Source organism: Nocardia sp. NPDC051052, from assembly GCF_044456045.1.
Taxonomy (GTDB): domain Bacteria; phylum Actinomycetota; class Actinomycetes; order Mycobacteriales; family Mycobacteriaceae; genus Nocardia.
In genome coordinates, this window is the sequence record NZ_JBITFL010000010.1 from 57,672 (window position 1) to 173,014 (window position 115,343).

Consider the following 115,343-nt stretch of genomic DNA (forward strand, 5'->3'; position numbering starts at 1 on the left):
AACGAATTGGGGGAAACCCCGGTCGGTTTCAGCATCAACGCCGACTACGGTGCGACCGCGAGCGCCGCCAAGGTGCGGGCCGCGATGAATGCCGCTGCGCCGGGGGCGATTTCCCTCGCGCACATGCACCGCCCGCAGTCCGGCACCGGCGCGGGCATGATCGCCGCCCTGCCGACCATCCGCGAGATGGGCTTTACGTTCGTGCACCTCTGAGCCGCACGCGTTGCCGCGGGAAATCAGCAGGCGTGCGGGTCAGTCCTCCCCGAGCGACGCGGCCCAGTCGACCGCGACGGATTCGCCGTGATCCACGGTGAAGAAGGCGACCTCCAGATGCTGGCCGAGATCGACAAGGCCGATCGCGGACAAGGGCACCGGTTGCACGAGGCGGACCAGCCACGGCGTCGGCTCGTCCCAGGCGCGCAGCTCGAGGTCGAGGCGGAGCACCGGATCGTCGCGGCCGGAATAGTCCGCGGCGACCGGGGTCGCGGCGAGCACCGTCGCGTCGGCGCGGCGGCCGTCGGCGAGGATCTTCGAGATGCTGGCCCGGCCGGTCTCCGCGAAATCGGGCACGTAGAGCACCAACCGATCTCGATCGCCTGGGTCGACTCGGCAGCACACCACGTCGCCGGGTTGCATCCACTCCAGGTTCGCGGCGGACACGCGCTGGCGCACTCTGGTCTCGTAGGGCGGAATTCCGTCGACCAGGACCCGGGCCCAGAAGACATGGCCGGGCGCTCCGTGCACGCCGGGCTCGCCGGTCGTCGCTTTGGTACTCGGCCGCACGCCGAGGATCGTCGCCGAACCCAGCGCGCCACGCATCAGCAACTCTCGCCTTGCTCCATCGGAAATCGCGCCGATGCGCAGCCCGAAGCTCCGTGGCCGTCGACCGAGCAGTCGCCACCCCGAGTTCGCCGACGCCATGTTCATGGGCGCATAGGTTAGCTGGAGTGTGGTCGGCGACACAGCAATACCACCGCAACCGGAGCAGACCGTGACAAATCCGGCGCCGGGCGGGCGCGCGGGCGGTGGTGGCGGGGAGCACAGCTGTCGACCCACACGAACCGGGCAGGTCCGACACGCTTTACCCTTGTTCGCATGACCACTGCGTTCCCGACGATTCCCGCCGACCTCAAGCCCGCCGACGGACGATTCGGCTGTGGCCCCTCCAAGGTACGACCGGAGCAGTTGCAGTCCCTGGTGACCGTCGGCGCCTCGGTGTTCGGCACGAGTCACCGGCAGAAGCCGGTGAAAGATGTGGTCGCGCGGGTGCGCTCGGGCCTACGCGAACTGTTCGGCCTGCCCGACGGTTACGAGGTCGTGCTCGGCAACGGTGGCACCACCGCGTTTTGGGACGCGGCCGCGTTCGGCCTGATCCGGGAGCGTTCGCTGCACCTCACCAACGGTGAGTTCAGCTCGAAGTTCGCGAGCGTGGCCAAGGGCAACCCGTTCATCGGCGACCCGATCGTCATCTCGGCCGAGCCGGGCAGCGCGCCGGAGCCGGTGTCGGATCCCTCGGTCGACCTGATCGGCTGGGCACACAACGAAACCTCCACCGGCGTCTCGATTCCGGTGCAGCGCCCGGCGGGTTCGGAGAACGCGCTGATCGCCATCGACGCCACCTCGGGCGCGGGCGGTCTGCCGGTGAACATCACCGACGCCGATGTCTACTACTTCGCGCCGCAGAAGTGCTTCGCCGCCGACGGCGGTCTGTGGGTCGCGCTGATGAGCCCCGCCGCGCTGGCCAGGGTCGACGAGATCAAGGCATCGGGCCGGTGGACCCCGGAGTTCCTGTCGCTGCCGATCGCGATCGACAACAGCACCAAGGACCAGACCTACAACACCCCGGCGCTCGCCACCCTGTTGCTGTTCGCCGACCAAATCGAGTGGCTCAACGGCAACGGCGGCCTGGACTGGGCGGTCAAGCGGACGCTGGATTCGTCCTCGCGCCTGTACAACTGGGCCGAGTCGAGCGAATTCGCCACGCCGTATGTCACCGACCCGGCGCACCGCTCGCAGGTGGTCGGCACCATCGACTTCGCTGACTCGGTCGACGCCGCCGCGGTGGCGAAGGTGCTGCGCGCCAACGGAATCGTCGACACCGAGCCCTACCGCAAGCTGGGCCGCAACCAGCTGCGCGTCGGCATGTTCCCGGCCATCGACCCCGAAGACGTGACCCAGCTGACCCGTAGCATCGATTGGGTCGTGCAGAATCTCGGCTGAACACACTTGGATAGAGCGACACGCCACAAAGACACGCCGCGCCGGAAAGTGCGGTAAGTCGAACAGAGCAGATTAGCGGGGTGCGCGAGTCTCTTCGGAGATTTCCGCCCCGCGTGTCTCGCCCCACGAATCCCAGAAGTGCACTACTGTTTCGGAAAGTGGGCGGTGTCGCGGGTCGACGCGGTAAGGAGGTAACGGTGCGTGAACTTCGAGTGATCGGGGTGACGCCCGACTCCACGCACATCGTGTGTATCGACACCGAGTCCGGAGCGAAGTACCGGCTACCCGCCGACGACAAGCTACGAGCCGCAGCGCGCGGCGACCTTGCCCGATTCGGCCAGATCGAGATCGAAATGGAAGCAACTATGCGTCCTCGCGATATTCAGGCTCGTATCCGTGCCGGCGCCTCCGTCGAACAGGTCACCGAAGAATCCGGCATGCCGGCCAGCCGCGTCGAGCGGTTCGCCTACCCCGTGTTGCTGGAGCGTGCCCGCGCAGCCGAACTCGCGCAGAAGGCGCACCCCGTCCGCCCCGACGGCCCCGCCGTGGAAATCCTCATCGACGTCGTTACCGCGGCATTCACCGAGCGCGGCCACAACATCGAAGGCGCCGAATGGGACGCCTGGAAGGACGAAAAGGGCTTCTGGGTCGCCCAATTGCAGTGGCAGAACGGGCGTTCCGAGATCGCCGCGCACTGGCGCTACCAGCCGGACGCGCACGGCGGATCGGTCTCCCCGCTCGACGACCCCGCCTCCGACCTGATCGATCCCGACTTCGGCCGCGCACTGCGCGGTCTCGCGACGATCCTGCCCGCCGAGCCGGAGATCGCGGCACCCGCGCCGCAGCCGGAACCCGTGGTCGAGCCGCGTCCCGCACCCGCAGCGCCGCCCGCGCGCCCCGCGGCACGCCAGCAGAGCCAGCCCACCCTGGACGAGTACTACGAACAGCGTGCCGTCGCCGCCGGTGGTGCGAACACGCCTGCCATCACGGCGGGCGCGACCGCAACCCCCACTGCCACCACCACCCCGGCGCCCGCCGCGGCAAACCCGGCACCCGCACCGAGCGCGCCCGCGCCGACACCGCCGAGCGCCCCGGCGGAGCCCACCCCCGCCGCGCCTGCCGCGTCGACGAAGCCCGCCGTCGAGGAACCCGCCAAGCCCGCCGCCAACGGCAAGGCGCCCGCTAAGTCCGCCCGCACCAAGCGCGGCAAGGCACCCATGCCGTCCTGGGAAGATGTCCTCCTCGGAGTGCGCAGCTCAGGGCACTAACCCGCCTCTCCGCGTATTCAGGCCAGACTTAGGCGCGTTGCGAGTGACGTTGGCGACTGGCGGTGAGGCGGCAGGTAGTTGGCCGGTACCCGATGAGTTACCCATGTGCTCATGAAATCAGTTGGCACGTTGGGGATCCGGTGTCCAGCGAGCGACGTCCGCATACTTTCCTCTGCCGTGAGCAGGTCGGCTACAGCCGGTCCGTAGATGCTGCTGTCGAGACCAATTCCACGGCTCGCTGGCGTGTTCAGAGGCCGAAGGTCCGCCGAGGGAGGCCTAGGGCGAGTAGATTTTTGGGGTGGGTCGACTGCGCACGACGACGTCCGGCGGTTCACTGACGCGGTGAATCGCTTGATATCACCGTGCGTTGCTCGAAGTTCGCGGAGCTGATTCGTGCAACTATCGGGAGGTGCCGGAAATGCTATCGAAAGCTTCGTCGCTCTGGTACGTCGACGCACCAGATCCGTTGACGGTCCTGCGCGCCAACCATGATCCGGATCCCGATGCCGCACTAGCGCTGGCGAAGCAGCTGTACAGCGACCGGGACGTGCTGCCGATCATGGTCGGCACCCTGGCGGGCTGTGCGGGACCGGACCTCGACGAGGTCTATATCGGTTGCTACCCGGGCGTGACGGTGGTGTGCTCGGCGCAGGCCGCGCGCATTCATCCGACCGAGCTCCCGGAGTTGCTGATCCGTCCGCTGGCTTCCGAGCACACCTATCTGGTGTCCTTCGATACCGCGCATGGCTGGGGCGCGTTCGCGCATTGGGAGCGCGGCGAATTCCGCAGGGCGTTCAGCTCGAGCCGGGTGAACATCCTGGAGGACGAGGGCCTGCCGCTGGTGTGGGAGCGGCCGTACTGGGCGGGCGAGCATCCGGTGCGCTGGCACGCGGGCGAACTGCCGGACCCGCAGACGCTGCCCTTCGACCCACCCGATTTCGCCGACGCCGCCAACAACGAATGGCTCGGCTTCCACTATCGCGCCCACGCCGCCGAGGGCGCGCTGGTGCCCGGCGACGTCGCGGTGTGCGGATTCACGCTGTATCCGAGAGGCCAAGCGCCCGACCCGGCTACCCGCGTCGCGCCGCGGCGGGAGCCGGAACCCGCGCGACCCAAACGCGGCCTGTTCGGCTGGCTGCGCGGCCACGATCGCGTCTCGTGACGGGCCTCAGCCCGCGAACCCGTTGATCAACAGCGCCACCCAGCCGAGCAACACACCTGCCGTGCCACCGCCGACCACCCACCTGGTCACCGGCGTCCACCGCCACCGCCAGAGGGTCGGCGCGGCACCACCGGCCGCGATCAGGTTGACCGCCACCGCGAGCAGCGGATGCACCTCGGCGAGCGCGCGACCGAACGAGAACACCGCGATCGCGGCGAGCAGCGCCACCATGATCGCGACGGTGATGCCGGTTCCCCACGGGGTCGGGCCTTGATGCGGGTAACTCACGTGCGCACCCGCTCGTAAAACGCCATCGCGGCCGCGGTCGCCACATTGAGCGAGTCGGTGCCGGGTGACATCGGAATTCGCGCCCGCACATCGGTGGCTCGCATCGCGTCCTCGCTCAACCCCGGACCTTCGGCGCCGAGCAACAATGCCACCCGGTCACCCGTCATCGCCGTGGCCAGATTCACCGCGGTCGGGTTCGGGGTCAAGGCGATGATCTGGAAACCCTTGCGCCGCAGTATATCCAGACCATGCGGCCATTCGGGGACGGAAGCGAACGGCACCCGGAGCACGTGGCCCATGGAAACCCGCACCGCGCGCCGGTACAGCGGGTCGGCGCACCGATCGCCGAACAGGATGGCCTCGGCGCCGAGCCCGGCCGCGTTGCGGAACATCGAACCGAGGTTCTCGTGATCGTTGACGCCCTCCAGCACGGCCACCGTGCGCGCCTTTTCGAGCACCTCGTCCAGGGTGAGCGACGCGGGGCGCCGAGCCACCGCGAGCACGCCTCGGTTGAGGTGAAACCCGACCACCTGCGCCATCACCTCGGCGGAGGTGCGGTAATACGGCACGTCGACACCGGTCAGCTCGTCCGACAGTTCCTGGCGCCGCTTCTCCACGCCGAGCAACGCGGCCGGCGCGAATCGAGAGTCCAGCATTCGCTGCACGACGACCACGCCCTCGGCGATCACCAGTCCCTTACGTCCCGGCAGATCAGGTCGGCGGTCGGCGGAGTTGAGGTCGCGGAAGTCATCGACCCGCGGGTCGGCGGGGTCGTCGATATCGATCACTTCGGCCACGGCTATATCCTGCCTGGACACGCCGCGCGGCGCCGCCACCGGTTCGGTCGAATCCGGCGGTAATTCGAATGCGGCACCGTACGGCGCGTGGGATTGTCGTGCCATGACGCTGCCAAACGGGATCACCATTCGGTCGGCTACCCCGGACGACGACGCCGCCATCACCCTGCTCGGCGATACCGCATTCGGCATGCGATCGCCGTACGAGACGCAGGCACCGGAGGCCAGAATCTTCGCCATCGAGGATGCCGTGGTCGCGGTCGACGACGGCCGGGTGGTCGGGGCGACCAAGGCGACGCGGATGACGCTCACGGTGCCGGGTGAACGCACGGTCGAGGCGTGTGGGATCGCGGGAGTCTGTGTCGCGCCGACCCATCGGCGGCGCGGCATCCTGCGGGCGATGTACACCGAGCAGCATCGGCGCACCGAGGCGGACGGGTTGGCGCTGACCATCTTCACGGTGAGCCAGGGCACCATTTACGGGCGCTTCGGCTACGGGCCGACGGTGCGGGAGAACGCGGTGAGCATCGATCGGCGGTTCGCCGAATTCCGGCCGTCGGCGCCGGATCGGGGTGGGGTCGAACTCGCCACGCCGGCCGAGGTCACCGAGCAGGTGCGGACCGTCTACGACCGATGGCGCCGGATCGTGCCCGGTGCCCAGGCAAGTCCGGAGGCCCGCTGGACGATGCTGTTCGCCGACCCGGTGGCGGTCCGCGGTGGTGGCACCGATCTCTTCGCGCTGCTGCATCCGGACGGTTACGCGCTGTACCGCTACCGCCGTTCCGAGGATGTCAACGCCGCCGAGGTGGTCGAGATGCGGGCGGTGACCCCCGACGCGCATGCCGCGCTGTGGCGGGCACTGCTCGGGCTGGAGCTCGTGCAGCGCGTCGACGCGGTGCTCAGCGACAACGACCCGCTGCCCTACCTGCTCACCGATCTGCGCTTGGTCAAGACCACCGCGCGCTATGACGCACTGTGGTTGCGGCTCATGGACATTCCCGCCGCGCTGACCGCCCGCACCTATCAACGCGACCTGGATGTCGTACTCGCGGTGAGTGATCCGTTCCGCGACGCCGGTGGCACCTTCGCCCTCACCATCCGTGACGGCATCGCCGAATGCACGCCGACCACCGGTCCGGCCGAGATCGAGCTCGGCATCGATGTGCTCGCGAGCATGTACCTTGGCGCCTACCCCGCGCGCGTTTTCGCGGAGGCAAACCGCCTGCAGGCCAAGGATTCCGCCAAGGCACGCGCCCTCGATGCGGCCTTCGCCACCGAGCGCGACGCCGCTCTCGGCTGGTTCTTCTGACCGCGCGGTACCGGCGCGGTTGCTGAGGCGACCGCGCCGGCGCGCTGTGCGCCCGGTCGCGGTGGATCGGGTGCACGGTGACGGATAGATCGACGGCCGGGTATGTCCCGGAGAATGCTGGTTGAACTCGGTTTCCGGAGCCGGCCACTTCGCTGAAAATCCCTTAAGTTCAGCTACATCCGACCGAACAGTATGGGGTAGCTGATGATGAACGCCGCCAGGGCCGTACGAGTGGTCGCCGCAGCCGACGCCGCCAGGGAGATCGGGCGGCAAGGACAGCATCTCGTCCCGTGCATCACTCGGGAAACAACAGGGAGCCAAGGCATTTCGGCCGGAATGGTCAATATGCCGCCCTATACGCACGGACCCGGGGACTTCGTGTATATCCCCGAGGGCGTCGTGCAGGCCGCGGTAAACCTCAGCGAGACAGACGATCTCGTCGCGGTGGAGATGCGCACCGATCCGATGTTCAACGACGACGTAGTGCTTGTTCCGGACCACGACCGCGCTGTCGCGGCGGCGGTCGCCCGGCTGCGCCGCGACCTCGCGGTGGCGGGCGCGGGTCGGTGACCGCCGTGGTCAGTCGCGGTGCCGCGGTGCGCAGCGGTCCGATCGACGATATCTTCACGACCCTGGCCGAGCGTCCGAGGTGATCTCGTTCGCCGTCGGCGCGCCGGATCCCGCCCTGCTGCCCGGCGAGCTGGTGGCCGCGCTGGCCGCCGATGTCGTTGCCGAGCACGGGATGTCGGTCCTGCAGTACGGGGCAACGCGCGGATTTCCGCCACTGCTGGACCAGGCGCAGATTCTCCTGCGGGAACGGGCGATCACCGGCGCGGCGGGCCGCACGCATATCGCGACCGGCGGCTCCGGTGCCCTGCACAGCGCCTGCATGGCATTACTCGAGCCAGGCTCGGTGGTGCTGGCGGAAACACCGACCTATGGGCCCGCGGTCAAGGTGTTCCGCAGTCATGGGGCCGTCGTCTACGGAGTCGAGTCGGATGCGGACGGCATCCTGCCCGAGGCGCTGGCTGCCACGCTGGCCCGTCAGCGGGTGGCAATGGTCTATCTGCTGCCGACCTTCCAGAACCCGACCGGGCGAACCATGCCGACCGCGCGCCGCGAACAGATCGCCGAAGTCGTGCTGCGCCATGGTGTGACGGTGGTGGAGGACGACGTCTATGCCGACCTCCGATATCAGGGCGACCCGCTGCCCGCCTTCTGGTCCTTCGCGCCGCACAGCACCGTCTACATCACGTCGTTGTCGAAAACCGTTGCGCCAGCACTGCGTACCGGTATCGCGGTGCTGCCGGAGTACCTGCTGGAGCAGGTGCTCGCGATGAAACAGGGCATCGATATGCAGACCTCGACCTTCAACCAGGCGATTGCCGCGGGCTTCCTGCGTAGCGCGGCAGGCGCCGCCCATGTGGCGCGAGTAGTCGAGAATTACGGCGCGAAGCTGGCCGCGCTCACCGCGGCGTTGCGCAGGCATATGCCGTCCGGATTCTCGTGGACCGAACCGGAAGGCGGCATGTTCGTCTGGGTCGAGGGACCGGCCGCGGTCCGCTGGCGACCGACCTCACCGGTCAAAGATTCGATGCCCGTACGTATTCGGTGCCACGGGTAGCAGCGGGTTCGGCCTAGCTTTGGTCGCCTCGCACTCGGCTCGGGGGAAACCCTGATGCCCGACGCTCGGTTCGGCTGGCATCCTGTTCACATGGCGCCGATTCGTTTGATCCTCAACGTCCTGTGGCTCGTGTTCGTCGGGGTGTGGATGGCGCTCGGCTACCTGCTGGCCGGGATCATCTGCTGCATCCTGATCATCACCATTCCGTGGGGCATCGCGTCGTTCCGGATCGCGGCCTACGCGCTGTGGCCGTTCGGCCGGACCACGGTGGAGAAGCCGGGCGCGGGCGCGGGATCGCTGGTCGGCAACATCATCTGGGTGATCGTCGCCGGTTGGTGGCTCGCCCTCGGCCACCTGCTGACCAGCATTCCGTTGTTCATCTCGATCATCGGAATCCCGTTCGGCTGGGCCAATCTGAAGCTCATCCCGCTGTCGCTGTTCCCGCTCGGGCGCGAGATCGTGGACAGTGATCAGCCGTTCGGGGCGCGCTAGGGGGACGGCAGGAGGCGAAGCCGACGGGGTGGGTCAATACAGCTCATTCGGATTCGTTGACGATCTGCTTCATGATGCCGACGGCGCGGGTGAGCACCACGATTTGATCCTCGGTGAGGTTGGAGAGCTGGTCGGTCATCCAGGCCTCGCGGGCGTGCGTCTCGTCGGCGATGAGCGCGCTGCCCGCCTCGGACAGCGAGACGATGATCTGGCGGCCGTCGGTGGGGTGCGGCTTGCGCTCGACCATCCCCAGATCGGTGAGCGAAGCGATCACTCGGGTCATCGACGGCGGTTGCACGCGTTCTCTCGCGGCCAGTGCCCCTGGAGTCATCGCACCGTCGCGCGCCAAGGTCGCGAGGGCGGAGAGCTGGGTCAGCGAAATCTGGGAGTCGGCGCGGCGGCCGCGCAGATGACGCGTCAGTCGAACCACAGCCAGTGAGAGTTCACCGGCGAGGGCTCGAACATCGGATGGCGTTGTCACAGAGCTGAACGATACGGGACGGGTGCGCGTCGGACGCGCGTTCTCGCAGCTACGCTGGTGCCGTGACTGAGAAAGTGCCGCAGATCCCGCCACGGCTGACCGATCCGCGTCCGGTGCTCGCGGTCGGCAGCGCGCTGTGGTTGCTGGCCACCCTGGTGGTGTTGGCCACCGGTGACCGGTGGGCGTCGGTGCTGCCGGTCTGCCTGATGGGGCTGGTGGTCGGCGTGCTCGCGCTCGGGATCTTCCTGATCCAGCGGCGCGGGGCGCGCCGGGGCGACAAGGGCGCGCAGACGGGGCTGTAGACCACGCACGGGCGTCAGCCGACCTCGAAGTCGTTGGTAGTACCGGTGAACGGGTGCAGCGCGCCGTCGGGGCTCAGGCTGTCGGCGTAGTGCTGGAAGCGGTACCGCCCCGGCGCGGCGTCGGCGGGGATGTCCCAGGTGAACCGCGCCACGGATTCGGCCGTGCCGCGCTTGCTCCAGAAGTACTTCACCGCCCATTCGCCCTCGTTGGCCACCCGCGTCCACTCTCCTGACGCGTGCTGCCGCTGCACTTCCAGGAAGGTGCTGTTGCGGCGGGTGTTGTGTTTCGGGTGGGCGGAAACGAATTCGGCGGCCACCTGGCTGCCGAGGGCGTAGGCCGGGGCAGGTTGAGTCAGGACGTCACCGAAGTTGCGACCGGGCGGGGTGGTGTCCGGGCCCGCGCCGGGCTGAAAGTTCGGCTGCAGCTTGGACACGTCGCGCGGGGCCGGGCCGCGTGGGACGACCTGGCGGGCCGCGAATGCCGTTGCCAGCCGGGTGAATTCCTGCTGATAGGCGCAGAGTGTGTAGCGGCCGAACATGGTCGACGCGCCCTCGTACTGCTGCGAATCGTATTCCTCAGGGGTGGTGACGTATTCGTGGTAGGCGTTTGCGTAGCCCTGCATGAGTACCTGTTCCAGCGGCACGCCGAGTGCGTCGGCGACCGCGCGGCGCACCCGCAGGCCCGAGGTGATGGTGAATTCGCCACCGGCGGCGGCCAAGTAGAGCTCGCCGAGCCGAACGATCTGAATCGGCAACACATTCGGAATCCAGGCCACCGGCGGCATCAGGCCGAGCGGTGCGGCAATGGCCTTGGGCGCCTGGGCATCCGCGAGCCAGGCCGGGGTGGGGGCATTGGCACCGCCGAGCGCGTCCAGGAAGGGATTGCGCACCCCTTCCGGGATCGGCGCGCCGGGGAAGCCCGGTCCGTCCTCGATGCTGCCCGCGATGAGCGAGACGCCCGCCGCCGCGGTCGCGGTATGCCTGGGCTGTCCGTCCGGGGTGAAGCGGCCGTCGACGGCGATATCGGCCAGGTCGATGTAACAGAGCATCGAGTCGATCGGTCCGCTCATCGACCGCGCCTGGGCCAGCGCGGCTTTCGACGCCTGGTACTGGCGTTCGCCGATGATGCGGGTGTTGTCGAACTCGTGCTCGGTGGGGCCGGACCCCGGGCGCAGGTTCAGGTTCGGGGACATGTCACCCGCGTTGGTCTGCGCGAAGGCGGCGACGAAATCCGGTGCGCCGTCGAGGTAGCGGACGCCGTGCTCGATGTGCTCGTAGGAGAACGACGCGTAACCCTTGTTGTCCGCGCTGATCAGTCGGTTCTCGTTGGTCATCGAGGTGCAGTGGGTGGAGAACCAGGTGATGGCGCCGATTTGCCGACCGCCCTTGACGAGGGCGAGGGCTGTCACCGCCGGGTCGATGGCCTCGGGAAAGTGTTGTTTGTCGGCAACGGGATTGAGCTCCCAGGCCACCCGCGACCGGTTGACGCTCGCGTCGTGCAGTTCGCCGTGCCCGATCGCCAGCGAGCCGGGGCCGAGATCGGCGTCGGCGGCCGCGATGGCCTCCACGATGCCGTTGACCTCCGCGTCGTACACCTGCTGCTGAAAACCCAAGATGGACAGGTTGTATGCGTAATCGTTACTGGAGCCGCCACAGGTCGCGTGCGAGTGCGTCGAGGTGAGCACCAGATTCTGCTCGGTGTACCGATCGCCGAACCGGCGGGCCAGCTCCGCGAGCACGCCACGGTGCACGGATTGGAAGATCATGCCGTTCTCGGCGACCACGAAAACGACGCGCTGCCCGGCGTTGCCGATGATGAACGCCCGCGCCCTCGGGCGCAGGTGAATACCGGCCGTCTGCTGCTCGAGCTGGGAATAACCCATCATTCCGCATTCCGCGGCGGGGCCGGTGATGTCGGAAATACCGACACCGATCTCATAGCCGCCGGAACCCGGGGCGGCCTCGGCCCGCGCGCCGAGCGTGCCGGACATGACGGGTACCGCCGCCGCGGCGGCAAGCGTCGCCGAACCGACAACGGTTCGGGCAAGAACGGTTCTGCGCGACAGCGGCATACGCGTCTCCTTCGATCCTGATGGCAGGAAACCATACAACTGGTCACTCGTCCAGTCGAGATTTTTCTACCGGCGAATTGACTGCACGCCCGCCGGGCGCTTAACTCCCTGGGGTGTCCTCCCGATTGAGCGTCGAAGAAAGACGGGCCCACCTTATCGAGGCCGCTATCGGTCTTGCCGAAAAAAAGGGCGTTGCGGGCGTGACCACGCGCGATGTCGCCCAAGCGGCGGGCGTCTCCCTTGGTGTGGTGCATTACTGTTTCGAAAACAAGGACGCGCTGATGACCGAGCTGGTCAAGGCGTTGTCGATGGAATTACGTGATTCTGTCGACGCCAATGAAACGGTATGGCAAGACGTCGGAAGTGGAAAAGAAGCACTTCAAAAATTGATCCGGGCAGGACTGGAACTGATGTGGCTCAACATAGAGGCCACTCCGGAACGTCAACTGCTCACTTACGAAACCACCACTTACGCACTGCGCGAGGGTGAGCAAACTCCGGCGAAACTCGCGATCGCCCGCGAGCAGTACAACTTCAACGACTCCACCGTCGCCGACATCCTGGAACACGCGCGCGACGCGACCGCGAACCAGTGGTCGGTTCCGCTGCGGTCGTTGAGCCGATTCACGCTGAATGTGATCGACGGGGTGGTGCTGCGGTGGCTGGTGGACAACGACAGTGAGAGTGTGCGGTCGCAGTTGGATCTGCTCAGCCAGATGATCGCCGAGTACGCCGCTTAGCGGTTTGCCGCTGCGGTACAGGCGGATTCGCCGGTCGGCTAGTGCGGCGTCCGGACGTGCACGGTGTCACCGTCGCGCCACCAGGGAACCGAGGCGGTGGTTTCGATCGCGCCGTGCAGGCGGACCGTCAGGTCGTCGTGCAGTACCAGGTCGCCCACCTGCCGAGGCAGCGAGAACAGTTGCCGCAGTACGACTCCCAGCGGCTCGGCGGACCAGGTGGTACGGCGGCCGGGGGTCAGGATTTCGGCGGTGACCGACTCGGAGACCAGGGGAAGGTCGAGCAGGGTCGCCAAGGCGGAGGCGGTATCGATGTCGCCGGCTACCAAGCGATTCGGGGGCAGGGCCAGACCGAACCAGGGCTGATCGAGAACGAGGGCCTGGGCCGGATCGATCACGTCGCCGGACAGCGCGCGCACCCGGTCGGGCAGGTCGAGGTCGGTGAGCTCCAGGAGTTCGGCGGCCACAGCGGCGGCCAAGGTTGCGTGCGTACGCGAAACCACCTCGGGGGTAGGCGATTTCGACGGATCGGCAAGGGCGTTGAGCAGGGCTGCGGCCAACTCGGGGGTGATCACGGCGGAGTCGGCCAGGATGGCGCGCATCGCGGTGGCGTCGTCGGCGAGGCCGGGCACCGCGAATGTCGGCAGTAGCTCAGCGAATTCGGTGTCCGATGGGTGGCGCATCAGGCCGAGGGGGGTGCCGTCGATGCGCGCGTTGGTGCGCAACCACCACGCGGTGTAACCGTTGCGATCGGTGAGCAGGCGGCGGGTGCGCGGCGCGGAAGCCAACTGCCACAGCGCCTCCGGCCACGCGGCGTCGTCCACCAGATCGAGGTCACGGATCGCGGCGAACTCCGGCGGGTCGTCCGACAGCGTCGACCACCAGCGGTCCTCGTCGTCCAGATCGTGATCCGGGCCGGTCGGATCGGCCTCGGTGACCACGGTGAAGTCCCAGCCCACGCCGATGGCCCGCAGCGCTTGCGCGCCATAGCCTGCCACCACGGCGGGATCGATCGCACTGAACGGTGAATCCTCGACCAGCAGCTCGCGCAGTGGCGCGTCGGGCAGCAGCAGCTCGTCGGCCGGGCGCAATTCGCCGGCTACGTCGGGCAATTCGATCAGGCTGAGCCAGGACGGGAGCGCGGTCGGATCGGCGAGCACGGCCAAGCGGAGGACTGCGTCGATGGTGTCCGCGTCGTCCGGGTGATCTTCGAGCTCAGCACGTAAATCGGGTTCGCTCAACAGATCTTCGGCGGTCGCTGAACGGGCGCCGAGCCGGGCCAGCAACGGATGCGCCGCCGCCGGATGGACCAACCTCGCCCAATGCACCGGAATCGCGACCTCGAGCTGATCATCGAGCACCGTCGTCCGCGGACCGGTGACCAACCGCCCGTCCGCCAGCGGAACCGCAAGCGCCCCAAGCTCTTCGGCGGCCAACGGATCCACCACGAACGGCTCCAGCGCCGCATACAGCGAATACCACCAGTGCGGCGTGCGCTCCAGCCCGGTGGACAACTCCGCCAGTCGCGCCAACCCGAGCCGATGCACATCGAGCACACCCAAAGCCTCGGCCTGCCCGGTCGCGGACAACTCCGGAATCACCAACGGCCCGACCACATCATCGAGCAGCCGCGCCAATTCCTCGGTCAGCCCGGTGAGCGCGCTCGCCCGCGTCGGCACGGCGACGTCGACCGGGGGCGAGCCGGGTTGCGGCGCGGGGTCGTACAGGCCCGCAGCTGCGTCGCCAGCCGCTTGATCGCGCGCATCGGCCGTCACTGGATGCGTGGCGACGATCGGCAGCCAGGCGTGCGTCTGGAGCTCCCGGATGAGGGCTTCGCGGAGCAGGCCGTCGGCCTCGCTGCGGGCGAACGCGGGCGTGGGGACCAGGACGAGGCGGTCGCGGGGTGGCAGGGCGCGGGCGAAATCCGCGTAGCCGGTGGCCAATTCGGCGAGGCGGGCGCCGGGGAGCAGGCGACGGCGGTCCGGCTGCATGGCGACGTCGGCGATCAGCAGCGCCGGGAGAGACAGTTCCTCGTCGGAGCGGGTCGGTGCGCGCAGTACATCCGGGGCGGCGGCGGTGGGCCTGCCGTTGCGGATCGGGAGCAGCCAGCGGGCGCGCGGTGCGCGGTACTGCCACCAGGTCCGGTGCGCGTTGTCGGGACCGTCGACGCGGATCTCTCGCAGGTCGTTGCCGAGATCGGTGGTGGTGCTGGTGAATTCCGCGGTCTCGATGGTGATACGCCGCAGTGCGGGCAGCTCCAGCAGCAGATCGATGGCTTCCGCGTGCATACCGGCGAGCAGTGCGGCGGCATCCACGTCCGGCCGCAGGCGCAGCACCACCTCGGTGTCGAAGCCGTCCACCGGCGCGGTATCGGACGGCCAGACCATCCGCAGCACCGGCGGCACGAAACCGTCCGCCGGGTCCTCGGTGGGACTGCTGGGGATCTGGATGTTGTGCTGCCGCAGCGCATCCCAGGTCAGGTCGCGGGAGAACACGAGCGAGCCGGTGGCGGAACGCAGTTCGACCTCGTCGCTGACCGACAGCACCGCGGTGAAGCCGACACCGAACCGGCCGACGTCGGTGCCATCCGACTTTCCGGATGCGCGCAGCGCGGTGAGCGCGTGCACGCCGGAGAGCTCCAGCGGCGCACCGGTATTGGCGACATGCAACGCGTCGCCGACGAGCCGGACCACCAACCGGCCCGCGACGCCGGCCTTGGCGGCGGCATCCGCCGCGTTCTGGGCCAGCTCGGTCAGCAGCCGATCACGGTAACCGGCGCGCACCAGATCCGCCTCGGTCGCCGCGTCCTCGCGCAACCGAGTCGGCGAATCACGCCACGCGGCAAGAACTCCCGCCCGCAACGCCGAGGTGCCGAACGGATCGGCCGTCTCGGTCAGCTCTGCGGAGATGACTCGACCGCCCCGGCCTCGCCGTCAACGACCTGCTCGGCACCGGAGGACGCCTGCACGGCATCCGCACCGGCTTCGGCAGTGCCGTCAGCAGTCACACCAGCTTCCGCGCCACTGTCCGCTACGTCGGCCGTCGCCTCATCGGTGTCGACCTGGCCCGCATCCGCCGAAGGCATTTCGGTACCCACTGGGGCAGAAGCACTCTCGTCGCCTGCGTGCGCATCAGCACTCGGGGCAACAACAGAGTCATCACTATCGGCGAGTACGGCTTCTTCCACACTCGGCTCGGCCACAACCTCGACGCTGGGCTCGGGACCCGTAACGGCGGCACCGTCCGAAGCAGTTCCGGTGCCCGCGATGGCAGCGCCGCCTTCGTCGCCGACCTGCACCGCCGCGCTCGGTGCGGCATCAGGGAGAACAACGTCGGATGCTTCCACAGTCGGTGCGGCGCTTGCGGCCGCTACAACTGCCGCGTCCGCCGATTCGGCTTCAGCAACAGCGGTTTCGGCATTCGACACGGTCTCGGCAGCCGACGCATCGGCAGCCGTTGCCGCTGCCACCTCAGCCGACGCGACCTCGACCGGTGCGACCGGCGCTTCGGCCGGGATCATTTCCACGGCCGCGTCGTCGAATGCCTCGTAGAGCGGCGAACCACCGCCGGTGGGGGCCACCGTGTCGGAGTGGGCACCGCAGCCGTAGGCGGCGTGCACGACGTGTCCGTCGGCACCCATGGCGTTGCCGCAGACACCGAAGGCGGCGCGCAGGGAACCGGCGAGCGGGAGGTAGAAGCCGCACAGGCCACAGGTGGACGGTGCCGCCTTGGCCATGTCGGCCTCGGGGCCGAACTCGGCGTGCCAGCGTTCGGCGGCTTCCTCGCGCCCTTCCAGACTCAGCACCTGGGTGCGGCCGAGGCCGATCTCCAGTGCTACCTCGTCGACGGCCGGGTCGCCGTTGGCGACGTAACCGGGCACCAGGCGCGGGTCGTTCAGCCGCGGGGCGAGCAGATCGCCCGGCGCCAGATCGCCGGGCCTGATCCGCTGGTCCCATGGCACGAAGTCGGGCGCGACCAGGGCATCCGGCCCAGGCAGCAACGCCGACTCGCTCACCGTCGCATAGTCGGCCTCCGGTGGGGCCGCCACGACGACCGCCCACTGCCAGCCGCGATAGCCGGGCAGGGTGGCCTCGAAGCGGTGGGTTGCCGCGCTGTCGTCCTCGGTAGCCACGCCGAGATGCGCCCCGACTCCGGCTGGTTCCAACTCCAGGAGCGCACGGCGGGCCAGATCGACGGCATCGGCCAGAATCGGCCTGACACCGGACTCAGAAACAGAAACTGCGCTCACGGCCTACATTTTGCCGTATGAAACGCAATCGGCGGACGTTGGCCATCGGTGTGCTGGTCGGTCTGGTCATCTTCAGCGGGTGTGGGGCCGCGCAAGACACGTCGCCCGCGATGAATGTCGAGGTCGTGGCCACCCGTTCGCACGATCCACACGCGTTCACCCAGGGCCTGGAAATCGATGGCAATGTGCTCTACGAAGGCACCGGGCTGTCGGGCGCGTCGAGTGTGCGGGCCACGAACCGCGACACGGGCGAAGAACTAGCCAGGGTCGATCTCCCCGCGCCGTACTTCGGCGAGGGGCTGACCCTGGCCGGGGACATCCTGTGGCAGCTGACCTGGCAGGACCACACCGCCTTCGCCAGGGACCCGCACACGCTTGCCGAAGTCCGCCGCGTGTCCTACGACGGCGAGGGCTGGGGGCTCTGCACCCGCAACGGGCAGCTGGTGATGAGCAACGGCTCCGACACCCTCACCTTCCGCGATCCGGTCACCTTCGCGCCGACCGGCTCGATCCGGCTCACCAGCCGCCCGACTTCGCGGCTCAACGAACTCGATTGTGCCGAGGACGGTTCGGTGTACGCCAACGACTGGCCGAGCGACCGCATCCTGCACATCGACCCCGACACCGGCGAGGTGCTGGCGGTGATCAACGCGGCAGGCCTGCTGCCGAGGACGCTCATCCCGACGGGTGAGGACACGCTCAACGGGATCGCCCAGATGCCCGGCACCGACCGGTTCCTGCTGGCCGGTAAGAACTGGCCGACCACCTTCGAGGTCCGCTTCGTGCCCGCCTGATCGCCGTGACTTTCCGCACACCGATTCGCATGCGATTCGCTGTGCGGGGAAGTCCAGGGACATGCACCGCCGTCCACGACGCGATGAACGTCACCATCCGCCGACACCTTCGAGAGCGAGTGAACGCCCAGCACCGAAGTACGACAGAATTGATGATGTGACTACTCCCCGCGAACCTTCCGGTCCCGACCGTGATCGGTGGGACGGCGAGGAGTATCCGCCGATCGGACGGCACCCCGGTTTCGACCGATATCCGCCGCCCAACACGCCGTCCGGGCGCAGGCCGCTACCGCCGTTGGACCCCGACCGGCTCGACCAAGCAGCCCGGCGCGCAGGCCCACCCGACCCGTCCGAGGCGGAAACCCGTCGGCACCCCACGCCCGATCCGGCGGATGCCAAGACCCGTCGGCACGGCGCCCCACGCTGGGGAGCCCGCCCCGACGAGCACGCGCCCGATCCGGCGGACCCCACTGCGCCGCGCCGCGTCTTCCCGCATCGTCCGGAACCGCCGCGTCACCCGGAACCGCCGCGCCCGGAACCGAAGGCCGCGATCCCGCCGCCCACCGCGCCGCTCCCCGAGCAACCGGACGCCGCCGCCGGCGAAGCCCCCGTTCCGCCTGACACCCAACGTGTTCCACGCAAACTTACGGTTACCCGGGTCGCCGCCATGCGCGGCCGCCAGCTGACCGAAAAAGGCATCGCCACCTTCCAGCGCGCGGCGAAGGCCGACGGTGCGGACAAATCCGGCCTCACCGCACTGACCTACGCGACGATGGCGAACTTCGCCCTCGACGCCGCGGTCGCCGTCTCGCTGGCCAACACCCTGTTCTTCGCCAGCGCCACCGCGGAGAGCAAGACGAAAGTCGCGCTGTACCTGCTGATCACCATCGCGCCGTTCGCGGTGATCGCGCCGCTGATCGGTCCGATGCTCGACCGGCTGCAGCACGGGCGCCGGGTGGCGCTCGCCACCTCGTTCGCGTTGCGCGCCGTGGTCGCGGTGGTGCTGATCCTCGAATTCGACAGCTGGGCACTGTATCCGCTCGCGCTGTGCATGCTGATCGGCAGTAAATCGTTCTCGGTACTCAAGAGCGCGGTGACGCCACGCGTGCTGCCGCCCGATATCGACCTGGTGCGCACCAACTCTCGGCTCACCGTGTTCGGGTTGGTCGGCGGCACCATGGGCGCGGGTGCGATCGCCGCACTGGCCGCCGCCATCGCGGGCTCCAGCGGCGCGCTGATCTTCGCGGCGGTGATCGCCTGTGCCGGAACCTATCTCAGCCTGCGGATCCCGTCCTGGGTCGAGGTCACCGAGGGTGAGGTGCCCGCCACGCTGAGCTATCACGCGCCCACCGAGGTGCTCTCGCCGGACAAAGAGTCCGCGACGCCGCCGCGCAAACGCAGGCAGCCACTCGGCCGCTCGGTGGTGACCTCGCTGTGGGGCAACAGCGCCATCCGGGTACTGACCGGGTTCCTCACCTTCTATGTCGCGTTCGTGGCCAAGGCCACCGAGCACCGCCCGGCCCAGCAGGCCGCCATGCTCGGGGTGATCGGCGCGGCCGCCGCGCTCGGCAACTTCACCGGCAATGCCACCGGAGCCCGGCTCAAGCTCGGCAAGCCGACGCTGATCGTGCTCGGCTGCACCGCGGCCTGCACGCTGGTCGCGCTGTTCGCGACGTTCGCCAACAATCTGCTCGGTGCCGCGCTGGCCGCCCTGGTCGCGTCGTGCACCAGCGCGCTGGCGAAGGTGTCGCTGGACGCCTCGATCCAGGACGATCTGCCGCCCGAGTCGATCGCGTCCGGTTTCGGCCGCTCGGAGACCGTGCTGCAGCTCAGCTGGGTCGTCGGCGGCGCGGCGGGTGTGCTGATGCCGACCGACTATTGGAAGGGTTTCGCGCTGGTCACCGCGATACTCGTGGTCGGGCTCGTGCAGACCTTCGTCAGTTACCGCGGCCATTCGCTGCTGCCCGGCCTCGGCGGAAATCGTCCGCAACACGCGGAACAGGAAGTTCCCACGACCCGGCCGATGCCACAGACTTCGAACGCATACCGTCGACCGGGGACGAGCGGCGGCGAAACGACCCGTATCCAACCAGGAATAGGAGATCCCAGCCAGTGAGCGAGCGAACCATCGACACACCAGCTGTGCTCACGGCGGAGCCGAGCGTCCGCGAGGTGGCGGTGTGACCAAGCTCAGCCCTCGTGCGATCGGCGCAGTGCTCGTTGCGGCGCTACTAGTGGTCACCGTCGCCTTCGTCGGCGTCCTGGTGGTGCTGGTGCGCGACGCGGAGAAACACGACCCGGTGATCACCGCCTACGCGCACGGCAAGACGGTGAATGTCACGCCGTACGTCTACTGCTCCGTGCGGATGGAGGACTGCCGCTACGGGCAGACCGTCGCCCTCGACGTGCCCAAGGACTACCCGCTGCAGCTGTCGCTGCCGAAGCAGATCGCGGACGCGCCATGGCTGGCGCAGCTGGTCTACGCGCTGCCCAACGGCGACCGCATCGACCGAGTGATCAGCCACGCCGACTTCGCGGCGGGCGCGCTGGCCGTCTCCATCGACTCACACCCGGAACCGGACCTGCGCCTAGTCGGAGTCGAGCTACAACTGCCGATCCTGGCCAGAGACAAGGACACGGGCAAGGAGTTCTACCTCCCGCACGCAGCCTGGTCGATCAGCACCGCCGCTTAGGACGTACGACCGACGCTGAGGGTGTACGACCAACTCGCGACGTCACTCGACAAGCCAAGCACGCACAGCGCGAGTTTTGCGAGCGCCGTTCGCGGCCCGTAATCGCGTCCGAGCTGTCGAAGCGCATGTGCCGCAGGCACGAGTCTCGACAGCTCGGACGCGAGACACCCGGGGGCCGCGAACACGCCGCGCCCGCGCGGCCAAAAATTCAGTGGTCGAGTTCGCGCGCGACCGCGCGGACGACCTCTGAAATGCGTTGCGCTGTCTTGCGATCCGGGTAGCGGCCCTTGCGCAGGTCCGGCTGTACCGTCGCCTCGAGCAGGGTGATCATGTCTTCGACCATCCCGTGCAGTTCGTCCGGCGTGTGCTTGCGGGCGATGGGCTCCTTGCGGACGCGTTCGCGTTCTTGACGCTCCTGGCCCTGCCGAACCGACGGCGGGGCCTCGAGCAGCTTCAGGCTCAGCGCCTGCGGTCCACGGCGGCCGGCGGCCATGCCGAATTCGACGCGTTGCCCCGGCTTGAGTCCTTCGACACCATCGGGCAATGCGGACGAACGGACGTAGACGTCCTCACCCTCGTCCTGGGAAAGGAAGCCGAAGCCCTTTTCGACGTCGTACCACTTCACCCTGCCGGTCGGCACTGCGCTCACCCGTTCATCATCGAAAAACTCGAACCGCACCGGCCCGAGCACATCTGGACACGGAACCCGCTGCGGCACAACGCCGCGCACAGATCCTCGTCTGTTTGCGAAAAGAACGCGCCCAGCAGTGATGCGGGACGCGCTTGCCTTTCGAGTCTACCCCGGTGCCTATAACGCAAGCACATCAGTTTTACGGTCGTCCGGTGACGAACCCTTCCGTTCCACCGCCGCCGCACGACGCCGATCCCTCGTCGACCGGGGGCGGGCAGCGCAAGCCGGGTGACTGGTTGCTACAGGTCGCGCTCGCACTGTTCGCGCTGGGATTGCTGGCGATCGTCGCGATCTTTCTGATCCCGGTGCTGTCCGATGGATCACCGGGGCTGTGGCTCTATTTCGCCGCGATGCTCGCACCGCTGGGGTTCCTGGTGGCGGTGTTCTTCGCCTTGCGTTCAGGTCGGCGTTCCCGCTGATCGACCTGGTGGTCACTTGGTGATCCGACCTGGCGATTGTCGCCGATCTGGCCTGAAGGTCACCGGTGCGCTGCGAACGGGTTACCCGAGTCTGTCGTTACCAAATCCCGGTTGTGATCCTCGTCACATAACGGAGAGGTCACGGACCGGTGACGGCCGGGCACCGGCCGGAACGCACCTCTCCTAGCTGCAACGAAGGGCCCGCCCGCGGCCCGAGACCGCACCGAGACCCGCTCGTACACGCCGGTTACCAAATGGTGATTTTTCCCGCCGATCGTCGTACCGTTCTTAGCGAGCCGGGACAACCGGCACACACCGGCCCGCCGCACCGAACCTCGCCCCGCGGGACCCGGAAACCCGACGGAAACGTAGGGGCGAGGGCGGGCATGACGACCTCTCAGTCCAGCCCGACCGATGACCTCGCAGGTGCGTCGAGAGGAAGACGAACCCGATATGAGTGGACGCCATCGCAAGCCAAGCTCCACCGGTCGCACGGTAGCCAAGGTTGCCGTGACCGGTGCGATCATGGGGACCGCGGGTGTAGCCCTCGCTGGCACCGCCAGCGCGGCACCCGACTCCGACTGGGATCGCCTCGCGCAGTGTGAGGCCGGCGGTAACTGGGGCATCGATACCGGCAACAGTTTCCAAGGTGGACTGCAGTTCTCCCCGAGCACCTGGAAGGCCCATGGCGGCGGCGAGTACGCGGCCAGCGCCAACCAGGCCACCCGTGAGCAGCAGATCGCCGTGGCCGAGAAGGTCCTGGCCTCCCAAGGTTGGGGCGCCTGGCCGAGCTGCTCCTCCAAACTGGGTCTGAGCAGCGCGCCCACCCAGCGCACCGCGCCTGCCACCAACGACTCCCCGCGCTGGAACCCCGCGCCCGCGCCGCAGGCCGCTCAGGCCGCGCCGGACAGCACCCAGCAGGTCTTCACAGCCGTCGACCGCGCACTCGAGGTCGTTCAGGGCCAGGGCGTCCAGGTGCCCAAGGAAGCCTTCGATTTCTTCAACGCCGCCAAGGCGAGCAACACCAAGCTCGATCCCGCCATCGTGAACTTCTACGAGGCGAACAAGGGTCTGCTGCCTTCCTGATTACTCACGACTAAGGCCCCGCATCCTCGGATGCGGGGCCTTAGTCGTATCTGCGGACTTTCCGTCCGGAAATCAGCGGTTGATCACCGTGTTCGGGTGCATGTAAGGCAGCTGATCCGCCGGGACCGGAAACTCGGTGTCCTCACCGTACGGCGAGAGCCCACCGGAACGGGTCGACGAGAGCTCGGTGACCGCGTGGTCACCATCGGCGACCTTCGGCCAGCCGTTGTCGACATAAGGTTTCTTCGATTTGTTCACCACGATCCCATTCTGGCATGCGCAGCCCATTGAGCAACTTTGCCGCTGCTGTTCCGACCGCCCTATCTCCGAACGGCGGCAGAAGGCCTGCGTCTACTACGCTGAAGGATCGGATTGAGACGCAACGACTGATCTCGGGAGCACATGGGTAACGCTCCCCCGCCTCTCCGAGACTTAAGGCCAGACCTAGGTAACGCACCGGCAGCGTTGGCGGCCGGTGGCAGGACGGTTAGCAAGTTAGCTAGTACCCCACGAGTTACCCATGTGCCTCAGAAACCAGTTGTCACGCCGTTCTCCGATGCGCTCACGGCTCCGCACCAGCGTGCGTTCCACCGAGACCGTACGCTGGATCGGATGACCGCGACCTCCCTTGCCGGATGGCTCGGTGCACGTAGTGATGCCCAACTGGTCACGCTGCTCGAACTCCGGCCTGATCTGGCTGTGCCGCTGCCCGCGTCGATGGCCGTGCTGGCCGCGCGGGCCGAGCAGCGCGCCTCGGTGCTGCGCGCCACCGATGACCTGGACACTCTCGATTTCGCGATCCTGGAAACCCTTGCGGTGCACGGGGTGACGCGGACCGAAAGCAACGGCGCTCCGCTGACCCGCGCCGAGTTGCACGTGCAGTTGAGAGAACGCGTGTCGGCCGCCGCTATCGACGCCGCGATCGATCGATTGACCGCGCGCGCACTGGTGTGGACCAGCGACGATGGGCTGCACCTGATCACGGCCGCGGTCGAGGCGCTGCCGTGGCCGATCGGGAGCACCACCGAGATCCCCGATTCGCTCACCGAACCCGAGGTCCGCGACGCGCTGCCCGAACTCACCTCGGCCGCCCGCGCACTGCTCGACAAGCTGGCCACCACCGGCCCGCGCGGACGCACCAGGGACGCCGCGCCGGGCACCCCGGCCGACCGCCCGGTCCAGCAGCTACTCGCCCGCAGGCTGTTGAACCGGATCGACGACGAGACGGTGGAACTGCCCGTCACCGTCGGCCAGGTGCTGCGCAACGAGCCGGTGACGCATCCGCACGCGCTGACGCCGCCTGCCCCGAAGCCGAAGAAACAGACTTCCGCCGACGTGAACGCCGTCGCCGCGGGCGAAGTGGGCGAACTGCTCCGGCACTGTGCCGCGATCCTGGACATCCTGGGTCAGGCGCCCGCACCCGCTTTGCGCGCGGGCGGTCTCGGCGTGCGGGAGTTGCGCCGCATCGCCAAACAGACCGGCATCGACGAGCCGAGGGCGGGTTTGCTGGTCGAGCTGCTGGCCGCCGCGCGACTGATCGAGAAGGGTTTGCCGGACCCGCCGCCGGAGGTCGATTCGACCGACGATTTCTGGGCGCCGACCCCCGCGATCGACGCTTGGCTGGAGGCGCCGCTAGCCCGGCGCTGGACCGTCCTCGCGCTCGCCTGGCTCGAATTGGACCGGATGCCATGGATGATCGGCCTGCGCGACGCCAATGACAAACCCCTCGCGGCCCTCTCGCTGGAGCTGCGCACCCCGCACGCGCCACGCGACCGGCACGCCATCCTCGGGCTGCTCGCCGAATATCCGTCCGGCAACGCCCTCACCCCCGCCGATATCGGCCGCGTGCTGGCCTGGCGGCAACCGCGCTGGCGCAGGCACTTCCGGCTGGAGGCGGTGGAACAGACCCTCAGCGAGGCCGAAGCGCTCGGCTTCGTCGGCCGCGGCGCGCTCGGCTCGCCGGTCCGTGCGCTGCTGCACGGCACGCCGACCAGCGCCGCCGATGCCGAGGCGGCCATGGAGTCGGCGCTGCCCGCGCCGGTCGATCACGTACTGGTCCAGGCGGACCTGACGGTCATCGCCCCCGGCCCGCTCACCGCGGATCTGCAGCAGCGCATCGAACTGGTCGCCGACGTCGAATCCGCCGGTGCGGCAACGGTTTACCGCATCGGCGAGACGTCGGTGCGGCGCGCGCTCGATGCCGGGCTCACCGCCGCCGAATTGCACGCCCTGTTCACGAAGCATTCGCGGACCCCGATTCCGCAGGCGCTGACCTACCTGATCGATGATGTCGCCCGCAGGCACGGGCAGCTGCGCGCCGGGATGGCGCGATCGTTCCTGCGCAGCGACGACCCGGCGCTGCTCGCTCAGGTGCTGGCCGCGCCGGTCGCGGGGACACTCGCGCTGCGCGCCATCGCGCCGACGGTGGCGATCGCCCAGGCGCCGCTCGGCGAGGTGCTCGAGCAACTCCGCGCGGCCGGTTTCGCGCCGGCCGGCGAGGATTCGGCGGGCATCATCGTTGATCTGCGGCAGCGCGGCGCGCGAATCTCGGCCCGGCCCAATGCCAGGCCGCCGTGGCGACCGACGCCGCCGAGCACCGAACAGCTGGAGCTGCTGGTCACCGAGCTGCGCGCGGCCGAACGCGCCACCAGCGCACGCTCCGGGCAGTCGGTGCGGATGGACGGCACCCGCACCAATACCGCGGCGACGCTGGCCCTGCTGCAACTGGCGGCGCGGGTGCGGCGCTCGGTCAACATCGGCTACGTCGACGCGTCCGGTGTCGCGACGCAGCGCGTGGTGGAACCGCTCAAGGTCGGCAACGGCCAGCTCGACGCGCTCGACCCGGTGACGGGCGCGATCCGGCACTTCACGCTGCACCGGATCGCGTCGGTCGCCCTGCTGGAATGATCAGGCCTTGGGCTTGGCGAGGCAGAAGGTGGTCTTCGGCGCCTCGGAGATGAGGCGGAAGCTGTCCGCTTCGGCCCCGCACAGCAGCTCGTCGGCCTCGCCGTCGATCCGCTTCACCACCTTGAAGGTGGCCTCGGTGGACCCGCAGTCCACGTTCTTGACGGCGGTGCTGCTGGTTTCGTTGTAGCAGCTGCCCTGCTTGAAATTGGGCGCCAGGCACAGGTACGCGCTGCTGCCGTCGGCCAGGTTCGCCTGGTACCCGGTGTAATCGGTCGCGCAGTCCACCTTCTTGTCGGAGGTCTGCGCGATCTTGTAGACGGCCTTGTCCGACGAGCAGTCGGCCGTCTCCGTCTTGGCTTCGGCCGAGGCACCCTTGATGATGCAGTCACCGACCTTGGCCGAGCCGGACTTGCTGTCCTCCTTGGCCGACGAACACCCGACGACCGTGACGATTACCGCCGCCACCGCGACGAGGGCAAGCACCACGCGTGCCAGCAGCCTCGCTCCTGGAAACTTCACCTGAAAACCTCTCTCACCGAACACATTCACGCCGCTCGCGAACGCGGTGAGAATACCCGGACGCCGAGTGCGGCCGCATCAGCGCTACGGGTGATATCGAATTGCGTGGGCAGCGCGGACTACCAGGTGCTCCACATGCCGAGGAGGGCGAATCCGAGGATGCTCGGAAGCAGACGGCCGAGCAATTGGAATCCAAAAGAGTTCACCAGCAATGCCTTTCGCGTATTACCCATAAAGTGGACATTCGTCCAGCACGTGGGTTCTTTCGCTCCGGCAGACCGAGTCGTTACGCTTGGCCAGTATGACGCTGGACGACGTGGCCCGCGACCTGTACGGACTCGCTCCGAGCGAGTTCGTCGCCGCCCGCACGGCCGAGGTCGAAAAGGCCAAGGACGCGGGCGACAAGGCACTGGCGACCGCGATCGGCAAACTCCGCAAACCGACGGTCACCGCGTGGACGGTGAACCTGCTGGCCCGCGAGGCGTCCGACGACGTGGCGGCGCTGCTGCAACTGGGTGCGGCACTGCGCTCAGCGCAGCGGAAACTGTCCGGCAGCGAGCTGCGCAGCCTCACGGGGCAGCGCCAGCAGGCGGTCATCGCACTGGCCAAGAAGGCGGGCGTGCTGGCGGCCGAGCATGAGCATCCGGTGAGCGAGGGTGTGCTGCGCGAAGTCGGGCAGACGTTGAACGCGGCGCTGGCCGATCCGGGCGTTGCCGAGCAGGTGCACTCGGGGACCTTGACCACCGCGGCGACCTATGACGGCTTCGGCCCCGCAGGCCCCGGCTTGGTCGCGGTCGAAGACCAGGCACCCGAACCCGCCGCCGACCCTGCGGAGGACAACCCGCGTCAGGAACTGGATGACGCGTTGGCGGCTCGCGAATCCGCTCGTGCGGCAAGGGATTCCGCCCGCGAGGAGGCCGAGCGCGCAGCAGATCAGCTGGGCGACATCGACTCTCGGATCGCCGAGTTGAAAGAAGCACTCGCCCAGGCCGAACAAGAGCGCCAGTTCACCCGCACGTCCGAACGCACGGCTCAAGATCAATTACGTTCCGCCCAAAAGCAACTCGACCGAGCCGAACGATGGGTCGACCGCGCACGCGAGCGCGTCGACGGCGAATAACCACCCGCCGCGTCCGGACCTGCGCGTCGATGTCGGGGTCAGCTGCGCAGGGTGCCGGGGTAGAGGTACTCGTCGGGTGGGGGCGTGGTTTGGTTGAGCCAGGCGTCGAAGAAGGCGGTCAGGTTTGCTGGTGACTTCGACTGGATGAACGTGCGGAATTCCGGCATGGATGCGTTTGCGTATGCGTGGCTCGCGTTGAAGTCTCGGACCGCTGCGAAGAATGCGGGGTCGCCGAGTTGTCTGCGTAGCGCGTGCAGGAAGAGGGGGCCGCGGTAGTAGACGGAGGTGAATTCTGTTCCGGCGCCGGGGTTTGCCAGCGGGATCTGCCAGAACTCGCTGTTGCCCTGGTACTTCTGGATGGTCTGCCGGTATTCCGCGTCTACGTCCAAGCCTTCCTTCTGCTCCGGCCAGAGGTAGTCGGCGGTGTAGCTGGCGAAGCATTCGTTCAGGCAGACGTCGGACCACTGGCGCACCGATACCGAATCGCCCCACCACTGGTGGGTGATCTCGTGCACCGCGGTGGGCAGGTCCGTCCACGGCGCGTAGATCGGGCGGGTCTGGGTTTCCAGCGAGAACATGATGTCGGCGTCCACGTAGATGCCGCCGGAGGACTCGAACGGGTAAGGGCCGTACAGGCTTTCGATGAAGTCGAGGATCTCCGGCAGGCGCTGCTCGGTTTCCCGGTTCCGTTCCGCCTGCGGGGCGAAGGCACTGATCAGCGGGGTGCCGTTGGCGCGCCGCTGGTCCAGGAAGCTGAACTTGTCGATCGCGATGGTGGTCAGATAGCCGACCACCGGCTGACTCGCCGCCCAGCTGACGGTCCGCCGCTCGCCTTGCACCTCGTCCTGGGTGCGCAGGCCGTTGGAGACGACCTCCCATTCCGCGGGGACGGTCGCGTGCAGCGCGAAGGTGGCCTTGTCCAGCGGGGTGTCGTTGAGCGGGTACCAGCTGGTCGCGGAGTGCGGCTCGCCCGCGGCGAAGGCGCCGCCGCTCGGCGCGTACGTCCAGCCGTTGCCTTCGGTGTTCTCGGCGATGCCCGCGTAATCCACGGTCACCGTGAACGGAAGTCCGGGCAGCAGCGGCACCGTCGGCGTGACGGTGAGCTCGTGCTCGCCGTTGCGGTCGAACGCGGCGGGCAGGTTGTTCACCGACACCGTGCGCACTTGCGGCCCGGCGAAATCCAGGTTGAACGCGCGCAACGCCTGGGTGGCGACGGCGTCGATCCGGGTCGTCCCGGTGAGCTGGTGGCTCGGCGGGTCGTAGTCGATGGTGACGTCGTAGTGGCGGGCGTCGTAGCCGCCGTTGCCGTCCTGCGGGTAGTACGGGTCGCCGAGCCCGGACGATCCGGTGAACGGATCGGGCGGCGGGTCGGCCGCGGCGGGCCCCGATGCGGTGACGAGCGCGCCGACCACCGCGGCACACATCCAGCCGGACAACCTCATTCGACAACCGCCCCTCTGACTGTCGGTACAGCCGTACCAACCTCGATGGATGCTAGTCGGTTCAGTCGGCGCTTCCGGACAGCGCCACCGACGCGCCGAGCCCGACGATCATCATCCCGCCTGCCCCGCCGACCGCCTCGAGCCTGCGCGGCGAGCGGGCGAACCAGGTGCGCGCCGAGGACGCGAGCAGCGCCCACGCACTGTCCGAGACCATCGCGACGGCCAGGAAGATCGAGCCGAGGATCAGGAATTGCAGCGGCAGCGAGCCGGCGGCGGGATCGGCGAAATGCGGCAGGATCGCCGCGAAGAAGATGATCGCCTTCGGGTTGGTCAGCCCGACGACGACGCTCTGCCGCAGCACCTTGGCATCCGGCGCAGGCTCGACCCTGGCACCGAGCGCGTCGAGCAGCGATTTGCGTTCGCGAAATGCCTGCACCCCGATGTACATCAGGTACAGCGCGCCGGCGAACTTGATCACGGTGAGCGCGAGCGACGAGGCCATCAGCAACGTGCCGAGCCCCACCGCGACGAGTAGCAGCGCGACGAAGACACCGGCGCAGTGCCCGATCACCGACAGCAGCGCGGCCCGCCTGCCGAGGGTGAGCGCGCGCCCGATGGTGAACAGCACACCGGGCCCGGGGACGATGATGAGCACGGTCGCCGCGGCGAGAAACGCCAGCAGGTTGGACATCGGAACCATCACCGGAGTCTATGCGGCGACGCAACCCGAATAAGGCGTGATGAGACCACCGGACTCAAGAGCCGAGATCGCCTGGCAGCTGGTGCGGATCGAGTAGCAGGCGCTTGGCGGGCGCGCGCCGGACCTTGTCGGTGAGCGCGAGATTATCGGTGAGCAAACGCCATTCGGCGTCGCTGATGGTGTCCCTGGCTCGGTCGATGACCGCCGCGTCGGTGGTGCCCCACGCGATCGGCATGGCGCTGACCGACTGCCAGCGCTCGCCGACCTGTCGCGGCGCCCGGTCGGTGCGCACCGCGACCGAGGGCACCCGCTCCCCCGCCGCCATCTCGTGGCCGGGCAGCGCGCGGACCCGCCGGATCACCAGCGCGTAGCGCGAGTCGGTGGCGCCGGGCTTGGCCACATCGACCAGGGCGAGCAGGACCACACTCGACGGATAGGTCTCCGACACCACCGCGGGCACCAGCTCGCCGTCGGTGTAGAGCTTGTCGATGCTGGCGTGCCGCGCCGTCCAGAAGGCCACCCACAGCGACACCACCGCGCCGAGGATGAAGGCGATGGTCAGCAGGTAGGCCCACGGGTGATCGAGGTAGATCAAAAACGCCGCGCCCGCCGTCGCGATGATCGCGGCGGCGATGGCCATGATGCGGAGTCGACGCTGGTCGGCGAAGACTTCGTTGACCGCGCGGGCATGCTTGCGGTCGACCGGGAATTCGAAGCGTCGCACGTTCCTATTCCTAGCACAGTTTGCGGAGAACATGCCTCCACTTATCCGATGGGCGGGCCGAGCAGGTCGTCGGCGTCCATGATGCGGTAGGCATACCCCTGTTCGGCCAGAAAACGCTGGCGGTGCGCCGCGTATTCGGCGTCGAGGGTGTCTCGGGCCACCACCGAGTAGAAATGGGCTTGGCCACCATCGTGTTTCGGCCGCAGCAGCCTGCCGAGGCGCTGCGCCTCCTCCTGACGGGAGCCGAAGGTACCCGAAACCTGCACGGCGACCGATGCTTCCGGCAGGTCGATGGAGAAGTTGGCCACCTTGCTCACCACCAGCACCGGGATCTCGCCCTGCCGGAACGCCTCGAAGAGTTCTTCGCGCTCTTTGGTTTTCGTCGAACCCTGGATCACCGGGGCGTTCAGCGCGACACCGAGCTCGTCCAGCTGGTCGAGGTAGGCGCCGATCACCAGGGTCGGCGCGTCGGCGTGCTTGGCCAGGATCGACTGGACCACGGGGATTTTCGTGCGCGCGGTGGAGCACAGCTTGTAGCGTTCCTCGGGCTCCGCGGTGGCGTAGGACATCCGCTCGGCGTCGGTGAGCGTGACCCGCACCTCGATGCACTCGGCGGGGGCGATCCAGCCCTGCGCCTCGATGTCTTTCCACGGCGCGTCGTAGCGCTTCGGGCCGATCAGCGAGAACACGTCGCCCTCGCGGCCGTCCTCGCGGACCAGGGTCGCGGTGAGGCCGAGGCGGCGGCGCGACTGCAGATCGGCGGTCATCCGGAAGACCGGCGCGGGCAGCAGGTGCACCTCGTCGTAGATGACCAGGCCCCAGTCGCGGCTGTCGAACAGCTCGAGGTGCTTGTATTCGCCCTTGGTGCGGCGGGTGATCACCTGGTAGGTGGCGATGGTGACCGGGCGGATCTCCTTGCGCTCGCCGGAGTACTCGCCGATCTCCTCCTCGGTCAGCGAGGTGCGCGCGAGCAGCTCGCGGCGCCACTGCCGGCCCGCGACGGTGTTGGTGACCAGGATCAGCGTGGTCGCCTTGGCCTTCGCCATGGCGGCGGCGCCGACCATCGTCTTGCCCGCGCCGCACGGCAGCACCACGACGCCGGACCCGCCCGCCCAGAACGAGTCGGCGGCCAGCTGCTGGTAGTCGCGCAGGTGCCACTTGTCGTCGGTGTAGTCCAGGTCGATCGGATGCGCTTCGCCGTCGACGTACCCGGCCAGGTCTTCGGCGGGCCAGCCGATCTTCAGCAGCATCTGCTTGATCCGGCCGCGCTCGGAGCCGTGCACGATCACCGTGTCGTCGTCGAGCCTGGCCCCGAACATCGGTGCGAGCTTCTTGTGCCGCAGCACCTCCTCGAGCACCGCGCGGTCCAGGCTCACCAGCACCAGGCCGTGCGCCGGATGCTTGACCAGCTGTAATCGCCCATACCGCGCCATCGTGTCGACGATGTCCACCAGCAACGGCTGCGGCACCGCGTAGCGGGAGAAGCTGACCAGCGCGTCTACCACCTGCTCGGCGTCGTGCCCCGCCGCCCGCGCGTTCCACAGCGCCAGCGGCGTGACCCGATAGGTGTGCACATGCTCGGGCGCGCGCTCCAACTCGGCGAACGGCGCGATGGCCTGCCGCGCCGCGTCGGCCAACTCGTGGTCGACCTCCAACAGCAGCGTCTTGTCGCTCTGCACAATCAGCGGACCGTCCGTCACAGCCCCTCCTCGCATCGATTCCGGACCATTCTTCCTGAGACCCCCGACAGCCCGGCACGGCCGGTCCCCTGACCACGACAATTGCCGGTCGATCGGGTCGGCTCAGCGGGGTTCGGGTGCTCGTTGCAGCGCGCGGTCGAACTCCGCGGGCCAGCCGTCGGCGGGGCCGGGCGGGTCGGTGGGCAGGCGGGCGGCAAGCCAGTGGTCGCGGCTGCGGCCGCGCTGCAGACTGCCTTGGCGGGACATGCCCTCGTAGCGGAAACCGGCCCGGCGGGCCACGGCGGCGGACGGGTAGTTGCCGACGAAGGCGCGCCAGCTGATCCGCCGCAGCGCCAAGCCGCTCGGCCGGAAGCCGTAGTCGCAGACCAGGTTCACCGCCTGGGTCATCAGGCCGCGAGAGCGGGCGCCGGAGGCGAGCCAGAAGCCGATCTCGGCCGAGGACTCGTCGCGCTCACCGAGGCCGATCATGCCGACGACCTGACCGCCCTCGGACAGGCGCAGCCCCCAGGTCGGGCTGTGGCCCGCCCAGCCGGGGCGGACGATGTCGTCGACGAAGGTCTGGGCGTTGTCGCGGGTGTAGGGCACCGGAATGGTCACCCACTCGCCGATGGACGGATCCTGGCAACACCGGGTGATGGCGTCGACGTCCGCCGCGGTGGGGATAGACAGCCAGACCGTTCCGTTCGACAGCGCGTGTGCGTCCATCGAGTCATGTTGTCACGAATCACCCGGCCCGAGCATCGGGTTTCCCGCGCTCCCGGCCGCCGGCACCGTGGTAAACCGACCGGCCGGGAGATCGTAGAATCTCCCTGATGGTTGCCGCTCTGCTTGCCGGATTGTTCGAATCACATCGAGCGCATCTGCTCTCGGTCGCGTATCGGCTGACGGGCAGCGTCGGCGACGCCGAGGACGCGGTGCAGGAGAGCTGGCTGCGACTGGCCGGTGCCCACCAATCCGAGATCGACGACCCGCGCGCCTGGTTGACGACGGTGGTGAGCCGAATCTGCCTGGACCGCTTGCGCAGTGCCGCGGTGCGCCGGGAAACCTATGTGGGCCAATGGCTGCCGGAGCCGGTGGTCACCGGTCGCACGCCGTCGAGCACGCCGGACCCGCTGGAGACGGTGGTCCGCAAGCAGGAATACCGCCTCGCGGCCATGGTGGTACTGGACAGCCTGACCCCGCCGCAGCGAGTGGCTTTCGTACTGCACGAAGGGCTTTCGGTGCCGTTCGGCGAGATCGCCGAGATCCTCGACGTCTCGATCGAGGCCGCGCGCCAGCTCGCGGTCCGGGCCCGCAAGGCCGTCGCGGATACCCCGCCGCCGGTGCCGGACGCCGAGCACGAGGCCGCGGTGCAGCGCTTCCTGACCGCGCTGCGCTCCGGTGACGTCGGCGCGGTGACCGCCGCGCTGCACCCGGATTCGATGGCGATCGGCGATGCCGACGGCACCACGTCCACCGCGGTGAACGTGCTGCGCGGCGCGGACCGGATCGCGCGCTTCTACCTGGGTCTCGTGCGCAAGTACGGACTGGACGGCACCGACGTCGACCCCGCCTACAACTACGAATTCGCCTCGGTCAACGGACAACTCGGCCTCGTGGTCACCGCGGGCTACGGACATCCACCCCGGGTGATGGGTTTCACCATCCGCGACGGACTGGTTTGGGGCACTTACGATCTCGCGAATCCGGCCAAGTTGACCGGCATTCGACTGGGCTGAGCCCGCCGCGACCCGGCGGGCCCGCCATCAGGGTGTAGCCGAGCCGGAGAACCCTTTGCCGGTCGAGGAACCGGCACCGGGGTTACCCTTCGAACCTCGACTAGTCTCCGACTATGCCTCCGCAACCCGCCACCGTTGCTCGCCTGCGCCCATTTGCCTCCACGATCTTCGCGGAGATGACCGAACTCGCCGTTCGGTTCGACGCGGTCAATTTAGGCCAGGGCTTCCCCGACACCGACGGTCCGGCGGGCATGCTCGAGGTCGCCAGGCAGGCCATTGCCGACGGTCTCAACCAGTACCCGCCGGGGCGGGGTATGCCGGTGCTGCGGCGCGCCATCGCCGACGACCGGGCCCGCCGCTATGGCACTTACTACGATCCCGACACCCAGGTGCTGGTGACCGTCGGGGCGACCGAGGCGATCGCCTCCGCCATCCTCGGCCTGGTGGAGCCGGGCTCGGAGGTCGTGCTGATCGAGCCGTACTACGACTCCTACGCTGCCGCAGTCGCTTTGGCCGGCGCGCGGCGGCGCACGGCGCGGCTGGTCGCCGATGGCGACCGATTCGTGCTGGACCTGGACAGCCTGCGCGCCGCGATCACCCCGGCCACCAGGATGCTGGTCGTCAATTCTCCGCACAACCCGACCGGCACCGTACTCGGCCGCGACGATCTGCAGGCGATCGCCGAGATCGCCTGCGAGCGCGACATTCTGGTGCTCACCGACGAGGTCTACGAACACCTCGTCTACGACGGCACCGAGCACATCAGCCTCGCCACGCTGCCCGGCATGGCCGAGCGCACCGTCGTGGTATCCAGTGCGGCAAAGACTTTCAGCGTCACCGGCTGGAAGACCGGCTGGGCGTGCGGTCCGGCGGCGTTGATCGACGGCGTGCTCGCCGCCAAGCAGTTCCTGACCTTCGTCGCGGGTGGCCCGTTCCAGCCCGCGGTCGCGCACGCGTTGAACAACGAACTCGACTGGGTGGCCGGGCTGCGGGATACGTTGTCCGAGAGGCGGCTTCGGCTCGCTGCCGCACTGGCCGACACGGGGTTCGGGGTGAAGTCCAGTCCGGGTGGCTATTTCGTGTGCGGCGACATCACCCCACTCGGCGCGACCGACGGCCTCGCGTTCTGCCGCGAGCTGCCGAAGCGGCTCGGCGTCGCCGCCGTCCCGGTCAGCGTTTTCGCCGACGATGCCGCCGCCTGGAGCCATCTGGTGCGCTTCACCTTCTGCAAGCGCGACGAGACGCTCGACGAAGGCGTGCGCAGGCTTCGCTCCGGCGCGCGCTGAACGCCGGAGCTCAGGACGGGTGCGGCAGGGTCGGATCGGTCGGCGGCCTGCTACGCGGGTACCGACGGGCTTGTGGCGCATGCCAGCCGAAGCGAAGCGCGAGCAGGCGGAAGGCGATCGCGCCGAGGGCGGCCAGCGCTCCGGTCCACGCCTGGTAGGCGCCGTAGTGCAGCAGCGTCGCCGTGGTGACGGCGCCGACCAGCGCGGGCACCGCGTAGATCTGTTCGGGCCGAAGCACATTCGGTGTCTGCCCGCCGAGCAGATCGCGGATCACGCCGCCACCGATCGCGGTGACCAGGCCGAGCAACGCCGCCGAGGGCGCGCCTAGCCCGTGTGAGTAGGCCGCGACCGTCCCGGTGACGCAGAACAATCCGAGACCGAAGGCATCCGCGACCTCGAGCGGCCCCCTGGTCAGCCGCCGCGACGGATGCCAGAAGAAGATCACCGCGGCGGCGAGCGCGGCCGTCAACAGGTAGCTGAGATCGACGAACGCCACCGGCGGCGTCCGGCCGATCAGCAGATCCCGGATGACGCCGCCGCCGAGCGCGGTGGCACAGGCGAGCACGACGATGCCGAAGATGTCGAAATCGCGCCGCACGGCGAGCAGCGCGCCCGAACTCGCGAACGCGAACACCCCGAACAACTCCCCGACATGCTGCACCGCCTCGACCGCCGTCCCGAAGTGCGCGGCATCGAAATCCACCATGCCGCTCACCGTGTCATACCCCGCCACGCGCGCATCGCCGACAGGCCCCGCGCGTGGGGCGGGGTGTCAGGCCGGGGTGGGGCGGGCGCGGTCGGTGGCGACCAGCACCGCGATGGTGCCGAGCATGGTGCCCATCAGGTAGCGCTGGGCACGGAGCCAGAGCGGGCGGCCGGTGAGGAAGGTGGATAGGCCTGCCGCGCCGAGCACGATCATCGCGTCAACGCTCAAACCCACCGCGATCTGCACCGAGCCCAGGACCAGGCTCTGCAACCAGACGTGTCCATGGTCGGGCACCACGAACTGCGGGATCAGCGCCATGTAGAGAATCGCGATCTTCGGATTCAGCAGGTTCGTCAGAAATCCCATCATGAACAGCCGTCGCGACGGGTCGTCCGGCAGGGTCGCTGGCTCGAAAACCGAAGTGCCGCCGGGCCGCAACGCCTGCCAGGCCAGCCACAGCAGGTACGCCGCCCCGGCCAGTTTCACCGCCATATACAACCCGGGCACCACCGCGAACACCGCGGTGATCCCCACCGTGGCGGCGATCAGATACACCCCGAACCCCGCCGCGACACCGCCCAGCGACACCAGCCCGGCGCGGCGCCCCTGCGACACGGTCCGGGACACCAAATACATCATGTTCGGCCCGGGCGTGAGTACCAATCCCAACGCCACGGCCGCTACTCCGAGAATTGCCGCCATTTCGATCACGCTGTCGATCCTCGCCGACCCACGCGGTCATGTCTCGGTCCACTTGAAAGGTGCTGGTCCGGTGCTCTTACCACGAACCGATGGTCAGCTTCCCGCTCAGCACACGGTGCGGGAAGCTGAAAGCCGCTCGGCAGTCAGGGATTACGGCGACGCCGCACCGCGTCGGCCAACCGGTCGAGCTGCACGGCGGTGGTGTCCCAATCGAGGCAGGCATCGGTGATGGACTGACCGTAGGTGAGCTCGTCGGCGTGGCCGAGGGTGAGATCCTGCCGACCGGCGACCAGGAAGCTCTCCAGCATCACACCGACTACACCGGGCTCGCCCGCGGCCAACCGGCCCGCGATATCGGTGACCACGTCGACCTGCTTGTTGTGGTCCTTGTTGCTGTTGCCATGGCTGGCATCGACCACCACCCGCTGGGGCAGCCCGGCCTTTTCCAACCGCATGCCTGCCTCGGCGACCGACGCCGCGTCGTAGTTGGTGCCGGAGGTGCCGCCGCGCAGGATGACGTGGCAGTCGGGATTGCCGGTGGTACGGATCAGCGCCGCACGCCCGTCCAGATCGGTACCGGGGAACACGTGGCTCGCGCCCGCCGCTCGGACGCCGTCGACGGCCACCTGGACGTCGCCATCGGTGCCGTTCTTGATGCCGACCGGCATGGACAGCGCGCTGCTCAGCTGGCGATGCACCTGGCTCGCCGCGGTGCGTGCGCCGATCGCGCCGTAGGACACCAGATCCGCGATGTACTGGGGGGTGATCGGGTCGAGGAACTCGCACGCCACCGGCAGGCCGAGGCCGGAGATGTCGGCAAGCAGCTTGCGGCCGAAACCGAGGCCGGTGTTCACGTCGAAGGAGCCGTCCAGGTGCGGATCGTTGATCAACCCCTTCCAGCCGAGGGTGGTGCGCGGCTTCTCGAAGTACACCCGCATCACCACGTGCAGCCGGTCGTCCAGCTCGGCGGCCTTGGCGGCCAGACGGCGGGCGTAGTCGAGGGCGGCGGCGGGGTCGTGCACCGAGCACGGGCCCACGATCACCATCAGGCGGTCGTCCACGCCGTTCAGCACGTCGACGGTGGCCGCGCGGCCCCGGCGAACCGTGTTCGCGAGGTCGTCGGTGGTGGGGTGTACCTGGCGCACTTCAGCAGGCGAGCGCAACGGACTGACGCTCAGGGTGCGTTGGTCGTCCAGATCGGAATGCTGTGGATCGACGTCAACAGCGGTAGTCATGTGGGTTTCCTTTTCTTCGGCCGACCCACGGACGAAACCCCGTTGAGCCGGTCTGTCCGGCTCGGGGTGGAATGTCGTCAGCGCAAGTGGTTGCCGCAGACCAGCCCACCCGGGGCCAGCTTGCTAAACCAGAAATACACGCGCTGCACGTCAGGGACTGTACCAGGCAAGGATCGAGGGGTAGACCGACCGTGCCGCATGCCACAGGGGTGGTTGGGCCGACATCGGGCCGAACGCCACGCCGGTTACCCGGCGTGGCGTTCGGTGCGTCGCTGGCGTCGTCGGCGGCAGATCAATCTCAGCCCCACTGGCCGGGCTGGTAATCGCCCGCCGGGGTGCGTGCGATGACGTTCAACCGGTTCCAGGCGTTGATCATCGCGATGGCGGAGATCAGGGCGGCGATCTGGTCGTCGTCGTAGTGCTTGCGCACGTCCTGCCACACCTCGTCGCTGACGCCACGGCTGTCCGCGATCCGGGTGGCCTCCTCGGTCAGCGCGAGCGCGGCCCGCTCGGGCTCGGTGAACACGGTGGCCTCGCGCCAGGCGGCGACCAGGTTGAGCCGCACCGAGGTCTCGCCGTGGTGCGCGGCGTCCTTGGTGTGCATGTCGGTGCAGTAGCCGCAGCCGTTGATCTGGCTGGCCCGGATCTTGATCAGCTCGTGGGTGGCGGCGGGCAGGGTGGAGTCGTTGATGACTCTCCCGGCGTTGTTGAGCCGCTTGATGAAGCTGCCTGCCACCGGGTTGGCGAAGAGGTTGATGCGGGCGTCCATGATGTGCCTTCCTTCGTGGTTGTGCTGCGTCTTCACAGAGAGGACGACACGGGTCGGCGATGTGTGACATCGATAGGGTCAGTGATCTGAGTCACTCTGCATTTCGATTCATCGTCCCAGCTCAGGACGCGGCGTGTCCACGGACCAGGACTCGCGGCACAAGTAATGTCCGACAGCTATGGACACGCTCATCTTCGGCGGACTGCTCGTGGCCCTGATCGCGTTGTATCAGCAGCGCTCCCGGCGGGTGGTGCTCGGCGCCTGGTGGGTGTTGCTGGTCGCCTCGGTGCTGCTGCTCGCGCATCACATCACCGGCGGTCTCAGCCTCGGGCTGACCTACTGATGGCCACCGAGACCGTGCCCGCGCGGACGGCGGGAAGCGTTGTGGGACAGCTGCAGTACTGGCTAGCCGTCGTTATCGTCGTCGGCTGGACCGGTGTGATCTGCGGCGGGCTCGCCGTGCAGTTCGGCGACCACGAATATCCATGCCCGCTGTGCATGGTGCAGCGCGTGTTCATGGCGCTGGCCGCGCTGGGGGCGGCGGTCATCGTCCGCAAGGGCATGACGGGGACGGTCGCCGCCAGGGACTACGCGATGGGCTGGGGTCTGGCCGTAGTCGCTTGCGTCGCAGGCGGATTCACCTCCTGGCGGCAGACGATGCTGCACATCCTGCCCGGGGACCGCGGCTACGGCGAGCCGGTACTCGGGCTGCACCTGTACGTCTGGGCGTTGATCCTTTTCGTCGCCGCGATCGCGACCGTCGGTGCGGTGCTGTCGTTTTCGCACAGCACCGCGGCTCGGGCGATCCCGGCGACGCCGCATCGGCTGGTCGGGCTGATCGCACTGTGCTTCCTCGGCCTGGTGCTGGCGATCAACTTGGTGATGATCTTCCTGCTGGAAGGCTTTCACTGGTTCCTGCCGGACGATCCGAATCGGTACCAGCTGTTCTACGACCTGCACATCCTGAGCTGACGCGGCGGGTTACTTCGCGAAGTCGTAGGTGACGCCGGTCAGTTTCTCGGAGAGCTCCCACAGCGCGCGAGCGACGGCCTCGTCGCGCGACGCCTTCGACGAACCGGAGGCGCCGGGATAGCCGCGCAGGCCACACAAGCCGGTAGGACCGTAGTACCCGCCCGGCTCGACGTCTGTCGTTGCGGCGTAAAGCGTTGGCAGCGAGCCCATCTCGGCGTTCTGCGCGAGCAGCAAGTTACCGAGCCACATCACCGCGTCCTGGATCGACTCGGTGTGCGACTGCAGCTCGGTCGAGGCGTACCCGGGATGGGCGGCGACCGAGATCTTCGACGACCCCGCCGCGGTAAGCCTGCGGTGCAGCTCGCGGGCGAACATCAGGTTGGCCAGCTTCGCCTGCCCGTAGGCCTGCCAGCGCTGGTACCTGCGGCGTTCCCAGTTGAGGTCGTCCAGGTCGATCTTCCCGATGATGTGCGCGCCGCTGGCGACCGTGACGATCCGCTCCGAAATCTTGTCCAGCAGCAGCCCGGTCAGCGCGAAGTGCCCGAGATGGTTTGTGCCGACCTGCATTTCGAAGCCGTCGGCGGTCCGCAGCTCCGGCAGCGCCATCACCCCGGCATTGTTGATCAGCACGTCGGCCCGGTCGGTCGCCTCGGCGAACTCGCGCACCGACGCCAGATCCGCGAGATCCAGCTTCCGCACCACCGCGCGGTCCCCCAGCGGCGCGGCCACCTGCTCCGCCTTGGCCACGTTGCGGCAGGCGAGCACCACGTGCGCGCCGGCCCCGGCCAGCGCCCGCACCGTGGCCGCCCCCAGCCCGCTGTTCGCGCCGGTCACGATGAACGTGCGGCCGCCCTGATCGGGCAAATTCGAGGTATCCCACCTGCTCATGTCGGCGATTCTAACCGTGACGTCGCGTCACACCTGCGCCAGCACCTCGTCGTCACTCATCGCCGCGACCTCCAGATAAAGCGCCGCCACGACGGGCAGCCGGCCGGGTGTGCCGCGCTCGGTTTCCTTTGCCGATAGCCGCCGCGCGAGGTCGGCGACGGTACGGCCGATCAGGATGTCCGCCACCAACGCATGGTCGACGTCGAGCCACTCGCGCACCCGCGCGATGGCCGTGGTGGCCAGCACCGAATCCCCGCCCGCGGCGAAGAAGTCGTCGTGCACGCCGATCCGGTCGACGCCGAGCACCGCCGCGACGATCGCGGCCAGCGCGGCCTCGAGCGGGCCGTGCGGGTCCGCGTCCCGCGCTTCGGCGGCGGCCGGTTCGAGCAGGGCGAGCACGGCGCGGCGATCCAGTTTTCCGTTGTCGGTCAGCGGCATTCGGTCGAGGATCTCGATGCGGGTCGGAATCATGTAGCCGGGCAACAGGTCCGACACCGCCGCGACGATCTCCGCGGCGGTCCCGGTCGCGCCGGAGACGGCGGCGACAAGTTTCGGTGCTCCGGCACCGACCACCGCGGCGACCGCGTGCCGGACACCGGGGGCCGTGCGCAGCCCGCTCTCCACCTCACCGAGTTCCACCCGGTAGCCGCGGATCTGCACCTGGTGGTCGGCGCGGCCGAGGAATTCGACGGTGCCGTCCGGCCAGTATCGCGCCAGGTCACCGGTCCGATACCAGCGGATATCGTTGTGCAGCACAAAGCGTTCGGCGCTTCGCTCCGGGTCGTTGCGATAACCGGCGGCGACGTTCGCACCGCCGACCCAGAGCTCGCCGGGCACCCAGTCGGGGCAGTCGCGACCGGACGCGTTGACGACGCGGCACCGTACGTTGCGCAGCGGAACGCCGAAAGGCACGGTCGTCCAATGCTCGGGTGGGTCGACGACCTCGCAGATGGTGTTGTGGATGGAGGTTTCGGTCGCGCCGCCGAGTCCGGCGAATCGGCAGCCCGGCACCTGCCCGGCGAGCCTGCGCGCCAGATCGGCGCCGACCCAGTCGCCGCCAAGGGTCACCGCGCGCAACGAATCACCCAGTTGGCCGCCACCGACCTCCAGGATCATGTCCAACATGCTCGGCACGCAGTTGAGGATCGAAACCCGGTGGTGGCGAAGCAGTTCCACCCACGTCGTGGCCTCAGCGCGCTGCTCGGCGGTCAAGGCGACAACGGCGCCGCCCACCGAGAACATGCCGAACATGTCATAGACCGAGGCGTCGAATTCCAAGGCGGACAGTCCGAGCACCCGGTCTCGCGCGCCGACCTCGAACCAGATGTTCACCGCGTCGATGGTGTTCATCGCGCCGCTGTGCGGCACGTCCACCCCCTTCGGCACGCCGGTGGAGCCGGAGGTGAACAGCACGTAGGCGATCGCGGTGGGATCCGGAAGTACGGGTCCCGGCAGCGGATTCGGATGGCGTCGCGCCGCCGACAACGGGACGCACAGAACTTCGGCGTCACCCATGTCCGCGCCGTCGACAGTGAGCGCGGCGACCACATCGCCGGTGCGCAGGATCTCCGCGCGCCGCCCGACCGGCTGGTCGAATCCGATCGGAACGTAGGCGGCCCCCGCGGCAAGCACGCCGAGCACGGCCAGGATCTGATCCGGCCCCTTCGGTAGCTGAACAGCCACCGTCTGGCCGAGGCGAACCCCGTTGTCCCACAACGCACCCGCCACCGCGAGCGCCTGTGCGGCGAGTTCCCGGTAGGTCCAGCCATCGTCGGCACCGTCGAACCGCCACAGCACCGCGGCGGCATCGGGCGTGGTTTCGGCGTGCTCGAAGAAGCCCTCGTGCAGCACCCGACCGCTCACCGGTCCGTCCGTGGCGTTCACCGCGGCGCGCACCGACGCCTGCGAAACCGGTAGCCGCACAGCCGCTTCGGCATCCCAACCGGCCGCGCCCGCGCCGAGCCTGTCGATCGCGTGGGTGTAGCTGGCGAACATCGCGTCGATCATCCCGGCGGGAAACGCCGATTCCCGGACGTCCCAGTTGAGCAGCAGCCCGCCACGCACCTCGGTGACCTGGGCGTCAAGCAGCACCTGCGGACCCTGCGAGATGATCCAGACCGGCTCGCCGAAGGTCTCGGTCACCGAGGCGGCGAACAGCTCGCCCAGATTGAGCGCGCTCGTGTAGACGATCGGTGCGAGCACCGGCTCGCCGCGCAGGCGGCCGAGGTCGCGCAGCACTTCCAAGCCCGAATAGGCGGTGTGCGCGCCACTTTCGTGCATCGCGCGCTGCAGCGCTTTGGCCCGCTCCGCGACCGTCACGTCCGCGCTGACATCCACCTCGAGCATGATCGATGACGTGAAATCGCCGATCACGCGATCCACCTCGGGATGCACCGGTTCCCGATGGAACAGCGGCACATTCAACAGGAACCGGCTCTGCGCCGACCAGCCACCGACGGTCTCGGCGAACACCGCGGCCAGCGCCATCGCGGGGGTGATGCCGCGGGCATGCGCCGCGGCGAGCAGGCGCTCCTTCGCCTCCGGCGCGAGCCGATGGTCGTATCGGACGGTCCGGTGTGGATCGGTGCGTTCGCTGACCGGAATCGTCGGCAGCTCCGGCGCTCCGGGGAGATCGGGCAGCCGCTGCTGCCACCACTGCCGGTCTCGCTCCCGCTCGGCGGTGTCCATGGTGCGCTCGGTGCGGTAGCGCCGGTAGCTGTAGCCCCGCGGCGGCAACGTCGCACCGTGGTAGAGCTCGGCAAGATCGGCGATCAGCACGCGATAGCTCATCGCGTCACCGGCCAGCATGTCGACATCGAGGTGCAGCCGGGTCCGATCGCCGGCGAGCAGACTCAGCGTCACATCCAAGACTTGGCCGTCCTCGATGGCCAACCGCTGGTGCGTCTTGGTATCGCGCAGGCGGGCCAGTTCCGCCTCGGCCGCGTCGCCGGAGTGTTCGCGCAGGTCGACCACCGAGAAGACCGGCCGCCCAGGCGCGGCCATAGTCTGCTGGGTGCCGTCCGGTGCAAACCTGGTGCGCAACATCGGATGTGCGGCGACCAGGTCGCCGACCGCCCGTGCCAGTCGCTCGGGAACTACTGCGGCGCCGTCGAATTCGACGTAGAGGTGGGCTGCGACACCGCCGAGGTCCTGCTCGTCGGAGCGGCCGATCCAATAGGCGTGCTGCATCGTCGCCAGCGGGAAAGGTGCGGATTCGTCTCCGGATGCGGCTGCAGGATCCGGGGTTTCGATGGCATCGAGGGTGGTGGCGCCATCCTCGGGACCGAGCAGGCGCGCCCATGCCGCGACAGTCGGGGCCGCCGCGAGCTGGGCGAAGTTCACGTCGATCCCGCGCTTACGCCAACCACCGGCCAGCTTCATGGTGCGGATGGAATCCAAGCCGAGCTGGATGAGGTCGGCGTCGTCGTCGATCGAGTCGGCGGGCACGCCGAGGTGGTCGGCGATGACGGCGCGAATGTCGGCACGCGCGAGCACCGGCCCCCGCGCCGCGCTGTCTTTGCTGTCCGCGCCAGCCCCCGGTCGCTGTGCTGGCTCCATCTGGCCCTGCCACTCCTTGGTCGCCGCCGTGTCCGGCGGATCGAGACTGCTCGGGCCAGCGTATCCCATTGAGATAGGGTTGCCTTACCTATGTTCGCCGAGCCCGGCTCGGGTTAGCCGTGAGGTAGACCGTGACTTCGACATCCACCCCGCATCGCGACGGTTATGTGCCCTTCCCCACCGAGGTCGGCACGGCCTATCGGGAGGCCGGGTATTGGGCCGGGCGAGACCTCGGCCAATTGCTGCGGGAGGCGGCCGAGCGGCACCCGCACCGGCCCGCGCTGCTCATGGCCGAGGGCGCGCGCAGTTATGCGTGGTTGGATGCCGAGGCCGATCGGATGGCGCACGGGCTGCTCGCGCTGGGGATCGCGCCCGGCGATCGGGTGATGGTGCAGTTGCCGAATGTGCCGGAATTCCTGACCGTGCTGTTCGGACTGCTGCGGGCGGGGATCATTCCGGTGCTGACGCTGCCCGCGCACCGGCGGGCCGAAATCGAGCATCTGGCGGCGCTTTCCGAGGCCGTCGCCTATATCGTCGTCGACCGGCTCGGCGATTTCGACTATCGGGAGCTGGCCGCGGCCATGCGGGAGTCGGTGCCTTCGCTGCGGCACGTGCTGGTGCTCGGCGAGCCCGGCTTCGGTACCGACTTGAACTCGGTACCGCGCGAGGGCGATTCGCTCCCTGTGCTCGACCCGAGCGATATCGCGTTGCTGCTCGTCTCCGGTGGCACCACGGGCTTGCCCAAGCTGATCGCCCGCACGCACGACGACTACGTCTACAACGCCACCGCGAGCGCCGAGGTGTGCGCGCTCACCGAGGACGACGTCTACCTCGCAACATTGCCCGCCGCACATAACTTTCCGCTGGCCTGCCCGGGCATCCTCGGCACCGTGAGCGTCGGCGGCGCGATTGCCTTCGTCACCGATCCCAGTCCGGAAAGCGCCTTCGCCGCCATCGAGCGGCATGGGGTCACGGTGACCGCCGTCGTGCCGCCGCTGGCCCAGCTATGGTGTGCCGCAACCGAATGGGAGGAAGCCGACCTGACCTCGCTGCGGCTGGTCCAGGTCGGCGGCGCCCGGCTGGCCGAGGTCAATGCCCGCGAGGTGACCCCCGCGCTCGGCGCCATCCTGCAGCAGGTGTTCGGCATGGCCGAGGGGCTGCTCAACTACACCCGGCTCGACGATGCCGCCGAGCTGCTGCACACCACGCAGGGCCGGGCGCTGTCCCCCGCCGACGAGATCCGGGTGGTGGACGCGGACGGCGACGATGTCGCGCCCGGCGCCGAAGGCGAGTTGCTGGCCAAGGGCCCGTACACCATTCGCGGCTACTACCGTGCGCCCGAACACAACGCCCGCGCCTTCACCCCCGACGGCTACTACCGCAGCGGTGATCTGGTGCGCAGGCTGCCGAGCGGACACCTGGTGGTCTCCGGCCGGATCAAGGACGTGATCAATCGTGGCGGCGAGAACATCTCGTGCGACGAGCTGGAGGAGCATCTGCTCGCCCACCCGGCTGTCCGGCACGCCGCGGCCGTCGGGCTACCCGACCCATCCCTGGGCGAAAAAGTCTGCGCCGTACTGGTTGTCGACGGCGCGATGCCCGCCCTGGCCGAGATCAAGACGTTCCTCGCGGCCCGCGGCCTGGCGACCTACAAGCTCCCCGATGTGCTGCGCCGCGCGGACCGGCTGCCGATCACGGCCGTCGGAAAGATCGACAAGAAGGCGCTGCGTACCGCCACGAGCTGATCGGTGCCGCCACCCGTCGCGGGACAGCGATGGGCAGCACATCTTTCGATGCGCTGCCCATCAGCGTCCGCAGGCCGCTACCGCGCCTGCACCACGTAAGGCGCGATGCTGCCCAGCTTTTCGCAGGTCTCCTCGAATTCTCGCTCCGGCTGGGACTGCGCGACGATGCCGGCTCCGGCGCGCAGCCAGGCACCCTCGGTGGTCTGATAGATCGCGCGCAGCACGAGCGTCGCCTCCAGTGCGCTGCCCGGCGAAACCGTCACCACCGCACCGGAATACAGCCCGCGCGGATCGTGATCGAGCCGGAACACCGAATCGATGCCTGCCCGCTTGGGAATGCCGGACGCGGTGACCGAGGGGAACAGCACCTCGAGCGCGTCCCAGCTGGACCGGTCGGCGGCCAGCGTGCCGCACACGGTGGAGGAGATGTGCTGCACGCTGCCGCGCTCGCGCACCGCCATGAAGTCGGTGACCGCGACGGTACCCGGATCGGCCACCGAGGCCATCTCCGCGAACGAGGTCTGCACCGAAATCGCGTGCTCCACGATCTCTTTGGGGTCGGTGAGCAGGTCGGCGCGCGCCGCCGCGTCGATCTCCGCGCCGCGACCGAAGGCCCGCGTGCCCGCGACCGGCTCGGTGGTCACCGTCCGGTTCTCGTCGACCGAGGCGACGAGCTCCGGGCTGAACCCGGCCGCCTCGAGCCCACCGAGTCGCAGCAGGAACGACCGCGCGGGCGTGTTGTGCGCGCGGCCGAGCCGATAGGTCGCGGGCACGTCCACCACGAACGGCAGATCGACCTTCCGCGACAAGATGACCTTCTGGTAGAGGTTCGCCTGGATCTCACCGACCGCCTCGGCCACCCGGTTCGCGTAACCGGTCGGATCGAGCCGGATATCGGTCGGATGTGGCTGCGGCAGTTCGGTTTCCTGCGATGCGGTGATGAGATCGTGGATATCGCCGGTCTCCGCGGGAGTGGCGCCGGACACCCGGATCCCGAATGCGCCGATCCGCACCTCGATGCGCGGAATCATCAACTGCGCCAGGGTGGTCCTCGGGTCCAGGTGCGCGGTCGCCTCGTAGGCCCACGCGCAGAACTCGAATCCGATCCAGCCGTAGGCATTCCGGCCGTCGAGCGGCAGCGTGGCCAGCGCCTGATCCAGGACGCTCGCCGGGCGGCCCTGCCATTGCGTGGCTGTGGTCTGCCCGGCCCAGCTGACCCGCAGTTCCTCGACATCGAGTTCGACGCCGCCGATCGGATCGGCCGCGAACACCCATTCGCCGGGCCGCTCGTACATCACGTACTCACCGAACCGATCGGCCCCCGCCAGCCGGGACATCGCTGCCGCCGGATCGGTCACATACTCCACCCGCAAGCGTTCGTCCGTGGTCGACAACGATCCTCCAAAGTTCTTTCTGGCCCAGCTTTGGAGGTAAGGTTAGCATTACCTGACTAACGCGGGATTGTGCCCGCAAACACACCGGACAACCACCGAACGCTCACTTCGGCGGGACTTGACCGGTCATTTCGGCGGGATAGCCAATGCCGAACGCTCGACGCTCAGCAAACTCTCCGCGCTGTGCTCCGCGTGGTACGCGGCCGCGCCGCCGCGCAGCCCGAACAGCCGCTTGGAGTAGAGCAGCCAGACCACCGCGGCGATATTGATCAGCAGCGCGCCGATCCGCAGCGCGGTCACCTTCTCGGTCAACTCGTAGATCTCCAGTGGCAGAAACAGACTCGTCGCGACGACGGCGAAATACTCACCCCAGCGCTTCATCAGCCACAGCCCGAGCGCCTCGATTCCCTGCAGTCCCGCGTACACGAAGATGCCGACGGCCACCCACAGCAGCGTCGTATTCGACAGCGAGAAGGCCTGATCGATCAGATGCACGATCTTCGATCGGTCGACATCCCAGCCGAATTGGTCGGCCAGCGGGCGCAGCAGCGGCAGATCCTGGTCGAACGCGGCCCGCATCGTCTCCCGCGACGTCCGGAACTTCAGCACCCCGAATGCCGCGCCGACCAAGACCAACCCGCGCAGCAACCGCTCGATCGCCAACGCCCGCATCAACCACCGATCCCGCAGCAGCCGCCCGCGCGGCACCTCGGGCGCGTGGTCGGCCGGCCCGGTGCCGACCGGGTCGCCGGGCACAAAGGTCCCGCAGCGCAGGCAGCGCCAAGCCACCCCGGCCACGGTGTCGACACGCAGCCGATCCGCCAGATCCGCCTCGTCCGGTGCGTAGGTGTAGTGGCCATGCCAGCCACACGCGCGTAGGGCCCAATCCATCCGAGCAGCCTAATCCTCACCACTGGCACAACGCCGGATCAAACCGGCGGTCGCGCGCCGCTCGACCGCCGCGGACCCGGTGTCACCGGCGCGCTCAATCTTGTAGAAATGCAACAACTGACAACTCTGTCCCGTTCTGGGACCTTATGATCCAGTCCAGCGCGTCAAGCGCCGATCTCTCCTAGAACAACACCTGATCACGCGAGAACATGGGTAACTCAACGGGTACGGGCTAAGGCGAACCCCTCCTGACCGCCGGGCGCCAACGCAACCGGCGCAGCGCGTGAGTCTGGCTTGAATACTCGGGGAGGCGGAACAGGAGGGAATCGGGTCATGATCGAGCACCGTGGCGGATCGCCCGCGGATAGTGAGCGTGCGTCGGCACCGGGGTCGGTGGTGGCGCTGGTCGACGCGGCCTCCGGGGTGGAGCGCGAACTCATCGGGGCCTGGTTGACCGAGGGCGGGATCGCCAAGGAGTTCGGCACCGACGCGCCGATCACCCAGCTGGATCTGGACGCGGGCGCGGTGGCGGGCCGGCTGGTCGGCAGGCACGACGATCCGCTCGTGGTGCCGGTGCGGGTGCTCTGGCGGCCACCGGAGCGCGACGGCGTCCGCCGGATCACCTTCGCGGACATGGCGCTGCTGACCAACCCGCGCAAGCCGAATCGACTCGCCCAGCGCAAGCTGGTCGGCCAGCCGAACCGGCACGTGGTGCTCACCGGGCAGCCCGCGCTGCTCAGCGAGTTGCGCACGAACAACCCGGAAGCCGCCGCGCTGGTCTCCAAGGGCACCGCCGAGCCGTTCGCCCGCGCCGTCGTGCGGGCCGCGGTGGTGGCGCTGGAGCGGGCCGAACGCACCATCATCGGCGACCGCTACAAGGTGCCGAGGCTGGTGGCCGAGGAGATCCTCGACTCCCCCGACTTCGTGCGCAGGCTCGAGCTCATCGCCGACCAGATCGGCGCAGGCCCGCACGAGGTGTACCGCCGCGCGGAAAAGGCGTTGAACGAACTCGTCGCCGCGCAAAGCAGATTGGTCTCCGACCTGTTCACCCAGGCGATGCGGCCGATCCACGCGTCGACCTGGAAGGTGGACTCCGACGACTCCGGCCTGGCCGCGCTGCGCGACCTCAACCGCCGCTACCCGCTGGTCTTCCTGCCCTCGCACCGCTCCTATGTGGACGCGTTCGTGCTCGGTGATGTGCTGGCCCGCAACGACTTTCCACCCAACCATGTGATCGGCGGCGCGAACCTCAGCTTCTGGCCGATGGGGCCGATCGCCCGGCGCACCGGAACTGTGTTCATCCGCCGCAGTTTCGGCGACGACGAGGTGTACAAGGCGGTTGTCGAGGAGTACTTCGCCTACCTGCTCGCCAAGCGCTTCAACCTGGAGTGGTACTTCGAGGGTGGCCGCAGCCGCACCGGAAAACTGCGCCCGCCGCGCTACGGACTGCTGAATTACCTTGCCGCGGCGGTGCGGGCAGACCGGGTCGAGGACGTCATGCTGGTGCCGGTGTCGATCACCTATGAGCGGCTCAACGAGCTCGGCGCCATCTCGACCGAGCAGGCCGGCGGCAAGAAGAAGCCGGAGGGGCTGGCCTGGCTCGCGCGTTACGTACGCAGCCAACAGCATTCGGCCGGGCACGTGTATGTCCGGTTCGGCGAACCGCTTTCGGCGCGCGACCGGCTCGCGGCGCACGGCGATCCGCTCACCACGCCGCCGCTGACCATCCCGCTGCACCGCATGGAGCCCGCGCCCGCCGGACTCACCGAGACCGGGCAGGGCGCGCCCGACGCGGCCGATGCGGCCGAGCTGGAACGGAAGGCCGTGCAGCGGTTGGCGTTCGAGATCGCCGTCGGCATCAACGCGGTGACGCCGGTGACGGTCAACGCGCTGGTCACCCTCGCGCTACTCGGTGTGCACGAGCGCGCCCTCACCCTCGGCGAGGTGCGCACGGTGCTCGCTCCGGTGCTCGGGTACATCGAGAAGCGCGAGCTGCCGCACGGCGAGCTGGCCGCGTTGTCGGACGATCAGGGCCTTGCCGTTGTGCTGGAACAACTCTCGCTGGCCAAGGTGGTCACGGTCTACCGCGCCGGGCTGGAGCCGGTGTACTCGATCGAGTCGGGCGCGCACCTGGAGGCCGCGTTCTATCGCAACAGCGCGGTGCACTGGTTCGTCAACCGCGCCATCCTCGAACTGTCCATCCTGGCCGCGCTGGACAGCGACGGCGCCGACCAGCTGACCACCGGCTGGGACGAGGCGTTCCAGCTGCGCGATCTGTTGAAGTTCGAGTTCTTCTTCCCCGAGCGGGCCGAGTTCGCCGAGCAGATGACCGCCGAGATGCTGCTGCTCGATCCGGAGTGGCACAGCCACACCAGGGACAACACCCTCGGCGCCGAGGTCATGGCCAAGCTCACCGGCTCCGGATTCATGATGGCGCACCGGGTACTTCGCTCGTTCTTCGACGCGCAACTGGTGGTGGCCGAGCGGCTGGCCGCCCGCGACCCCGAGACCGAGCTCGACCGCAAGCAATTCATCGCCGAATGCGTTTCGGTCGGCAAGCAGATGATGCTGCAGCAGCGGCTGCACAGCCCGGAGTCGGTCTCCACCGAATTGTTCACCAGCGCACTGAAACTCGCCGACAACTACGGGCTGCTCGAAGGAGTAGCCCATGATTCGGCCAAGCGCCGAGCGGAATTGACCGAGCGCCGAGTGGAATTCGCGGATCGGCTGCGCACCATCGGCGCCCGCATCTCGCAGGCGGCCGCGCTCGATCCGTCCAACCGGGAGACCCGGTGAGTGCCGATCTCGACGGCGTGCTCGCCGCGATCCGCTCCGGGCCGCAGGGTGCGGCGATCGCGGCGATCTTCGACTTCGGCGGTACCGTCGTCGACGGTTTCCCACGTCGGGGGCCGTTTCGGCGATTGTTTCACCGTGCGGGCACCGCGGAGGTGCTGCTGCGCGGCATTCGCCACGGCACCACCGACGGCGAGTACGGGCGGTATCTGAACCAGCTCAGCGAGGCGCTCGCGGGCAAGCGGGAGGGCGAGCTGGACGTGCTCGGCGAGCGGCTGTTCCGGCGCAAGGTCTACGGGCACCTGTATTTCGAAGCGTGGCAACTGATCCGGACGCATCAGGCGGCCGGGCACACGGTGGTGCTGACCAGCTCACTGACCCGTTTCCAGGTGGCGCCCGCGGCGGCCGAGCTCGGCGTCGAACACGTGCTGGCCACACCGATGGCGGCCCAGGACGGCATCTTGACCGGATATCCGGACGGGAAGACGTTGTGGCGCAACGGTAAGGCCGAGGCGGTTCGCGAATTCGCCGCCGAAAGTATCGATCTCGCCCGTAGCTATGCCTACGCCGACAGCGCCGCCGATCTACCGTTGCTGTCGCTGGTCGGCCATCCGGTCGCGGTGAACCCCGACGAAGAGCTCACCACCGTTGCCGCCGAACACGATTGGCCGACGCTGCGCTTCCGGCCGCGCCCAGCCGCTCGCCCGGCCGACTATGCCCGCACCACAGCGGGATTCGCCGGACTGCTCGGCGGCGCGTTCTATGGTGTCGCGGCCAAGTCGCCGACCAGAGACCATCGGCAGATGGCCGATGCGCTGCTGGAACACGCGGCGGGCAACACCTTGAGCATCGCGGGCGTGCATCTCCGGGTGACCGGCGCGGAGCACGCGCGCGCGCCGCGACCCGCGGTTTTCCTCTTCAATCATCAGAGCCAGTTCGACATCATCATCGTCCCCGAGGTGCTGCGGGGCGGGGTCACCGGCATCGGGAAGAAGGAGCTGACCCACAACCCGATCTTCGGCCCGTTGATGCGGTTCGTCGGCGTGACCTTCATCGACCGGTCGAGCACCGACAAGGCCAAGGCCGCGCTCGCACCGGTGGTCGATACACTGCGCGGCGGGCTGTCGATCGCCGTCGCGCCCGAGGGCACACGCTCCTACACGCCGGAAGTCGGCCCGTTCAAGAAGGGCGCTTTCCATATCGCCATCCAGGCCGGCGTGCCGATCATTCCCATCGTGATCCGCAATGCGGGTGAAATCTGCTGGCGCAACTCGATGGTCGCCCGCCCTGGCACTGTGGACGTGGCGATTCTCGGTCCCATCGACGTCAGCGCGTGGGATCCGAACGACATGGACGACAAGGTGGCTGGGGTTCGTCAGCTGTATCTGGACACACTGCTGGACTGGCCCGAGCCGGACTGATCCGCGCGAACCCGCGCCTGCCGCACCGAATTCCATTGCGGCGGTGATCTACCGCGTGAGACAGCGCACAGCCGTCTCGAATTGACCTCAATAATTGTTCAGGTTTCAGGATTGTTCTCAGTACACCGCTTCGGATGAGGGAGAACATCATGACCATCACGCAAACCGCCGCACCCACGCTGCGCATCCCGGCCGTCAACCGGCCGACCGCCGTCATCGGCAGCGTCGTTGTCGCTGTCGCCGTCAATCTGGTCGTCTGGCTACTCGGCGAGGCCGCGGGCGGCTCGTTCGAGGTGGTCGACAAGGGCGTCACCACGGCCGTCGGCGCGGGCGGGGTGATCGTCTCCTCTGGGGTCCCACTGCTCATCGGCATGACGCTGGCCGCGCTGGTGTCGTACTTCTGGGCCGGTGCGCTGCGGGTGGCCCAGATCGTCGGCGCCGTTCTCGCCATCGCGACCATCGGCTTGACCGTCGCCGCACCGTTCGACGCCGCGACCACCGTCGCACTGTCGGTCATGCACCTGGTGCTGGCACCGGTGCTCGTCGCCGGACTGGAAGCGATGCGCCGTGGCTTGCCCGCCAACTGAACCACCAACGACGTAGGGCCCCACATCCAGCACGGATGTGGGGCCCTACGACCGTTTTTGCTAGACCGAGCGACCGAACAGCAGCTTCCACGGCATCAGCGCCGACTCCAGCTGCACCTTCAGGCTCATCTTCGACGCACCGAGGGTGCGCTCCTCGAAACGGATCGGCACCTCGGCGATCTCGATGCCCTTCTTGACCGTCCGGTAGTTCATCTCGACCTGGAACGAGTAGCCGTTGCTGCGGATCGAGGCGACGTCGATCGCGCGCAGCGTGTCGGCCTTCCACGCCTTGAACCCGGCCGTGGCGTCTTTCACGCCGAGCCGCAGGATCAGGTTCACGTAGAAGTTGGCCCACGCGGACAGCGCCTTGCGGTGCCACTTCCACTCGTCGGCGGTGGAGCCGCCCGGCACGTAGCGCGAGCCGAGCACGACGCCGGCGTCGGTGGTCGTCAGCTTCTCCAGCATGGCCGGAATCACCTCGGCCGGGTGCGACAGGTCGGCGTCCATCTGGATCACCACGTCGGCGCCCTCGTCCAGCGCCCGGGTGATGCCCGCGATGTAGGCCCGCCCGAGACCGTCCTTCTCGGTGCGGTGCAGCACGCCGACCACGTTCGGCAGCTCCGCGGCCAGCTTGTCGGCGACGTCACCGGTACCGTCCGGCGAACTGTCGTCGACCACGAGCACGTGCAGGTCGGGCACCGGGAGCGCGGTCAGCCGCTCCACCGCAACCGGCAGATTCTCCCGCTCGTTGTAGGTCGGCACAACAACGGTAACCCTCAAGGGTCGCCCTCCCTGCTGATCCTGGTCCAGCTCGCAGCCCACGTCAGGACCACCGAGCATTCGTTTGAGTTCGGAGGAAACCGTACTTGATCGAACTGAAGCGCACCTGAGTGGACTCCCCCGCCTCTCCGAGCCTCAGGCCAGACTCAGGATGCACTCGAGCAGCGTCGGCGACCGGCGGTCGGGTGGTAGATCAGTCAGCCGGTACCCGACGAGTTACCCATGTACATACGAAATCAGTTGTCACTCAAGAACATGCGAAATACATCCGATCACTGTCGCGTCAGTCCGCGTCCCCCGCGTCGGCCTGTGCGTTGCGCGCCTTGACGATTTCCAGTGCCCGTTCCGCGGTCGCCTGATCCGGATACGGGCCCATCCGATCCTGGAACCAGCACTGCCGCCCTTTTTCGGCCCGCTTGTGCTTCAAGCAGTAATACCAGCGCTCAGCCATGACCCCAGCATTCCACCGGAGTCGGCGTTGTAACCCCATTTCCAAGATCAACGCCCGCGCGGCCCGGGGATTACCAGAGGTGGCGGAAGTGGATGAGAGCATCGAGCACCAGGACTGTGCCGAAGACCACGAATAAAACGCGCAATGCGGACGGAACGTAGCGAGTGAGAATCCGCACCACCACGCGGTACACGCGCCTCGCCCTCGCGGTTTGTCGCAACGAGAGCAGCAGCACCAGAAAGGGCGGCAACAGCGCGAGCGCGCAGTAGGCGACCACGATCAGCGGCCACAGCGCGGGCAGCGGATCCTGCGCGGAGATCATCGCCAGCCCCGCCAGATACGGCACCGCCGTCGGCGCCTGCACGAGACCGATGGCCATCCCGACGAATCCGAACAACCACGGCCGCCGCCGCACCGCCGCCGCCCACGCCGGCGGTTCTGCCCGCCTGGCCACCGGAATCCGGCTCAGCGCGAGCAACCCCACCCCCAGCACCAACTCACCCCAATAACGCACAGTAGGCGTGAGTTCGAACCGCACCAGTCCGGTAAGGAAGTTCAGCCCGAGCACCGTACCGATGCCGAACGCGGTAGTAACCGCGAAAACCCCTACGATAAAACTCACCCCACCCGCCACCGGCGACCGCCGCCCGAGCCGGCTATCCGCCACCACCGCCGTGGTAACCCCCACCAGCAGCACATCCAACGAGTCCAGAAACGCGAAACCCGCGAGCGCTAGTAGGAGGGCCACCATGACCCGGCCAGCCTACGGGAGCGCCACCCCACCGCCGTCCCGCTAGCTCCCGCAGCGAGCGGGACATGACGGCGGCGCTACTCGCATGTCGCCGCCACCATGTCCCGTTCACCGTGGATCAGGCGGTGGGCGGGCCGGATTGGGGGCCGACTAGGGGTTCGAAGGTTGCGGCGTATGCGTTGAAACGGGACTGCCAGTCGCCGGGCTCGAGTCCGGCCAAGCGGTCGAGGCAGTCGTCCCAGCCTGCGGCATTGCGGGCCGCGGCGTCTGGGGGTAGTTCGTCGGTCAATACGAAGTGGGTTCCGCTGCCGTGCGGCGTCAGGTGGAACCGCAGCCGCTCCTCGCCCCAGCTGAACGCCAGGAGGTTCGGCTCGTCGACCTCGAATACCTCACCGGTGAGGGTCATTTCGCCCATCTCGGGCCCGAAGTCGAACGTGATCGACGTACCGACCTCCCACACTCCTCCGGCCACCAGTACATCGCAGGGGAACCATGCCCGCAGCTGTGCACGCTCGGTGATGGCCTGCCACACCACCGATGGCGGATCCGCCAACTGCCGTTCCAGCCGCACCACGGGTCGCGCCCCGTCGGTACGAAGTTCTGCCTGAGTCATTCCTGCCTCCGTCGCTCGAGATGTTCTTCCAGTAGATCGAGATGGGTGTTCCACAACCGGCGATACGGCGCCAACCAATCGTCAACCTGCACAAGCGGTTCCGTCCGAATGCGATACAAGCGCCGCTGCGCATCCACCCGAACCTCAACCAGCCCAGCCTCCTTCAGCACCCGAAGATGCTTGGAAACCGCGGGCTGACTGATCCCCAACCGCCCCACCAACTCCCCAACCGGCCGCTCCCCCTCTCGCAAAACCTCGAGAATCGCCAGCCTGCTCGGCTCCCCCAACACCTGAAAAACGCTAGACGTGGTCACCCCTCGATAATTCCACCTCAGTTATATAACTGTCAAGGCATATTTAATCGCACCTCGGCCCGATCGATTCCGGAGTGCAGATACCTGCGGCCCGGCTTCGTGTTAGCCGAGGCCGTTCGGGCGAATCCACACCTGTGCCGTGTCCCTCAGGTTCCACCACGAGACGAACTGCGAATCCACCGACTCCATATGCCACGCTTCGCCCAGGCGGTCGAAGAATGCGTCGTCGCCAGTCTTGCCGCCCTTGGGCTCCCCGAGGTAGACCACCCGTGCCCCGCCCGCTTCCTCGAACGCGTGCAGTGCCTTGGACGCCATGGGATTGCCCCAGCCCGGAGGCCAGCACAGGAACAGGACGCATTCCGACTGCGCTTCCGCAGCGAACTCTGCCAAATCCCCGACCTCGTGCCACACATCCCGCTGCCCGGCGGCTCCCGGGAATGACACGTTTCCGGCCCTGTCCGGCGGCTCAGAATCGAACGCCGCCACGTCCACCCCGAGCTGCGCCAACTGTCGCGCCCAATAACCGCGACCGGCACCCAACTCCAGCACCCTGCGCCCCCGCACGAACCCTTCGATCCATTGCAGCGTCTCCGGGGATGGCACGGCGTAGGCGTAGACCGCTTGCAAGATCGTCTGTGCGTAGCCCAGCCGTGCGCTCCCGTTCGATCGACCACCGTTCACCACGCGACGCCCGTCGTCCTCGGCCACCGACGGGCCGACGATGTCCCAGTACGGATTACCCGTAGGTGACTCCCCGCCCGTCATGTAGTGCACAAGGCGGAGATCGAACGCGGAGTCAGCGCCAGAATCCCCGGTACCGGACAACCGCGGAGCAGTGTCCAGATAGTCGGCCACCTTCGGATACTCCGACCGAAGCCGCTGCTCGTCGCCCAGGAGGGCCGCCAGTTCGTTCCGCCGTTCCGCCGTCAGCACGAAACCAGTCATGCCGCCAATTCTCGCGGGCACCGGGCACTTCCACGAGTTGTTGCCGAAATCCGCCATCGAGGATCAAGAGCGGCGGCGCGCGACCGCCGGGCCTCCGCAACCTGCGGTAGGCCGGCGCGTCGGTAACCGCGCTTGCGCCCACAACGTCCACTCCACGACATGTTTGACGCCTGGCATAGCCGAATCAGTGTGGTGGCGCCGCGATCCGTCCCAGACTTACCTCCCGCGGCCGACCGCGGATTGTCCAGCCTCTGTCCGGTCGACGGACTGTGGTCCAGGCGACCTAGGACAGAAACACCTGGATCATGCCGCCACCCATCACGATCACGAACAGCACACCAAGGCCGATCCATAGCGGACGCCAGCCCCGTTTGCTCCGCACCGCTTGCGCGGCCGCTTCCTCCACAGTCTTCATAGGTTCGAGCGTGGACCAAGCGATCACGGTGCCGATCATCGTGATGATGCCGAGTGCAGCGACCAGGGCGCCAACGCTCGGCGATGCCACGACGAGGGTAGCGATGCCCAATAGGAGCAGCAGCATTCCGACGACGAAGAGTGATTGCACGACAGCGAGCTGAGTTCGCGTCACCAGGTCCCCCCATAGCGGCGGCTCGATCGTCCGCCCGGCCCACATCTTGCCAGCTGAATCGTCGATCGCTATGGCAAACGTGGACAGCCACTTTCGGCTACTCGGATTGGCCCGCCTGGTCGTCTCGGCAGCTGGGCGAGTACGCGACGGAAGAGTCGGTGACGTGACGGGCCATGGGTCACATAGATCCCGTGCACCCCGCGTACATCGACCGCCGGTTTCGAGGGTTGAGGTCCCGCCGAGCAGAGCGTCGGAGATGCATACGAAGGAGGTGCCGGAGATGAAGCCACCGGCGAGCGTTAGACCGAGTTCGCAGCCACCCACCCGACACGATCACAATTCCAGGGGGCGAACCCTGCCGAGCGGGGCGCTGGGGTTGCATACGAGGGAGGGGTCCGGGGGCGAAGCCCTCCGGGCGGGTGTGGGGTTGCACCCCACAAACAAAAAAGGCGAGGAAGCACCAGCGTGCGCTCTTCGCACGCAGGGCTTCCTCGCTTCCGAGTGGCCAGGGCCGGGATCGAACCGGCGACCTTCCGCTTTTCAGGCGGACGCTCGTACCAACTGAGCTACCTGGCCGCAGGCACCCGAGTTGAATGCCATACGCGAAACGCCGGATTGCTCCGGCGCCTCTTTTGCGACCCTGACGGGACTCGAACCCGCGACCTCCGCCGTGACAGGGCGGCGCGCTAACCAACTGCGCCACAGGGCCTTGCGTGCTTCCAACGGTCCGCAGACCGTACCCCCTACGGGATTCGAACCCGCGCTACCGCCTTGAAAGGGCGGCGTCCTAGGCCGCTAGACGAAGGGGGCTCGCCTCCGGATTTCTCCGGAACCGGCTTCAACGGCTGTCCGTTGGGAGCCCGGTTAGCTTATGACAGACCGGACTCGATTCCCAAATCGGCTGATCAGAGTCCCAAACTGAGCTCTTCGAGGCGCGCGTGGGTGCGCCAGCCGTCGTTGCGGAACTTTTCGGCCCACTCGGGGGTGGACATGGATTCGACGACCACTTCGAGTGCTTCCTCGAAGCGGGCGCGCAGATCGATGCCGGTGCCGGTGCTGTGCGCGTCGACCATGTAGCGCTGGCCGGCCAGCGCGGCGGTCAGCGTGCGGGTGAACCGGTCGGCGTCCGCGTCGGGGCGCAGCTGTCCTTGATCGATGGCGCGGACGGTGAGCGCACGGGTGGCGCGCCCGAGTATTCGTCCACCGCCGGTTTGCACGTCCCGATAGAAGTCGGGCTCGATGATCAACCGGTATTCGGCCTGCACGATGATGTCGTGTTCGAGCCGTAATGCCATCTCGTCGATCATGCCGTGCATGATGTCCAGTGGTCCGAGATCCGTTCGGCCGAGCCAACGCTCGGCCGATGCGCGATAGCGTTCGACCGCCGTCTCCAGTACGGCGCGCGCGAGATCTTCCTTGGAATCGAAATGGAAGTACATGGCGCCCTTGGTGGCACGCGACCCTTCCAATATGCGGTTGAGCGATGCAGCGGCATAGCCGCTCTTCCCGAACTCAACGGCGGCGGACCTGATAATCGCCGCACGTGTCCGGCGGGCCCGCTCTTGCTGCCGTGCCATGCTCGAAACGCCTCCGAAGCCTACTCGCCGCCAAACAGCCACCCCCAAAGGAACGGGCCCTTGGCGCGAAGTTATGAGTTTTATCAATACTTCAAACCGGGTTTTCGCCCAGTTTCAAACTTTCGGTACGAAAACTTGCGAAAAACCTGAAACACACCAGCTGGTATAGTTTTCCTGCCCGGGTGCGCCGCAGGGGGTGCGCACCCGGGTATTTCTTCGTCTCGGATCTGCCTCCTGCGGCGTTGTCTTCAAGGAAGCCACGATCGGCCGGACCGCTCGCGACACGTTCGGGCACATCAACGATAAGCCGAATTTCGAATCGCCGGACAAGTAGGCGATTCTTCCGGAATTCATCAAGTCGTCACCGTACCTGGAAACCCCATCCGACACGCGGCAAACCGACGAGTCAGGTAACTGACCGGCTCGGTTTACTGTTACAGCAAACATTGCGCAACCAAGCTGCACTCCGTACCCACTCCCCCAATTCGACAGCGTCCCAGCAACGTTCACCCGAGGAGACCGGCCGACCGGAACGCCCGACGACGGCAGCGAGCCCGCCCGCTCACCCCACCCGTGTGTGCGCCCGAGCTCAGACCCCTCACCCCTCGCAAATCCAAAGACATTGCTAGCCAACATGATTGGATGGTAGCCAATTTTGCGCGCAATGAACAAAGTTGGGTACCAAATGTTTACCCGCAAGATCGTGTGCCACACACCCCGCGTTACTAGGCGCGGCAACAAGTCTCGGCGTCAGATTGCCACTATCCGCCGACCCCCGCGCACCGAGCGACAACCGACCCCCGACGCGCGCCGCTCCCCCATTTGGGCCATCGCGCCGCGCCAACTACACTGACCCACCGCGCCCCTATAGCTCAGTTGGTAGAGCTACGGACTTTTAATCCGCAGGTCGTAGGTTCGAGCCCTACTGGGGGCACTCGTCGGGCGCCCGGTCCTACCGGGCGCCCGCTCTCGTTTCACAAGGCTGTCGCGTGCGCCGCCACCCGGTCCATACTGACAACGCGCCTCGGCGCGCGGGTTCGAAAGACCACACTCCATCCGGGCATTCCCCTACTGTGAGCGCGACACGGGCAATCCCGGTCATCCCTCGACAAGGCGGAGCTGATGACTTCCTTCGATGATTTGCTCTCCCAGGTGCCCATCGCCCAGATCGCCGCGAAGCTCGGCGTCGACGAGAGCACCGCGACGAACGCGGTCAAAGCGGCACTGCCGACGCTTCTCGGCGGGCTGCAGGCGAACACCACCAAGCCCGAAGGCGCGGCCTCCCTGGTCGGCGCCCTGGACAACCACGGCGACCTGGTCGAGGGCGACGGGCAGGTAGACATCGACAAGGTCGACGTCGCCGACGGCTCGAAGATCGTCCAGAACGTCTTCGGGGCAGAGCAGAACACGGTGATCAGCACCCTCGGTGCGACCGAGGGCACCGGCGGCAACGACCTGATCGCCAAGCTGATGCCGATCCTCGCCCCGATTGTGCTCGCCTACCTGGCCAAGCAGATGACCGGAGGCGGCGGCAACGCCACGCCGCAGAGCCAGCCGCAATCGGGCAACGGCGGCATCGGCGATGTGCTCGGCGGGCTGCTCGGCGGCAGCAGCAAGAGCGGCGGCATCGGCGGCGCGATCGGCGAGGCGCTGGCCAAGAACGCCGGTGGCGCGCTGGGGAACGTTCTCGGTGGCCTGTTCGGCGGGAAGCGCTGAGCGGGGCGGCCTATGCAATTCGCCGCCGCGTGTGCAGTACAGCACGCCCGGCTAACACTCCTCGGCCCGTGGCGATAGTCCCCTAGCTGCGGGCCGAGGCAATACACTCGACAGAGATCACCGAACGCCAACGACGGCATATGACGTGCATCACGGGGCATCAACAGGCATTCGGATGCGTTTCGCATCACACCTACGGTGCCGTAAGGTATGGCCGCACGGCATCGGTCTACCTTGGGGGGATGACCTGCACGACCGGACGCACAGACTGAAGGGTTCATACATGGCAAGGGATCTGACTCAACTCGAGCTTCTTACGGAGTTGGAGCCGGTTGCCGCAGAAAACGTCAACCGGCACTTCTCCATGGCAAAGGAATGGCATCCGCACGACTACGTCCCGTGGGATGAAGGCCGCAATTTCGCCGCACTCGGGGGCATCGACTGGGATCCTGAGCAGTCCCGGTTGAGCGAGGTCGCGAAGGCCGCCATGGTCACCAACCTGCTTACCGAGGACAACCTTCCCTCTTACCACCGCGAGATCGCCGAGAACTTCTCGCAGGACGGCGCGTGGGGCACCTGGGTCGGTCGCTGGACCGCCGAGGAAAACCGGCACGGCATCGTGATGCGGGACTACCTGGTGGTCACCCGCGGCGTCGACCCGGTCGCCCTCGAAGAGGCCCGGATGATCCACATGACCAACGGCTTCGCGTCGCCGACCGAGGCCGACGCGGGCTTCCTGCACTCCGTCGCGTACGTGACCTTCCAGGAGCTGGCCACCCGCGTCAGCCACCGCAACACCGGCAAGGTCTGTGACGACCCGATCGCCGACCGCATGCTCCAGCGCGTCGCCGCGGACGAGAACCTGCACATGATCTTCTACCGCAACATGTGCGCCGCCGCGCTCGACCTGTCCCCGGACCAGGCGATCGAGGCCATCACGCTGATCCTGGAGAACTTCCAGATGCCCGGCGCCGGTATGCCCAACTTCCGCCGCAACGGCGTGCTGATGGCCAAGCACGGCATCTACGACCTGCGCCAGCACATGGAAGAAGTGGTGCAGCCGGTGCTCAAGAAGTGGAGCATCTTCGAGCGCGAGGACTTCACCGGCCGCGGCGAGGCCTGCCGCGAGCGGCTCGCCGCGTACCTCGACAAGCTCGGCAAGGACGTCGTGAAGTTCGAAGAGCAGCGCGACCGCATGCTCGCCCGCGAGGCTGCCAAGGCCGAACGCCAGATGGCAAGCAGCAACGCGAGCTGAGCTCGTACCGATAGACATCGAGCCGCCGTCCGGGTCACCGGGCGGCGGCTCGCGTATGTCCGGCTAACGCTCCACCAGCTATTGCAGACTTTCGAAGGTTTATTGCGTCGAAGTTCGACTTCGACGCAATAAACCTTTTAAACGTTGCGCTTGTTGCAATAGGCCCTGGCGACCTCACCGGAAGGGCACGTCAATTCCGCCGACATGGAAGATTCTTCAGGCGTTCTCGTCCATAGTGACGTTGTAGGTCGCGACGGTCCGCATGCCGTTCGGATTCCATGCGGTCGTGCTGATCGCGTTCCCGAGCACATTCATCTGGTAAATGTGGCCCTGTTCGGAAACGACTTCAGCCGGTTCATCCAGCCATTGATGTCCCGGTAGTTCAGCGGCGAGGCGCCGACCGCGTAATCGGTCGATATCCGCTCGGCCACCTGCTCGTCGGCCGCCCGCGCGTTTCGGTCGGCGATATCACTGCGGGCCGGCCGGAGAAACGAGCGCTGCGGTCATCGGATTCGGGCGGCTCGGTCCTACCCGCCGGACCAGGTAATTCCTACGGTAAGGGCACGACGACGAGGTCGGCTGCGCGAAGGGACGGGCGAACATGGCAAGGCACCGCTCACGGTGGATGGATGCGGAGATGGACGCGCTGGCCGAGCTGTCGCGCGACTTCTTCGGCAAGGAATGCGCGCCGCACGAGGAGCGTTGGGCCCAGCAGCAGCACATCGACCGCGAGGTCTGGTTGCGCGCGGGCGAGCTCGGCCTGCTGTGCCCGAGCGTCCCGGAGGAGTTCGGCGGCGGGGGTGGCGATTTCCGGCACGACGCGGTGATCGCCATCGAGCAGGTGCGCGCGCTGGCGCCCAGCTTCGGCGGGCCGGTGCACAGCACGATCATCGCGCACTACATCGCCGGGTACGGCACGGACGAGCAGAAGAAGACCTGGCTGCCCAAGCTGGCCTCCGGCGAGATTGTCGCGGCGATCGCGATGACCGAACCGGGCACCGGATCCGACCTGCAGGCGATCCGTACCACCGCGACCGTGCAGGGCGACGAGTACGTCGTCAACGGCGCGAAGACGTTCATTTCCAACGGTTTCCTGGCCGATCTGGTGCTGGTGGTCGCCAAGACCAACGAGCAGGGCGGCGCGGGCGGCCTTTCGCTCGTCGCGGTCGAGACGACCCGCGAGGGTTTCCGGCGCGGCCGCAATCTGCACAAGATCGGCCAGCACGGGCAGGACACCTGCGAGCTGTTCTTCGACGAAGTGCGGGTGCCGCGCACGAACCTGATCGGCGAGGCCGAGAACATGGGCTTCATCCAGCTGATGCAGCAGCTCGCGCAGGAGCGGCTGATCATCGCGGTCACCGCGATGGCGACGATGGAGAAGACGGTCGAGCTGACCCTGGAGTACACCAAGGAGCGAAACGCCTTCGGCAAGCCGCTTTTCGCGTTCCAGAACACCAAATTCACGCTGGCCGAATGCGATACGGCGGTCACCGTGGGCTGGAGCTTCCTCGACGACTGCGTCGAGAAGCATGTCGCCGGTGAGCTGGACATCCCGACCGCCGCCAAGGCCAAGCTGTGGCTGTCCGAGCAGCAGAACGTGCTGGCCGACCGCTGTCTGCAGTTGTTCGGCGGCTACGGATACATGGCCGAGTATCCGATCGCGCGAATCTTCACCGATTCCCGGATCCAGAAGATCTACGGCGGCACCAACGAGATCATGAAGGAAATCATCGCGCGCGGGCTCTGAGCGCGTCAGTCCCGCTCCGCGGCTTCGTGATTGCCGAATCCGCCGACGATCCTGCCGGGAACGTCGACACTGGGGGGTATTGCGCCGCACCGGCCGGCTGTTTCGATCGTCCGGTGCCGGTCGATCGAAACAGGAAGGCCGACACCATGACCAGTGCACCGAACGGCAGCACCCCGCTCACCGGGAAGGTCGTCGCGATCACCGGCGGGGCGCGCGGAATCGGCCGGGCCACGGCCGAGGCGTTTCTCGGGGCGGGCGCCGCGGTCGCGATCGGGGACATCGATGTGGAGCTGGTCGCCAAGACAGCGGTGGAGCTCGGCGCGGACCCGGCCGCCACGATCATCGGACTGCCGCTGAACGTCACCGACCGTGCGTCGTTCGCCGCGTTCCTCGACCAGCTCGAAGCGGAACTCGGGCCGCTGGATGTGCTCGTCAACAACGCGGGCATCATGCCGACGGGGCTGTTCGCCGACGAGGACGAGGCGATGACCGATCGGATCGTGGATATCAATCTGCGCGCGGTGATCCACGGGTCGCGGCTGGCCACCAAGCGGTTCCTGGCGCGCGGCGGCGGACATCTGATCAACATCGCGTCTCTGGCTGGGACCCAAGGCTTTCCGGGCCTGGCCACCTACTGTGCGACCAAGCACGCGGTGATCGGGTTCACCGCGGCGCTGCATCTGGAAATGAAGGAGCACGGCGTGCAGGTCTCGGCGGTGCTGCCCGGCATCGTGCGCACCGAGCTGTCCGCCGGTGCGAACATGCCGGGCTGGATCGAGCCGATGACGACGGTGGATCCCGAGGACGTCGCGCAGGCGATCCTGCGGACGGTGGTCAAGGGGACACCGATGGTGACGGTGCCTCGCAGGCTGGCCGCGATCATCAAGACCGCGCAGCTGCTGCCGTATCGGGCGCAGCTGGTTGTTGCCCGATTCACCGGGGCGACAACGGCATACGCGCAGCCAGATCCGGAGATCAGGGAGAAGTACCACCGTCGCCTGCGCGATCAATAGCAACCCGCGCAGCGAGATTCAGCCCGCGACCGGCGGGGACCCGCGATAAGAGCCGGGCGGGCTGCCGGTCCAGCGGCGGAACGCGCGCCGGAACGCGCTGGGCTCGGAGAAACCGAGCCGCGCCGAGAGCGCCTCGACCGTTTCGTCGCCGCGCACCAGGCTGGCCACCGCCGCGTCGCGCAGGATGTCCTCGCGGATCTGGGTGATCGAGGTGCCATCCTCGCCGAGCTTGCGGCGCACCGTCTGTGGGCTCATCGCCAGCCGCTTGGCCACCTCGTCGGCGGTGGGCCAGTGCTCACCCACCCCGCCGGCTCCGCCGGCTGCCGTCCCCCGGCGTTCACCCACCCCGCCGGCTCCGCCGGTCGCCGTCCCCCGGTCACCGCGCAGACCGCGGGTGAGGATCTTGCGGACCTGTTCGGCAAGCGAGGTGCCGTAGTCGCGCCGGGACAGCACATCGACGGGAGCGTTGCGGGCCCAGTCGATGAGATCCTCCTCGGTGCGGGTGAGCGGCGCGTCCAGCAACTCGCTGTCGAAGGTGATGGCCGCGGTGGCGGCGTCGAAGACCAGCGGGGCGCCGAAGACGAGGTCGTAGTCGGCGATATTGCGCGGACTCGGATATGGAAACTCGACCTGGCGCAAGGCAACTCGGCGGCCGATGCCCCAGGAGATCATCCGATGTACCGCCGCGAGCAGGAAGACGGTGAGCAGCTCTTCGCCCGCGGCGAGCACGCTGGTGTCGAGCGTGCATCGGGTGCGGCCGCCTTCGGTGGTCACCGCCATCGGTGGCAAGCCGGGTAGTAGTCGCTGGTATTCACCGAACCGCACGATCGCCGAGCCGAGATCGCGACAGGCGACCAGGCCGAAGCCGACCAGCCGGGTCGATCCGCGCGGCACCGGTGCCGGCCCGAGCCCGAACAGTTCGTCGTCGGTGATCCGCCACAGCTGGCGCATGGTCGCGGCCACCTGATCGACCGTCACCCGCGCCCGATCCTGGGCGAGCAGCTCGGGCGCCACTCCGACGCTGCCGAGCAGCTGCACGATGTCGACACCCTGGTGCTGGGCGGTGGCGACGGCGGAGCGCACGAAGTCGATCGGCACCGTCCTCGCCGTCACCACTCCTCCTCCGTCGCTGGTCGAGGCGAACCTACCAGGCCGGATGCGGTGAGCGCGGCGGTCACCGAACGTGCGCAGCGCGGTCATCCCGGCCGCGGCTGCCGATTCCTAGCGTTGCTGTATGGGCAACGACGCGTCGACCGGCGAGGCAGCAGTGACGGACGGGACGAGCTTCAACCTGTCGCGGTTGGGCAACTGGGGTGCGCGCGACACCTTCGAGGTGGATCGGGCGCGCACCATCGCCTATGCCGCCGCGACCAACGATCCGATCACACACCACGACGACGGCATATACGCACCACCGGTTTTCGCGGTGGTGCCGAGCACGGTGATGATGGCCGACGCCGCCATGTCGGTGGTGCCCGACGAGCTGATGCTGCGAATCCTGCACGGCGAGCACGACTTCCGGTTCCACCGGCCGATCGAACCCGGCGAGACGCTAGCGGTGCGGGCCAGGCCGATCGGCATCGAGGGCAAATCCTCGGGCGTCGTCGTCACCTCGCATATCGAGACCTACAGCGTCGGCGGCGGCGACCTGGTCAACGAGCAATACTTCGTCGGTTTCTTCCGCGGTGGTCACTTCGACGGTGCCCGCGGCGAACCCAGTCCGGCGCACGTCTTCGACGAGAACCTACGGGCTCGCGAACCGGACTTCCGCGCGACGCAGACCTTCGACGCGGACCAGACCTTCCGCTACGCCCAACCAGCGGGCGATCCGATGCCGATCCACCTCGTCGACGAGTTCGCCAAGGCGATGGGGCTGCCCGGCATCATCATCCACGGTCTGTGCACCATCGCGTTCATCTCGCACGCACTGATCAGCCGGATCTGCCCGGACGACCCGGCCCGGCTGAAAAGACTTGCCGTGCGGTTGAGTTCGCCCGCGTTCCCGGAGCAGACCATCACCACCGCGGCATGGGCGACCGGCCGCGAGCACGGGCGCGACCGCTACGCCTTCGAAACCCGTTCCGACAGCAACCAATTCGTCATCCAAGACGGGCTCGCGGAGTTCGAGCCCGCATTCGAGAAGGAAACAGTATGAGCAACAGGGTTTTCGTCATCGGTGTCGGCATGACGAAGTTCGAGAAGCCGGGTCGTCGTGAGGGCTGGGACTACCCGGCCATGGCGCAGGAATCGGGCAGCAAGGCGCTGGCCGACGCTGGCATCCGCTACGACCAGGTGCAGGAGGCGTATGCCGGCTACGTCTACGGCGACTCGACCAGCGGGCAGCGCGCCATCTACGAGCTCGGGCTGACCGGACTGCCGGTGGTCAACGTGAACAACAACTGCTCCACCGGTTCCTCGGCGCTGTACCTGGCGGCCAGGGCGATTCGCGGCGGACTCGCCGACTGCGCGCTGGCGCTCGGCTTCGAGAAGATGCAGTCCGGTTCCCTGCAGGCGGGGTACACCGACCGGGAGCAGCCGCTGCTGCGCCACATCGAGGCGCTGGCCCAGCTGCGTGACTTCGCGATGCCGGTGGCGCCCTGGATGTTCGGCGCGGCCGGGGTCGAGCACATGGAGCAATACGGTTCCACCCGTGCGCATTTCGCCAAGATCGCGGAGAAGAACCACCGGCATTCGGCGAACAACCCGTACGCGCAGTTCCGGGATGTGTACACGTTCGACGAGATCACCGGCGCCAAAATGGTTTACGAACCGCTCGGCCTGACCCGGCTGCAATGCTCGCCCACCTCCGACGGTTCCGGTGCGGCGGTGCTGGCCGGCGAGCGCTTCGTCGACGAGCACGACCTCGGCGACCGAGCCGTGGAAATCATCGGCCAAGCCATGGTGACCGACCTCGAATCCACCTTCGCCACCAAGACCGCGCGCTCGCTCGTCGGCGTCGATATGACCGCCGCCGCGGCGCGAAAGGTCTACGAGCAGGCCGACATCGGCCCCGACGACCTCGACGTGATCGAGCTGCACGACTGCTTCTCCCCCAACGAACTGCTCACCTACGAGGCGCTAGGCCTGTGCGGCGAGGGCGAGGGGCACAAGCTGATCGACGCCGAGGACACCACCTATGGCGGGCGCTGGGTGGTCAACCCGTCCGGCGGCCTGATCTCCAAGGGGCACCCGCTCGGCGCCACCGGGCTGGCCCAGTGTGCCGAGCTGACCTGGCAGCTCCGCGGCGAGGCTGAGGCCCGCCAGGTCGGCGACGCGAAAGTCGCACTCGCCCACAACATCGGCCTCGGCGGCGCCGCCATCGTCACCGCCTACCGGCTCGCCCGCCTCTCCGAGTAATCAGGCCAGACCTAGGCGCCGATGCAGCAACGTTGGCGGCCGACGGTGAGGTGGTGGACACGTTAGTTCGTACCCGGTGAGTTACCCATGTGCCCACGAAATCACTAGCCGCGCTGGCAACACCGACCAAAGCCCTTCATCCATCGAAGTAAGGATCAATCCCATGGCACAGGCCAAGGTTTCCAAGGAATTTCCGGCCGCGCAGGAGAAGGTGTGGGCGGTGTTGTCCGACCCGAACCGCTTCGAAGAGTGGCTGACGGTGCACACCAAATGGAAGGAGCTGCCGCCCGCGCAGCTGTCCGCCGGGACCACCATGACCGAGGTGCTCACCATCATGGGGATGGCGAACACCATCACCTTCACCGTGGACGCCTACGACGCCCCGAACTCGACCAAGTTCTCCGGAGTCGGCCTGGCCGGCGCGCAGATCAGCTTCACGCTCACGGTGGAAGCCAAGGGCGACAACGCTTCTCTGGTCACCATCGACGCGGAGTTTATCAGTCAGATGATGGTCGGCGCGATCGGCGGCGCGATCGAGCGCGCGTCCACCAAGGAACTCGAAGCCTCCCTCGCCAACCTCGCCGGTCTACTCGCCTGACCGCGCCTTCCCCCTCGAAAGGAACACCATGGGTTCGCTGGACGGACGCGTCGCCATTGTTACCGGCGCAGGCCGCGGCATCGGCCGGGCACACGCGCTACTGCTCGCCGCCGAAGGGGCCGCCGTCGTGGTCAACGACCTCGGCGGCAACAACGAGGGCGTCGGCGCCGACGCCGGACCAGCCAAGCAGGTGGTCGACGAGATCGTCGCGGCGGGCGGGCGCGCGGTCGCCGACACCGCGAACATCGCCGACTGGTCGGGCGCGAAAGCCCTTGTCGAGCAGGCGATCACCAGCTTCGGTGGGCTGGACGTGCTGGTCAACAACGCGGGCATCCTGCGCGACGCGTTCATCGCCGCGATGGACGAGGCGCAGTGGGACGCGGTGATCGCGGTACATCTGAAGGGCCATTTCGCGGTCCTGCACCACGCCGCCGCGTACTGGAAGGCACAGGCGAAAGCCGGCCGGCAGGTCGCCGCATCGGTCATCAACACCGCCTCCGCGTCGGGCACCTTCATGCCCAACCCCGGCCAGGCGAACTACGGCGCCGCCAAGGCGGGCATCGCCGCCCTCACCCAGGTCGCCGCGCTCGAACTCGAGCGATACGGCGTGCGCGCCAACGCCATTGCCCCCGTCGCCCGCACCCGCCTCACCCTGGCCACCCCCGGCATGGGCGCCATGTTCGCCGAGGAAGTACCCCCAGGCGAGTTCGACGCCTTCGCCCCAGAAAACATCTCCCCCATCGTCGCCTACCTCGCCCAAGAGAAGTGCCCGATCACTGGCAAGGTCTTCGCCGTCCAGGGCGGCGCGATCTCGGCCCTGAACGGCTGGACCGCCACCAAGACCATCGAAACCGACGGCCCGTGGAATCTCACCGATCTGGCCGACCGACTGCCCGAACTGGGCTGATCTGCTGGCCTCAGAGCACGTGTAGAGCTGCTGCGATATCGCCGACCTCGATGTCCGAGCATGTCGTAGCAGTTCTGATCACGAGGTCGAAAGCATCATCGTCGGTGAGCGAAGTGCGGTATCCGTTCGCAAGGAGGAATGCTTCGCACGCCACCCATCCGGTTCGCTTGTTGCCATCCACAAACGGGTAATTGCACACAAGCGAGTGCAACAACGCCGCCGCCTTGTGAGCTACGGCCGGGTATGCCTCGACACCGAAAGCGACCGTCGCTGGACGCGCCACTGCCGAGGCGATCAAGCCGACATCGCGCACGGCCGGGCCGCCGCCGAGCTGCAATCCATTGATTTGGATCACATCTTCGGTGGTCAGGTAGATCATGCGTCCCGCAACCGCGCCAGCAGCTCACTGCGCCGGGTCATCACGTCGTCCACCGCATAGGCGACAATCTGACCGCGTGCACGCTCTGTGGCCCACAACTCGGCAGCCTGAACCAGCGCTGCGTTCAGGCTGATGTGATCCGCCTCCGCCAATGCGGACACGCGCGCATGCACATCGTTTGGCAGGCGCAGCGTCAACGGAGTTGTCGGCTTGGTGGTCATACCTCCAGCGTATCGAGCATGGTTGCAATTTGACACCATGCTTCTGAGGGGAACCGGCGGCAACTCCACGACCAATGAGACACTGGACGGCGTGACGATGACTACCGGGGCGAAGAGCTTGCTGCGGATCGGGCCGTATCCGGTCGATCCGGCGGTGGTGCTCGCGCCGATGGCGGGCATCACGAATCTGGCGTTTCGCAAGCTGTGCCGCGAGTTCGGTAGCCCTACCTCTATCTATGTCTGCGAGATGATCACCGCGCGGGCGATCGTCGAGCGCAACGAGAAGACGCTCGAGATGATGTCGTTCGACGCGGACGAGTCGCCGCGGTCGATGCAGTTGTACGGCGTCGACCCGGCCACCCTCGGCGAGGCCGTGCGGATCATCGTCGGCGAGGGCTGGGCCGATCACATCGACATGAACTTCGGCTGCCCGGTGCCCAAGGTCACCCGCCTCGGCGGCGGCGCCGCGCTGCCGTACAAGCGGGCGCTGTTCGGCCAGATCGTGCGGACCATGGTGCGCGCGGCCGAACCGGCGGGCATCCCGGTGACGGTCAAGTTCCGGATCGGCATCGACGACGACCACCAGACCTACCTCGACGCCGGGCGCATCGCGGAAGCCGAAGGCGCGCAAGCGGTTGCGCTGCACGCCAGGACCGCCGCGCAGCGCTACTCCGGCCAGGCCGACTGGTCGGCCATCGCGCGGCTCAAGGAGGCCGTCAGCACGATTCCGGTGCTCGGCAACGGCGATATCTTCGCCGCCGCCGACGCGGTCCGGATGATGGCCGAAACCGGCTGCGACGGCGTCGTGGTCGGCCGCGGCTGCCTGGGCCGCCCGTGGCTGTTCGCCGAACTCCAGGCGGCGCTGCGCGGCGAGGCGCTGCCCGAGCCGCCGAACCTCGGCCGGGTCGGCGAGGTGCTGTACCGGCACGCCGCGCTGCTGTCCGAGCACCTCGGCGAGGACAAGGCCATGCGCGACCTACGCAAGCACATGGCCTGGTACCTGATGGGCTTCCCGGTCGGGGCCGATCTGCGGCGTTCGTTCGCGACGGTGTCGCGCCTCACCGAGCTGGAAGACCTTGTCGGGCAGCTTGATCCGACGGCTCCGTTCCCCAAGGATGCCGAGGGTCCACGCGGAAGACAAGGCTCCCCAGGCAAAGTCGCGCTGCCGCACGGTTGGCTGGACGACCCGCAGGACCCCTCGGTGCCGCACGGCGCCGACGTAATGCACAGCGGCGGCTGAAAACCGGGCGATCACGGACGGCTGATACCCGGGCGAAGCGACCGCGAATCGGGTATCCAAACCAGACTGTGGCCAATTCGATTTCGCACTCAAGTGGCCCGCCGTGGCGGAATCGTTATCATTGCGGAATCGGTCATGCCGGTCGAGTACGGCCCGAGGCGGCGACGTAGACGAAAAGCGAGGTTCGTTGGTGGGTGACGATCGGCACGGGCGTTCGCCACGGCCCGGAGATCGCGCCCCGTGGGAGCGCTATCCCACGGAGGACAACGACGAGCGAGACGGCTCTCGGTCGTCGCGCAGAGCCCGGCATGCTGATGCCACCGCCGACGCGGGCAACGCACCGCTGACCGTGCAGGATCTGGTCCAGAAGGTCGACAACGAGCGCTCCGGCCGCCGAGGACGACGCACCGCCCCGCCCGCGGAGACCGGCGCCGCGCCGAATCGAGGCACGCGCGCGGCGGGACCTGACGCACGCCCCGCCGAGCCGACCCAACGGCGCCCGGCGGAACCGCCGCGCCGCCAAGGTGACGCACCGCGCCAACCAGACCGCCGCGAAGGTGACGCGCCACGTCAACCAGACCGCCGCCCGAGCGACGCGCCACGCCAACCAGACCAGGAGACCCGCCGCCAAGGCGATCCGGCCGCCCGGCGTCAGGCACCGGCCCGCCCGACCGAGCAGACCCCCCGGCGCTCCGCCGACGGCCCGCCACCACGCACGGCCGGTTCACCGGTCGTCCAGGACATCGCGGGCACGCCCGCCGCACGAACCCCCAACCGTCGCGGCCCCGCCGAGGACAGCAGGAAAGCCACCCCGCCGACGCGGGCGAAGGAAACGCCCGAAGAGGTCACCGACATCCTGCCGCCGCTCGAGGAGACCACCCGCGCCAAGCGCAAGAAGACCGAGTGGCCCACCAACGACGAAACCGGTGCCGCACAACCCAAACCCGTTGGCGCCGCACCGCTGTCCCGCCTGGCCGCCAGCAAGCAGCGCCGCAACAAGCGGCTGCGCGTCGCGGGCCGCGGCGCGCTGGCGATGTTCGCGGTGCTCTGTCTGCTCACCACCGGCGGCGGCTGGAGCTACCTGCGGACCACCGGCAACAACTTCACCCAGATCTCGGCGATCGTCGACAACAACGACGACATCGTCGACTCGGACGCGCAGCTCGGTGACGAGAACTATCTGCTCGTCGGCACCGACACCCGCGCAGGCGTGAACAGTCAGGTCGGCGCGGGCACGCTCGACGACGCCGAGGGTTCCCGCGCGGACACCGTCATGCTGGTGAACATCCCGAAGAACCGTTCCCGCGTCGTGGTCGTCTCGTTCCCGCGCGACCTCGACGTCACCAGGCCGCAGTGCAACGGCTGGGACAACGACAAGGTCCAGTACACCAACGAGACCTTCCCGTCGGCCATCGGCGACAAGCTCAACGCCGTCTACGCGCTTGGCGGGCCCAAGTGCCTGTTCACCACGATTCAGCGGATGACGGGCAGCGCGATCAATCACTTCATCGCGGTCGACTTCGCCGGGTTCGAGGCCATGGTCGACACGATCGGCGGCGTCGAGGTGTGCGCGCCGAAGCCGATCAACGACGAGATCCTCGGCACCGTGCTGGAGAACCCGGGCAAGCAGATGGTCAACGGCGCGACCGCGCTGAACTACGTGCGCGCCAGGCATGTCTACGGCGAGGAGCGCAGCGACTACGACCGGATCAACCGGCAGCAGCGCTTCATGGCCTCGCTGCTGCGCGGTGCGCTGTCCAGCAAGGTGCTCTTCGATCCGGGCAAGCTGAACAGCTTCATCAACGAATTCACCAAGCACACCTGGGTCGACAAGGTGCAGCCGTCGGACCTGCTGACCCTCGGTCGTTCGCTGCAGAAGCTGGACGCGGGCACCGTCACCTTCCTGACCATCCCCACCGCGGGCACCACTTCGTACGGCAACGAGATCCCGCGCGAGCAGGACATCAAGGCGATCTTCAAGGCGATCCGCGACGACCAGCCGCTGCCCGGCGAGAAGAAGGTCACCCCGGCACCCGGCTCCATCCCGTCGGCACCGCCCACCCCGCCGAAGCTGACCGCCGTCGACCCGAGCACGGTGTCGCTGCTGGTGTCCAATGGCTCCGGCACCTCGGGCCTGGCTCAGCGGGCCGCGACCAAGCTCGGCAACCAGGGCTTCGGGATCTTCAATATCGGCAACTACTCCGGCGGCAGCGAGGTCACCTCCAAGGTCCGCTACGGTGCCGGCCAGGAGGCCGCGGCGGCCACGGTGGCGAGCTCGATACCCGGCGCGCTGCTGGAGTCGGCGAGCGATCTCGGCGGCATCGTCGAGGTCGTCATCGGCGGCGACTTCAATGGCACGGTGCGCGCGCCGACGCCGGTCGGCGATCAGATCTCGAACGCGCCCGCGATGGCGCCTGCGACGCCGGTCACTTTGCCCTCCGACCTGGAGCACGTCAACGCGGCGGACGAGACCTGCAAGTAACCGAAGGCGCGACCTGCGGCAACACCGGCGCTAACGTTCGGCACCGGTCATTCACCCTCCGTTGGTGACATGGTCAGCGCCGGGAACTAATGTCTGGTTTTATGCGTGTCATCTACAACGAGCAAATGGCCGATCTCGCCCACCTCTTGGGCGAGATGGCCGGTCTGGCGGGTTCGGCCATGGACCGGGCCACCCAGTCACTGCTCCAGGCCGACCTCGCTCTGGCAGAGCAGGTGATCACCGAGTCCGACCGAATCGCCGAGCTGATCCAGGATGCCGAGGAGCGGGCGTTCGCACTGCTCGCGCTGCAGGCGCCGGTCGCGGGTGATCTGCGTCAGGTGGTGAGCGCGATCCAGATCGTGGCCGACGTCAACCGGATGGGCGCGCTCGCGCTGCACGTGGCCAAGGTGGCCCGGCGGCGCCACCCCAACCACGCGCTGCCCGAGTCGGTCAACGGCTACTTCGCCGAAATGGGCCGCATCGCGGTCAACATGGGCGCCGGTGCCAAAGAGGTGCTCGAGACGCGCGACCCGGAACGCGCCGCGCAGCTCAACGAGGACGACGAGGCGATGGACGACCTGCACCGTCACCTCTTCACACTGCTGATGGACCGCGACTGGAAGTACGGTGTCGCCGCCGCCGTCGACGTCACCCTGCTCGGCCGCTACTACGAGCGCTTCGCCGACCACGCCGTCGAGATCGGCCGCCGCGTCATCTTCCTGGTCACCGGAGTGTTGCCGCCGGACGCCGACGTCGAGTCTTAGTGAGCAGCTGCCTGCCATCCGGTTAAGATGGCAGGCAGTTTCCCGTTGTGGGGCTTGACGTCTCATGTGCGGGGCATGAAGGATTAGCCGCGTAGCTGAGCAATGCATGGCTCGCTACGAGGATGCCGTTATGGGAGTTACGGCACAGAGGGGGCGGAACATGAAGGTCGATCCAACAGAGCTGCGCGCGTTGGCCGCATCGATGGACAAGATCAGTGGCGAGATCGGCGCGCTGAAAGTGCGCACCACAACTGACGCGTTGAGCGCCGCGCTGCCCGGCTCCACGGTGACCGCCGCCTGCGCGACGGCCGGGGCGAACATCGAGGCCGGATGGCTGCGAATGGCGCAGCGCGGCAAGGCGATATCCAACATCGCCAAGGGCGGCGCCGCCAACTATGAAGTGACCGACCAGGATTTCCGGGACAGCCTGAAGAAGCTGGGTGGCGGGCAATGAAGAGCGGCAACCAGGCCCCGACCCTCAGCCAGGTCCAAACGCAATGGCAGCCTTGGAAACTCAACGAGGCCGGCGAGGAAATCAAGACCCGCAATACCGAGTTCGGCACGCTGATCGATCAGACGGTCACCCAGATCAGAGACGCGGGTTCGCACTGGAGCGGCGACGCCTATTACGCGGCCTACGACCGGATAGCCGGTGATCGCGACACTGCCGGCAAAATGGCACAGGAGACGACCGAGCTCGCCAACGCGCTGATCAACGGCGGGAACACGCTCACCGGATACCGGCAGTCGTTGCTGGACAAGGTCACCGAGGCCACCACCGCCGGATTCAAGGTGTCCGACGATTGGCAGGTCACCGCGTCGGGTGACAGCTCGAGCGAGGACGACCTGCATACCCATCAGACGGCGATCACCACCGCGCTCAACGAGATGGTCGGCACCCAGGCCGGCATCACCACCGCCATCGAGCAGGCGAACACGGCGGTGCAGACGCAGAGCGCGGCGCTCGGCGACGGCGATCCGCTCGACGCGGTCACCGGCACGCCGAAGTCGACGCTCACCGCGCAGGAGATCAGCGCCGACCAGCCCGCGAACATGGTGCCTGCGGCGGCTCAGGAGAAGTCGCAGGACCCACAGACGCAAGCGGCCGGCAGTCCGAAAAACATTGCGGACACCACGGATCCGTCGAAAGCCAACACCACCGACCCGTCCAAGGCCAACACCACCGACCCGTCGAAAGCCAACACCACCGACCCGTCCAAGGCCAACACCACCGACCCGTCCAAGGCCAACACCACCGACCCATCTAAGTCCAAAACCGCGGACCCGTCGAAAGCCACCACCACAGACCCCGCCAAATCGGCCGTCCCGTCCGACACCACCAAAGTCGGATCCGGCTCGGCCAACGATCCGAATTCCTGGACGCCGACGAACGTCATCAGCCTGATCAGCACGATCGGCGGAATCACCGGAAACGTACCCACCCTGATCGAGGCCATCGGCAAGCTCGACGACAACTGGGACGACACCATCAAGGCCGCGGGCGACGCGGGCAAGGGCCTCGTCGACTCCGCCGGAAACGCGGCCGAAAAGTTTGCCAGTGCCGCGGACAAGATAATCACCAGCGTCGATCACGCGGTCGACAACACACCCGCGGACACGCAGAAACCAAGCGCGCCAGGCACTCCGGGCAGTACGCATCCGGGCACCACTGAAAAGCCCCAAACGCCACCGGCGAATGCCCCCACCGGACAGCAACCGCAAACGCCACCGTCTAACACCGGCCACCCGCAGACGCCACCCGCTAACACCGGCCAGCCGCAAACGCCACCGACCAACACTCATACCCAATCGGTCGAGCAGGCCCCCGCCACGAACAACCCGGCCACCTACACCGCGAGCCCCGCCGCGACCACACCCGCGAGCAGCAGCCTTTTCGGCCTCCCGTCGCCGACCCGCGGCAATGAATCCGAGCGCGAGCACCGCCCCAACAACTACGTGATCCAGTCCGCCGAACCCGAGGCGGCCGAACACTGACCGCCGCGAAAGGCGCGGGCCCGCAACGCGATCCCCGTGCAGACGACAATGGCCCGCGCACCGCGCGGGCCATTGTTCGTTCGTCCCAACCGATCTCGGATTATCCGAAGCGACCGGAGATGTAGTCCTCGGTCGCCTTCTGCCCGGGGTTGGAGAAGATCTTCTCGGTATCGTCGATCTCGATGAGCCGACCCGGCTTGCCCTGCGCCTCCAGGTTGAAGAAGCCGGTCTGGTCACTCACCCGGGCAGCCTGCTGCATGTTGTGGGTGACGATGACGATGGTGAATTCCTTCTTCAGCTCGGTGATCAGGTCCTCGATCGCCAGCGTGGAGATCGGGTCCAGCGCCGAACAGGGCTCGTCCATCAGCAGCACGTCGGGGGAAACCGCGATCGCGCGGGCGATGCACAGACGCTGCTGCTGACCGCCGGACAGGCCACCGCCCGGCTTGTCCAGGCGGTCCTTCACCTCGTTCCAGAGGTTGGCGCCGCGCAGCGAGCGCTCGGCGACCTCGTCGAGTTCCTTCTTGCTCCGCACGCCCTGCAGCTTCAACCCGGCCACCACGTTGTCGCGAATCGACATGGTGGGGAACGGGTTCGGGCGCTGGAACACCATGCCGATGGTGCGGCGCACGCCCACCGGGTCGACCTGCGAGCCGTAGATGTCCTCGCCGTCCAGCAGCACCGCACCCTCGACGCGGGCGTTCGGCGTCACCTCGTGCATGCGGTTGAGCGACCGCAGCACGGTGGACTTACCGCAACCCGACGGGCCGATGAAGGCGGTGACACTGCGCGGCAGCACGGTCAGGTCCACATCGGCGACCGCGTGGAATTTCGCGTAGAAGATATTGAGGTCTTTGACGTCGATCCGCTTGGCCATCTGAGTTTCCTATCGGTTCCGCGTGAGCAGCTTGTTGACGACCGCGGCCGCCGCGTACAGCAGCGCGATGAGCAGGATCAGGGTCAGCGCCGCACCCCACACCCTGGCCCGGCCGGCGGGCTCCGGGTTCGACAGCTCCTGGTAGATCAGCAGCGGCAGCGAGGCCATGTTGCCGTCGAAGAGGTTGCTGTTGATCGACTTGCTGTAGCCGACGAGCACCAGCACCGGTGCGGTCTCACCCATCACCCGGGCGAGGGCGAGCAGGATGCCGCTGAGCATGCCGGGCAGCGCGGTGGGCACCACGATCCGCGCGATGGTCTTCCACTTCGGGATGCCGAGCGCGTAGGACGCCTCGCGTAGTTCGTCGGGGACCAGCTTCAGCATTTCCTCGGTGCTGCGCACCACGACCGGCAGCATCAGCAGCACCAGCGCCAACGACACCGCGAACGCGCTCTGCGGTGCGCCGAAGGTGGCGATCCACAGCGCGAAGATGAACAGCGCCGCGACGATGGACGGCACGCCCGCGAGGATGTCGACCATGAAGGTGGTGGTCTTGGCCAGCCAGCCGCGCCCGTATTCGACCAGGTAGACCGCGGCCATGATGCCGAGCGGCACCGCGATCACCGCGGCGACGGCCGACTGCACGATGGTGCCGTAGATCGCGTGGTAGACACCGCCACCGGACTGGTCCGGCAGGATGCCCTTCTGCGACTTCTGCCACCAGTCAAGGGAGACAACCGATTCCAAGCCCTTGCTCACCACCATGATGAGCACCCAGGCCAGCGGGATCAGCGCGATCGCGAAGCACAGCCAGACCAGGCCGGTCGCGAAGTGGTTGCGGATCTTGCGGCCGGTGCTGACGTCACGGAACGTCGGCGCCTTGATCGGCTTGTCGAGCGTTGTCGTTGTCATCAGCCGTTCACCCTTCCGCCCGCGGCGAGCCGCGCCAGCGCGTTGACGATGAAGGTCAGCGCGAACAACACGAAGCCTGCCGCGATGTAGGCGCCGGTCGGCAGCGGTGAGCTGAACTCCGAGGCCGAGGCGGCGATCCTGGAGGCGAAGGTGTAGCCGCCGTCGAACAGGGACCAGCCGCCCGCCTTCGCCGAGGTGTGCAGCACGACGAGCACCGCGATGGTTTCACCGAGCGCGCGGCCGAGGCCGAGCATCGAACCGGCGATCACACCGCTGCGGCCGTAGGGCAGCACGGTCATCCGCACCATCTCCCACTTGGTGGCGCCGAGCGCGTGCGCGGCCTCGATGTGCGCGGCGGGGGTGAGGTTGAAGACCTCACGCGAGACCGAGGTGATGATAGGCAGAATCATCACCGCGAGCACGACGCCCGCGGTGAAGATGGTGCCGCCGCCGGAGATGGTCACGTTGCCGTCGGAGAACAGGAAGAACCAGCCGAGCTTCTCGTTCAGGAACCGCTCCACCGGCTCGAGCCGCGGCGCGAGCACCAGCACGCCCCACAGGCCGAACACGATCGACGGCACCGCGGCGAGCAGATCGACCAGCATCGCGAACGGTCGCGCCAAGGTCTTCGGCGAGTAGTGCGTCAGGAACAGGGCGATGCCCACGCCGATCGGCACCGCGATCACCAGCGCGAACACCGCGCTCAGCACCGTGACCATGAACAGGTCACGAATGCCGAACCGTAGGTGATCGGCGTTGGAGGTGCTGAACTCCGTGCTGGTCAGGAAGTTCGCGTCGTTCGCGAGCACCGAGGGCACCGCGCGAATCAGCAGGAACAGCGCGATCAGCGCGATGGCGGCGACGATGGTCGCGCCCGAAGCGGTGGCCAGCGACCGGAAGATGGTCTCGGCCCGATTGCTCTGGGCGGGGCGAGCCTTTTTGGCCGGCTCGGTGCTCGGATCACTCGACATGGGGGCAATGTCTCCGGCCGCCCGCGGGCCCGTCGAATCCGACGAGCCCGCGGCGGTCACCTCGGGGTGCACGGTCATTAGTGTGCGATCAGGAGATGGCGTTGATTGCGGTGGTCAGGCGGGTCTTGAACTTGTCCGGGATCGGGACGTACCCGGCCTCGTCGAGACCCTTCTGGCCGTTGCTGGTCGCCGAGGTCAGGAACGCCTTGACCGCCTTGGCGGTGTCCGCGTCGCTGTACTTCGAGCAGACGATCTCGTAGGTGGCCAGCATGATCGGGTAGGCGCCCGCCTCGGTGGGCTTGTAGAACGAGCTGGTGTCGAGCACCAGGTCGTTGCCCTCGCCCTTGACCTTCACACCGTCGATGGCCTTGCCCGCGGAGGCCGCGGACAGCTTGACCGGATCCTTGCTCGCCGAGGTGACGATCTGCGCGATGGCCAGGTTCTGCGACTTCGCGAACGACCACTCGTTGTAGGTGATCGCGTTCTTGGTGCTCTTGATGGCGGCCGAGGTGCCCTCGTTGCCCTTGGCACCCTCACCGACACCGCCGGTGAACGCCTTGCCCGCACCCTTGCCCCAGGCGCCGTCCGACGCCGCGTCCAGGTACAGCTGGAAGTTGTCGGTGGTGCCCGACTCGTCGCTGCGGAACACCACCGCGATCTTGTCGGAGGGCAGCTTGGCGCTCGGGTTGAGCGCCTTGATCTCCGGGGCGTCCCAGGTGGTGATGGCGCCGTTGAACACCTTGGCGGCGGTCGGGCCGTCGAGCACGAGGTCGGTGACGCCGTCGATGTTGTAGGTGATGGCGATCGGGCCGAACACGGTCGGCAGGTTCCAGGCCGGGGCGCCGCAGCGATCCTGCGCCTTGGTGATCTCGTCCTTCTTCGCGCTCAGCGGCGAGTCGGAACCACCGAAATCGGTCTGGCCACCGAGGAACTCGTTGACGCCGGCGCCGGAGCCGCTCGAGGTGTAGTTCAGCGTGTTGCCGTCGCAGTTGGCCTCGTAGGCCGCGACGAAGCGGTCCATCGCGTTCTTCTGCGCGGAGGAGCCGCTCGACTTGAGCGCCTTCTTGCCACCGCAGGCGATGTCCGACTTGGCAGAGGTGCCGTCGTTGCTGGTACTGGTGTTGTCGTCGCTGCCACAGGCGGCGAGCGTCATGGCACCAACGGCCAGCACACCAACGAGGGCGCTGCTGCGCTTGAGATTCACTATTCCTCCGACAAAGGCGTCCAACTCGCCCGGTCCCTCACCGGCCCGGACGGGTGATGTGGTGGCTGTTCGCGGGGAACTTGCGCACCAGGCAGCCGTGGGCTGCCCACCAATCAACGTAAAGTCACGTGGTTGACAGCTGGACTGAACTGAGTGAACGGCGGGTGAACAGCCAAGCGCGATTGGGGCGTTATGTGTGACATTAGCCCCAGTTTTACTCGGACGCCGCCGGCGGGACTCCAGCTATTCAGCTGAGGGGTCCGAATAGGCGACATCGATGTGCGCCGGACTGAAGCCGAGCCGGGTGTAGGTGTGCACGGCCGCGGTGTTGTCGGCCTCGGTGTAGAGCAACACTTCGGCGAGGCCGCTGTCGCGCAGATGATGCAGGCCGACCAGGGTCAGCAGGCGGCCGAGTCCGCGACCCTGCGCGGCCGGATCGATGCCTACTACGTAGACCTCTCCGACGGCCGGGTTCTCGTCGTAATGCACCTTGGTCCAATGGAATCCGAGGACGCGGCCGGGCTCGGCGGTGTCGGTCGCGAGGAACAGCCCCTTCGGGTCGAACCACGACTCGGCCTTGCGCGCCTCGATGTCGCGTTCGGTCCAGCCGCCCTGCTCCGGGTGCCAGGCAAACGCGGCGTTGTTCACGCGCAGCAATTCGGCGTCGTCGGAGGGGCCGGCGTAGGTCCGAATGGTCACGCGGCCGCGCGCGACAATCTCCGGTAGCTCTGATGTAGCCAGAGGGCGCCGCATCTGCCACAGCTCGCGCGCGGTGCGCAGCCCGAGCCGCTCGGAAATCGCGGCGGCGGCGGGCAGATTTCCGTGCGCCCACACTCGGGTGCCCGGACCGCCCTCGGCGAGCGCCGCGGCGACCAGGCCGGTGCCGATGCCGTGCCCACGCGCGGGCGGATCGACCGCGACCTCGGCCATCGCCGGGTGTTCGCCGTGCGCCGGAACGAGGTTCGCGTAGCCGGCGAGCACGTCGTCGCGCACGGCGATCAGGTGCCGCACCGTGGGGTCATCGCCCGCGCTCAGCGACAGGACGGCCTGTTCGGAGATGGGGTCGACACCGTCGGTGGCGACCGCCCGTTCGAGCAGTTGCCGAACGTCAGCGGCCGCAGCCGAATCCAGCCGCTCGGTCCACTGTGTTGCCACGCCGTTCATCGGGCTCCATTCCTCGCGCTGCGCGGCATCCCGAGTGGGATACCTACCCGGACAACGTCATTGCGTAGCCCGGCATTTCGCGACAGGACGAGGCCGGTGGGCAGCCCCGCCGCGGCACGTCGAACACCACGCCGGTCGCGCTGAACGCGACGCGAACACATAATGACGTGCCGGTGTTTCGGATTGGGCGGCGGGCCCACCGAGCTCACTGCACAGAGCCGGTGACCGGAGCGAGCGGCGCGTCGTCCGTGCCCTCCGGCTCGTCCTCGGTGGCCGCGGCCGATTCGCTCTTGGCCGCCGTCCGGGACGGGCGCACCGCCTTGTAGCCGACGTTGCGCACGGTGCCGATGAGCGATTCGTACTCGGTGCCGAGCTTGGCGCGCAACCGCCGGACGTGCACGTCGACGGTCCGAGTGCCGCCGAAGAAGTCGTAACCCCACACCTCTTGCAGCAGCTGCGCCCTGGTGAATACCCGGCCCGCGTGCTGCGCGAGATATTTGAGCAGCTCGAATTCCTTGTACGTCAGATCGAGCGGACGCCCGCGCAGGCGGGCGGTATAGGTGCCCTCGTCGATCACCAACTCGCCGAGGGTGATCTTGCCGGAGTTCTCCGGGCTGGCCACACCGCCGCTGCGGCCGACGAGCAGCCGCAGCCTGGCGTCCAGTTCGGCCGGGCCGGTGCCTGGCAGCAGGATGTCGTCGAGGCCCCAGTCCGCGTTCACCGCGACCAGGCCACCCTCGGTGAGCACGGCGACCACCGGCACCGACGACCCGGTGCTGCCGAGCAGCCGGCACAGGCCGCGCGCGGCGGCCAGGTCGGTGCGGGCATCGACCAGCGCGACGTCCGCGGTACCCGCTTCCAACAGCGAGGAGACCTCGGTCGGCACCGGACGCACGTGGTGCGCCAGCAACGACAGGGAAGGCAACACCGCGTCAGGGTTGGGGTCGGAGGTCAGCAGGAGTAGCTCCACAAGCTCTCCTCCCATCTCGTAGCTCCGAGGACAACAGCCGCACTGCCGGGGCCACGTCGCTGATCACAGGTAATTCGGATGCAAGATTAGCGCGTCAACCCCGATGACCTCGCCATCCGGGTAGCCGAGTCCTGCCGAGTGATATGTCTGATACCAGAAACGCACCGTCACCCCCCGCTCCCGACGCGGCCTCGCGCATTCGCGACTCGCAAGCGCTTGTAAGGTTCAGCAATGCGCAAGCTCATCATCGGGCTGCTGATTCTCGCGGGACTGGCAGTAGTCATTGATTTCAGCGTCGCGGCCTATTCGGAATATCGGGTCTCGCGCGCGCTACGCCAGGGCGCCGATCTCCCCGCCGATCCGGCGGTGGCCATCCGGGGGGTTTCCTTCCTCACCCAGGCTATCGACGGCCGCTACGACGACGTCTGGATCAGGGCGAGCGGCAATCTCCCGCACACGCCGGGGGAATACGAGTTCGAGGCGAATCTGACCGGCGTGCGGATACCCCTGCACGACCTGGTCGACGGCAGCCTGCGCAACGTGCCCGCGGAGCAGGTCGCGAGTTCGCTGCGGATCGGCCCGACCGAGCTCGGCAGGCTGTTCACCATCCCCGACCTGCAGGTGCGTGGCCCGCAGCAGGACAAGTCCGACGGCACCGGTGGATCGGGCGGGTCCGGGATGACCTCGACCGGCGACGAGCCGCTGTGCCTGCTCGGCAGCCTGCCGGAATTGCCGACCACCACATACGGCAGCAACAAAGTCTTCGTCCAGGCCGAGCTGTCGCTCGACGGCGACCAGGTGAAGGTGGTCGCGACGGGCTTCTGCGCGCAGGCGGGCAATGAGAAGACGATCCCGGAGGAGGCCATCCCGGAGGCCATTCGCCCCGCGGTGCTCGCGCGATTCACCCGTACTATCGACATCAAGGAATTGCCGTTCGGTGTCCATCCCACCAAGGTGCGCGCGGACGGCGGGTGGATCGTAGCTGAGGGCAAGGGTGTAAACGTGACGATCGACCTCGACCGATTGCAGCAACCATGATCGAAATCACAATCCTGGCAGTGATGTTGCTCGCCGCGTTCGCGGTCGGCATGGTGCTGCGCGGCCGCAACGGCAAGGTCCGGGTGGCCGACGTCATCGAAACCCGGTCGGCGCGGGCAGATCTGCTCGCGTCCGTCGGGGCGACCGGATCCGGCCCGGCCGTGCTGCACTTCTCCGCCGACTGGTGCGGCCCCTGTGCCGCGGTGCGCCGCGTCGTCGCCGATGTCACCGGCCAGTTGGCCGAGTCACCGCAGCCGCCGCTGGACATCGAGGTCGACATCGACGCGGAGCCGGTGCTCGCCAAGGAACTGAACGTGCTCTCGTTGCCGACCACGTTCGTCTTCGATAGTGAAGGCCGCGAACGCTTTCGGATCTCCGGCGTGCCGAAGGTGACCGATCTGCGCTCCGCGCTCGAGCCGCTGACCATCGCCGCTTAGCGGCCTTGACACGTTCCCCGGGAAGCTGTGATCAACCCGGGGTCCTTTTCTCCCGCTCGATTAGGTAAACTGCATTCGTGCTTTACAACCACGAGCTGATGCTCACCCGACGCCGCACAGTGGATCTGTGCCGCCTCGGTGGTTGTTGCTGCCTGTGCCGCTGAGCGGTCGGCTTTCTCAGATTTCCTGACGCCGACCTGTGTCCGCCGTGCGAGTGATCTCGTTGATCCCCCGGCGAACTGGCAATTTTCCAGCCATCAGTCGCATCCAGCGCAGGAGTACGCACAATGTCCACTGAAATCCGCAAAACTTCGCCGAATCAGCCAATTGCCAACGGGCAGGCAGAGTCTGACGCGCCGCTCCCGGGTCCCGCCGTGGGGACGCAAGCTACCGCCTCCGGGCCCGCCGCTCGCGTCGATGTTCGCGGACCCCGCTTCGCCGCGTGGGTCACCACCGCCGTGCTCGTCCTGGTGCTGATCGCCGCCATCTTCTCCCCCATCGCCGCCGCGGTGCTCATCGCCATCCAAGCCGTCGTCTTCGCGATCGGCGCCGCCTACGGTCCGCGCAAGCATCCGTACGGCCGCGTCTACGCGAAGTTCGTCGCGCCGCGGCTGGCCCCGACCACCGAGACCGAGCCCGTGCCGCCGCTGAAGTTCGCGCAGCTGCTGGGCCTGGTCTTCGCCGCGGTCAGCCTGCTGGGCTTCGCGCTCGGCTCCACAGTTGTCGGCGCGGTCTTCGCCGGCTTTGCCCTGTTCGCCGCGTTCTTGAACGCGGCGTTCGGGATTTGCCTGGGTTGCCAGATCTATCCCCTGGTCACCCGTTTTCGCCGGACCAACCCGTCCCCGGCACCGAACTGATCCGCAAGTCATCTCTGAAAGGAACAACATGGCTCGCTCCGATGTCCTGGTCTCCGTGGACTGGGCCGAAGAGAACCTCAACGCCCCCGGCATCGTCTTCGTCGAGGTCGACGAGGACACCTCCGCCTACGACGGTGGCCACATCGAGGGCGCCGTCCGGCTCGACTGGAAGAAGGACCTGCAGGATCAGGTTCGTCGTGACTTCGTGAACCAGGAGCAGTTCTCCGATCTGCTCTCGGCGCGCGGCATCTCGAACGACGACGAGGTAGTCCTTTACGGCGGCAACAACAACTGGTTCGCCGCGTACGCCTACTGGTACTTCAAGCTGTACGGCCACAACAACGTCAAGCTGCTCGACGGTGGCCGCAAGAAGTGGGAGCTCGACGGCCGTCCGCTGTCCACCGACGGCGTCAGCCGCCCGGCCACCCAGTACAAGGCCGCCGCCCCCGACGTGACCATCCGCGCGTTCCGCGACGAGGTCATCGCCGCCATCGGCACCAAGAACCTGGTCGACGTCCGGTCCCCCGACGAGTTCTCCGGCAAGATCCTGGCTCCCGCGCACCTGCCGCAGGAACAGAGCCAGCGTCCCGGCCACATCCCCACCGCGATCAACGTGCCGTGGAGCAAGGCCGCGAACGAGGACGGCACCTTCAAGTCCGACGCCGATCTCACCGAGATCTACAAGGAAGCGGGCTTGGACGGCGAGAAGGAGACCATCGCCTACTGCCGCATCGGTGAGCGTTCCTCGCACACCTGGTTCGTGCTGCAGGAACTGCTCGGCCACAGCAATGTCAAGAACTACGACGGGAGCTGGACCGAATACGGCTCCCTCGTCGGTGCACCGATCGAGTTGGGAGCGTAAACAACATGTGCGCAGCACCTACCCAGGGTCAGGCCATCCCCGCAGGCGTCGACGTGGAGAAGGAGACGGTCATCACCGGCCGCGTCCTGAGCACCGACGGCCAGCCGGTCGGCGGCGCGTTCGTGCGCCTGCTCGACGGCAACGGTGACTTCACCGCCGAGGTCGTCGCCTCCGGCACCGGCGACTTCCGCTTCTTCGCCGCGCCGGGCGCGTGGACGCTGCGGGCGCTCTCCTCGGCCGGTAACGGCTCGGCGGAGGTTCGTCCGGAAGGCGCGGGCATTCATCCCGTGGATGTCGCGGTCGCCAAGTAAGACAACCGTACGCAGCTAACGGCCCCGGTGCTTCCCCCACTATGACGGGAAGCACCGGGGTCGTCTGCGTATCCGGCACCGGTTGTCGTTAGACTCCGAATGTGGTCCTCTTCTTCGAGATTCTGCTGGTGGCCGTCGCCATCCTCATCGGCTGGTTCGGCATTTACGTCTTCTATCGGCTGTTCACCGAATCATGAGCGATCTCGCGAGCGAAGGTTCAAACCCGGCCGAGCAAGCGAGTGAACAACTGAACGGCAACGGCTCCGCCGATTCGGCTGGTCGCCGGAGCGGCGATCAAGCCGTGTCCGAGGCTGTCGAGCGGGCGAAGTCGACCGGTGCCCGCAACATTCCGGTGTTGCCTGATCTGCCGCTGCCCGAGGACACCGCGAACCTGCGGCTCGGGCCGGATCTGAGTTCCTCCATGCTCGCCCTGCTGCCCATGGTCGGCGTCTGGCGCGGCGAGGGCGAGGGCAACAACCCGGAGCGCGGCGATTACCGGTTCGGTCAGCAGATCATCGTGGCGCACGACGGCGGCGACTATCTGTCCTGGGAGTCCCGCTCCTGGGTGCTCGACACCGAGGGCGGTTACTCGGGCCCGGATCTGCGCGAGAGCGGTTTCTGGCGGGTCGGCATCGACGGCAACGACGAGGTCATCGAGCTGCTGCTCACGCACAGCACCGGCATCGTCGAACTCTTCTACGGCCAGGCCCTCACCCAGTCCTCCTGGGAGCTCGCCACCGACGTGGTCATCCGCAGCCAGTCCGGCATCGTCGTCGGCGGCGCGAAGCGCCTCTACGGCATCGTCGAGGGCGGCGACCTGGCCTACGTCGAGGAGCGTGTGGTAGCCGACGGCCCCTTGGAGCCCCGCCTCTCGGCCCGCCTCGAGCGCTACATCGGCTAGAGGGTCCTCGGCGAGAGCACCGGCTACCCAGCGGGGGGATTCGATATCTCCGCCAAGGCGACTACTGATTTCGCATGCACATGGGTAACTCGTCGGGTACCGGCTACCTCGACGCACCGCATCACCGCCGGTCGCCAACGCAACCGCTGCGGCACCTGAATCTGGCCTGAATACCCCGAGAGGCGGGACAGCCCCCGAGCCTTACCGATGCGCTGGTTAGGCGCATGGGTCCCGTTCGGACTCAAACGGGGGCTCGGGGGCCGGGTGACTGCGTGGAATTCGCTAGCGCTCGCGCGGCGAATAACCTGCAGCGGTGGCGCTAGCGCGCAGCCACCTCACGAGTCCTTTGAACATACATTCGTCGAACCACCTCCTTCCTTGTGTACTAACGAATTTAGCGACGAGTCAGCGGGTCGGCAACGGAATTTCTCCGTGGGCGGAAGTGGGGACTGCGTGGTCCACGAAATCGGTGTTTACCTGCGCTGATGCGTCGACACGGACGATGACGTCGGCGCGCTGTTCCGCCGGAAGTTGATGTGTGACGACCACCACAGTGCGATCGGGTTCGACCAATCCGCTGGCGCTGTCAAGCAAGTCGCACAACAGTTGTGCGCCCGCTTCTGCCTCGAGGTGTTCGGTGGGTTCGTCGAGCAGCAACACCCGGGCCGGCGAGACGAGCGCTCGGGCGAGCAGGATGCGGCGGCGTTGCCCGCCGGAAACGGCGGCGCCGCCGCCGACCAGGTCGGTGTGCACGCCCTTCGGCAACGAGTCCAGCCAGTCGCCGAGACCTACTGTGCGCAGCGCGGTTTCGGCCTCATCCACGGTGACGTCACCACGCGCGACGCGCAAGTTCTCCAGCACCGAGGTCCCGAACAGGTGGGCGTCTTCCGCGAAGAAGGTGACGCCGGTGCGGGGGGTGTCGAACAGACCAGCCCATTTCATCAGCAGCGTGGTCTTTCCGGCTCCGCTCGGGCCGACGACGGCGATCCGGCGGCCCCGGGGTAGCTCCGGAAGTTGTTGCGATAGACGGTCTTCGAGTGGAGTGGCGATTCGGTCGTTGCCGCCGGAACTGCTATCGAGCCGGACCAGTCGATGCAAGGCCGCGCGGGCTGTGGTCAGCGACTGCGCCGCGGCGGGGAGCGGGCCGACCGCCTCGAAAGCCGAAAGCGGCAGCAGGACAAGCACGGTGAGCGCCATCGGTGTCATCGCGCCCGGCGCACCGCCGGACGGACCGTAGAGTGTGATGCCGATCAGCAAGGCCCCCAGCACACTCGCGCCGATCGAGAGCGGAGTTGCCGCCGCCGACCACGCGCTGCGCGCCGCTGCCGCGTCCTCCGCCGCGACCGCCCGCCGAGACGCCTTGGTAGCGGCGCTGAGTGCCGCGTCCAGTCGACCCGCGACCCGCAATTCGGCCGCGTGGTCGAGCACCGTGAGTGCCTGCGCGGTGAACTCGGCACGGTCCGCGCGCACAGCCCGTTCCGCGTCGCGCGCGGCCTTTGCCGACAGCCACGGCGCGAGGAGCCCGGAAAGCGCCAGCGCCCCAGCCAGAATCAGGGCCGCGGCCACTGAGATCGTGGCGAGCAGGCCGATCGCGACCGCGGACAACACCAGAGCGACCGCGACCGGGACGAACACCCGTACTACCACGGCCCCGAGATCGTCTATGTCACTGCCGATTCGGACAAGCAGGTCGCCACGCCGCAGCGGCCCGCCAGCGCTCCGGCTCGCCTGGACGGGACCCGAGGGCCTGCGCAACCACACGTCGGATCCGGCCAGCGTGCGATAGACCGTGGTGCGCGCCGTCGCCATCGCCCGCAGCGCGACATCATGGGTGGCAAGCCGCTCCAGATACCGGGCCAGGCCACGCGAAATCCCCAGTGCCCGCACGGTTACCACCGCAATACTCAGGTCGAGCACCGGCGGCATCTGCCAGGCCCGGGCGATCAACCACGCGGCCAGCGCCGCCAGCCCGAGCCCGCTGCCGAGCGCGAGCACGCCCCACCCAACAGCCACCACGACGCGCCATCTGGACAGCTCGAGCAGCGCCCACATCCGACGCAGATCACTGGGCAGCGCCGAGCCGCGGCCCGTCGCCGCGCTCATCGCCGCACCCCGCCGAGATCGTCCGAGATGGCCGTCAGCTCGTCGGCAACGGCGCGGGACAGCTTGCCCGCGCGGGCCGAAGGTGGCGGCCACGCGGTCGAATCGCCCGCTATCGCGATCATCAGACCGTCACCTCCGCCAGTTCGTCCGCTGCCGAACGCACCAGGACCACGTGGTCGCCCGCGGCGAGAACCGTTGGGCGGTGGCCGATCACGATCACCGTGACCCCTTCTCGGGCGCGTTGCCGCAAAGCCGCGAGCACCGCGGACTCACTATCGGCATCGAGGTGGGCGGTCGGCTCGTCGAGGAGCAGGATCGGGCGATCGGCGGCGAGGACTCTGGTGAGCGCGAGCCGCTGGCGCTGGCCTAGGGACAGGCCCACCCCACCTGGACCGACCACGGTGTCCCACCGATCGGGCAGCTCATCGAGCACCGTGTCGAATCCGGTGGCAACACAGGCGGCTTCGAGATCACCGACGACGCGGGTGGGGCCGTGCGCGGCGGGCGAATCGGCGTTCGCGCCGAACAGTTCGAGGTTTTCCCGCAGCGTGCCCGGCACCAGGACCGGCCGCTGTGGCAACCACGCGACGTGCGCCCACCATGCGTCCTGATCCAGGTCCCGCACATCGACGCCATCGACGGTCACCGACCCGCGGTCCGGCGCGATCAAGCCGAGGATCGCTTGCACCGCCGTCGATTTCCCGCTGCCGTTCGGCCCGGCGAGCACGCTCACCACGCCGGGTCGCAGTACCGCCGACAACCCATCGGGTGCGCAGCCGTTGCGCGCCGCGACGGACAGGTCGCGCAGTTCTACTACTCCGGCACCACGCGACGGCGCCGCGCCATCGCCACTTCGGTCGCGGGAATCCGTTGCCCCCGGCGCGGATTCGAGGACGGCGAAAGCCTTGTCCGCGGCCGCCATGCCGTCCTGTGCGGCATGGAACCGCTCCCCAACCATCCTTAGTGGCAGATACACCTCCGGAGCCAGCACCAGCGCAACCAGACCCGCGTACAGGCTCATCTCGCCGTACACCAGCCGCAGGCCGATGGACACCGCGATCAACGCCACGCTCAGCGTCGCGAGCAGCTCGAGCACCATCGACGACAGGAACGCGATCCGCAGCGCCCGCATGGTCCGCTGCCGCAACGCGTCTCCCAGCTCGCGCACGCGATGCGCCATCGTGCCGGGCAGCGGCGAATCATTCTCGCCCCGTTCCGTCAGCACAGCTTCGCCGCGCTCCCGCCCGAGCGCCCGCAGCGTCGGCATCCCGGCGAACAGATCCAGCAGCTGATCCGACAGCCGAGTGGTAGCGGCAAGGGTCGCCTCGGCCCGCCCCTGGGTCAGCAGCCCGATCAGGATCATGAAGACGGGAATCAGCGGCAACGTGATAACCACGATGAGCCCCGAGATCGGATCGTGGATCGCGATGACCGCCAGCACGATCGGTGGCACCAGGACCGCGAGCAGCAGGGCGGGAACGTAGCCGATCAGATATCCGCGTAACCCGGACAGTCCGGTGCCGACCACAACCGCGAGTTCGGTTCTGCGGCTTTCGAGTTCCCGCGGCGGCAGCCGGGCACCCGCGGTGAGCACCGCGGTTTCGAGCTCGGCCACCACGCCGGCCCCGGCCCGGTGCGCGAGCCGCGATTGCAGCCAGGTGGCGAACACCCGGCAGGCGATGGCCAGCGCGAGCACCAGCAGCTCCGCCGTCCACCCGCCGAGCGTGCGCCGGCCGGGTTCGGTGATCGCCCCGGCCAGCACCCGGGCCAGCATGACCGCCGCGACCACGATCGATCCGGTGATCAGCACCGATAACGCGACACTCAGCGCCAAGTAGCGGCGGGCCGAGCGGGCGTAGCGCCACAGGCGCGGATCGACAGGCGGGCGGGCCATGGCTCAGTCCTGCACGGGTCCAAGCGGCAAGCCGACCGGTGCGGGAATCTGGTCGACCGTGATCCGCTTGCGGAACACCCAGTACGTCCAGCCCTGGTAGACCAGCACGACCGGGGTGACGAGCACCGCCGCCCAGCTCATCACCTTCAGCGTGTACGGGGTGGACGACGCGTTGTGGATGGTCAGGTTGAACGCCGCGTCGATGGTGGAGGGCAACACATTCGGGAACAGCGACCCGAACAGCAGCGTGGTCGCCGCCGCCACCGTGACGGTGGTGCCGAGGAAGGCCAGCCCGTCGCGGTCGGCGAACACCGCGGCCGCGGCGGCGACGAGCCCGATCACCGCGAGCGCCAACGGAATCCACGTCCACCCGGTGCCGTAGGCCAGCTGCGTCCACACCCCGAACCCGCCGACCACCAGGGCGGTCGGCACCAGCAGCAGCTTCGCCGTGCGCTGCGCGTCGTCACGCACCTCGCCGCCGGTCTTCAGTCCGAGGAAGACCGCGCCGTGCAACGCGAACAGCAGCCCGGTGGTGAGCCCGCCGAGCAGGGCGTACGGGCCGAGCAGGTCCCAGACCGAGCCGGCGAACTGTTTCTTCTCGTTCAGCGGCACCCCGCGCACGATGTTGGCGAAGACCCAGCCCCACGCGAGTGCCGGTATCCAGGAACCGATGCCGATGCCGAGGTCGCAGCGGGCCCGCCAGCGCGGGTCGTTGATCTTGCCCCGGTATTCGATGGCGCAGATGCGCAGGATCAGCGCGACGAGCAGCAACAGCAGCGCCAGATAGAAGCCGGAGAACATGCTGGCGTACCACTCCGGGAAGGCCGCGAACATGGCGCCGCCCGCGGTGATCACCCAGACCTCGTTGCCGTCCCACACCGGACCGATCGTGTTGAGCACCACCCGCCTTCGCGTATCGGACCCTCGACCGAGAATCGGCATCAGCATGCCGACCCCGAAGTCGAAGCCCTCCAGCACGAAGTACCCGGTGAACAGCACCCCGATCAGCACGAACCAGAACTCTTGCAGACTCATCGCCGGCTCCCTAGTACGCGAACGAAAGTTGTTCGACGGCAGGTTCTTCGGTGCGATGCCGACCCGAGCCGCCGGTGTCGTCCGGCCCGTCGGCGACCACCGGCGCCGGGTCGGGTCCGTGGATCACGTAGCGGCGCATCAGGTAGAACCACACCACCGCCAGCGAGCCGTACAGCACCGTGAAGACGATCAGCGAGAACAGCACCACGCCGGCCGAATGGTTCGAGACGCCTTGCTGCACCATCAGCCGCAGGTTCAGATCGCCCGTCGGATTGGGCGCGACAACCCATGGCTGGCGGCCCATTTCGGTGAACACCCAGCCCGCGCTGTTGGCCAGGAACGGCGTCGGAATCATCAGCAGGCTGAGCCAGGAGAACCAGCGCTGGTTCGGCACCCGGCCGCGCCTGGTCAGCCACAACCCCGCCAGCGCAAGCAGCGCCGAGCCCGCGGCCAGGCCGATCATCGCCCGGAACGACCAGTAGGTGACGAACAGATTCGGCCGGTAGTCGCCGACGCCGTACTTCTCGTTGTATTCCTGCTGCAGGTCGACCACGCCGGGCAGGGTGACGCCGCTGAACTCACCCTTGGCCAGGTACGGGAGCACCACGGGCACCTCGAGCACGTGCGTGACGCTGTCGCAGTTGTTGTGCGTGCCGACCGTCAGAATGGAGAAGTCGGGATCGGTTTCGGTGTGGCACAACGATTCCGCCGAGGCCATCTTCATCGGCTGCTGCTCGAACATCAGCTTGCCCTGGGTGTCGCCGGTGTAGAACAACCCGGCCAGCGAGATCAGCATCACCCAGATGCCGACCAGCGCCGCGGGCCGCCACATGGTGCGCGCCTCGGACAACTGCGCGGCATCGCCGCTGCGCGCCTTGCGCACCATCCACCAGCCGGCGATCCCCGCAACGAAAGTGCCTGCCGTGACGAAGGATCCGGCGACAACGTGCGGAAAGGCCGCCAGCAGTGTGTTGTTCGTGAGCACCGCGACGATGCTGTCGAGCTCGGCCCGGCCCGTCTCCGGATTGAACCGAGCCCCGACCGGATGCTGCATGAACGAGTTCGCCGCGACAATGAAGTACGCCGACGCGTTCACACCGATCGCCACCATCCAAATGGCGGCCAGGTGCGCGAGTTTCGGCAATCGAGACCAGCCGAAGATCCACAGCCCGAGGAAGGTCGACTCCATGAAGAAGGCGACCAGACCCTCCAGCGCGAGCGGCGCGCCGAACACGTCACCGACGAACCGCGAGTACTCGCTCCAGTTCATTCCGAACTGGAACTCCTGCACGATGCCGGTGGCCACGCCGAGCGCGAAGTTGATCAGGAAGAGCTTGCCGAAGAACTTGGTCAGTCGAAGCCAGTGATCCTTACCGGTGATCACCCAGGCCGTCTGCATGGCGGCGACCAAAGGCGCGAGGCCGATAGTCAGCGGCACCAGGAGAAAGTGGTAGACGGTCGTGATGCCGAACTGCCATCGCGAGATGTCCAGGGCATTCATGACTGCGTCTCGCTACGCTCGCTCATCGACCACGACCTCCTCGTCGTCTACGACATGACGTAGTAATACTACGTCGGAGGCCGTCCAAGACAATGAGTCCTGCGCCACGACACACCGGGACTTTCGGCCGTCAGCTGCGATTTTCCGAGCTCGCCGCACCGCGGGAGCACGCGAGTAGGACGCACGTCACCTCACCCGACAGCGCCGGTGCGGGCAGTCACCGGTCGCTTCAGGGTGCTCACCAATCGCCGATAGCGCCCGCTCGTTCGATGCCGCGATCGACCAGATCGATGATTTCCTGCGCGTTGTCCGGCGCCGACATGCGCAGCCCGTCCAGCGAATTCACCCGCGCGGCCAGCGAAACGCTCGACATCATCCACACGCTGTCACAGGTGAGCAGGTCGGCGGTGAACAGCGACTTGTAGACGCACTCCCACCCGGCCTTCTCCGCCTCGACGAACAGCGCGCGCTGGGTGACACCGGGCAGCACACCGTTCTTCGCGGGCGGCGTGATCAGCTGCTTGTCCCGTGCGATCACCACCGATGAGCGCGGCCCTTCCAGCACCCGGTTCTCGGTGCTGGTGAAGATCACATCGTCGGCGCCCATGCGCGCCGCGAACCGCAGCGCCGCCATATTGGACGCATAGGACAGCGTCTTCGCGCCGAGCAACTGCCACGGCGCGGCCTGCGCCAGGTCGATCGAGATACCGCGGGACAGCGCCACCACCGAGACGCCGTCGGTGCGTGCCTTCTGCACCCGGTCCGGCACCGGCAGCACGAGCACATACGCGGTGGGTACCGGAACGGCGGCGGCGAGATCGCCGCTCGTCACCTTCTCGGCCACGCCGGATAGCTCGCTCTCGCGGCCGCGGGTGAGCACCAGCCGCATTACGCCTTCGCGGTCGGTTCCCCATTCCTTCGCGGCCCGCTCGACGGCCTCCCGCCAGCGCCCGATTTCGGGCTCGGGGAGATCTAGCGCCTGGGCGGAGCGACGCAGCCTGCCTAGATGAAATTCGATCGCGCACGCGTTGCCCGCGCGCACCAGCACCGTTTCGAAAATACCGTCGCCACGCAATACGCCGATATCGTCCGCATACAACAACGGCGCGTCCGCGTCCCGGACCGCGCCGTCGAGTGAGACAAGAACCCGATCTACCATGCGTCGAGACTAGGCGGTTCGGCAATGTCTCGCCTAGGTCACGGCTGACTTCGCGGCATCTTTTACAACCTGCCGCTTCAGGTTCACTCAGCCGACTCGCCCGCGACGTCAGGAACGTCTCTCCGCAACCCCGGTTCGGGCGCCCCACTGCGACCCCGCCTACAGTGGAAACGTGTCCGTGGTCGTTGCGCCCAGCCCCATCCTCGCTGTTTCGGGAGCCGTCGCGGGAGCGCCGGGCTCTCCCGATGCCGCCGTCGCGTGGCACTACGGCGATCCGCTCGGTGAACAGCGGGCCGCGGTAACACGCGCGGCAGTCATCGATCGCTCGCATCGTTTCGTCCTGCGGATCACCGGCGCCGAGCGGTTGACCTGGCTGCACACCATCTCCAGCCAGCACATCGCCGCCCTGAGCGACGGACAGTCGGCGGAGAACCTCGACCTCGATCTCAACGGCCGGGTACTGAACCACTTCGTGCTCACCGATCTGGACTGCACGGTCTGGATCGACACCGAGGGCGACCGCGGTCCGGCACTGCTGGACTTCCTGAAGAAGATGGTCTTCTGGGCCGACGCCAAGCCGACCGAGTCCGATCACGCGGTGCTGAGCCTGCTCGGACCGCAGGCCGCCGAGGTCATCGCGGCCATCGGCGTCTCGTCCCTGCCCGGCACCTACGAGGCGGTCGCACTGCCCGGCGGCGGTTTCCTGCGCCGGATGCCGTGGCCGACCACCGACTCCTTCGATCTGCTCATCCCCCGCGCGCAACTCGCCGACTGGTGGACCCGCCTGACCGAGGCCGGTGCCGAACCGGCGGGCATGTGGACGTTCGAGGCACTGCGGGTCGCCGCCGTGCGCCCGCGGATCGGGCTCGACACCGACGACCGCACCATCCCGCACGAGGCCCGCTGGATCGGCGGGGTCGCCGAATACGGCGCCGTGCATCTGGACAAGGGCTGCTACCGCGGCCAGGAGACCGTGGCGCGGGTGCACAACCTCGGCAAGCCGCCGCGGCAGCTGGTGCTACTGCACCTGGACGGCTCAGCCGACGAGCGCCCCTCGACCGGCGACGACATCACCGCGGGCGGCCGCGCGATCGGCCGCCTCGGCACGGTCATCGACCATTACGAACTCGGCCCGATCGCGCTCGCGCTGATCAAACGCACCGTACCGGTGGACACCGCGCTGACCGCGGGCTCGGCCGCCGCCGCCATCGATCCGGATTCGGTGCCCGCCGATGACGCACCCCAGGCGGGCAGGCTCGCCGTCGATCGGCTCCGCGGCCGCTGACCCGCGCCCATGAGCCGCGAAACCCGAAGGGGCACCGGCCCCGCGTTCCGCGCTGAGCGACGCCCCGACTTCCTGGCCATCGCCGCCCGACCACGTGACGAGAGGAGTGACCCCGATGCGAACCGGTGATTCCGGCCAGGTCCTGGCCGTCTGTGTGGTGCACGCCGAGCTCGACGTACCGGGGCGGGTCGGCAAATCCGCGATCGACAAACGCCCGGTGCCGGGCCGGGTATCGGTGCGCGCGCTCGGTCTCGACGGCGATCACGTGTGCGACACGAAGCACCACGGCGGCGTGCACCAGGCCGTCTATGCCTTTGCCGACGAAGACGCCCGGCGGTGGGGCAGCGAACTCGATCGGGAGCTGCCCGCGGGCTGGTTCGGCGAGAACCTGCGCATCGAAGGCCTCGCGGTCAGCGACGTGGTGCTCGGTACCCGCTGGGCCGTCGGCGACACGCTGCTCGAGGTGAGCGCGCCGCGGGTGCCGTGCGCCACCTTCGGGCACTGGAGCGGAGAAGCCCAGTGGGTCAAGCGATTCACCAGGCAGGGCGACACCGGCGCCTACTTGCGGGTGCTCACCGAGGGCACGATCGGCGCGGGCGACACGGTGTCGGTGGTGCACGTCCCCGACCACGGCATCACCGTGCGCGACCTGTTCACCGGCGCCGACCCCGAACTGCTCGCGATCCTGCTCGCCGCCGAGCCGGCCCTCTCCGATGACGTGCGCACCCAGATCGAACGCCATGCCCGCAGGCACGCGAACGCCGGCCGCGCCGAGGCGCGCCGGGCCGGCGAATCAGCAAGTCAGGCCACCCGACGTGGCGCCGAACTCGACATGGGAGCGCAACTGTGAGTGTGGAATTGGTCGAAGTGGTCCGCTCCGGCTTCCGCGAGTGCGTGCACCGCGGCTCGGCCGTGATCCTCGATCCGGCGGGCGAGCCGGCCCTCGCCCTCGGCGAGGTGCATCTGCCGATCTTCCCCCGCTCGACCAACAAGCCGATGCAGGCGATCACCCTGCTGCGCCACGGGTTCGAGCCGGTCGACGACGCCGAACTGGCCATCGCGACCGCCTCGCACTACGGCGAACCCGACCATGTCGCCCTGGTGCGCAGGCTGCTCGACCGCTTCGGCTTCGACGAGAAGTCCCTCGAATGTCCGCCGGATCTGCCGGTCGACGACAAGGCGCGCGCGGCCGTGCTCTCGGGTTCGCACGAACCTCGCCGCATCTACATGAACTGCTCGGGCAAGCACGCCGCGATGCTGGCGACCTGCGCGATCAACGGCTGGCCGACCGAGGGCTATCTGGACGAGGCGCATCCGCTGCAGCAGGCGGTCATCGCCACCGTCGCCGACCTCACCGGCGAACCGGAGACCGACCTCGGCATCGACGGCTGTGGCCTGCCGATCATTCCGGTGTCGCTGGTGAACCTGGCCCGGGTGTTCGCGACCATGGCGACCGCCGATTCCGACGCGCCGGAGCGTCGCGTCGCCGACGCCATCCGCGCCCATCCGCGAGTGATTTCGGGCACCAACGCACCCGATCTGCTGACCATGCAGGCCACCCCCGGCCTGGTCTGCAAGATCGGCGCGGACGGTGTACACGCGGGTGCGCTGCCCGACGGAACGGCCTTCGCCTACAAGATCGAGGATGGCAGCGACCGTGCCCGAATACCCCTGACGCTGGCAATTTTGCGCCGGATCGGCGTCGACTGGACCGACGCGCACACCGCGCTCGCGGCCCCCGCGGTGCTCGGCGGCGGTGCCCGCGTCGGCGTGATCCGAGCGATCCCCGGGGTGCTCTGACCGGACCGACCGAGGGCGACAACCGGGCAAACGGAACCACTTCGGAGGCTCTTCAGGCACTCCTGGAAGCGGGACGGCCGGACACACGCTAAAGTGTCTGTCAGGAAGAGTATTAATTCGAACGGGGCCGCCAACCAAACCCCAGGCCGCCCCGCAGTGACGCGAGGGGGTCAGCCATGGGCCGTGGCCGGGCTAAGGCAAAGCAGACCAAAGTCGCACGCGAGCTGAAGTACAGCAGCCCGCCGAGCGATTTCGCGAGCCTTCAGCGCGAGCTTTCGGGTAGCCCCCACTCTCAACTGAGTGGTGTGCTGTCCGATGAGCACGACGCGGACAAGTCCTCAAAACAATTTGAAGAGGACGACTACGACGACTGGCGCCGCTGACTCGGAGCAACGTTCGAAAGGGGAGGTCAGCGTGCCTCCTCTTTCTCGCGTTGCCGCGCGTTGACGGGTAACGCCGAAAAGGCTTAGAACACACCAGCGTCCCGCATCTGAGCGATGCGGGACGCTGGTTTGTGTCTGTGTGCAGTGTCTGATTTGCAGCGCCTGCGGCGCTGCGTGTTTGCGGCCCCTGGGTGTCTCGTGTCCGAGCGGCCGAGACTCGCGCCTACGGCGCATGCGCTTCGGCCGCTCGGACACGAGACGGGCCGCAAACGGCCCTCGCAAAACTCGGGCGTTGTGGTTGGGTTGTGGTTGGCTCAGAACCGCGGGTGTTCGCCGACCAATACGGCGCGCAGGGCGTCGGAATCCTTGGCCTTCTTGACGGTGCCCAGGGTCCAGCACTCGATGTGCCGCGCGGTCAGCACGGCCAGCGCCCGGTCCACGTCCTCGGGGGCGACGATGGCGACCATGCCGACGCCCATGTTGAACGTCTTCTCCATCTCGACCCGCTCGACCCGGCCGCGCTGGGCGATCATCTTGAACACCGGCGCGGGGTTCCAGGTGCCGCGATCCAGCTCGGCCACCATGCCCGCGGCAGCACCCGGCCCAGGTTGGCGGCCAGTCCGCCGCCGGTGACGTGCGCGAAGGTGCGCACATCGGTCTCGGCGATCAGCGCGAGGCAGTCCTTGGCGTAAATCCTGGTCGGCTCGAGCAGTTCCTCGCCGAGCGTGCGGCCGAACTCCTCGACGTGCCCGGTGAGCGACATCCGGTCGATGTCGAGCAGCACCTTGCGAGCCAGGCTGTAGCCGTTGGAGTGCAGGCCAGAGGAGCCCATCGCGATGACCACGTCACCGGGGCGCACCCGGTCCGGGCCGAGTACCGCGTCGGCCTCGACCACGCCGACGCCGGTCGCGGACAGGTCGTAGTCGTCCGGGTCCATCAGGCCGGGATGTTCGGCCGTCTCGCCGCCGAGCAACGCGCAGCCTGCCCGCACACAGCCCTCGGCGATACCGGAGACCAGTTCGGCGACCTTCTCCGGCACCACCTTGCCGATGGCGATGTAGTCCTGCAGGAACAGCGGCTCGGCGCCGCACACGACGAGATCGTCGACGACCATCGCGACCAGGTCGAGGCCGACGGTGTCGTGCTTGTCCATCGCCTGGGCGACCGCGATCTTGGTGCCGACCCCGTCGGTGGACGCGGCGAGTAGTGGTTCGCGATAGCCGCCCTTCAGCGCGAACAGCCCGGCGAACCCGCCGAGGCCGCCCTGAACCTCGGGTCGGCTTGCCTTCTTCGCCAATGGCCCGAACAACTCGACTGCGCGGTCACCTGCCTCGATATCCACGCCTGCCGCTGCGTACGAGGCACCACCAGTTGGGGTCTGTTCAGTCATTTTCGGGGAGAGCTCCAAACCGAATCGGCGGATAGATGCCTGCTCACGCTACCGGAACCCGATAACGACAGTGCAGCTGTCCCGCCGCTAATCCGCCTCTGGCGGGTATTTTGCCGGTCGACAGCGTCGCGGGACTTGACGACCGGAGCGGCGGTAGGTGGCTCGTCGGGTGCTGCGCGTACCCGACGAGCTACCCATGTCCTTACGAAATCACTTGTCGCGTCATCCGATCGGCGTCGCGAACAACGCGGCGGTCTCGGCCCGCCGTCGGCGCTGCTCCACCGGGTCGGGCACCGGCACCGCGGCCACCAGACGCTGCGTGTACTCCTCGGTCGGCGCGCGCAGGATGCGATCTCGATCGCCCTGCTCGACGACCGCGCCGTTGCGCAGCACCACGATCCGGTCGGCCAGCTGGTCGACCACCGCGAGATCGTGGCTGATGAACAGGCAGGCCCAACCACATTCGCGCTGCAGTTGCCCGAACAGCTCCAGCACCGCAGCCTGCACGGAGACGTCGAGCGCGCTGGTCGGCTCGTCGGCGACCAGCAGATCCGGGTCGAGCACCAAGGCCCTGGCCAGGCTCGCGCGCTGGCGCTGACCACCGGACAGCTCGTGCGGATACCGGCGCTCGGTGCCCGCGGGCAGTTGCACATCATCGAGCAGTTTGCGCACCCGCGCCTTGATCTCCGCCGCGCTGCCCATCTTGTGCACGAGCAGTGGCTCCGCCACGCACTCGCCGACGGTGAGCCGCGGATTCAGCGAGCTGGCCGGGTCCTGGAACACGAACCCGAAGCGCCGCCGGATCGGGCGCATCTTGCGTCCCGACATGCCCGCGATGTCCTGCCCGCGGATCTTCACCACGCCCGAGGTGGGGCGTTGCAACGCGGCGACGCAGCGGCCGATGGTCGACTTGCCCGAGCCGGATTCGCCGACCAGGCCCAGGGTTTCGCCGGGCCCGATGCAGAGATTCACGTCGTCGACCGCGCGGAACGCCGGCCGCCCGAGCGAGCCGGGAAACTCCACGACTAGATCGCACACCTCGAGCACCGGCTCGGCGGTCGAGGCCACCTCGTCGGCCGGACCGTGCGCGAGCTGCTCGGTGCCGAGGTGCGGCACCGCCGCGAGCAGCGCCCTGGTGTAGTCCGCCTTCGGGCTGGCGAACAGTTGGTCCACCGGAGCCTGCTCGACCACCTCGCCGTTGCGCATCACCACGACGCGGTCGGCCAGGTCGGCCACCACGCCCATGTTGTGCGTGATCAACACGATGGCGCTGCCGATCCGGTCGCGCAGATCGCGCAGCAGCTCCAGGATTTCCGCCTGCACCGTCACGTCGAGTGCCGTGGTCGGTTCGTCGGCGATGATCACCTTCGGCTCGCAGGCGATGGCGATGGCGATCACCACGCGCTGCTTCTGCCCGCCGGAGAGCTGATGCGGGTAGTAGTTCACCCGATGCTCCGGGTCGGGCAGGCCGACCATGCGCAGCAGTTCGACCGCGCGCGCCTTGGCGTCCTTCTTGCTCATCTGCGAGTGCGCGCGCAGCGCCTCGCCGATCTGGAAGCCGACGGTGAACAGCGGGTCGAGCGCGAGGCCAGGCTCCTGGAAGATCATCGAGATGGCGCCGCCGCGCAGCGCGGTGAGCTGTCGCTCGTTCATCGAGGTGATGGCCTCGGTGCCGAGGGTGACCAGACCGCGCACCCGCGCGGTCAGCGGCAACAAGCCCATCGCGGTGCGCGAACTCACCGATTTGCCCGAGCCGGACTCGCCGACGATGGCGAGCACCTCGCCGGGGAACACCTCGTAGGAGACGTCGGTGACCGCGTAGACGGGTCCGGCGTCGGTGGCGAAGGTGACCGACAACGATTCGATGGACAGCGCGGGCTTGCTGCGGTCGGTGACCACTGTTTCCTTACTCATGGCGTCTCCTTCCCTGCCGTGCGGTCCTTGACCAGATCGACGTCGCCCGCAACGGCTTTCGCCGCACCGGACTCGACTTCGACTGTGTCGCTGGCACTGTCGACCTCGTTCGGGTCGGCGACCTCGACGCCGGCGACGGTGATCGTGTCGCCCGGCGCCGCGGCGACCGCGCGCCGGGTACGCAGCACCGGGTTGAGCACCTCGTTGAGGCTCTCACCCACCAGCGTCATGCCGAGCACCACGAGCACGATGGCGAAACCGGGGAAGATACCGGTCCACCAAATGCCGTTGGAGACATCGGACAACGCCTTGTTCAGGTCATAGCCCCACTCCGCGGCCTGGGTCGGCTCGATGCCGAACCCGAGGAAGCCGAGCCCGGCGAGGGTGAGGATGGCCTCGGACCCGTTGAGGGTCACGATCACCGGCAGCGACTGGGTGACGTTGGCGAAGATGTGCCGGAACAGGATTCGCGCGGTGGACGCGCCGGTGACCCGGGCGGCATCCACATACGGCTCGTTCTTCACCGAGACCGTCGCGTTGCGCACCACCCGAAAGTATTGCGGCACAAAGACCGCCGTGATGGCCACCGCCGCGGACAGCACGCCGCCGAGACTGGTCGACCGGCCACCCGCGACCACGATGGACACCACGATCGCCAGCAGCAGCGTCGGGAAGGCATACATCGCGTCCATGAACAGCACAAGCACCCGGTCGAACCAGCGGCCGAGGTAACCCGACAGCAGGCCGAGCGGCACGCCGACGAACAGCGAGAGCACCAGCGAGATCACGATGACGAACAGCGCGGTGCGGGCACCCCAGATCACCCGGGAGAACACGTCCTCGCCACGCACCGAGGTACCGAACCAGTGGTCCGCGGACGGCGCCTGCTGGCGCACGAAATCGGCACCGTCGGCGGCGCTTTGCGCGAAACCGTAGGGCGCGATCAGCGGCGCGAAGATCGCCCCGAGCACGAACAGCGCGACCAGGCTCAGACCGAAGATCAGCGTCGCGCGCTGCAATCCCGCGGTCATCGAGAACAGCCGGAGGCCGGGTATGCCGCGCCGGCCCGACGGCGGCACCACCGGCGTGGTCACCGGGTCGTTCAACAATTCCGGTGCGGTCATCAGAACCTCACCCTCGGGTCGATCAGTGCCACCAGGGCATCCACCAGGAAGCTCATCAACGCGACGAAGATCGCGATGAACGCGACGATGCCCTGCACCGCGACGAAGTCACGCGCCGAAAGGTACTGCGCGAGCTGATAGCCGAGGCCCTTCCATTCGAAGGTGGTCTCGGTCAGCACCGCGCCGCCGAGCATCATGGCGATCTGCATGCCCATCACGGTGACGATCGGAATCATCGCGTTGCGGAACGCGTGTCGTCCGGTGACCACCCGTTGCGACAGACCGCGCGCCCGCGCGGCGTCCACGTAATCCGAACGCAGCGTCTGGATCAGGTTGATCCGCACCAACCGCAGGAAGATGCCCGCGGTGAGCAGCCCGAGCGCGATCGCGGGCAGCACAGCGTGTTTCAGCACATCGATGATGTAACCGGTGTCGCCGTAGAGGAATCCGTCGATCAACATGACGTTGGTCTTCGGCGAGACATGCTGCAGCTGCAGTTCGACGTTGGTGCTCGCGCGTCCCGCCACCGGCAGCCAGCCCAGCTTCACCGCGAAGACCAGCTTGAGCAGCAGACCGACGAAGAACACCGGCGCCGCGTAGGCCAGGATGGCGAACAACCGAAGGCCGGTGTCGGACAGCGAATCACGGTGTGTCGCCGCGTATCTGCCCAACGGGATGCCGACCGCGAAGGCCACGATGAGCGCCCAGAACATCAGCTCCGCCGACGCGGCACCGTAGGTGGTGATCACGTCGCTGATCTGCCGATTGTCCTGCGACTTACCGAAATCACCGCGCAGCAGGCCGGAGATGTAGTCCCAGTACTGCGACAGGATCGGCCGGTTCAGCCCGGCCGCCTCTTTGCGAATATCGATCTGCGCCTGGGTCATTCGCCCGCCCATGGCCGCACTGATCGGATCGCCTGCCACCCGCATCAGGAAGAACACGACGGTGGCCAGAATCCACGCGGTCACCGGGATCAACAGCAGTCGCACGCCCAGGTAGCGCAGCAGTGCCAGCTGGCGAGAATCGCTGCCGCCCTTCCGTAATCGTGGCGCGCCGAAGCGCCGGGCCCGGGCCGGCGCTGGCTTCGTTTCTGGAGCAGCTATCGTCCCGGGCCCGGCTTCGCCGGAAGTCACTTGCTCAGCACCGTGTAACGGAACTTGAAGGACGCGTCGAGGGTCTGTTCAACGCCCTGCACGTTCTTGCCGGAGACGGCGATCTGCTTGCCTGCCAACAACGGAAGCAACGGCACATGGTTCTGCGCCAGGTCCGTCTGCACGCCCTTGAGGATCGCGAGCCGCTTGTCCTTGTCGGTCGTCGTGGTCTCCGCGAGCAGCTGTGCCGTGATGCTCGGGTTCTCGAAGTGCGACTGCAGGAAGTTGTTCGGCGCGAAGAACGGGGTCAGGTAGTTGTCCGGGTCCGGAAAGTCCGGGAACCAGCCCAGTTGGTAGAGCGGGTAGGCGTCCCGAGCGCGCTCGCGCTGGTAGCTCACCCACTCGGTGGACTGCAGGTTCACCCGGAACAGGCCGCTGGCCTCCAGCTGCGACTTGATCGCCGCGTATTCCTCGGAGCTGCTCGAACCGTAGTGGTCCGGGTTGTACTGCAGGTTCAGCTCGACCGGCGTCGCGACGCCCGCGTCGGTGAGGAACTTCGCCGCCTTGTCCTTGCTCGGGCTCGCGCCGTAGATGTCCTTGTAGGGCTCGGCCGCGCTCAGCACACCTTGCGGCACTGACGAATACGCGGGCGTGTAGGTGCCTTTGTAGACGCCCTGGGCCAGCGCGGCGCGATCGACGGTCGACGCGACAGCCTTACGCACGGCCAGCTTCTGCTCCGGCGTGCCGCCCGGCATCGTGTTCAGGTTGAACACGATGTAGCGCAGTTCGCCACCGGGGCCTTCGTGCACGGCGACCTTGCTGTCACCACGCAGCGAGTCGATGTCGGTCGGCGTGAAGGACCGGTAGCCGACGTCGAGCGAGCCGTTCTGCAGCTCGAGCTTCATGTTGTCGGTGGTCGCGTAGTACTTGGTGGACACGTTCTTGGTCTTCGGGGTGCCGAGGGCGCCGTTGTAATCCGCGTACGCCGTGTACTCGACCAGCTTGTTCTTGTCGTAGCTCGCGATGGTGTACGGGCCGGAGTAGCCCTTGTTCTTCACCACGTCCTCGTCGGCCATCACCTTGTCCGGCGCGTAGACCTTCTCGTCGACGATCGGACCGGCCTGGGTCGGCAGGATTGCGGGGAAGGTCTGGTCGTTGGCGACCTTCAGGGTGAAGTTGACGGTGCGGTCGTCCGGCGCGTCGGTCTTCTCGAGGTTGCCGAGCAGCGAGGCGGGACCGTTCGGGTCGTTGATCTTGAGCATCCGGTCGAACGAGAACTTCACGCTCTTGGCCGTCAACGGATTGCCATTGGCGAACTTCAGGCCCGCCTTCATGGTGCAGCTGTACACCGTGGGGGAGGTGAAATCGCACTTCTCCGCGGCGTCCGGCTTCGGCGTCGTGTCGCCGGGTGCGGTGTTCAGCACGTACTGGTAGAACTGCGTTTCCGCGACCAGGGAGCCGTTGTCATAGGCAGCTGCCGGGTCGAGCGAGAAGATTTTGTCTGTGGTGCCGGCTATCAAGCCACCACCGCCACCAGCATCACCGGTCCGGCCGGAACCGCAGCCGGCCAAGGCAGACGCAACCAGCGTCGCCAGGCCGACGGCCGCGATGGTTCGCGTCCGGGTCCGGCCCCCAGGTGTTCTAGAAACCAACATCAGGGCCCCACTTCTCGAGCGCCGCACCGCGTTGTCCTGGATCGCAGGACAGGTGTGGTCACAATGAACTTCCGATCTGACGGGCACCGTACCCACGAACCATTTCCGGCACGTTGCGTTTTCACAGAAAAAATTGTCGAGGTGTGAGCGTGCGTTGCATATAACGCACCGCAGGGGCCAGATCACCGGACGAATGTCCAGGAACGCACCGTATCGGCGATTCTGGTGTCTCGAGGACGCCATGGCGCTCCAGTGGACAAATCAAGTCATCCGCCCGCGACGCGCGCAGTCGACCCGCCGTGCGCACGCCATGTTTTGGACACGACAGAGCGCGCTGAACGGCGCTCATCAAGGAGGGTGAATCCGCTCGAAATCGAGACAGCGATGTGCTCGAAAACGAGACGGCTATGTGCTGGGAGTCGCGGCAGTTATGTGTCGGGATTACCGTCACTCGACGGGCGGACGGGCCGCCCGGTGGATCACGGACGGCTCAGCGCGCTCGCATTCGCGTTCTCGCCCAACAGCAATGCCTCCGGCTGCCCGGTGAGCATGCCTTCGAGCAGGTTCTTGCCGATGGCCGCCTCGGAGGGCAGCTCGATCGGGTAGGTGCCGTCGAAGCAGGCGCAGCACAGCCGCGAACGCGGCTGCTCGGTGGCGGCGATCATGCCCTCGGTGGAGATGTAGCCGAGAGTGTCCGCGCCGATCGATCGGCGCACGCCGTCCACCATCTCGTCGAAGCTGCCCTCGGCACCTGAGCCGTTGGCGATCAGCTCGGCGGGCGAGGCGAAGTCGATGCCGTAAAAACACGGCCACTTGACCGGAGGCGAGGCGATCCGGACGTGGATCTCCAGCGCACCTGCCTCGCGCAGCATGCGGATGAGGGCGCGCTGGGTGTTGCCGCGCACGATCGAGTCGTCCACCACGATGAGCCGCTTGCCGCGGATGACCTCGCGCAGCGGGTTGAGCTTGAGCCGGATGCCGAGCTGGCGAATGGTCTGGCTCGGCTGGATGAAGGTGCGCCCGACGTAGGCGTTCTTCATCAGGCCTTGGCCGTAGGGCACGCCCGATCCTTGCGCGTAGCCGACGGCGGCCGGGGTGCCGGATTCGGGCACCGGGATCACCAGATCCGCGTCGACCGGATGCTCCTTGGCCAGCAGGCGGCCGATCTCCACCCGGGTGGCGTGCACCGAGCGGCCGGAGATGGTGCTGTCCGGCCTGGCCAGGTAGACGAATTCGAAGACGCAGCCCTTGGGCTCGGGGTTGGCGAAGCGCATCGAGCGCACGCCGTCGGCGTCGATCGCCAGCAGTTCGCCGGGCTCGATCTCCCGGACGAACGCGGCGCCGACGATGTCCAGCGCCGCGGTTTCGCTGGCAACAACCCAGCCACGGTCCAGCCTGCCGAGGCACAGGGGGCGAACGCCGTGCGGGTCACGCGCGGCGTAGAGCGTGTGCTCGTCCATGAAGGTCAGGCAGAACGCGCCCTTCAGCGTCGGAAGCAGCTCCATCGCCGCCTGCTCGATGCTGGAATCCGCGGAGGCGTGCGCCAGCAGGGCGGTCATCACGTCGGAGTCGGAGGTCGCGGCGATCGGCTGCGGGCGGCCGTTGGCCACCGTCGCGCCGATGAGCCCGAGTTCCCTTGCCCGGCCTGCCAATTCGGCGGTATTGACCAGATTACCGTTATGGCCCAAGGCAAGTCCGGAACCCACCGAGGTGGTCCGGAAGATCGGCTGAGCATTTTCCCAGGTCACTCCGCCGGTGGTGGAGTAGCGGCAGTGCCCGATCGCGATGTGGCCCGGCATGGCGGCCAGCGTCTGCTCATCGAATACCTGGCTGACCAAGCCGAGATCTTTGAAGACCAAGATCTGCGAACCGTCGGATACCGCGATGCCCGCCGCCTCCTGCCCGCGGTGTTGCAGCGCGTACAAGCCGTAGTACGTGAGCTTCGCCACGTCCTCGCTCGGCGCCCAGACTCCGAACACGCCACACTCTTCGCGTGGCTCGTTCTCGACCTGATCGGGGGTGGCGGAAATAGCGTCAACCGGCAGTTCGGCCTTGGTCACCGTTTGCTCCCTGTTCGGGCGGGCTGGGGGCACGGTCCAGTCTACGGGTGAATGTTCGATCACGATCACCCCCACCGCATACGAGCAGCAATCGGCGTGGCGCACGAGCGGGGAAATTCGGGGTCGGCAGCTGTTACGGTGCGAGCCGTGACGACTACCGACAGCGCGAATTCAGGCAGCGGGGCGGGATCGACCACCGGGGCAACTCCGCCGCCGCGCAGGCCATGGGCCCGCATGGTGCTGTTTCCGATCGCGGTACTCACCCTGCTGACCGCGCTGCTCGGCATCATGTATCTGGATTACGTCGTCGATCCGGAGAAGAATCTGCACGATTTCCCCATCGCGCTGGTGAACCAGGATGTGGGCGATGTCATCAAAACGGCGGATCGCCAGCAGCAGGTGAATTTCGGTAAGCAGATCACCGACGCGCTCGAAAAAGGTGTGCCGTCGGACAAGGTCGACCTGCGCGTGATCAGCATCAGCGAGGCCGAGCGGCAGCTACAGTCCGGCGAGGTCTACGGCTCGATCGTCATCCCGGGCGACTTCAGTAAGCGCCTCGGCATTCTCGGCGTCGGCAGCGTGATTCCGGGTGAGATGGAACGCCCGATCATCACCGTGCAGACCAATCCGCGCACCGGCGCGTTCGGCACCCAGATCGTGCTCCGGGTCGGCAACCAGGCGCTGACCGAGGTGAACAAGCAGGTCGGCAAGCAGCTCACCGACCAGGTGACCGAGCAGCTGAAACCGCAACCCGGCGCGCCGCCCGCGCCCGAGTTGTCCGGCGCGGCCCGCGTGGCTCTCGCCGATCCGGTGAAAGTTGTTGTCCAGCAGTATCATCCGCTGCCCGACGGCACCGGGCAAGGGCTCAGTGCGTTCTTCTACGCACTGCTGTTGCTGCTCGCCGGGGTGGTCGGCGCCATGGTCATCCACACCATGATCGATGCGCAGCTCGGCTTCATCCCCACCGAATACGGGCCGTGGTTCGTGCACTACCCGCCGACACCGATCTCCCGCTTCCGCACCTTGCTGATCAAGTGGGGTGTGCTGGTGGTGACCGCGAACATCGTCTCGGCGGTGTTCCTCATCGTCGGCAAGATCCTGGACATGCCGATCGATCATCCGCTGGCCCTGTTCCTCTACAGCGCGCTCGCCATCATCGCCGTCGGCGTCACCGGTCTGTCCACGCTCGCCGCCATCGGCTCCGCGGGCCTGCTGGTGAACCTGATCCTGTTCATCATTCTCGGCCTGCCCTCCTCCGGCGGCACCGTCCCGATCGAGGCGACCCCGCAGTACTTCGGCTGGCTGGCCTCCTTCGAACCGATGCACCAGGTCTTCCTCGGCATCCGCGCCATCCTCTACTTCGACGCCAGCTTCGAGGCAGGCCTGGCTCGTGGTGTCTGGATGGCCGTGATCGGCCTTGCCATCGGCCTGACCTTCGGCGCCGTCATCACCCGCTTCTACGACCACAAGGGCCTGCACCGCAGCAGCAGGGTCCCGGCCTAACCGTCGGGTAGCCCCGGGGGGTCAGCTGGTGATGGGGAGCCAGTGGGCGACTTCGCCGGCCCGGTTGCCGGAGGCGGTGAGGGCGCCGGAGTCGAGGGCGGTGGCGAAGTCCAGCAGGCCGGTGGCCAGCAGCAGCCAGGTGCGCGGGTCGGTCTCGACGACGTTCGGCGGGGTGCCTCTGGTGTGCCGTGGGCCCTCGATGCACTGCACCGCGACGAACGGGGGCACGCGCACCTCCACCGAATGGCCCGGGGCCGAGGCCGCCAGGGTGCGCGCGGTGGTGCGAACGGCGGCCGCGAGCTCGGTCCGCGCCGGCGCGGCCACCGAGTCGTCGCGCAGCCATTCGCGCACCGCATCCACCGCCGACCGCAGGTCGGCCGGACTCACCGATTGTCGCGCCACCTCGCCGAGATTACCGGTCTCGGCCACCCACACCCGCGTTCCGCCGGACCACTCGCTCTCGATCGCGCGACAACCACTGGCACCTGAACGCACGCCGAAGGGCCGGGTTACCGCCCGGCCCTTCGGTTTTCGGCACTGATCAGTCGGCGGTCGGCGCGTCCTTCGGGGCCGCACGCATGCCGACGTAGCAGGCCTCGGTGCCGTCGGCGAGGGTCGCGAACACGACGGGCATGTAGTCCTCGCTGAACGAGGGGCCCGCGCCGGAGGCGGCGAAGACCGTCGCCGAGACCGGGGTGAGGTCCATGCTCAACGGCGGGGACATGTCCTTCATATCGTCGACGAATTCGTACAGCATGTGGCCCGAGCCGTCATCCTGCTTACTGACCGTGATGACCACGCCGGCGCGGCGATAGGCGCCGACGAACGGATCGATGTCCACCTGGACCGGCGGCTCGGCGGGCGCGAAGGCCTCCGGCATCCGCACCCCGGCCAGCTCGGCCAGCAGCTCGCGGAACAGCGCCGCGTAGAGCTGGCGCGCGCCACCACCATTGGTGAGCAGCGCGACGGCGACCCCGGCTTCGGGGATGGCGCGCAGGTAGGCGTACTGCCCGATGGCGGCACCGTCGTGACCGAAGCCCTTGATGCCGTTCCAGTCGTAGGTGGTCCAGCCGAGGCCCCAGCCGTCCGCGCTGACGGTCCACTTGTCCGGCACGTCGATCTCCCGATGCTGCATCGCCGCAACGATTTCCGGCGACAGCACGGACGTTCCGTCGGCGGCGCGGCCACCCTCGAGGTGCATCCGGGTGAACCGCACCATGTCACCCGCCGTGCTGATGACCCGCGCCGCGGGTGCGACCGAGCGCGGCATGATGTCCCACTCCGGCGTCGGATCCGGGTACTGGCCCGGCTCGCCGAGGTGGCTCATCGCGGTGCGGAACTTCAGCGCCTGCTCCGGCAGCGTCACTAGATGGTCGAGGCCGAGCGGGGTGGCGAGCAGGTCCTGTACGGCCGCGTCCCAGGTCATGCCGGTGAGCACCTCGATGACACGGCCGAGCACGATGTAGCCGAGGCCACCGTAGGAGACCGCCGTGCCCGGCTTGCAGTCCAGCGCGACTTCCCGGGCGGCCCGGACATATTCGGCGAGGCAGTCATCGCCGCGGCCGCCATCGAAATTGAAGTCGTTGGTGACGCCGCCGGTGTGGCTGAGCAACTGGCGGACCGTGATCACCTTGGTGGCTTCCTCGTCCGGCGTCGCGAACTCGGGCAGCACGCCGACGACGGGCGCGTCCAGGTCGAGCCTGCCCTGGTCGACCAGGCGCATGATCATCGTGGCGGTGTAGACCTTGGCGATCGAGCCGCACAGGAACACCGAGTCGGTGGTGACCGGCACCCCGGTGCCGCGATGCAGTACGCCGCTGGCGATTTCGTAGACCTTGCCGTCGACCAGGATCGCCAGCGACGCGCCGGGCACGTGGTGGGCCGCGCGGAGTTCGTCGAGCCGCTGCTGCCAGTGCGCGGGAGAGAACTTCCGGCCGACCGAGTCGGCGCTGCCCCAGTTCCCCTGCACCTTCCAGTCGCCCTTGGCACTCCAGCTCACGTTGTTCGACATGTTCTTCTCCTGATCCGAATCCCCGGCGAGTACGCCGTTCTCCTGTTGCGAACACTGTACGCACAACGGAACGTTGTGCGCAAGTGCGCATGACGTACTTATTTGTTTTGCCTGATGAAAGGGGGTCTCAGTCCTTCGAATCGACGAATCCGGCGATGCCGGGCCGGGCCGTGCCTACGGTCGGGCAGTCCCGAGAAGCCGCGCCAGGCGTGGCGCGATGGCACCGCCCGCATTGATGGCCAGGTGCAGCAGAGCCGGGGCGGTGACGCTTCCGGTACGACGGCGCAGCCAACCCAGGGCGACGCCGCCCGCGGCCGTGGCGGCGATCGCCACCGGGACGCTGTCGCCCGCGGCGCGAGCCGGGTGAATATGCCAGAGGCCGAAGGTCAGTGCGCCGAGCACCGATCCGAGACGAGAGCCGAACGTGTTGTCCAGCAACGGGTCCAGGGTGGTGCGAAAGATCATCTCTTCGCTGTAGACGGTGCCGATCGGGATATGCACCGCGATCCATTCCGCGGAAGATACCTCCGGTCCACGATCGTCCAACTCGTGCAACCGTTTCCGCACCGACGGAATCGCGAGGGCCACACCGTAACCGGCGGCAACCAGCGAGGCCGATACAGCGCCATACCGAAACCCCTTCGCCGAGCACCAATTCGGCGCTCCGCGAAAGGCGACGACGTAAGCGGTGGCGAATCCCGCGTTGGCGGCGGTCCTACCCCGAACGCCGAGCCCGAGCCCCGGCAACACCCAATTGCTCCAAGCCAATGGAATACCAATGGCGGCAACGGTTTCCGGAGCGGTACTCATTTCGTCTCCCGCTCGAAATCCTCGGCGGTCTCGATCTCGGTCCTGATTCGATCGGACACCCCCGCGCTCCAATCCGGCGGCGCGGCAATGGCCGCCCACCCATCGAGCACGAGATTCCCGTAGCGGTGCCCGTGCCCGTCGGTGACGCCCTGCGCGTTGGTGAGGTCGGCGGCGACCTGCCAGAAGGTGACGAACGGCCACCAACGCATCTGCGAGGACACATCCGCGCCACGCGGCTCGGACAGCCAATCCGGTTGCGAGAAAATGAGATCCGTCGACCACCAGACGATCGGGTCGGACGCGTGCTGCAGATAGGCGATCCGCGGCGGCCGCCACTCGGTGGACGGGCGCGCGAGATCGGCACTGTCCGAGGCGAATCGCACCACCAGGCCGTCGGCGTACACCGGCTCGATCTCCCGCGAGCCTGGGTCGCGCCGCGAAACGAACTGTTCCCAAAGCCGATTCGAGTTCGGCGGCCCGACCCACAGCGCGCCGTCCACCTTGGTCCGCAGATCGGCGAGCCCGTCGAAGGCGGCCTCGGAACCCTGCGAGCCCAGGCTCTCCCCGTACACCAGCAGCTTCGGCCGCTGCTGCGGTGGCCGCGCGCTCCAGTGCCGGTAGACCGCGTCGAACATGGCTCGGCCCGCGGTCGTCGCCTTGCCACGGTCCGCGAGGAAGGACAGCACGCTGGGCAGATAGGAATACTGCGAGGCGACGATCGCGCTGTCGCCGCCATACATGTACTCGACGGCCGCGGCCGCCATGCCGTTCACCCACCCGGTTCCGGTGGTGGTCACCACCACCAGCACCTTCCGGTCGAAGGCGCCGGTGCGCTCCAGTTCCGCGGCGGCCAGTTCCGCCGGATCCTGGTCGGCCTTCGCCGATTCCAGTCCTACGTAGGCGCGGATCGGTTCGCGGGCCGGCTTGCGGGTCACCTCACTGATCTTGCTCGCGGTCGGCCCGTGCGAAACGAACCAGCGGCCCTCGTAGCCGAGGCTCTCCCACTTCGCCAGGGAGGCCGGGCTGCCGGAGCGTTCGGGTTGTACCGGCTGGGTCGCGTTGGCCGAGGTGTGATCGTTACGCACGCTGAACGCCGAGTTCGCGACGGCGAAGAAGGCTCGCGAGGCCACACCGTTGAAGATGGTCACGGCCAGCACCACGAGCACCAGAAACCCGGCGGCGGGCGCCAACTCACGCGGCACCCGCACCCACGTGTTGAGCAGCCGGGCCAGGAACCGGATGACCTCGCGCACCGTCCGGTACACCGCCACCACCGCCATCCCGACGGACAAACTCAGCAGCCCGGTGCGCAGGTAGGCGGGCGTGGTGGTGCCCGCCATGCCCATCAGCGCGGTGATCTCACGCTGCCAGCGCGCCGACTGGACCAGCATCAGCGCGGCGCTGAGCGCGGCGGTGATCAGGATCGCGGACTTCACCGCGTAGCGCACCCAGGTGGGCGGCGGCGGAATCTTCGTCAGCCGCGGCCGCACCCACAGCCGGAACAACCACTCGAGCACACAGCCGACGCCGTAGCCGAGCGCGGCGTTGATCCCGCTGATCAGGCCCTGGAACAGCCAGTCACGCGGCAGCAGTGACGGCGTCACCGACAGCGCGAAGAACACCGTCGCGAAGACCAGCCCGACATAGTTCAGATCGATGATGTCTTCCGCGCGCCGCACGACGACGATGCCGCGCGCACGCAGCTTCGTCAGGGTGGAGGCGGTCTCGAGCACCCGAACAGTATGGCGGTCGGGTACCGCCTACGGGACGTTGCCCGGGCCGCTACCCAGCACATCGACGCAGATCACAGTCGAGAGCACAGGATAGCGCCAGACCGTGCGAATTAAGCTGCGACCGGCAACTACCCAGACTGCTCGAGTAGTTGTACACGGTTGCGCCGGTGCACGTGTCGGCAAAATTCTTACCCATGAGCACTCCCAACGCCCAGTCGAAAACCACTTCGGCCTTCATCGCGCAAGCCGCGATCGCGTTCGGCGTCAGCTTCTTCGGGGTCTGCGTCGGCATCTGCTATCTCCCGCTGGACATGTGGCAGCGCGGCTTTCTCGCGATGTCGCTGCTGTTCCTGGTGACCAGCACCTTCACCTTGGCGAAGGTGGTGCGTGACCAGCACGAGGCCGCGACCGTGCACGGTCGCATCGACCAGGCACGGTTGGAAAAGCTGCTCGCAGAGCACGATCCGTTCAACGCCGTGTCCTGACGCGCCTGGGCGGGCCTCGTACACGAGGGGTCCTGGTCCGCCCAGGCCGGCGTCCTACTTGAGGGAGCGCTCCCGAACCGCGGACTGCTCCAAGTAGTTTCGGATCCGATCCGACAGATCCGCCGACCAATCCGGCGGCTCGGCCAGCGCGGCCCAGGCGTCGAGCACCAACGTGCCGTAGCGATGACCGTGCCCGTCGGTGACGCCCTGCGCGTTCGGCAGGTCCGCGGCAACCTGCCAGAACGTGACGATCGGATACCACGCCATGGTCGGCGACACGTCCGACCCGCGCGGTTCGCGCAGCCAATCCGGTTCGTTGAACAGCAGATCCGGCGACCACCAGACCACCGGATCGGACGCGTGCTGCAGATAGGCGATGCGCGGGGTGAGCCAGGTGCCCGACGGCTGCCACAGGTCGCCGCGGCCGTCGGCGAACCGCACCACCAGTCCGTCCGCGTAGGTCGGCAGCACCTCGGGTGAGCCGGGATCGCGGCGGGCGACGAACTCGCCCCACAGCCGGTTCGAGTTGGGCGGCCCCACCCACAGCACGCCGTCGGCCTTGGTGCGCAGGTCGGTCAGGCCGTTGAACGCGCCCTCCGAGCCTTGCGAGCCGAGGCTCTCGCCGTAGACGAGCAGCTTCGGGCGCGCCGCCGCCGGCCGCGCCGACCAGTGCTCATACACCTTGTCGAACACCAGCTTTCCCATCCGCGTCGCCTTCGCCTTGTCCGAGAGGAACGACAGCACGCTGGGCAGATACGAGTACTGGGTGGCGACGATGGCGGTGTCGCCGCCGTACATCATCTCGACGGATTCGGCGCTGGTCGAGTCGACCCAGCCGGTGCCCGTCGTGGTCACCACGACCAGCGCCTTGCGATCGAAAGCACCGGTGCGCTCGAGCTCGGCGGCGGCCAGCTCGGCCTGCGCCTCGGGGCCATCGGCCGATTCCAGTCCGGTATAGACCCGGATGGGCTCGCGCGCGGGTTTGCCGGTGACCCTGGCGATGTCGGCCGCGGTCGGCACATAGGAGACGAACCAGCGGCCCTCCGAGCCGAGCGTCTCCCACTTCGCCAGCGAGTTCGGGCTGCCGGACCGTTCCGCGAGCTGCGGCTGGGTGGCATTGGCCGAGGTGTGACTGTTGCGCACGCTGAACGCCGAATTCGCCACCGCGAAAAAGCCTTTGGCCAGCACGCCGTTGAACAGCGTCACGGCCACGATGGTGACGATCAGGAAGCCGATGGGCAGCGCGAACCTCCCCGGAATGTGCACCCGCTGGGTCAGCTCGCCGGCAACCCATCTCACCAGCCAGCGGACGGCGCGGAACACCCCGATCACCAGCGCGATCACGGCGGCGCTCAGCGCACCCGTGCGCAGGAAGCCGGTGGTCGTGGTGTCGTCCATCCCCATCAGCTCGGTGATCTCGCGCTGCCACCGCGCCGACTGCACCAGCATCACGATCGCGACGACGACGCAGCCGAGCACCACGAGCACCTTGATCGCGCCGGGCACCCACGTGGGCAGATCGGCGAAAGCCTTTGTCACGGAAGCGGGTAGCCGCGGCCGGACCCAACTGCGAAACGCCCACTCCAGCAGGCAGCCGACGCCGTAGCCGATGGCCGCGTTGACCCCGCCGATGAGCCCCTCGAACAGCCAATCCCGCGGCAGCAGCGAAGGAGTCAGCGACAACGAGAAGAACAGCGTGGCAACGATCAGCCCGACATAGTTCGGGCGGAAGAAACGCTCGACGG

Annotated in this window: 105 protein-coding genes, 4 tRNA genes and 2 pseudogenes (2 of these 111 cut by a window edge); 51 read left to right on the forward strand and 60 right to left on the reverse strand. The window is 67.7% G+C overall.

Annotated elements, in window-relative coordinates; genetic code table 11:
- Positions 1-213 carry the final stretch of a polysaccharide deacetylase family protein gene (locus ACIBCN_RS30870; RefSeq protein WP_396995231.1) on the forward strand. 663 nt of this gene lie to the left of the window's left edge, so 213 of the gene's 876 nt are visible here — the last part of the coding sequence; its start codon lies off the left edge, out of view; its stop codon occupies positions 211-213.
- A gap of 39 nt (positions 214-252) precedes the next feature.
- Here the strand turns inward: ACIBCN_RS30870 and ACIBCN_RS30875 are convergent, their stop codons facing one another.
- Entirely contained in the window at positions 253-927 is a 675-nt protein-coding gene (locus tag ACIBCN_RS30875) for a hypothetical protein (RefSeq protein WP_396995232.1), read from the reverse strand.
- Between the two features lie 168 nt (positions 928-1,095).
- On the opposite strand from ACIBCN_RS30875, the gene serC reads away from it, so the two are divergent.
- The 3 genes from serC to ACIBCN_RS30890 all read left to right on the forward strand — a co-directional run bounded on the left by serC (position 1,096) and on the right by ACIBCN_RS30890 (position 4,650).
- The gene (gene serC / locus ACIBCN_RS30880; RefSeq protein WP_396995233.1) at positions 1,096-2,220 is read left to right on the forward strand and encodes a phosphoserine transaminase; all 1,125 of its coding nucleotides are present in this window, start codon (positions 1,096-1,098) and stop codon (positions 2,218-2,220) included.
- 197 nt (positions 2,221-2,417) lie between these two features.
- Positions 2,418-3,488, forward strand: coding sequence for a septation protein SepH (sepH, locus tag ACIBCN_RS30885; protein ID WP_396995234.1), 1,071 nt, complete (start codon positions 2,418-2,420; stop codon positions 3,486-3,488).
- 418 nt (positions 3,489-3,906) lie between these two features.
- Positions 3,907-4,650: a DUF6928 family protein gene (locus tag ACIBCN_RS30890; RefSeq protein WP_396995235.1), complete on the forward strand. Its 744-nt coding sequence runs from the start codon at positions 3,907-3,909 to the stop codon at positions 4,648-4,650.
- Between the two features lie 6 nt (positions 4,651-4,656).
- Here the strand turns inward: ACIBCN_RS30890 and ACIBCN_RS30895 are convergent, their stop codons facing one another.
- Both ACIBCN_RS30895 and ACIBCN_RS30900 read right to left on the reverse strand, forming a co-directional pair.
- Positions 4,657-4,938, reverse strand: a complete 282-nt coding sequence (locus ACIBCN_RS30895) for a DUF2537 domain-containing protein (RefSeq protein ID WP_396995236.1) — start codon at positions 4,936-4,938, stop codon at positions 4,657-4,659.
- On the reverse strand, positions 4,935-5,735 hold the full coding sequence (locus tag ACIBCN_RS30900) for a TrmH family RNA methyltransferase (protein ID WP_396995520.1): 801 nt from the start codon (positions 5,733-5,735) through the stop codon (positions 4,935-4,937). Before ACIBCN_RS30900 ends, ACIBCN_RS30895 begins: the two co-directional genes overlap by 4 nt.
- Before the next feature lie 103 nt (positions 5,736-5,838).
- Here ACIBCN_RS30900 and ACIBCN_RS30905 point away from each other — a divergent pair, with 103 nt between their 5' ends.
- From ACIBCN_RS30905 to ACIBCN_RS30920, 4 genes are all read left to right on the forward strand, one after another.
- A complete protein-coding gene (locus ACIBCN_RS30905) occupies positions 5,839-7,044 on the forward strand; it encodes a GNAT family N-acetyltransferase (RefSeq protein ID WP_396995237.1) in 1,206 nt (401 codons plus the stop codon).
- A 204-nt stretch (positions 7,045-7,248) separates the two neighbouring features.
- Positions 7,249-7,614, forward strand: coding sequence for a hypothetical protein (locus ACIBCN_RS30910; protein WP_396995238.1), 366 nt, complete (start codon positions 7,249-7,251; stop codon positions 7,612-7,614).
- Between the two features lie 79 nt (positions 7,615-7,693).
- Positions 7,694-8,668, forward strand: a complete 975-nt coding sequence (locus tag ACIBCN_RS30915; protein WP_396995239.1) for a PLP-dependent aminotransferase family protein — start codon at positions 7,694-7,696, stop codon at positions 8,666-8,668.
- A gap of 99 nt (positions 8,669-8,767) precedes the next feature.
- Positions 8,768-9,160 carry a YccF domain-containing protein gene (locus ACIBCN_RS30920; RefSeq protein ID WP_396995521.1) on the forward strand — a complete coding sequence of 131 codons (393 nt, stop codon included), beginning with the start codon at positions 8,768-8,770 and terminating at the stop codon, positions 9,158-9,160.
- A 43-nt stretch (positions 9,161-9,203) separates the two neighbouring features.
- Here the strand turns inward: ACIBCN_RS30920 and ACIBCN_RS30925 are convergent, their stop codons facing one another.
- Entirely contained in the window at positions 9,204-9,641 is a 438-nt protein-coding gene (locus ACIBCN_RS30925) for a MarR family winged helix-turn-helix transcriptional regulator (protein WP_396995240.1), read from the reverse strand.
- Between the two features lie 62 nt (positions 9,642-9,703).
- Here ACIBCN_RS30925 and ACIBCN_RS30930 point away from each other — a divergent pair, with 62 nt between their 5' ends.
- Complete coding sequence (locus ACIBCN_RS30930) at positions 9,704-9,943, forward strand: DUF2530 domain-containing protein (RefSeq protein WP_396995241.1); 240 nt, start codon at positions 9,704-9,706, stop codon at positions 9,941-9,943.
- A 14-nt stretch (positions 9,944-9,957) separates the two neighbouring features.
- Here ACIBCN_RS30930 and ACIBCN_RS30935 read toward each other — a convergent pair whose 3' ends face one another.
- Positions 9,958-12,015, reverse strand: a complete 2,058-nt coding sequence (locus ACIBCN_RS30935) for a neutral/alkaline ceramidase (protein ID WP_396995242.1) — start codon at positions 12,013-12,015, stop codon at positions 9,958-9,960.
- A 125-nt stretch (positions 12,016-12,140) separates the two neighbouring features.
- On the opposite strand from ACIBCN_RS30935, the gene ACIBCN_RS30940 reads away from it, so the two are divergent.
- Positions 12,141-12,755: a TetR/AcrR family transcriptional regulator gene (locus ACIBCN_RS30940; protein ID WP_396995243.1), complete on the forward strand. Its 615-nt coding sequence runs from the start codon at positions 12,141-12,143 to the stop codon at positions 12,753-12,755.
- Between the two features lie 38 nt (positions 12,756-12,793).
- Here ACIBCN_RS30940 and ACIBCN_RS30945 read toward each other — a convergent pair whose 3' ends face one another.
- The gene (locus ACIBCN_RS30945) at positions 12,794-15,613 is read right to left on the reverse strand and encodes a sacsin N-terminal ATP-binding-like domain-containing protein (protein WP_396995244.1); all 2,820 of its coding nucleotides are present in this window, start codon (positions 15,611-15,613) and stop codon (positions 12,794-12,796) included.
- 32 nt (positions 15,614-15,645) lie between these two features.
- Entirely contained in the window at positions 15,646-17,001 is a 1,356-nt protein-coding gene (locus ACIBCN_RS30950; protein ID WP_396995245.1) for a DUF3027 domain-containing protein, read from the reverse strand.
- A gap of 17 nt (positions 17,002-17,018) precedes the next feature.
- On the opposite strand from ACIBCN_RS30950, the gene ACIBCN_RS30955 reads away from it, so the two are divergent.
- From ACIBCN_RS30955 to ACIBCN_RS30965, 3 genes are all read left to right on the forward strand, one after another.
- Complete coding sequence (locus ACIBCN_RS30955; protein WP_396995246.1) at positions 17,019-17,795, forward strand: glutaminyl-peptide cyclotransferase; 777 nt, start codon at positions 17,019-17,021, stop codon at positions 17,793-17,795.
- Positions 17,796-17,952: 157 nt separating this feature from the next.
- A complete protein-coding gene (locus tag ACIBCN_RS30960; RefSeq protein WP_396995247.1) occupies positions 17,953-19,911 on the forward strand; it encodes an MFS transporter in 1,959 nt (652 codons plus the stop codon).
- A gap of 64 nt (positions 19,912-19,975) precedes the next feature.
- Entirely contained in the window at positions 19,976-20,488 is a 513-nt protein-coding gene (locus tag ACIBCN_RS30965) for a DUF2771 domain-containing protein (protein ID WP_396995248.1), read from the forward strand.
- A gap of 208 nt (positions 20,489-20,696) precedes the next feature.
- Here ACIBCN_RS30965 and ACIBCN_RS30970 read toward each other — a convergent pair whose 3' ends face one another.
- A complete protein-coding gene (locus tag ACIBCN_RS30970) occupies positions 20,697-21,128 on the reverse strand; it encodes a cold-shock protein (RefSeq protein ID WP_396995522.1) in 432 nt (143 codons plus the stop codon).
- A gap of 203 nt (positions 21,129-21,331) precedes the next feature.
- Here ACIBCN_RS30970 and ACIBCN_RS30975 point away from each other — a divergent pair, with 203 nt between their 5' ends.
- Positions 21,332-21,598, forward strand: a complete 267-nt coding sequence (locus ACIBCN_RS30975) for a hypothetical protein (protein WP_396995249.1) — start codon at positions 21,332-21,334, stop codon at positions 21,596-21,598.
- A gap of 453 nt (positions 21,599-22,051) precedes the next feature.
- Positions 22,052-22,684, forward strand: a complete 633-nt coding sequence (locus ACIBCN_RS30980) for a resuscitation-promoting factor Rpf1 domain-containing protein (RefSeq protein ID WP_396995250.1) — start codon at positions 22,052-22,054, stop codon at positions 22,682-22,684.
- Positions 22,685-22,756: 72 nt separating this feature from the next.
- On the opposite strand, the gene ACIBCN_RS30985 is transcribed toward ACIBCN_RS30980, so the two are convergent.
- Positions 22,757-22,945, reverse strand: a complete 189-nt coding sequence (locus ACIBCN_RS30985) for a hypothetical protein (protein WP_014981540.1) — start codon at positions 22,943-22,945, stop codon at positions 22,757-22,759.
- A 351-nt stretch (positions 22,946-23,296) separates the two neighbouring features.
- Between ACIBCN_RS30985 and ACIBCN_RS30990 the strand changes: the two genes are divergently transcribed.
- Complete coding sequence (locus tag ACIBCN_RS30990) at positions 23,297-25,591, forward strand: helicase-associated domain-containing protein (protein ID WP_396995251.1); 2,295 nt, start codon at positions 23,297-23,299, stop codon at positions 25,589-25,591.
- On the opposite strand, the gene ACIBCN_RS30995 is transcribed toward ACIBCN_RS30990, so the two are convergent.
- Positions 25,592-26,110, reverse strand: coding sequence for a hypothetical protein (locus ACIBCN_RS30995; RefSeq protein ID WP_396995252.1), 519 nt, complete (start codon positions 26,108-26,110; stop codon positions 25,592-25,594).
- A gap of 301 nt (positions 26,111-26,411) precedes the next feature.
- On the opposite strand from ACIBCN_RS30995, the gene ACIBCN_RS31000 reads away from it, so the two are divergent.
- On the forward strand, positions 26,412-27,230 hold the full coding sequence (locus tag ACIBCN_RS31000; RefSeq protein WP_396995253.1) for a hypothetical protein: 819 nt from the start codon (positions 26,412-26,414) through the stop codon (positions 27,228-27,230).
- A gap of 38 nt (positions 27,231-27,268) precedes the next feature.
- Here ACIBCN_RS31000 and ACIBCN_RS31005 read toward each other — a convergent pair whose 3' ends face one another.
- The 5 genes from ACIBCN_RS31005 to ACIBCN_RS31025 all read right to left on the reverse strand — a co-directional run bounded on the left by ACIBCN_RS31005 (position 27,269) and on the right by ACIBCN_RS31025 (position 32,501).
- Complete coding sequence (locus ACIBCN_RS31005) at positions 27,269-28,672, reverse strand: M1 family metallopeptidase (RefSeq protein WP_396995254.1); 1,404 nt, start codon at positions 28,670-28,672, stop codon at positions 27,269-27,271.
- Positions 28,673-28,733: 61 nt separating this feature from the next.
- Positions 28,734-29,372, reverse strand: a complete 639-nt coding sequence (locus ACIBCN_RS31010) for a LysE family translocator (RefSeq protein WP_396995255.1) — start codon at positions 29,370-29,372, stop codon at positions 28,734-28,736.
- 55 nt (positions 29,373-29,427) lie between these two features.
- Positions 29,428-30,096: a DUF3239 domain-containing protein gene (locus ACIBCN_RS31015; protein ID WP_396995256.1), complete on the reverse strand. Its 669-nt coding sequence runs from the start codon at positions 30,094-30,096 to the stop codon at positions 29,428-29,430.
- A gap of 41 nt (positions 30,097-30,137) precedes the next feature.
- On the reverse strand, positions 30,138-31,796 hold the full coding sequence (locus ACIBCN_RS31020; protein WP_396995257.1) for a DNA repair helicase XPB: 1,659 nt from the start codon (positions 31,794-31,796) through the stop codon (positions 30,138-30,140).
- 102 nt (positions 31,797-31,898) lie between these two features.
- On the reverse strand, positions 31,899-32,501 hold the full coding sequence (locus tag ACIBCN_RS31025) for a GNAT family N-acetyltransferase (RefSeq protein ID WP_396995258.1): 603 nt from the start codon (positions 32,499-32,501) through the stop codon (positions 31,899-31,901).
- Between the two features lie 107 nt (positions 32,502-32,608).
- Here ACIBCN_RS31025 and ACIBCN_RS31030 point away from each other — a divergent pair, with 107 nt between their 5' ends.
- Both ACIBCN_RS31030 and ACIBCN_RS31035 read left to right on the forward strand, forming a co-directional pair.
- On the forward strand, positions 32,609-33,514 hold the full coding sequence (locus ACIBCN_RS31030; RefSeq protein WP_396995259.1) for a sigma-70 family RNA polymerase sigma factor: 906 nt from the start codon (positions 32,609-32,611) through the stop codon (positions 33,512-33,514).
- A 113-nt stretch (positions 33,515-33,627) separates the two neighbouring features.
- Complete coding sequence (locus ACIBCN_RS31035) at positions 33,628-34,800, forward strand: pyridoxal phosphate-dependent aminotransferase (RefSeq protein ID WP_396995260.1); 1,173 nt, start codon at positions 33,628-33,630, stop codon at positions 34,798-34,800.
- Between the two features lie 10 nt (positions 34,801-34,810).
- On the opposite strand, the gene ACIBCN_RS31040 is transcribed toward ACIBCN_RS31035, so the two are convergent.
- From ACIBCN_RS31040 to ACIBCN_RS31055, 4 genes are all read right to left on the reverse strand, one after another.
- Complete coding sequence (locus ACIBCN_RS31040) at positions 34,811-35,506, reverse strand: trimeric intracellular cation channel family protein (RefSeq protein ID WP_396995261.1); 696 nt, start codon at positions 35,504-35,506, stop codon at positions 34,811-34,813.
- Between the two features lie 66 nt (positions 35,507-35,572).
- Positions 35,573-36,217: a LysE family translocator gene (locus ACIBCN_RS31045; RefSeq protein ID WP_396995262.1), complete on the reverse strand. Its 645-nt coding sequence runs from the start codon at positions 36,215-36,217 to the stop codon at positions 35,573-35,575.
- A gap of 134 nt (positions 36,218-36,351) precedes the next feature.
- A complete protein-coding gene (locus tag ACIBCN_RS31050) occupies positions 36,352-37,443 on the reverse strand; it encodes a 3-deoxy-7-phosphoheptulonate synthase (protein WP_396995263.1) in 1,092 nt (363 codons plus the stop codon).
- Positions 37,444-37,741: 298 nt separating this feature from the next.
- The gene (locus ACIBCN_RS31055; protein WP_396995264.1) at positions 37,742-38,212 is read right to left on the reverse strand and encodes a carboxymuconolactone decarboxylase family protein; all 471 of its coding nucleotides are present in this window, start codon (positions 38,210-38,212) and stop codon (positions 37,742-37,744) included.
- 178 nt (positions 38,213-38,390) lie between these two features.
- Here ACIBCN_RS31055 and ACIBCN_RS31060 point away from each other — a divergent pair, with 178 nt between their 5' ends.
- Positions 38,391-38,555 (forward strand): DUF5993 family protein, encoded by a 165-nt coding sequence (locus ACIBCN_RS31060; protein ID WP_396995265.1) that lies wholly within the window; start codon positions 38,391-38,393, stop codon positions 38,553-38,555.
- Positions 38,555-39,184 carry a disulfide bond formation protein B gene (locus ACIBCN_RS31065; protein ID WP_396995266.1) on the forward strand — a complete coding sequence of 210 codons (630 nt, stop codon included), beginning with the start codon at positions 38,555-38,557 and terminating at the stop codon, positions 39,182-39,184. The genes ACIBCN_RS31060 and ACIBCN_RS31065 overlap by 1 nt, the downstream gene beginning before the upstream one ends.
- Positions 39,185-39,193: 9 nt before the next feature.
- On the opposite strand, the gene ACIBCN_RS31070 is transcribed toward ACIBCN_RS31065, so the two are convergent.
- Positions 39,194-40,072, reverse strand: a complete 879-nt coding sequence (locus ACIBCN_RS31070; RefSeq protein ID WP_396995267.1) for an oxidoreductase — start codon at positions 40,070-40,072, stop codon at positions 39,194-39,196.
- A gap of 27 nt (positions 40,073-40,099) precedes the next feature.
- On the reverse strand, positions 40,100-43,630 hold the full coding sequence (locus tag ACIBCN_RS31075; protein ID WP_396995523.1) for an amino acid adenylation domain-containing protein: 3,531 nt from the start codon (positions 43,628-43,630) through the stop codon (positions 40,100-40,102).
- A gap of 131 nt (positions 43,631-43,761) precedes the next feature.
- Here ACIBCN_RS31075 and ACIBCN_RS31080 point away from each other — a divergent pair, with 131 nt between their 5' ends.
- Entirely contained in the window at positions 43,762-45,375 is a 1,614-nt protein-coding gene (locus ACIBCN_RS31080) for a (2,3-dihydroxybenzoyl)adenylate synthase (protein ID WP_396995268.1), read from the forward strand.
- 77 nt (positions 45,376-45,452) lie between these two features.
- Here the strand turns inward: ACIBCN_RS31080 and ACIBCN_RS31085 are convergent, their stop codons facing one another.
- Together ACIBCN_RS31085 and ACIBCN_RS31090 are read right to left on the reverse strand one after the other, a co-directional pair.
- Positions 45,453-46,769, reverse strand: coding sequence for a salicylate synthase (locus tag ACIBCN_RS31085; RefSeq protein ID WP_396995269.1), 1,317 nt, complete (start codon positions 46,767-46,769; stop codon positions 45,453-45,455).
- 126 nt (positions 46,770-46,895) lie between these two features.
- The gene (locus ACIBCN_RS31090) at positions 46,896-47,660 is read right to left on the reverse strand and encodes a DUF2127 domain-containing protein (RefSeq protein WP_396995270.1); all 765 of its coding nucleotides are present in this window, start codon (positions 47,658-47,660) and stop codon (positions 46,896-46,898) included.
- Positions 47,661-47,993: 333 nt separating this feature from the next.
- On the opposite strand from ACIBCN_RS31090, the gene ACIBCN_RS31095 reads away from it, so the two are divergent.
- From ACIBCN_RS31095 to ACIBCN_RS31105, 3 genes are all read left to right on the forward strand, one after another.
- Positions 47,994-50,456, forward strand: coding sequence for a glycerol-3-phosphate 1-O-acyltransferase (locus tag ACIBCN_RS31095; protein ID WP_396995271.1), 2,463 nt, complete (start codon positions 47,994-47,996; stop codon positions 50,454-50,456).
- Entirely contained in the window at positions 50,453-51,874 is a 1,422-nt protein-coding gene (locus ACIBCN_RS31100) for an HAD-IB family hydrolase (RefSeq protein ID WP_396995272.1), read from the forward strand. Before ACIBCN_RS31095 ends, ACIBCN_RS31100 begins: the two co-directional genes overlap by 4 nt.
- A gap of 149 nt (positions 51,875-52,023) precedes the next feature.
- Positions 52,024-52,461: a DUF6069 family protein gene (locus ACIBCN_RS31105; protein WP_396995273.1), complete on the forward strand. Its 438-nt coding sequence runs from the start codon at positions 52,024-52,026 to the stop codon at positions 52,459-52,461.
- A gap of 60 nt (positions 52,462-52,521) precedes the next feature.
- Here ACIBCN_RS31105 and ACIBCN_RS31110 read toward each other — a convergent pair whose 3' ends face one another.
- The 11 genes from ACIBCN_RS31110 to ACIBCN_RS31160 form a co-directional block, all read right to left on the reverse strand.
- Positions 52,522-53,223 carry a polyprenol monophosphomannose synthase gene (locus tag ACIBCN_RS31110; RefSeq protein WP_396995524.1) on the reverse strand — a complete coding sequence of 234 codons (702 nt, stop codon included), beginning with the start codon at positions 53,221-53,223 and terminating at the stop codon, positions 52,522-52,524.
- A 301-nt stretch (positions 53,224-53,524) separates the two neighbouring features.
- Entirely contained in the window at positions 53,525-53,692 is a 168-nt protein-coding gene (locus ACIBCN_RS31115) for a hypothetical protein (RefSeq protein WP_357379455.1), read from the reverse strand.
- Between the two features lie 70 nt (positions 53,693-53,762).
- Positions 53,763-54,443, reverse strand: coding sequence for a GAP family protein (locus tag ACIBCN_RS31120; RefSeq protein WP_396995274.1), 681 nt, complete (start codon positions 54,441-54,443; stop codon positions 53,763-53,765).
- Positions 54,444-54,561: 118 nt separating this feature from the next.
- Complete coding sequence (locus ACIBCN_RS31125; RefSeq protein ID WP_396995275.1) at positions 54,562-55,056, reverse strand: SRPBCC domain-containing protein; 495 nt, start codon at positions 55,054-55,056, stop codon at positions 54,562-54,564.
- Positions 55,053-55,370, reverse strand: a complete 318-nt coding sequence (locus ACIBCN_RS31130; RefSeq protein ID WP_396995276.1) for an ArsR/SmtB family transcription factor — start codon at positions 55,368-55,370, stop codon at positions 55,053-55,055. The genes ACIBCN_RS31125 and ACIBCN_RS31130 overlap by 4 nt, the downstream gene beginning before the upstream one ends.
- A gap of 102 nt (positions 55,371-55,472) precedes the next feature.
- Positions 55,473-56,372 (reverse strand): hypothetical protein, encoded by a 900-nt coding sequence (locus ACIBCN_RS31135; protein ID WP_396995277.1) that lies wholly within the window; start codon positions 56,370-56,372, stop codon positions 55,473-55,475.
- Between the two features lie 226 nt (positions 56,373-56,598).
- Positions 56,599-56,880 carry a hypothetical protein gene (locus tag ACIBCN_RS31140; protein WP_396995278.1) on the reverse strand — a complete coding sequence of 94 codons (282 nt, stop codon included), beginning with the start codon at positions 56,878-56,880 and terminating at the stop codon, positions 56,599-56,601.
- Between the two features lie 526 nt (positions 56,881-57,406).
- A tRNA-Phe gene (locus ACIBCN_RS31145) sits at positions 57,407-57,480 on the reverse strand.
- Positions 57,481-57,539: 59 nt separating this feature from the next.
- Positions 57,540-57,613: transfer RNA gene (locus tag ACIBCN_RS31150), tRNA-Asp, on the reverse strand.
- 28 nt (positions 57,614-57,641) lie between these two features.
- A tRNA-Glu gene (locus tag ACIBCN_RS31155) sits at positions 57,642-57,714 on the reverse strand.
- Between the two features lie 95 nt (positions 57,715-57,809).
- Positions 57,810-58,481 carry a TetR family transcriptional regulator gene (locus ACIBCN_RS31160; RefSeq protein ID WP_396995279.1) on the reverse strand — a complete coding sequence of 224 codons (672 nt, stop codon included), beginning with the start codon at positions 58,479-58,481 and terminating at the stop codon, positions 57,810-57,812.
- Positions 58,482-59,342: 861 nt separating this feature from the next.
- On the opposite strand from ACIBCN_RS31160, the gene ACIBCN_RS31165 reads away from it, so the two are divergent.
- The 5 genes from ACIBCN_RS31165 (at position 59,343) to ACIBCN_RS31185 (ending at position 64,212) form a co-directional block, all read left to right on the forward strand.
- A tRNA-Lys gene (locus ACIBCN_RS31165) sits at positions 59,343-59,415 on the forward strand.
- Between the two features lie 188 nt (positions 59,416-59,603).
- The gene (locus ACIBCN_RS31170; RefSeq protein ID WP_396995280.1) at positions 59,604-60,197 is read left to right on the forward strand and encodes a DUF937 domain-containing protein; all 594 of its coding nucleotides are present in this window, start codon (positions 59,604-59,606) and stop codon (positions 60,195-60,197) included.
- 283 nt (positions 60,198-60,480) lie between these two features.
- Positions 60,481-61,452, forward strand: coding sequence for an acyl-ACP desaturase (locus ACIBCN_RS31175; RefSeq protein ID WP_396995281.1), 972 nt, complete (start codon positions 60,481-60,483; stop codon positions 61,450-61,452).
- A 601-nt stretch (positions 61,453-62,053) separates the two neighbouring features.
- Complete coding sequence (locus ACIBCN_RS31180; protein WP_396995282.1) at positions 62,054-63,199, forward strand: acyl-CoA dehydrogenase family protein; 1,146 nt, start codon at positions 62,054-62,056, stop codon at positions 63,197-63,199.
- A 146-nt stretch (positions 63,200-63,345) separates the two neighbouring features.
- Positions 63,346-64,212: an SDR family oxidoreductase gene (locus ACIBCN_RS31185; protein ID WP_396995283.1), complete on the forward strand. Its 867-nt coding sequence runs from the start codon at positions 63,346-63,348 to the stop codon at positions 64,210-64,212.
- 18 nt (positions 64,213-64,230) lie between these two features.
- Here the strand turns inward: ACIBCN_RS31185 and ACIBCN_RS31190 are convergent, their stop codons facing one another.
- Complete coding sequence (locus ACIBCN_RS31190) at positions 64,231-65,325, reverse strand: AraC family transcriptional regulator (RefSeq protein WP_396995284.1); 1,095 nt, start codon at positions 65,323-65,325, stop codon at positions 64,231-64,233.
- Between the two features lie 121 nt (positions 65,326-65,446).
- Between ACIBCN_RS31190 and ACIBCN_RS31195 the strand changes: the two genes are divergently transcribed.
- The 4 genes from ACIBCN_RS31195 (at position 65,447) to ACIBCN_RS31210 (ending at position 69,074) form a co-directional block, all read left to right on the forward strand.
- On the forward strand, positions 65,447-66,367 hold the full coding sequence (locus tag ACIBCN_RS31195; protein WP_396995285.1) for a MaoC/PaaZ C-terminal domain-containing protein: 921 nt from the start codon (positions 65,447-65,449) through the stop codon (positions 66,365-66,367).
- Complete coding sequence (locus ACIBCN_RS31200) at positions 66,364-67,569, forward strand: lipid-transfer protein (RefSeq protein WP_396995286.1); 1,206 nt, start codon at positions 66,364-66,366, stop codon at positions 67,567-67,569. The genes ACIBCN_RS31195 and ACIBCN_RS31200 overlap by 4 nt, the downstream gene beginning before the upstream one ends.
- Positions 67,570-67,732: 163 nt before the next feature.
- Positions 67,733-68,167, forward strand: coding sequence for an SRPBCC family protein (locus ACIBCN_RS31205; protein ID WP_396995287.1), 435 nt, complete (start codon positions 67,733-67,735; stop codon positions 68,165-68,167).
- Positions 68,168-68,195: 28 nt separating this feature from the next.
- Positions 68,196-69,074, forward strand: a complete 879-nt coding sequence (locus ACIBCN_RS31210) for an SDR family oxidoreductase (protein ID WP_396995288.1) — start codon at positions 68,196-68,198, stop codon at positions 69,072-69,074.
- Positions 69,075-69,084: 10 nt separating this feature from the next.
- Here ACIBCN_RS31210 and ACIBCN_RS31215 read toward each other — a convergent pair whose 3' ends face one another.
- On the reverse strand, positions 69,085-69,453 hold the full coding sequence (locus ACIBCN_RS31215) for a type II toxin-antitoxin system death-on-curing family toxin (RefSeq protein ID WP_396995289.1): 369 nt from the start codon (positions 69,451-69,453) through the stop codon (positions 69,085-69,087).
- Complete coding sequence (locus ACIBCN_RS31220; protein ID WP_396995290.1) at positions 69,450-69,674, reverse strand: toxin-antitoxin system HicB family antitoxin; 225 nt, start codon at positions 69,672-69,674, stop codon at positions 69,450-69,452. The genes ACIBCN_RS31215 and ACIBCN_RS31220 overlap by 4 nt, the downstream gene beginning before the upstream one ends.
- Before the next feature lie 97 nt (positions 69,675-69,771).
- On the opposite strand from ACIBCN_RS31220, the gene dusB reads away from it, so the two are divergent.
- The 5 genes from dusB to ACIBCN_RS31245 all read left to right on the forward strand — a co-directional run bounded on the left by dusB (position 69,772) and on the right by ACIBCN_RS31245 (position 76,155).
- Positions 69,772-70,914, forward strand: coding sequence for a tRNA dihydrouridine synthase DusB (gene dusB, locus ACIBCN_RS31225; RefSeq protein ID WP_396995525.1), 1,143 nt, complete (start codon positions 69,772-69,774; stop codon positions 70,912-70,914).
- A 190-nt stretch (positions 70,915-71,104) separates the two neighbouring features.
- Positions 71,105-73,396, forward strand: coding sequence for an LCP family protein (locus ACIBCN_RS31230; RefSeq protein ID WP_396995291.1), 2,292 nt, complete (start codon positions 71,105-71,107; stop codon positions 73,394-73,396).
- A gap of 101 nt (positions 73,397-73,497) precedes the next feature.
- Positions 73,498-74,160: a phosphate signaling complex protein PhoU gene (gene phoU / locus ACIBCN_RS31235; RefSeq protein ID WP_396995292.1), complete on the forward strand. Its 663-nt coding sequence runs from the start codon at positions 73,498-73,500 to the stop codon at positions 74,158-74,160.
- Positions 74,161-74,320: 160 nt separating this feature from the next.
- On the forward strand, positions 74,321-74,614 hold the full coding sequence (locus ACIBCN_RS31240) for a type VII secretion target (protein WP_396995293.1): 294 nt from the start codon (positions 74,321-74,323) through the stop codon (positions 74,612-74,614).
- On the forward strand, positions 74,611-76,155 hold the full coding sequence (locus ACIBCN_RS31245) for a hypothetical protein (protein WP_396995294.1): 1,545 nt from the start codon (positions 74,611-74,613) through the stop codon (positions 76,153-76,155). The genes ACIBCN_RS31240 and ACIBCN_RS31245 overlap by 4 nt, the downstream gene beginning before the upstream one ends.
- Positions 76,156-76,255: 100 nt before the next feature.
- Here ACIBCN_RS31245 and pstB read toward each other — a convergent pair whose 3' ends face one another.
- The 6 genes from pstB to ACIBCN_RS31275 form a co-directional block, all read right to left on the reverse strand.
- Positions 76,256-77,032: a phosphate ABC transporter ATP-binding protein PstB gene (gene pstB, locus ACIBCN_RS31250; RefSeq protein ID WP_379282160.1), complete on the reverse strand. Its 777-nt coding sequence runs from the start codon at positions 77,030-77,032 to the stop codon at positions 76,256-76,258.
- Between the two features lie 9 nt (positions 77,033-77,041).
- Positions 77,042-77,944 carry a phosphate ABC transporter permease PstA gene (gene pstA, locus ACIBCN_RS31255; RefSeq protein WP_396995295.1) on the reverse strand — a complete coding sequence of 301 codons (903 nt, stop codon included), beginning with the start codon at positions 77,942-77,944 and terminating at the stop codon, positions 77,042-77,044.
- Positions 77,944-78,915 carry a phosphate ABC transporter permease subunit PstC gene (pstC, locus tag ACIBCN_RS31260; protein WP_396995526.1) on the reverse strand — a complete coding sequence of 324 codons (972 nt, stop codon included), beginning with the start codon at positions 78,913-78,915 and terminating at the stop codon, positions 77,944-77,946. The genes pstA and pstC overlap by 1 nt, the downstream gene beginning before the upstream one ends.
- An 88-nt stretch (positions 78,916-79,003) precedes the next feature.
- Complete coding sequence (gene pstS, locus ACIBCN_RS31265) at positions 79,004-80,119, reverse strand: phosphate ABC transporter substrate-binding protein PstS (protein ID WP_396995296.1); 1,116 nt, start codon at positions 80,117-80,119, stop codon at positions 79,004-79,006.
- 243 nt (positions 80,120-80,362) lie between these two features.
- Positions 80,363-81,283, reverse strand: coding sequence for a mycothiol synthase (gene mshD / locus ACIBCN_RS31270; RefSeq protein WP_396995297.1), 921 nt, complete (start codon positions 81,281-81,283; stop codon positions 80,363-80,365).
- 205 nt (positions 81,284-81,488) lie between these two features.
- Complete coding sequence (locus ACIBCN_RS31275) at positions 81,489-82,253, reverse strand: winged-helix domain-containing protein (RefSeq protein WP_396995527.1); 765 nt, start codon at positions 82,251-82,253, stop codon at positions 81,489-81,491.
- A 231-nt stretch (positions 82,254-82,484) separates the two neighbouring features.
- Here ACIBCN_RS31275 and ACIBCN_RS31280 point away from each other — a divergent pair, with 231 nt between their 5' ends.
- The 6 genes from ACIBCN_RS31280 (at position 82,485) to ACIBCN_RS31305 (ending at position 86,659) form a co-directional block, all read left to right on the forward strand.
- Positions 82,485-83,291 (forward strand): DUF2993 domain-containing protein, encoded by an 807-nt coding sequence (locus ACIBCN_RS31280; protein WP_396995298.1) that lies wholly within the window; start codon positions 82,485-82,487, stop codon positions 83,289-83,291.
- A complete protein-coding gene (locus tag ACIBCN_RS31285; protein WP_396995299.1) occupies positions 83,288-83,728 on the forward strand; it encodes a thioredoxin family protein in 441 nt (146 codons plus the stop codon). The genes ACIBCN_RS31280 and ACIBCN_RS31285 overlap by 4 nt, the downstream gene beginning before the upstream one ends.
- Positions 83,729-84,015: 287 nt before the next feature.
- Positions 84,016-84,585 (forward strand): DUF4395 domain-containing protein, encoded by a 570-nt coding sequence (locus tag ACIBCN_RS31290; protein WP_396995300.1) that lies wholly within the window; start codon positions 84,016-84,018, stop codon positions 84,583-84,585.
- A gap of 28 nt (positions 84,586-84,613) precedes the next feature.
- Complete coding sequence (locus tag ACIBCN_RS31295) at positions 84,614-85,447, forward strand: sulfurtransferase (RefSeq protein WP_396995301.1); 834 nt, start codon at positions 84,614-84,616, stop codon at positions 85,445-85,447.
- 5 nt (positions 85,448-85,452) lie between these two features.
- Positions 85,453-85,758, forward strand: coding sequence for a DUF1416 domain-containing protein (locus ACIBCN_RS31300; protein WP_040730884.1), 306 nt, complete (start codon positions 85,453-85,455; stop codon positions 85,756-85,758).
- A gap of 193 nt (positions 85,759-85,951) precedes the next feature.
- Positions 85,952-86,659, forward strand: coding sequence for an FABP family protein (locus ACIBCN_RS31305; protein WP_396995302.1), 708 nt, complete (start codon positions 85,952-85,954; stop codon positions 86,657-86,659).
- Between the two features lie 405 nt (positions 86,660-87,064).
- On the opposite strand, the gene ACIBCN_RS31310 is transcribed toward ACIBCN_RS31305, so the two are convergent.
- The 6 genes from ACIBCN_RS31310 to ACIBCN_RS31335 form a co-directional block, all read right to left on the reverse strand.
- Entirely contained in the window at positions 87,065-88,762 is a 1,698-nt protein-coding gene (locus ACIBCN_RS31310) for an ATP-binding cassette domain-containing protein (RefSeq protein WP_396995303.1), read from the reverse strand.
- Positions 88,759-88,884 carry a hypothetical protein gene (locus ACIBCN_RS31315; protein ID WP_396995304.1) on the reverse strand — a complete coding sequence of 42 codons (126 nt, stop codon included), beginning with the start codon at positions 88,882-88,884 and terminating at the stop codon, positions 88,759-88,761. Before ACIBCN_RS31315 ends, ACIBCN_RS31310 begins: the two co-directional genes overlap by 4 nt.
- Complete coding sequence (gene cydD, locus ACIBCN_RS31320; protein ID WP_396995305.1) at positions 88,884-90,656, reverse strand: thiol reductant ABC exporter subunit CydD; 1,773 nt, start codon at positions 90,654-90,656, stop codon at positions 88,884-88,886. The genes ACIBCN_RS31315 and cydD overlap by 1 nt, the downstream gene beginning before the upstream one ends.
- A 3-nt stretch (positions 90,657-90,659) precedes the next feature.
- Entirely contained in the window at positions 90,660-91,691 is a 1,032-nt protein-coding gene (gene cydB / locus ACIBCN_RS31325) for a cytochrome d ubiquinol oxidase subunit II (protein WP_396995306.1), read from the reverse strand.
- A 10-nt stretch (positions 91,692-91,701) separates the two neighbouring features.
- Positions 91,702-93,192, reverse strand: a complete 1,491-nt coding sequence (locus ACIBCN_RS31330; RefSeq protein WP_396995307.1) for a cytochrome ubiquinol oxidase subunit I — start codon at positions 93,190-93,192, stop codon at positions 91,702-91,704.
- A 238-nt stretch (positions 93,193-93,430) separates the two neighbouring features.
- Positions 93,431-94,351, reverse strand: a complete 921-nt coding sequence (locus ACIBCN_RS31335; protein WP_396995308.1) for an aminodeoxychorismate lyase — start codon at positions 94,349-94,351, stop codon at positions 93,431-93,433.
- Between the two features lie 172 nt (positions 94,352-94,523).
- Between ACIBCN_RS31335 and ACIBCN_RS31340 the strand changes: the two genes are divergently transcribed.
- The 4 genes from ACIBCN_RS31340 (at position 94,524) to ACIBCN_RS31355 (ending at position 97,819) form a co-directional block, all read left to right on the forward strand.
- Positions 94,524-95,636: a YgfZ/GcvT domain-containing protein gene (locus ACIBCN_RS31340; RefSeq protein ID WP_396995309.1), complete on the forward strand. Its 1,113-nt coding sequence runs from the start codon at positions 94,524-94,526 to the stop codon at positions 95,634-95,636.
- 115 nt (positions 95,637-95,751) lie between these two features.
- A complete protein-coding gene (locus ACIBCN_RS31345; RefSeq protein WP_396995310.1) occupies positions 95,752-96,486 on the forward strand; it encodes an MOSC domain-containing protein in 735 nt (244 codons plus the stop codon).
- A complete protein-coding gene (locus ACIBCN_RS31350; protein ID WP_396995311.1) occupies positions 96,483-97,436 on the forward strand; it encodes an asparaginase in 954 nt (317 codons plus the stop codon). Before ACIBCN_RS31345 ends, ACIBCN_RS31350 begins: the two co-directional genes overlap by 4 nt.
- Before the next feature lie 176 nt (positions 97,437-97,612).
- Entirely contained in the window at positions 97,613-97,819 is a 207-nt protein-coding gene (locus tag ACIBCN_RS31355) for a DUF3073 domain-containing protein (protein ID WP_396995312.1), read from the forward strand.
- Between the two features lie 314 nt (positions 97,820-98,133).
- Here the strand turns inward: ACIBCN_RS31355 and purM are convergent.
- From purM to purF, 6 genes and pseudogenes are all read right to left on the reverse strand, one after another.
- A pseudogene (gene purM, locus ACIBCN_RS31360) lies at positions 98,134-99,209 on the reverse strand (phosphoribosylformylglycinamidine cyclo-ligase).
- Positions 99,210-99,431: 222 nt separating this feature from the next.
- Complete coding sequence (locus ACIBCN_RS31365; protein ID WP_396995313.1) at positions 99,432-101,123, reverse strand: ABC transporter ATP-binding protein; 1,692 nt, start codon at positions 101,121-101,123, stop codon at positions 99,432-99,434.
- 170 nt (positions 101,124-101,293) lie between these two features.
- A pseudogene (locus ACIBCN_RS31370) lies at positions 101,294-102,217 on the reverse strand (ABC transporter permease); the annotation flags it as partial.
- Positions 102,218-102,246: 29 nt separating this feature from the next.
- Positions 102,247-103,257 carry an ABC transporter permease gene (locus ACIBCN_RS31375; RefSeq protein ID WP_396995528.1) on the reverse strand — a complete coding sequence of 337 codons (1,011 nt, stop codon included), beginning with the start codon at positions 103,255-103,257 and terminating at the stop codon, positions 102,247-102,249.
- Between the two features lie 122 nt (positions 103,258-103,379).
- Positions 103,380-104,996 carry an ABC transporter substrate-binding protein gene (locus ACIBCN_RS31380; RefSeq protein ID WP_396995314.1) on the reverse strand — a complete coding sequence of 539 codons (1,617 nt, stop codon included), beginning with the start codon at positions 104,994-104,996 and terminating at the stop codon, positions 103,380-103,382.
- A 479-nt stretch (positions 104,997-105,475) separates the two neighbouring features.
- Positions 105,476-107,056, reverse strand: a complete 1,581-nt coding sequence (gene purF / locus ACIBCN_RS31385; RefSeq protein ID WP_396995315.1) for an amidophosphoribosyltransferase — start codon at positions 107,054-107,056, stop codon at positions 105,476-105,478.
- Positions 107,057-107,290: 234 nt separating this feature from the next.
- Here purF and ACIBCN_RS31390 point away from each other — a divergent pair, with 234 nt between their 5' ends.
- Positions 107,291-108,559, forward strand: coding sequence for a YhgE/Pip domain-containing protein (locus ACIBCN_RS31390; protein WP_396995529.1), 1,269 nt, complete (start codon positions 107,291-107,293; stop codon positions 108,557-108,559).
- Positions 108,560-108,580: 21 nt separating this feature from the next.
- Here ACIBCN_RS31390 and ACIBCN_RS31395 read toward each other — a convergent pair whose 3' ends face one another.
- From ACIBCN_RS31395 to ACIBCN_RS31410, 4 genes are all read right to left on the reverse strand, one after another.
- Positions 108,581-108,961 carry a sterol carrier family protein gene (locus tag ACIBCN_RS31395; RefSeq protein ID WP_396995530.1) on the reverse strand — a complete coding sequence of 127 codons (381 nt, stop codon included), beginning with the start codon at positions 108,959-108,961 and terminating at the stop codon, positions 108,581-108,583.
- A 139-nt stretch (positions 108,962-109,100) separates the two neighbouring features.
- Positions 109,101-110,570 (reverse strand): serine hydrolase domain-containing protein, encoded by a 1,470-nt coding sequence (locus ACIBCN_RS31400; protein WP_396995316.1) that lies wholly within the window; start codon positions 110,568-110,570, stop codon positions 109,101-109,103.
- 174 nt (positions 110,571-110,744) lie between these two features.
- The gene (locus tag ACIBCN_RS31405) at positions 110,745-111,380 is read right to left on the reverse strand and encodes a lysostaphin resistance A-like protein (protein WP_396995317.1); all 636 of its coding nucleotides are present in this window, start codon (positions 111,378-111,380) and stop codon (positions 110,745-110,747) included.
- The gene (locus ACIBCN_RS31410; RefSeq protein WP_396995318.1) at positions 111,377-113,113 is read right to left on the reverse strand and encodes an alpha/beta hydrolase; all 1,737 of its coding nucleotides are present in this window, start codon (positions 113,111-113,113) and stop codon (positions 111,377-111,379) included. The genes ACIBCN_RS31405 and ACIBCN_RS31410 overlap by 4 nt, the downstream gene beginning before the upstream one ends.
- A gap of 194 nt (positions 113,114-113,307) precedes the next feature.
- Here ACIBCN_RS31410 and ACIBCN_RS31415 point away from each other — a divergent pair, with 194 nt between their 5' ends.
- Complete coding sequence (locus ACIBCN_RS31415) at positions 113,308-113,598, forward strand: YiaA/YiaB family inner membrane protein (RefSeq protein WP_396995319.1); 291 nt, start codon at positions 113,308-113,310, stop codon at positions 113,596-113,598.
- Between the two features lie 54 nt (positions 113,599-113,652).
- Here ACIBCN_RS31415 and ACIBCN_RS31420 read toward each other — a convergent pair whose 3' ends face one another.
- Positions 113,653-115,343 carry the 3' portion of an alpha/beta hydrolase gene (locus ACIBCN_RS31420; protein WP_396995320.1) on the reverse strand. The gene runs 64 nt beyond the window's last position, so the window shows 1,691 of its 1,755 coding nt (coding positions 65-1,755); its start codon lies off the right edge, out of view; it ends in the stop codon at positions 113,653-113,655.

Coding starts and splice junctions, on each gene's coding strand:
- ACIBCN_RS31000 (WP_396995253.1), top strand. CDS start 26,412: ATGACGCTGGACGACGTGGCCCGCGACCTGTACGGACTCGCTCCGAGC.
- ACIBCN_RS31365 (WP_396995313.1), bottom strand. CDS start 101,123: ATGAGTAAGGAAACAGTGGTCACCGACCGCAGCAAGCCCGCGCTGTCC.
- ACIBCN_RS30955 (WP_396995246.1), top strand. CDS start 17,019: ATGAAACGCAATCGGCGGACGTTGGCCATCGGTGTGCTGGTCGGTCTG.
- ACIBCN_RS31245 (WP_396995294.1), top strand. CDS start 74,611: ATGAAGAGCGGCAACCAGGCCCCGACCCTCAGCCAGGTCCAAACGCAA.
- ACIBCN_RS31215 (WP_396995289.1), bottom strand. CDS start 69,453: ATGATCTACCTGACCACCGAAGATGTGATCCAAATCAATGGATTGCAG.
- ACIBCN_RS31210 (WP_396995288.1), top strand. CDS start 68,196: ATGGGTTCGCTGGACGGACGCGTCGCCATTGTTACCGGCGCAGGCCGC.
- ACIBCN_RS31005 (WP_396995254.1), bottom strand. CDS start 28,672: ATGAGGTTGTCCGGCTGGATGTGTGCCGCGGTGGTCGGCGCGCTCGTC.
- ACIBCN_RS31125 (WP_396995275.1), bottom strand. CDS start 55,056: ATGACTCAGGCAGAACTTCGTACCGACGGGGCGCGACCCGTGGTGCGG.
- mshD (WP_396995297.1), bottom strand. CDS start 81,283: ATGAACGGCGTGGCAACACAGTGGACCGAGCGGCTGGATTCGGCTGCG.
- ACIBCN_RS31405 (WP_396995317.1), bottom strand. CDS start 111,380: ATGAGTACCGCTCCGGAAACCGTTGCCGCCATTGGTATTCCATTGGCT.
- ACIBCN_RS31175 (WP_396995281.1), top strand. CDS start 60,481: ATGGCAAGGGATCTGACTCAACTCGAGCTTCTTACGGAGTTGGAGCCG.
- ACIBCN_RS31040 (WP_396995261.1), bottom strand. CDS start 35,506: ATGGTGGATTTCGATGCCGCGCACTTCGGGACGGCGGTCGAGGCGGTG.
- ACIBCN_RS31050 (WP_396995263.1), bottom strand. CDS start 37,443: ATGACTACCGCTGTTGACGTCGATCCACAGCATTCCGATCTGGACGAC.
- ACIBCN_RS31180 (WP_396995282.1), top strand. CDS start 62,054: ATGGCAAGGCACCGCTCACGGTGGATGGATGCGGAGATGGACGCGCTG.
- ACIBCN_RS31065 (WP_396995266.1), top strand. CDS start 38,555: ATGGCCACCGAGACCGTGCCCGCGCGGACGGCGGGAAGCGTTGTGGGA.
- ACIBCN_RS30890 (WP_396995235.1), top strand. CDS start 3,907: ATGCTATCGAAAGCTTCGTCGCTCTGGTACGTCGACGCACCAGATCCG.
- ACIBCN_RS31105 (WP_396995273.1), top strand. CDS start 52,024: ATGACCATCACGCAAACCGCCGCACCCACGCTGCGCATCCCGGCCGTC.
- ACIBCN_RS31030 (WP_396995259.1), top strand. CDS start 32,609: ATGGTTGCCGCTCTGCTTGCCGGATTGTTCGAATCACATCGAGCGCAT.
- ACIBCN_RS31195 (WP_396995285.1), top strand. CDS start 65,447: ATGGGCAACGACGCGTCGACCGGCGAGGCAGCAGTGACGGACGGGACG.
- ACIBCN_RS31380 (WP_396995314.1), bottom strand. CDS start 104,996: ATGTTGGTTTCTAGAACACCTGGGGGCCGGACCCGGACGCGAACCATC.
- ACIBCN_RS30875 (WP_396995232.1), bottom strand. CDS start 927: ATGAACATGGCGTCGGCGAACTCGGGGTGGCGACTGCTCGGTCGACGG.
- ACIBCN_RS31170 (WP_396995280.1), top strand. CDS start 59,604: ATGACTTCCTTCGATGATTTGCTCTCCCAGGTGCCCATCGCCCAGATC.
- ACIBCN_RS30935 (WP_396995242.1), bottom strand. CDS start 12,015: ATGCCGCTGTCGCGCAGAACCGTTCTTGCCCGAACCGTTGTCGGTTCG.
- ACIBCN_RS31035 (WP_396995260.1), top strand. CDS start 33,628: ATGCCTCCGCAACCCGCCACCGTTGCTCGCCTGCGCCCATTTGCCTCC.
- ACIBCN_RS31400 (WP_396995316.1), bottom strand. CDS start 110,570: ATGTCGAACAACGTGAGCTGGAGTGCCAAGGGCGACTGGAAGGTGCAG.
- phoU (WP_396995292.1), top strand. CDS start 73,498: ATGCGTGTCATCTACAACGAGCAAATGGCCGATCTCGCCCACCTCTTG.
- ACIBCN_RS31330 (WP_396995307.1), bottom strand. CDS start 93,192: ATGAATGCCCTGGACATCTCGCGATGGCAGTTCGGCATCACGACCGTC.
- dusB (WP_396995525.1), top strand. CDS start 69,772: ATGACTACCGGGGCGAAGAGCTTGCTGCGGATCGGGCCGTATCCGGTC.
- ACIBCN_RS31115 (WP_357379455.1), bottom strand. CDS start 53,692: ATGGCTGAGCGCTGGTATTACTGCTTGAAGCACAAGCGGGCCGAAAAA.
- ACIBCN_RS31205 (WP_396995287.1), top strand. CDS start 67,733: ATGGCACAGGCCAAGGTTTCCAAGGAATTTCCGGCCGCGCAGGAGAAG.
- ACIBCN_RS31285 (WP_396995299.1), top strand. CDS start 83,288: ATGATCGAAATCACAATCCTGGCAGTGATGTTGCTCGCCGCGTTCGCG.
- ACIBCN_RS31025 (WP_396995258.1), bottom strand. CDS start 32,501: ATGGACGCACACGCGCTGTCGAACGGAACGGTCTGGCTGTCTATCCCC.
- ACIBCN_RS31240 (WP_396995293.1), top strand. CDS start 74,321: ATGAAGGTCGATCCAACAGAGCTGCGCGCGTTGGCCGCATCGATGGAC.
- ACIBCN_RS30910 (WP_396995238.1), top strand. CDS start 7,249: ATGATGAACGCCGCCAGGGCCGTACGAGTGGTCGCCGCAGCCGACGCC.
- ACIBCN_RS31305 (WP_396995302.1), top strand. CDS start 85,952: ATGAGCGATCTCGCGAGCGAAGGTTCAAACCCGGCCGAGCAAGCGAGT.
- ACIBCN_RS31390 (WP_396995529.1), top strand. CDS start 107,291: ATGGTGCTGTTTCCGATCGCGGTACTCACCCTGCTGACCGCGCTGCTC.
- ACIBCN_RS31160 (WP_396995279.1), bottom strand. CDS start 58,481: ATGGCACGGCAGCAAGAGCGGGCCCGCCGGACACGTGCGGCGATTATC.
- ACIBCN_RS31075 (WP_396995523.1), bottom strand. CDS start 43,630: ATGGAGCCAGCACAGCGACCGGGGGCTGGCGCGGACAGCAAAGACAGC.
- ACIBCN_RS31095 (WP_396995271.1), top strand. CDS start 47,994: ATGATCGAGCACCGTGGCGGATCGCCCGCGGATAGTGAGCGTGCGTCG.
- ACIBCN_RS31120 (WP_396995274.1), bottom strand. CDS start 54,443: ATGGTGGCCCTCCTACTAGCGCTCGCGGGTTTCGCGTTTCTGGACTCG.
- pstB (WP_379282160.1), bottom strand. CDS start 77,032: ATGGCCAAGCGGATCGACGTCAAAGACCTCAATATCTTCTACGCGAAA.
- ACIBCN_RS31335 (WP_396995308.1), bottom strand. CDS start 94,351: ATGGTAGATCGGGTTCTTGTCTCACTCGACGGCGCGGTCCGGGACGCG.
- ACIBCN_RS31300 (WP_040730884.1), top strand. CDS start 85,453: ATGTGCGCAGCACCTACCCAGGGTCAGGCCATCCCCGCAGGCGTCGAC.
- ACIBCN_RS30980 (WP_396995250.1), top strand. CDS start 22,052: ATGAGTGGACGCCATCGCAAGCCAAGCTCCACCGGTCGCACGGTAGCC.
- ACIBCN_RS31135 (WP_396995277.1), bottom strand. CDS start 56,372: ATGGCGGATTTCGGCAACAACTCGTGGAAGTGCCCGGTGCCCGCGAGA.
- ACIBCN_RS31055 (WP_396995264.1), bottom strand. CDS start 38,212: ATGGACGCCCGCATCAACCTCTTCGCCAACCCGGTGGCAGGCAGCTTC.
- ACIBCN_RS31185 (WP_396995283.1), top strand. CDS start 63,346: ATGACCAGTGCACCGAACGGCAGCACCCCGCTCACCGGGAAGGTCGTC.
- ACIBCN_RS30905 (WP_396995237.1), top strand. CDS start 5,839: ATGACGCTGCCAAACGGGATCACCATTCGGTCGGCTACCCCGGACGAC.
- ACIBCN_RS31345 (WP_396995310.1), top strand. CDS start 95,752: ATGCGAACCGGTGATTCCGGCCAGGTCCTGGCCGTCTGTGTGGTGCAC.
- ACIBCN_RS31295 (WP_396995301.1), top strand. CDS start 84,614: ATGGCTCGCTCCGATGTCCTGGTCTCCGTGGACTGGGCCGAAGAGAAC.
- pstA (WP_396995295.1), bottom strand. CDS start 77,944: ATGACAACGACAACGCTCGACAAGCCGATCAAGGCGCCGACGTTCCGT.
- serC (WP_396995233.1), top strand. CDS start 1,096: ATGACCACTGCGTTCCCGACGATTCCCGCCGACCTCAAGCCCGCCGAC.
- ACIBCN_RS31200 (WP_396995286.1), top strand. CDS start 66,364: ATGAGCAACAGGGTTTTCGTCATCGGTGTCGGCATGACGAAGTTCGAG.
- ACIBCN_RS31310 (WP_396995303.1), bottom strand. CDS start 88,762: ATGAGCGCGGCGACGGGCCGCGGCTCGGCGCTGCCCAGTGATCTGCGT.
- ACIBCN_RS31060 (WP_396995265.1), top strand. CDS start 38,391: ATGGACACGCTCATCTTCGGCGGACTGCTCGTGGCCCTGATCGCGTTG.
- ACIBCN_RS31070 (WP_396995267.1), bottom strand. CDS start 40,072: ATGAGCAGGTGGGATACCTCGAATTTGCCCGATCAGGGCGGCCGCACG.
- ACIBCN_RS30990 (WP_396995251.1), top strand. CDS start 23,297: ATGACCGCGACCTCCCTTGCCGGATGGCTCGGTGCACGTAGTGATGCC.
- ACIBCN_RS31280 (WP_396995298.1), top strand. CDS start 82,485: ATGCGCAAGCTCATCATCGGGCTGCTGATTCTCGCGGGACTGGCAGTA.
- ACIBCN_RS31290 (WP_396995300.1), top strand. CDS start 84,016: ATGTCCACTGAAATCCGCAAAACTTCGCCGAATCAGCCAATTGCCAAC.
- pstC (WP_396995526.1), bottom strand. CDS start 78,915: ATGTCGAGTGATCCGAGCACCGAGCCGGCCAAAAAGGCTCGCCCCGCC.
- ACIBCN_RS31415 (WP_396995319.1), top strand. CDS start 113,308: ATGAGCACTCCCAACGCCCAGTCGAAAACCACTTCGGCCTTCATCGCG.
- ACIBCN_RS31090 (WP_396995270.1), bottom strand. CDS start 47,660: ATGGATTGGGCCCTACGCGCGTGTGGCTGGCATGGCCACTACACCTAC.
- ACIBCN_RS31315 (WP_396995304.1), bottom strand. CDS start 88,884: ATGATCGCGATAGCGGGCGATTCGACCGCGTGGCCGCCACCTTCGGCC.
- ACIBCN_RS31355 (WP_396995312.1), top strand. CDS start 97,613: ATGGGCCGTGGCCGGGCTAAGGCAAAGCAGACCAAAGTCGCACGCGAG.
- cydD (WP_396995305.1), bottom strand. CDS start 90,656: ATGGCCCGCCCGCCTGTCGATCCGCGCCTGTGGCGCTACGCCCGCTCG.
- ACIBCN_RS31010 (WP_396995255.1), bottom strand. CDS start 29,372: ATGGTTCCGATGTCCAACCTGCTGGCGTTTCTCGCCGCGGCGACCGTG.
- ACIBCN_RS31220 (WP_396995290.1), bottom strand. CDS start 69,674: ATGACCACCAAGCCGACAACTCCGTTGACGCTGCGCCTGCCAAACGAT.
- cydB (WP_396995306.1), bottom strand. CDS start 91,691: ATGAGTCTGCAAGAGTTCTGGTTCGTGCTGATCGGGGTGCTGTTCACC.